The sequence below is a fragment of the Paenibacillus sp. LjRoot56 genome (assembly GCF_964253335.1).
GTDB classification, from domain to species: domain Bacteria; phylum Bacillota; class Bacilli; order Paenibacillales; family NBRC-103111; genus Paenibacillus_E; species Paenibacillus_E allorhizoplanae.
In genome coordinates this window covers 1-115,343 of record NZ_CAXURV020000003.1, presented here as the reverse complement: position 1 = coordinate 115,343, position 115,343 = coordinate 1, and the positions used below count along the sequence as shown (strand labels likewise).

Annotated in this window: 89 protein-coding genes and 5 pseudogenes (1 of these 94 running past the window's edge); 76 read left to right on the top strand and 18 right to left on the bottom strand. The window is 43.8% G+C overall.

All coding sequences use genetic code 11. The features are described from left to right. The 9 genes from ACSQ8O_RS19715 to ACSQ8O_RS19675 form a co-directional block, all read left to right on the top strand. Positions 1-572 carry the final stretch of a cache domain-containing sensor histidine kinase gene (locus tag ACSQ8O_RS19715; protein ID WP_436243033.1) on the top strand. 1,240 nt of this gene lie to the left of the window's left edge, so only the last 572 of its 1,812 coding nucleotides appear in the window; its start codon lies off the left edge, out of view; the stop codon is at positions 570-572. A 112-nt stretch (positions 573-684) separates the two neighbouring features. Continuing rightward, complete coding sequence (locus ACSQ8O_RS19710; RefSeq protein ID WP_436243032.1) at positions 685-2,046, top strand: ABC transporter substrate-binding protein; 1,362 nt, start codon at positions 685-687, stop codon at positions 2,044-2,046. Between the two features lie 78 nt (positions 2,047-2,124). Continuing rightward, positions 2,125-2,994, top strand: a complete 870-nt coding sequence (locus ACSQ8O_RS19705) for a carbohydrate ABC transporter permease (RefSeq protein WP_436243031.1) — start codon at positions 2,125-2,127, stop codon at positions 2,992-2,994. Further along, positions 2,994-3,812, top strand: coding sequence for a carbohydrate ABC transporter permease (locus tag ACSQ8O_RS19700; RefSeq protein WP_436243030.1), 819 nt, complete (start codon positions 2,994-2,996; stop codon positions 3,810-3,812). The genes ACSQ8O_RS19705 and ACSQ8O_RS19700 overlap by 1 nt, the downstream gene beginning before the upstream one ends. A 36-nt stretch (positions 3,813-3,848) precedes the next feature. Next, positions 3,849-5,423, top strand: a complete 1,575-nt coding sequence (locus tag ACSQ8O_RS19695) for a response regulator transcription factor (RefSeq protein ID WP_436243029.1) — start codon at positions 3,849-3,851, stop codon at positions 5,421-5,423. 14 nt (positions 5,424-5,437) lie between these two features. Then, positions 5,438-7,162 (top strand): hypothetical protein, encoded by a 1,725-nt coding sequence (locus ACSQ8O_RS19690; RefSeq protein ID WP_436243028.1) that lies wholly within the window; start codon positions 5,438-5,440, stop codon positions 7,160-7,162. A 49-nt stretch (positions 7,163-7,211) separates the two neighbouring features. Then, positions 7,212-7,898 carry an aspartate/glutamate racemase family protein gene (locus tag ACSQ8O_RS19685; protein ID WP_436243027.1) on the top strand — a complete coding sequence of 229 codons (687 nt, stop codon included), beginning with the start codon at positions 7,212-7,214 and terminating at the stop codon, positions 7,896-7,898. 35 nt (positions 7,899-7,933) lie between these two features. Further along, complete coding sequence (locus ACSQ8O_RS19680; RefSeq protein WP_436243026.1) at positions 7,934-9,193, top strand: ribulose-bisphosphate carboxylase large subunit family protein; 1,260 nt, start codon at positions 7,934-7,936, stop codon at positions 9,191-9,193. 6 nt (positions 9,194-9,199) lie between these two features. Further along, positions 9,200-10,660, top strand: a complete 1,461-nt coding sequence (locus ACSQ8O_RS19675; protein WP_436243025.1) for a four-carbon acid sugar kinase family protein — start codon at positions 9,200-9,202, stop codon at positions 10,658-10,660. A 129-nt stretch (positions 10,661-10,789) separates the two neighbouring features. Here the strand turns inward: ACSQ8O_RS19675 and ACSQ8O_RS19670 are convergent. Then, positions 10,790-10,948: pseudogene (locus ACSQ8O_RS19670) on the bottom strand (substrate-binding domain-containing protein); the annotation flags it as partial. An 85-nt stretch (positions 10,949-11,033) separates the two neighbouring features. On the opposite strand from ACSQ8O_RS19670, the gene ACSQ8O_RS19665 reads away from it, so the two are divergent. The 4 genes from ACSQ8O_RS19665 (at position 11,034) to ACSQ8O_RS19650 (ending at position 13,758) form a co-directional block, all read left to right on the top strand. Beyond that, positions 11,034-11,945 carry a nucleoside hydrolase gene (locus tag ACSQ8O_RS19665; protein ID WP_436243024.1) on the top strand — a complete coding sequence of 304 codons (912 nt, stop codon included), beginning with the start codon at positions 11,034-11,036 and terminating at the stop codon, positions 11,943-11,945. 98 nt (positions 11,946-12,043) lie between these two features. Further along, the gene (gene sigK, locus ACSQ8O_RS19660; protein ID WP_436243023.1) at positions 12,044-12,610 is read left to right on the top strand and encodes an RNA polymerase sporulation sigma factor SigK; all 567 of its coding nucleotides are present in this window, start codon (positions 12,044-12,046) and stop codon (positions 12,608-12,610) included. 70 nt (positions 12,611-12,680) lie between these two features. Next, positions 12,681-13,343: an ABC transporter ATP-binding protein gene (locus ACSQ8O_RS19655; RefSeq protein WP_436243022.1), complete on the top strand. Its 663-nt coding sequence runs from the start codon at positions 12,681-12,683 to the stop codon at positions 13,341-13,343. Between the two features lie 253 nt (positions 13,344-13,596). Further along, positions 13,597-13,758, top strand: a complete 162-nt coding sequence (locus ACSQ8O_RS19650; protein WP_436235087.1) for a Beta-galactosidase C-terminal domain — start codon at positions 13,597-13,599, stop codon at positions 13,756-13,758. 67 nt (positions 13,759-13,825) lie between these two features. Here the strand turns inward: ACSQ8O_RS19650 and ACSQ8O_RS19645 are convergent, their stop codons facing one another. Continuing rightward, positions 13,826-14,776 carry a ribokinase gene (locus ACSQ8O_RS19645; protein ID WP_436243021.1) on the bottom strand — a complete coding sequence of 317 codons (951 nt, stop codon included), beginning with the start codon at positions 14,774-14,776 and terminating at the stop codon, positions 13,826-13,828. A 179-nt stretch (positions 14,777-14,955) separates the two neighbouring features. Here ACSQ8O_RS19645 and ACSQ8O_RS19640 point away from each other — a divergent pair, with 179 nt between their 5' ends. Further along, positions 14,956-16,335 (top strand): ADP-ribosylglycohydrolase family protein, encoded by a 1,380-nt coding sequence (locus tag ACSQ8O_RS19640; RefSeq protein WP_436243020.1) that lies wholly within the window; start codon positions 14,956-14,958, stop codon positions 16,333-16,335. Positions 16,336-16,429: 94 nt separating this feature from the next. Continuing rightward, positions 16,430-17,320, top strand: a complete 891-nt coding sequence (locus tag ACSQ8O_RS19635; RefSeq protein ID WP_436235090.1) for a helix-turn-helix domain-containing protein — start codon at positions 16,430-16,432, stop codon at positions 17,318-17,320. 60 nt (positions 17,321-17,380) lie between these two features. On the opposite strand, the gene ACSQ8O_RS19630 is transcribed toward ACSQ8O_RS19635, so the two are convergent. Next, on the bottom strand, positions 17,381-17,554 hold the full coding sequence (locus ACSQ8O_RS19630; RefSeq protein ID WP_436235091.1) for a hypothetical protein: 174 nt from the start codon (positions 17,552-17,554) through the stop codon (positions 17,381-17,383). 679 nt (positions 17,555-18,233) lie between these two features. Between ACSQ8O_RS19630 and ACSQ8O_RS19625 the strand changes: the two genes are divergently transcribed. From ACSQ8O_RS19625 to ACSQ8O_RS19610, 4 genes are all read left to right on the top strand, one after another. Continuing rightward, positions 18,234-18,980, top strand: a complete 747-nt coding sequence (locus ACSQ8O_RS19625; RefSeq protein ID WP_436235092.1) for a phytanoyl-CoA dioxygenase family protein — start codon at positions 18,234-18,236, stop codon at positions 18,978-18,980. A gap of 5 nt (positions 18,981-18,985) precedes the next feature. Next, a complete protein-coding gene (locus ACSQ8O_RS19620; RefSeq protein WP_436243019.1) occupies positions 18,986-19,963 on the top strand; it encodes an aldo/keto reductase in 978 nt (325 codons plus the stop codon). Between the two features lie 18 nt (positions 19,964-19,981). After that, positions 19,982-20,860, top strand: a complete 879-nt coding sequence (locus ACSQ8O_RS19615; protein WP_436235094.1) for a creatininase family protein — start codon at positions 19,982-19,984, stop codon at positions 20,858-20,860. A gap of 83 nt (positions 20,861-20,943) precedes the next feature. After that, positions 20,944-21,789: a helix-turn-helix domain-containing protein gene (locus ACSQ8O_RS19610; protein WP_436235095.1), complete on the top strand. Its 846-nt coding sequence runs from the start codon at positions 20,944-20,946 to the stop codon at positions 21,787-21,789. An 86-nt stretch (positions 21,790-21,875) separates the two neighbouring features. Here ACSQ8O_RS19610 and ACSQ8O_RS19605 read toward each other — a convergent pair whose 3' ends face one another. The 3 genes from ACSQ8O_RS19605 to ACSQ8O_RS19595 all read right to left on the bottom strand — a co-directional run bounded on the left by ACSQ8O_RS19605 (position 21,876) and on the right by ACSQ8O_RS19595 (position 25,379). Beyond that, complete coding sequence (locus ACSQ8O_RS19605) at positions 21,876-23,420, bottom strand: extracellular solute-binding protein (RefSeq protein WP_436235096.1); 1,545 nt, start codon at positions 23,418-23,420, stop codon at positions 21,876-21,878. Between the two features lie 87 nt (positions 23,421-23,507). Beyond that, a complete protein-coding gene (locus tag ACSQ8O_RS19600; RefSeq protein WP_436243018.1) occupies positions 23,508-24,389 on the bottom strand; it encodes a carbohydrate ABC transporter permease in 882 nt (293 codons plus the stop codon). A 12-nt stretch (positions 24,390-24,401) separates the two neighbouring features. Then, positions 24,402-25,379: an ABC transporter permease gene (locus ACSQ8O_RS19595; RefSeq protein ID WP_436235098.1), complete on the bottom strand. Its 978-nt coding sequence runs from the start codon at positions 25,377-25,379 to the stop codon at positions 24,402-24,404. A gap of 259 nt (positions 25,380-25,638) precedes the next feature. On the opposite strand from ACSQ8O_RS19595, the gene ACSQ8O_RS19590 reads away from it, so the two are divergent. The 6 genes from ACSQ8O_RS19590 (at position 25,639) to ACSQ8O_RS19565 (ending at position 33,193) form a co-directional block, all read left to right on the top strand. Then, positions 25,639-27,927, top strand: a complete 2,289-nt coding sequence (locus ACSQ8O_RS19590) for an AraC family transcriptional regulator (protein WP_436235099.1) — start codon at positions 25,639-25,641, stop codon at positions 27,925-27,927. Further along, positions 27,924-28,754 (top strand): AraC family transcriptional regulator, encoded by an 831-nt coding sequence (locus tag ACSQ8O_RS19585; RefSeq protein WP_436235100.1) that lies wholly within the window; start codon positions 27,924-27,926, stop codon positions 28,752-28,754. The genes ACSQ8O_RS19590 and ACSQ8O_RS19585 overlap by 4 nt, the downstream gene beginning before the upstream one ends. A 117-nt stretch (positions 28,755-28,871) precedes the next feature. Continuing rightward, on the top strand, positions 28,872-29,960 hold the full coding sequence (locus ACSQ8O_RS19580) for an amidohydrolase family protein (RefSeq protein WP_436235101.1): 1,089 nt from the start codon (positions 28,872-28,874) through the stop codon (positions 29,958-29,960). A gap of 2 nt (positions 29,961-29,962) precedes the next feature. Beyond that, positions 29,963-30,325: a Rieske (2Fe-2S) protein gene (locus tag ACSQ8O_RS19575; RefSeq protein ID WP_436235102.1), complete on the top strand. Its 363-nt coding sequence runs from the start codon at positions 29,963-29,965 to the stop codon at positions 30,323-30,325. Then, positions 30,316-31,800 carry a glycoside hydrolase family 88 protein gene (locus ACSQ8O_RS19570; protein ID WP_436235103.1) on the top strand — a complete coding sequence of 495 codons (1,485 nt, stop codon included), beginning with the start codon at positions 30,316-30,318 and terminating at the stop codon, positions 31,798-31,800. The genes ACSQ8O_RS19575 and ACSQ8O_RS19570 overlap by 10 nt, the downstream gene beginning before the upstream one ends. Positions 31,801-31,996: 196 nt before the next feature. Next, positions 31,997-33,193: a polysaccharide pyruvyl transferase family protein gene (locus tag ACSQ8O_RS19565; RefSeq protein ID WP_436235104.1), complete on the top strand. Its 1,197-nt coding sequence runs from the start codon at positions 31,997-31,999 to the stop codon at positions 33,191-33,193. A gap of 90 nt (positions 33,194-33,283) precedes the next feature. Here ACSQ8O_RS19565 and ACSQ8O_RS19560 read toward each other — a convergent pair whose 3' ends face one another. Continuing rightward, positions 33,284-35,653, bottom strand: a complete 2,370-nt coding sequence (locus tag ACSQ8O_RS19560; protein WP_436243017.1) for a helix-turn-helix domain-containing protein — start codon at positions 35,651-35,653, stop codon at positions 33,284-33,286. Between the two features lie 261 nt (positions 35,654-35,914). Between ACSQ8O_RS19560 and ACSQ8O_RS19555 the strand changes: the two genes are divergently transcribed. The 7 genes from ACSQ8O_RS19555 to ACSQ8O_RS19525 all read left to right on the top strand — a co-directional run bounded on the left by ACSQ8O_RS19555 (position 35,915) and on the right by ACSQ8O_RS19525 (position 47,580). Further along, complete coding sequence (locus ACSQ8O_RS19555; RefSeq protein ID WP_436235106.1) at positions 35,915-36,880, top strand: ABC transporter permease; 966 nt, start codon at positions 35,915-35,917, stop codon at positions 36,878-36,880. 35 nt (positions 36,881-36,915) lie between these two features. Further along, a complete protein-coding gene (locus ACSQ8O_RS19550) occupies positions 36,916-37,785 on the top strand; it encodes a carbohydrate ABC transporter permease (RefSeq protein ID WP_436243016.1) in 870 nt (289 codons plus the stop codon). Positions 37,786-37,833: 48 nt separating this feature from the next. Continuing rightward, the gene (locus ACSQ8O_RS19545) at positions 37,834-39,390 is read left to right on the top strand and encodes an extracellular solute-binding protein (RefSeq protein ID WP_436243015.1); all 1,557 of its coding nucleotides are present in this window, start codon (positions 37,834-37,836) and stop codon (positions 39,388-39,390) included. A gap of 356 nt (positions 39,391-39,746) precedes the next feature. Continuing rightward, complete coding sequence (locus ACSQ8O_RS19540; protein ID WP_436243014.1) at positions 39,747-44,390, top strand: sugar-binding protein; 4,644 nt, start codon at positions 39,747-39,749, stop codon at positions 44,388-44,390. A gap of 30 nt (positions 44,391-44,420) precedes the next feature. Then, positions 44,421-46,178 carry a right-handed parallel beta-helix repeat-containing protein gene (locus ACSQ8O_RS19535; protein ID WP_436243013.1) on the top strand — a complete coding sequence of 586 codons (1,758 nt, stop codon included), beginning with the start codon at positions 44,421-44,423 and terminating at the stop codon, positions 46,176-46,178. A 107-nt stretch (positions 46,179-46,285) separates the two neighbouring features. Continuing rightward, a complete protein-coding gene (gene sigK, locus ACSQ8O_RS19530) occupies positions 46,286-46,810 on the top strand; it encodes an RNA polymerase sporulation sigma factor SigK (protein WP_173115694.1) in 525 nt (174 codons plus the stop codon). Between the two features lie 95 nt (positions 46,811-46,905). Continuing rightward, positions 46,906-47,580 (top strand): ABC transporter ATP-binding protein, encoded by a 675-nt coding sequence (locus tag ACSQ8O_RS19525; RefSeq protein WP_436243012.1) that lies wholly within the window; start codon positions 46,906-46,908, stop codon positions 47,578-47,580. 511 nt (positions 47,581-48,091) lie between these two features. Here ACSQ8O_RS19525 and ACSQ8O_RS19520 read toward each other — a convergent pair. Beyond that, a pseudogene (locus ACSQ8O_RS19520) lies at positions 48,092-48,334 on the bottom strand (gfo/Idh/MocA family oxidoreductase); the annotation flags it as partial. A 952-nt stretch (positions 48,335-49,286) separates the two neighbouring features. Between ACSQ8O_RS19520 and ACSQ8O_RS19515 the strand changes: the two are divergent. The 5 genes from ACSQ8O_RS19515 (at position 49,287) to ACSQ8O_RS19495 (ending at position 52,411) form a co-directional block, all read left to right on the top strand. Continuing rightward, a complete protein-coding gene (locus ACSQ8O_RS19515) occupies positions 49,287-49,409 on the top strand; it encodes a hypothetical protein (RefSeq protein ID WP_436243011.1) in 123 nt (40 codons plus the stop codon). Then, positions 49,358-49,837, top strand: coding sequence for a GrpB family protein (locus ACSQ8O_RS19510; RefSeq protein WP_436243920.1), 480 nt, complete (start codon positions 49,358-49,360; stop codon positions 49,835-49,837). Before ACSQ8O_RS19515 ends, ACSQ8O_RS19510 begins: the two co-directional genes overlap by 52 nt. 509 nt (positions 49,838-50,346) lie before the next feature. Continuing rightward, positions 50,347-51,255, top strand: a complete 909-nt coding sequence (locus ACSQ8O_RS19505) for a phosphotransferase family protein (RefSeq protein WP_436243010.1) — start codon at positions 50,347-50,349, stop codon at positions 51,253-51,255. 476 nt (positions 51,256-51,731) lie between these two features. Then, positions 51,732-51,890 (top strand): hypothetical protein, encoded by a 159-nt coding sequence (locus tag ACSQ8O_RS19500; protein ID WP_436243009.1) that lies wholly within the window; start codon positions 51,732-51,734, stop codon positions 51,888-51,890. A 170-nt stretch (positions 51,891-52,060) separates the two neighbouring features. Beyond that, positions 52,061-52,411, top strand: a complete 351-nt coding sequence (locus tag ACSQ8O_RS19495) for a GrpB family protein (protein ID WP_436235123.1) — start codon at positions 52,061-52,063, stop codon at positions 52,409-52,411. A 315-nt stretch (positions 52,412-52,726) separates the two neighbouring features. Here the strand turns inward: ACSQ8O_RS19495 and ACSQ8O_RS19490 are convergent, their stop codons facing one another. Beyond that, the gene (locus tag ACSQ8O_RS19490; protein ID WP_436243008.1) at positions 52,727-53,560 is read right to left on the bottom strand and encodes an AraC family transcriptional regulator; all 834 of its coding nucleotides are present in this window, start codon (positions 53,558-53,560) and stop codon (positions 52,727-52,729) included. A gap of 142 nt (positions 53,561-53,702) precedes the next feature. Here ACSQ8O_RS19490 and ACSQ8O_RS19485 point away from each other — a divergent pair, with 142 nt between their 5' ends. From ACSQ8O_RS19485 to ACSQ8O_RS19450, 8 genes are all read left to right on the top strand, one after another. Further along, a complete protein-coding gene (locus tag ACSQ8O_RS19485; RefSeq protein WP_436243007.1) occupies positions 53,703-55,718 on the top strand; it encodes a beta-galactosidase in 2,016 nt (671 codons plus the stop codon). Positions 55,719-55,969: 251 nt separating this feature from the next. After that, on the top strand, positions 55,970-58,777 hold the full coding sequence (locus ACSQ8O_RS19480; RefSeq protein WP_436243006.1) for a glycoside hydrolase family 2 TIM barrel-domain containing protein: 2,808 nt from the start codon (positions 55,970-55,972) through the stop codon (positions 58,775-58,777). Between the two features lie 16 nt (positions 58,778-58,793). Next, a complete protein-coding gene (locus ACSQ8O_RS19475) occupies positions 58,794-61,334 on the top strand; it encodes a beta-mannosidase (protein ID WP_436243005.1) in 2,541 nt (846 codons plus the stop codon). 199 nt (positions 61,335-61,533) lie between these two features. Beyond that, entirely contained in the window at positions 61,534-62,427 is an 894-nt protein-coding gene (locus ACSQ8O_RS19470; protein WP_436243004.1) for an ABC transporter permease, read from the top strand. 3 nt (positions 62,428-62,430) lie between these two features. After that, positions 62,431-63,324 carry a carbohydrate ABC transporter permease gene (locus tag ACSQ8O_RS19465; RefSeq protein ID WP_436235129.1) on the top strand — a complete coding sequence of 298 codons (894 nt, stop codon included), beginning with the start codon at positions 62,431-62,433 and terminating at the stop codon, positions 63,322-63,324. Between the two features lie 62 nt (positions 63,325-63,386). Beyond that, entirely contained in the window at positions 63,387-65,057 is a 1,671-nt protein-coding gene (locus ACSQ8O_RS19460) for a hypothetical protein (protein ID WP_436235130.1), read from the top strand. Positions 65,058-65,215: 158 nt separating this feature from the next. Continuing rightward, entirely contained in the window at positions 65,216-67,000 is a 1,785-nt protein-coding gene (locus tag ACSQ8O_RS19455) for a sensor histidine kinase (RefSeq protein WP_436243003.1), read from the top strand. Positions 67,001-67,003: 3 nt separating this feature from the next. Beyond that, positions 67,004-68,599: a response regulator gene (locus ACSQ8O_RS19450; RefSeq protein ID WP_436235132.1), complete on the top strand. Its 1,596-nt coding sequence runs from the start codon at positions 67,004-67,006 to the stop codon at positions 68,597-68,599. Positions 68,600-68,794: 195 nt separating this feature from the next. On the opposite strand, the gene ACSQ8O_RS19445 is transcribed toward ACSQ8O_RS19450, so the two are convergent. Then, positions 68,795-68,989 carry a hypothetical protein gene (locus ACSQ8O_RS19445; protein WP_436243002.1) on the bottom strand — a complete coding sequence of 65 codons (195 nt, stop codon included), beginning with the start codon at positions 68,987-68,989 and terminating at the stop codon, positions 68,795-68,797. Positions 68,990-69,247: 258 nt separating this feature from the next. On the opposite strand from ACSQ8O_RS19445, the gene sigK (ACSQ8O_RS19440) reads away from it, so the two are divergent. From sigK (ACSQ8O_RS19440) to ACSQ8O_RS19380, 13 genes and pseudogenes are all read left to right on the top strand, one after another. Then, the gene (gene sigK, locus ACSQ8O_RS19440) at positions 69,248-69,778 is read left to right on the top strand and encodes an RNA polymerase sporulation sigma factor SigK (RefSeq protein WP_436243919.1); all 531 of its coding nucleotides are present in this window, start codon (positions 69,248-69,250) and stop codon (positions 69,776-69,778) included. Positions 69,779-69,953: 175 nt separating this feature from the next. Then, positions 69,954-70,583, top strand: coding sequence for an ABC transporter ATP-binding protein (locus tag ACSQ8O_RS19435; RefSeq protein WP_436243001.1), 630 nt, complete (start codon positions 69,954-69,956; stop codon positions 70,581-70,583). 707 nt (positions 70,584-71,290) lie between these two features. Then, entirely contained in the window at positions 71,291-72,886 is a 1,596-nt protein-coding gene (locus ACSQ8O_RS19430) for a response regulator (protein WP_436243918.1), read from the top strand. A gap of 23 nt (positions 72,887-72,909) precedes the next feature. Next, positions 72,910-74,715, top strand: a complete 1,806-nt coding sequence (locus ACSQ8O_RS19425) for a sensor histidine kinase (RefSeq protein ID WP_436243000.1) — start codon at positions 72,910-72,912, stop codon at positions 74,713-74,715. Between the two features lie 167 nt (positions 74,716-74,882). Further along, complete coding sequence (locus ACSQ8O_RS19420; RefSeq protein WP_436242999.1) at positions 74,883-75,125, top strand: hypothetical protein; 243 nt, start codon at positions 74,883-74,885, stop codon at positions 75,123-75,125. 36 nt (positions 75,126-75,161) lie between these two features. After that, entirely contained in the window at positions 75,162-76,028 is an 867-nt protein-coding gene (locus ACSQ8O_RS19415; protein ID WP_436242998.1) for a carbohydrate ABC transporter permease, read from the top strand. A gap of 17 nt (positions 76,029-76,045) precedes the next feature. Continuing rightward, on the top strand, positions 76,046-76,870 hold the full coding sequence (locus ACSQ8O_RS19410; protein ID WP_436242997.1) for a carbohydrate ABC transporter permease: 825 nt from the start codon (positions 76,046-76,048) through the stop codon (positions 76,868-76,870). A 45-nt stretch (positions 76,871-76,915) separates the two neighbouring features. Then, positions 76,916-78,271: an extracellular solute-binding protein gene (locus ACSQ8O_RS19405; RefSeq protein WP_436242996.1), complete on the top strand. Its 1,356-nt coding sequence runs from the start codon at positions 76,916-76,918 to the stop codon at positions 78,269-78,271. Continuing rightward, positions 78,270-78,518, top strand: a pseudogene (locus tag ACSQ8O_RS19400) (pyridoxal 5'-phosphate synthase lyase subunit PdxS); the annotation flags it as partial. The gene ACSQ8O_RS19405 and the pseudogene ACSQ8O_RS19400, both read left to right, overlap by 2 nt. Positions 78,519-78,543: 25 nt before the next feature. After that, complete coding sequence (locus tag ACSQ8O_RS19395; protein ID WP_436242995.1) at positions 78,544-79,350, top strand: TIM barrel protein; 807 nt, start codon at positions 78,544-78,546, stop codon at positions 79,348-79,350. Between the two features lie 4 nt (positions 79,351-79,354). After that, positions 79,355-80,065 (top strand): triose-phosphate isomerase, encoded by a 711-nt coding sequence (locus tag ACSQ8O_RS19390; protein ID WP_436242994.1) that lies wholly within the window; start codon positions 79,355-79,357, stop codon positions 80,063-80,065. A 13-nt stretch (positions 80,066-80,078) separates the two neighbouring features. Beyond that, a complete protein-coding gene (locus tag ACSQ8O_RS19385; protein ID WP_436242993.1) occupies positions 80,079-80,576 on the top strand; it encodes a secondary thiamine-phosphate synthase enzyme YjbQ in 498 nt (165 codons plus the stop codon). Positions 80,577-80,610: 34 nt separating this feature from the next. Then, positions 80,611-81,387 (top strand): SDR family oxidoreductase, encoded by a 777-nt coding sequence (locus ACSQ8O_RS19380; RefSeq protein WP_436242992.1) that lies wholly within the window; start codon positions 80,611-80,613, stop codon positions 81,385-81,387. A gap of 257 nt (positions 81,388-81,644) precedes the next feature. On the opposite strand, the gene ACSQ8O_RS19375 is transcribed toward ACSQ8O_RS19380, so the two are convergent. Next, a complete protein-coding gene (locus ACSQ8O_RS19375) occupies positions 81,645-81,899 on the bottom strand; it encodes a hypothetical protein (RefSeq protein ID WP_436242991.1) in 255 nt (84 codons plus the stop codon). Between the two features lie 237 nt (positions 81,900-82,136). On the opposite strand from ACSQ8O_RS19375, the gene ACSQ8O_RS19370 reads away from it, so the two are divergent. The 12 genes and pseudogenes from ACSQ8O_RS19370 (at position 82,137) to ACSQ8O_RS19315 (ending at position 104,671) form a co-directional block, all read left to right on the top strand. Continuing rightward, positions 82,137-83,624: an FGGY-family carbohydrate kinase gene (locus ACSQ8O_RS19370; RefSeq protein ID WP_436242990.1), complete on the top strand. Its 1,488-nt coding sequence runs from the start codon at positions 82,137-82,139 to the stop codon at positions 83,622-83,624. 10 nt (positions 83,625-83,634) lie between these two features. Beyond that, positions 83,635-84,243: a DUF1349 domain-containing protein gene (locus tag ACSQ8O_RS19365; protein ID WP_436242989.1), complete on the top strand. Its 609-nt coding sequence runs from the start codon at positions 83,635-83,637 to the stop codon at positions 84,241-84,243. Continuing rightward, positions 84,243-84,679, top strand: a pseudogene (locus tag ACSQ8O_RS19360) (transposase); the annotation flags it as partial. The gene ACSQ8O_RS19365 and the pseudogene ACSQ8O_RS19360, both read left to right, overlap by 1 nt. Positions 84,680-84,938: 259 nt before the next feature. Then, positions 84,939-87,167, top strand: coding sequence for an AraC family transcriptional regulator (locus ACSQ8O_RS19355; RefSeq protein ID WP_436242988.1), 2,229 nt, complete (start codon positions 84,939-84,941; stop codon positions 87,165-87,167). 200 nt (positions 87,168-87,367) lie between these two features. Beyond that, a complete protein-coding gene (locus tag ACSQ8O_RS19350; protein ID WP_436242987.1) occupies positions 87,368-88,885 on the top strand; it encodes an extracellular solute-binding protein in 1,518 nt (505 codons plus the stop codon). Between the two features lie 193 nt (positions 88,886-89,078). Further along, positions 89,079-89,993 carry an ABC transporter permease gene (locus tag ACSQ8O_RS19345; protein ID WP_436243917.1) on the top strand — a complete coding sequence of 305 codons (915 nt, stop codon included), beginning with the start codon at positions 89,079-89,081 and terminating at the stop codon, positions 89,991-89,993. A gap of 14 nt (positions 89,994-90,007) precedes the next feature. Next, complete coding sequence (locus ACSQ8O_RS19340) at positions 90,008-90,883, top strand: carbohydrate ABC transporter permease (RefSeq protein WP_436242986.1); 876 nt, start codon at positions 90,008-90,010, stop codon at positions 90,881-90,883. A 62-nt stretch (positions 90,884-90,945) separates the two neighbouring features. Further along, complete coding sequence (locus ACSQ8O_RS19335) at positions 90,946-92,181, top strand: hypothetical protein (RefSeq protein WP_436242985.1); 1,236 nt, start codon at positions 90,946-90,948, stop codon at positions 92,179-92,181. A gap of 221 nt (positions 92,182-92,402) precedes the next feature. Then, a complete protein-coding gene (locus ACSQ8O_RS19330; RefSeq protein ID WP_436242984.1) occupies positions 92,403-96,341 on the top strand; it encodes an OmpL47-type beta-barrel domain-containing protein in 3,939 nt (1,312 codons plus the stop codon). A gap of 351 nt (positions 96,342-96,692) precedes the next feature. After that, the gene (locus ACSQ8O_RS19325) at positions 96,693-102,953 is read left to right on the top strand and encodes an alpha-amylase family glycosyl hydrolase (protein ID WP_436242983.1); all 6,261 of its coding nucleotides are present in this window, start codon (positions 96,693-96,695) and stop codon (positions 102,951-102,953) included. Positions 102,954-103,370: 417 nt separating this feature from the next. Then, positions 103,371-103,913, top strand: a complete 543-nt coding sequence (sigK, locus tag ACSQ8O_RS19320) for an RNA polymerase sporulation sigma factor SigK (RefSeq protein WP_436242982.1) — start codon at positions 103,371-103,373, stop codon at positions 103,911-103,913. Between the two features lie 86 nt (positions 103,914-103,999). Continuing rightward, positions 104,000-104,671, top strand: a complete 672-nt coding sequence (locus ACSQ8O_RS19315) for an ABC transporter ATP-binding protein (RefSeq protein ID WP_436242981.1) — start codon at positions 104,000-104,002, stop codon at positions 104,669-104,671. Between the two features lie 268 nt (positions 104,672-104,939). Here the strand turns inward: ACSQ8O_RS19315 and ACSQ8O_RS19310 are convergent, their stop codons facing one another. The 3 genes from ACSQ8O_RS19310 to ACSQ8O_RS19300 are packed head-to-tail and all read right to left on the bottom strand — an operon-like array spanning position 104,940 to position 107,820. Continuing rightward, on the bottom strand, positions 104,940-105,725 hold the full coding sequence (locus ACSQ8O_RS19310; protein WP_436242980.1) for an ABC transporter permease: 786 nt from the start codon (positions 105,723-105,725) through the stop codon (positions 104,940-104,942). 29 nt (positions 105,726-105,754) lie between these two features. After that, entirely contained in the window at positions 105,755-106,747 is a 993-nt protein-coding gene (locus ACSQ8O_RS19305; protein ID WP_436242979.1) for an Ldh family oxidoreductase, read from the bottom strand. Positions 106,748-106,773: 26 nt separating this feature from the next. Continuing rightward, positions 106,774-107,820, bottom strand: a complete 1,047-nt coding sequence (locus ACSQ8O_RS19300) for an aliphatic sulfonate ABC transporter substrate-binding protein (protein ID WP_436242978.1) — start codon at positions 107,818-107,820, stop codon at positions 106,774-106,776. 120 nt (positions 107,821-107,940) lie between these two features. Here ACSQ8O_RS19300 and ACSQ8O_RS19295 point away from each other — a divergent pair, with 120 nt between their 5' ends. After that, positions 107,941-108,846 carry a LysR family transcriptional regulator gene (locus ACSQ8O_RS19295; RefSeq protein WP_436242977.1) on the top strand — a complete coding sequence of 302 codons (906 nt, stop codon included), beginning with the start codon at positions 107,941-107,943 and terminating at the stop codon, positions 108,844-108,846. A gap of 34 nt (positions 108,847-108,880) precedes the next feature. On the opposite strand, the gene ACSQ8O_RS19290 is transcribed toward ACSQ8O_RS19295, so the two are convergent. After that, positions 108,881-109,645, bottom strand: coding sequence for an ABC transporter ATP-binding protein (locus tag ACSQ8O_RS19290; RefSeq protein ID WP_436242976.1), 765 nt, complete (start codon positions 109,643-109,645; stop codon positions 108,881-108,883). Positions 109,646-110,015: 370 nt separating this feature from the next. On the opposite strand from ACSQ8O_RS19290, the gene ACSQ8O_RS19285 reads away from it, so the two are divergent. Further along, the gene (locus ACSQ8O_RS19285; protein WP_436243916.1) at positions 110,016-110,402 is read left to right on the top strand and encodes a DUF4362 domain-containing protein; all 387 of its coding nucleotides are present in this window, start codon (positions 110,016-110,018) and stop codon (positions 110,400-110,402) included. Positions 110,403-110,528: 126 nt separating this feature from the next. Here ACSQ8O_RS19285 and ACSQ8O_RS19280 read toward each other — a convergent pair. The 3 genes and pseudogenes from ACSQ8O_RS19280 to ACSQ8O_RS19270 all read right to left on the bottom strand — a co-directional run bounded on the left by ACSQ8O_RS19280 (position 110,529) and on the right by ACSQ8O_RS19270 (position 112,954). Continuing rightward, positions 110,529-111,747, bottom strand: a pseudogene (locus tag ACSQ8O_RS19280) (IS110 family transposase). Between the two features lie 120 nt (positions 111,748-111,867). Further along, complete coding sequence (locus tag ACSQ8O_RS19275) at positions 111,868-111,993, bottom strand: hypothetical protein (RefSeq protein WP_436242975.1); 126 nt, start codon at positions 111,991-111,993, stop codon at positions 111,868-111,870. A 97-nt stretch (positions 111,994-112,090) separates the two neighbouring features. Continuing rightward, positions 112,091-112,954 (bottom strand): LysR family transcriptional regulator, encoded by an 864-nt coding sequence (locus tag ACSQ8O_RS19270; protein WP_436242974.1) that lies wholly within the window; start codon positions 112,952-112,954, stop codon positions 112,091-112,093. A gap of 132 nt (positions 112,955-113,086) precedes the next feature. On the opposite strand from ACSQ8O_RS19270, the gene ACSQ8O_RS19265 reads away from it, so the two are divergent. From ACSQ8O_RS19265 to ACSQ8O_RS19250, 4 genes are all read left to right on the top strand, one after another. Then, the gene (locus tag ACSQ8O_RS19265; protein ID WP_436242973.1) at positions 113,087-113,509 is read left to right on the top strand and encodes a GNAT family N-acetyltransferase; all 423 of its coding nucleotides are present in this window, start codon (positions 113,087-113,089) and stop codon (positions 113,507-113,509) included. A gap of 90 nt (positions 113,510-113,599) precedes the next feature. Then, on the top strand, positions 113,600-114,142 hold the full coding sequence (locus ACSQ8O_RS19260) for an AAA family ATPase (protein WP_436243915.1): 543 nt from the start codon (positions 113,600-113,602) through the stop codon (positions 114,140-114,142). Between the two features lie 85 nt (positions 114,143-114,227). After that, complete coding sequence (locus ACSQ8O_RS19255) at positions 114,228-114,494, top strand: hypothetical protein (RefSeq protein ID WP_436242972.1); 267 nt, start codon at positions 114,228-114,230, stop codon at positions 114,492-114,494. Between the two features lie 214 nt (positions 114,495-114,708). Then, a partial coding sequence (locus tag ACSQ8O_RS19250; RefSeq protein WP_436242971.1) for an IS110 family transposase occupies positions 114,709-115,343 on the top strand: 635 nt, incomplete at its 3' end.

Below are 115,343 nucleotides of genomic sequence, written 5' to 3'. Positions count from 1 at the left end.
CGATGGCCGACTATTATGCTGTGGAGGAAATTGGCCAAATGGCGCAGTCCTTAGCTGATATGTTTCGCTATAATACCAAAAATACAGATGAAATCGTCACATTGCAGGAAGAACTCGTGCAAATTGATGCTTATCTCATCATCCAGAGCATTCGATTTGATGGCAAAATCGAGTATCGCTTAGAAATTGAAGAAGATTTGTACAATTATCCGATGTTAAAAATGACGCTTCAGCCGTTAGTTGAAAATGCGGTTTTCCACGGGATCGAACGCAAAAGAGGCAAAGGTACGATTCACCTCCGTGCATGGAAGGAAGAGGATTGGGTATATATCCAAGTTAACGATGATGGCGTCGGTATCTCGGAGAAGAGGCTGGATCAAATCCTTGCGTCGCTTAGACAACCGCTCTATCAGGAGGAGTATAAGTTGTCTGCTGCAAGCGGTGGCATTGGCGTCCAAAACGTTTACGCGAGGTATACGATTCGATACGGTGAGCAGTTTCAATTCAGTATTGAAAGCAGAAAAGGGGTAGGGACAGCAGTAACATTGAAGTTAGCCTCCCAGCTGAGTTAATTACATAATGTAGGAATATTGAACATAAAAAGTCGTTATCTTGTATGGGCCGTAAGTAAGCGTTTGCAATATAATTAATCCTGTAAGCGATATTAAAGGAGGGGGACAGAAAATGAGAAATATGAAAACGGTAACACTATCAACATCCATTGCGGCAATTATGACACTAACAGCTTGCGGAAGCGGGGGGACTAACTCCAGCAGCCCAACACCTGCTGCAGCGACGCCTGCTGCATCCACGGCTGCAGCTTCACCAGCTCCAACCAAAAAAGACCCAGTAACACTTACGTTTGCGATCGCCAATACGGTTGACGCCACGCCTTTTAATAAAATTTTCAAAGAGTTTGAGGCAAAGACAGGCAATAAGGTTGAATTGCAAGCGCTACCTGGCGGAGATTTTGATAACATGATGAAAACCCGCTTTTCCACAGGCGACTTCCCGGATTTATTCCTCATGCAGCCTGGACCAAAGCAATACGTCAAGCTGAGAGCCTCCGAGACGCTTCGCGAATGGTCGGGAGATAAGGCAGTATGGGATCGCGTTATTCCGACGATGAAAGACTTTCAGGCTGATGCGAATAAGAAAATTTATGGTGTCCCTTTCGGGGCCACAGGCATGATGGGCATATATTATAACAAGGATGTTTTTGCTAAAGCGGGCGTTCAGCCTCCGAAAAACTATGCGGATATGATCGAGAGTGCAAAGAAAATCAAGGCAGCAGGGGTTACACCTTTTTATGAAGGGGTTAAAGATGGTTGGCCACCGCAAGTATTCTACTTCACAGGTTGGGTCTCGTATGTAGACCCTGCAATCGGAGATGCAGGTGTTCAAAATTTAGAGAAGAATGCGCTTAAGCTGGCTGATATTCCGGCATTAAAAGACTTATTCACAAAACAAAAAGAGTTGAAGGATCTAGGGCTACTGCAATCTAATCCGCTCGCGGGTACATTCGATGAGCTGCAGAATCTAATGGGCGAAGGTAAAGTCGGCATGGCGTTTATGCTGGACGGCATTATTCCGCAGCTGGAAAAGAAATTCGGAAAAGATTTCGTGACCAATAAAATCGGTTTCTTCCCTTTCCCTTCCGCTGCTGATGCAGGAACAGCCATGATTACACCACCGAATCAGTTAATGATTCCAAACAAAGCGAAGAATGCGGATGTGGCAGCTGAATTGGTGAAATTCATGATTTCACCAGAGATGGTAGATCTATACTACCAAACGAGCCCTGGAATCCCTATTTTCCAAGGCGCTAAGAGCAGCTTGTACCCCGTACAGCAAACCGTGAAAGACTTGATCGATGCCAATAAAGCAAAAATCAATGTACAGAATCGCCTGACGCCAACTTTCGCTGATTTCCAAAAAACACTGCAAACGTTCTTCATTGACGGAGATGTCGACAAAGCGCTGAAAGAATTCTCTGCGAACTATGAAAAAGACGGAAAAGCCAAGTTGCTAGATGGATTTAAGTAAGTTATTCTAACCCAAGTCTATCCGGTCGGAACACAGCTTCCGGCCGGAACATTTCATAGCCGAAGGAGGGGAGACGAGATGGGAAAGGTGAAATATCCACTGTATTTTTCATTCCCGGCCCTCGCCGTTTTTCTATTATTCTTCATTACCCCAACTTTGATTGGGTTTTACTACAGCTTTACGGATTGGAATATTAATGCGGACCAGATTCGCTTTAATGGCTTGGAGAACTATATCGAGCTTTTCAAAGAACCTCGTTTGAAAACGGCTTTGGTCAATACGCTCATTTTTGCGGCAGTCGTGACCTTGATGCAAAATTTATTGGGATTAGGCTTAGCCTTAATCTTGAATGAAGCTCTTAAACTGCGAAATCTGCTGCGCATGATCTTCTTTATGCCCTACGTGATTGCGCCGATTGTAATAGGTTATATTTTTCGTGCGATCTATCATCCTGAGCATGGCATTATCAACACTATGTTAGACAAAGCAGGGCTTCATTTTATGGTGCATGATTGGTTGAATGATCCTAAGTATGCCTTGTTCTCTATTATTGTCACCGACCTATGGCGAGTTGCAGGCTTCTCGATGGTTGTATATTTGGCTGGTTTGCAATTCATTCCAAAGGATCTGATCGAGAGCTCGTCCATGGATGGTGCGCAATATTGGCAGCGTTTCCGTTCTATTATATTCCCGCTGTTAGCTCCAGCCTTAACCGTGAATGTACTCCTTTCGATGATTGGTTCCATGAAGGTGTTTGAAATGGTGATGGTGCTGACAGAGGGAGGACCGGGTTACACCACAGAAGTTTTTTACACATATATTCGCGGTATGTTTAGTACGGGGTTATTCGGCTACGCGACGGCGGTTAATGTGGTGTTATTTATCCTTGTCACCATTATTGGCGTTCCTGTGCTGATGGCGATGAAGAAGCGAGAGGTCGAGATGTAATGAGAAAAAAATGGACACTCTGGATGCTGGAAATCGTTGCGGTATGCTTGGCTTGCTTGATTCTGATTCCCTTTCTAATGATATTGATCAATTCCTTCAAAGGAATTCGAGAATCAGCACTATTCGGCTTATCCCTTCCTTCCGAATGGCAGTTTACGAATTATAAGGAAATTTTTCAACAGGCTAACATTCTCCGGGGATTCAAAAATAGTATTCTGATTTCAGGTTTAGTTGTCATCTGTGTGAATGTATTTGCTTCCATGGCTGCGTTTATCATTCAACGAAGAGATAACCGGTTTCTACAAGGGGCTTATTACACGTTCATTATGGGTCTTATTGTTCCGGTGTCTATAATTCCTACGATTAAGCTGCTTGGAGATCTTCATATTAGAGGTACGTATTTCAGTTTGATTATGTATTACACGGCGGTGCTGCTGCCATTTGCAGTATTTCTGCTCGTGGGCTTTATGAAATCGATCCCGAGAGAATTAGATGAAGCGGCTTTGCTGGAGGGTTGCGGGTATTTCCGGTTATACTGGCAAATCATTTTACCGTTGCTGCTAACTGTGCTCGTGACTGTCTCCATTGTCGTGATGGTTTCGGTTTGGAACGATTTCTTCGGTCCGTTCTATCTGATGACAGACAGCACGAAATGGACGATTGTCCTGCAAATCTTTAATTTCGTCACGATGTACAGCACGAATTGGGGCGTTGTGTTTGCCTTCATGGTGATTGTGGTCTCACCCATTCTAATCATTTACTTACTTCTGCAAAGATATATTATTGACGGTCTGACGGCGGGTTCCATGAAAGGATAATGAAATCCAAATCTAAGCTTTGAGGAGGTACAGGAAATGAGAAGAGTCATGATTGTTGACGATGAGAAGTGGATACGCAGAGGATTGATTCAGTCTATTTCCTGGAACGAATGGGGCTTAGAGCTTGTAGGCGAAGCAAGTGATGGGGCAGAAGGATATGAAATGGCCCTGGGCAAAAAGCCAGATCTACTCTTCCTCGATATGCGTATGCCGGGTCTCGACGGCAAACAGCTGCTTGCCATGTTGAGCCAAGAGGTGCCGGACCTGTTAACGATCGTCATTAGTGGGTATTCGGATTTCGAATATACGAAGGAAGCTATACGACATAAAGCCTTTGATTACCTGCTGAAGCCGGTTAAAAAGGAAGAGCTTGCAGCGGTGGTGGAAAGTGCCCTCCTAGAGCTGGATCGACGCGAAGCAGAGAAGCTTAAGGTGTCCCGTATCCAAGGGGAGGGTTGGTTGAGACAGCTTTTACTGCGTAAGGGAGATAGGGAGGAACCGTTCGTTCCGTCAACCTGGCAGACTGGTGAATATGCTTTGTTTGTTGGCCAGTCAGACACCTTCCAAGAATATGTTGATCTAGCATGTCTGCTACCGGCTATTCATGAGCAATTAAACCGAAAGAAGCCATTCCTTTTCGGGGGGCGCTGGGAATATGAGCTTATGACTATTCAGGATGGCAGCCGTGAGATGATAATTGCCATTACGGGAGCCGTGCTGGATCCCAAAGATTTAAGCAAACTGCATGCTACAGTGCAAAATGCCTTGAAACAAGTAGAGAGCGTTAGCGTTAGCTTCAGCTTTGGCTTGAGCATGGGGAAGCCGGAGGTTGCTATGCTGGAGGAGGCTTACAACGAAGCGAGAAAAGCTTTATCGAGTAAACCTTTGGAAGCCGTTGGTGCATTGCTTTTTGCAGAGAAGAATGGGATGCACTTATCTGGGAATTATCCTCAGGATAAAGAGGATTCGTTCTTATGGGTGCTCCAATCCGGAAATATACAGGATGTGGAACAAGAATTTGAGCGATTGTTTGCGTCATTCGTGAGTGATTCTACGACAGTGGGGCATTTGCAGTGGTGCGCGGATATACTCCTTCATGCGATAGAGAAGCAACTACAAGAGAAGGATGTACGAATTGAGGAGATCTGTGGTAAAAATACGCTGATGTATTCCGAATTGATTCACCAACGCAATGATTTGAGCGCTGTGAAGAAGCTATTCAAAGAAGAGCTTCTTCCCATCGTGCTTAGCTTTTACAGCCATTCCGGTGAAAAACAAGGGGAAAAGGTTGTAGGCGAGTTGAAAAAATGGATGGAAAGTAATTATGAACAATCATTCTCCTTGCATCAAATTGCCAGCAGCTATTATTTGAATCCTGACTATTTAAGTCGGACTTTCAAAAAGTTGACAGGGAAGAACTTTGTCGACTATTTAACCGATATCCGCATGCATAAAGCCAAAGAGCTGATGAATAAATCGAAATATAAAAACTATGAAGTCGCGCAAAAGGTTGGCTATGAGGATTACCGATATTTTAGCCAGATTTTCAAACGAAAAGTTGGCATGACCATCGGTGAATACCGCAAAGTCATCGGACAGGCGGACCACTAAGGAGAGAACATGTGATGTCAAAACGTTTAATTCCCGATACGCTAATGCTCGAAGAACGTGCGGCTCATGCCATCAATGCCATGATTGGCATGGCGGATCGTGACCATAACTATATCCCATTTTTCGCTGCAGATCTGATGCATAAACCTGCCTTCATGACACACGGCGATTGGGACTATGGCTCATCTCATGGACGAATGATTGACGGATTAATTCTTGCCCGCCATATGTCCGGAGAAGAGTTTGGTAAAGAGGTTGAGGAGCGCTACCGGGCAAACCTGCTCTCGTTCTTCAAAGAAGATGGGATGAGCTACAGACAGATCAATCCAACAAGTAACTGGGAGCCGAATGCGAACCTGATTGATCAGCGGGCGGTTATTTTATCTCTTACAACATGGTATATGGAATCCGGGGATCAGAAGGTAAAAGAAGCGGCAGACCGTCACGTTGCGGCACTTAAGCGAATCGCCATCAAAGAGCGCGATGTATGGTATTATCCGGCATCCGAATACAAAGAATCGGGCTGGCCGTCGAGCAATGCGATACAGTTGCGTTTAGCACCCGATCCCGCAGCTTTCTGCGGTCGATTGGTTATGCCTCTATTGAAATATCATGAGCTGACGGGCAATCCGGATGCCTTTGAACTTTGCCAATTCTTCACGGCACTTATTATGGAACGCAGCGGCGTATTCAATCAAGACGGCAGCTTTAATGATGCACTTGCTTATCGGAGTGGGCATTTTCATACGCGAATAGGCACACTTGATGCTATCGCAAGATTCGGTGTTTTCACAGGCGATGCGGCAATGCTTGCTTGGGTTAAAAAAAGCTACGACTGGGCACTGACCAAATGTACGAACTTTGGCTGGACGCCAGGTGATTTGCACGAACAAGCCTATGAGCATGAAACGTGCTCTTTGGTCGATTTAATTGCAACGGGGATTACTTTGGCGAGCAGCGGATATGTGGAATATTGGGGAACTGTGGAACGTTTTTTACGCAATCATCTGGCGGAATCGCAGCTGCTTGATCTGGATTGGGTGGAAGAATCCGACGACAAGTCGAATGATATTCCTGCGAACAAAAGCTTCTATAAAGTAGCGGAGCGCACCCGGGGCTCTTTTGCCGGATACTCGGCACCAAACGATTTCGTTTGTGATGTGAACGAGGGGCGCGGCCATACCAACGATTTGCAAATTTGCTGCTTGGGCTCGGGAACACGAGGTCTCTTCATGGGCTGGAGTCACACGATCACCGAGAAGAACGGCACGATCAGCGTTAATTTCCTTTTAAACCGCGGTTCTAAATGGCTGGATGTCAGCTCTTATCTGCCGCACGAAGGCAAGGTAGTGCTCGATATTCATACGGATATTTCTCGTCTGCAGATTCGAATTCCAGAGTGGGCTGGCTTTACGAAAATCAAGTATGTACGCGAACGTAGTGGTGAAGTGATCGAAGGCAAAGGAAGTGAAGCGAGCAGTTGGGTCAATAAGCATTTTCTCTTGCTTGGCTCCGCAGTAGCAGGTGAGAAAATTACGATTACCTTCCCATTGAGTTTCCGTAGAACGCTGGAGAATGCGGTGGGGCAAACCTTCGAGACGGAATGGCGCGGTGATGATGTTGTAAACATTACGCCAAAAGGCACGAAGAAGCCTTTGTACAGCGGGCGTCAAGTTTTTGATCAGTCTCCTATGCGTGAAGGGGAGTATCGTCGACTAAATAAGGAATTTGTATGGTAATTCTTAAGATACTTAGCTTCTCATCCGGGAGGCTCTAAGGAGGATTTCGATGTCAATGCAAACCGTCGTTGCGATTTATACAGGTCAGGGTCTGGCAGATCCTTTGAAAAAGGTGTTTCAAGAGCTGCTTCCTCAGGTACGGCTCGTGAATATTATCGATGATAGCCTCATCGGCGATGTCGTACGTGCAGGGCACATTCCGGAGGTTGTAAGTCGTCATTTAGTCCAATATTACCGGCATGCAGAAGAGCTAGGCGCGGATGTCATTCTCAATACCTGCTCTTCCGTTGGTGATGTGGCGGATGAAGCTCGTGCGCGAATCGGTGTGCCGATTGTACGTATCGATGAGTGGATGGCTGGCAAAGCAGTAGCTAGCTATACTCGGATTGGGGTATTGGCGACATTGCCATCCACATTGGAACCGACATTGCGATTAGTTAGCCGTAAGGCAGATGAAGCAGGAAGACAGGTGCAGCTTGTGAGCGGGCTCGCTGAAGGCGCTTTTGACGCTTTGATCAGCGGCAAGCCGGAAGAGCATGACCGTATATTGCTGGAAACGGCGAAGCGGGTCGCGGAAACTGCCGATGTGTTAGTTTTGGCGCAAGGCTCAATGGCACGTATGGAGGAAACGCTGGCGGAGGCAACAGGGAAGCCTGTGCTTTCTTCGCCGCGATCGGGCGTTGAACAGGTGAAGGCCATTCTTGAGGCAGCCAGTGACGTGAAGAAAGGTTCCTAACACGAGCAAAGAACGTAGAAGGAGGAGCGGACAGGATGAAGCAAGATCGTGTTACAGCTGTTTATTTGGTCGAGACGGCATATTCGTTGGAACAGGCTGCCGCTTCTATCGCAGGAGAGCAGTCAACAGGAACGTTCACGGCTGTTCCCGGAGAGACAGATGCGCTTAAAAAACGACATGGTGCTATCGTAGAGAGCATTGAACCTCTAGAAGAGACGGATGTGCCATCACTTCCAGGGGCAAAGAAACCGCCGAATCATGACGGCAAGTATCGACGCGGGCGAGTGACGGTGTCGTTTCCCTTGCATAATTTTGGACCTTCCATTCCAAATTTAATGTCTGCTGTTGCTGGCAATTTGTATGAGCTGCAGGAATTGTCTGGACTCCGATTGCTGGATTTGCAGCTGCCGGATGCATTTGCATTGCGCTATCCTGGTCCGAAGTTTGGCATAGAAGGAACACGAAAGCTGACGGGGGTATATGATAGGCCAATACTTGGGACGATTGTGAAGCCCAGTGTAGGTTTATCGATGGGGGAATTATCGGCCTTGGTGGAGAAGTTAGCGAGAGCAGGGATGGATTTCATCAAAGACGATGAACTAAATGCGAATCCCCCCTATGCGCCTATGGCGGATAAAGTGGAGGCCGTCATGGCGGCTGTAGAACGGGCTGCGGATGCGACCGGCAAGAAGCTGATGTATGCCTTTAACATCACAGGCGATTACGATGAACTGCGTCAAAATCATGACTTGGTTGTTAAAGCAGGCGGTACCTGTGTGATGGTCAGCATTCTCAGTATCGGGTTATCGGGTCTTTCTCATTTGAACCAATACAGTGAGGTTCCCATCCATGGCCATCGCAATCAATGGGGGATGTTGACGCGTTCGCCACTGCTTGGTATTGAATTTACAGCCTATCAGAAGCTTTGCCGGTTGGCTGGGGCGGATCAACTACATGTTAATGGGTTAAATAGTAAATTTTACGAAAGTAACGAATCTGTGGTTCGCTCCATTGCAGCCTGTTCGGAGCCGCTGCTCGGAGGTTACAGCACGATGCCTGTCGTTTCCTCGGCCCAGTGGGCAGGAACAGCGCCGGCTACTTATGCGACAACGGGGACGGTTGACGTGATGCATTTGGCCGGAGGTGGTATGTTGGCTCATCCCGATGGCCCAGCTGCAGGCTTTGAGAGCATGAAACTTGGCTGGGAGGCAGCGGTTCAGGGAATACCTTTGGACATTTATGCGGCTCAGCATCCTTCATTGCTTAAGGCAATTGAGAAATACGGGAAGGGTTGAAAACAGATGGACGATATCCCTGCACAAGGTGGCCGCGAACTTGACGAGCGTCAAGTCAAAAGGCGACCTCTCTGTTACTATGGTGATGACTTTACAGGCTCTACGGATGTGCTGGAATCATTATTTCAGGCGGGGCTCCAAACCGTCCTGTTTCTGGACTCTCCTGAGCCTGAATTGTTGCAGGCGCGGTTTCAAGACGTTGACTGTTTTGGCGTGGCTGGAGTGGGACGCTCTTTAACCCCTGAAGAGATGGAGAGGGAGCTGCGCCCGATTTTTACAATGTTAAAAGCGGCTGGAGCTGCAGTTGTGCATTACAAAATATGCTCAACCTTCGACTCCTCAGCTAGTATGGGTTCTATAGGCAAAGCGGCGGAAATCGGGCGAGAGGTGTTCGGAGGCAGATATATTCCACTGCTCGTGGGAGTACCCTATCTAGGCCGATATACAGTTTTCGGCAACCATTTTGCAGCTGGCGGAACGGGACGCACCGTGCATCGGCTGGATCGTCATCCGACGATGTCCAAACACCCGGTTACGCCGATGGCGGAAGCTGATCTTCGTCAGCATTTAGAGAGGCAGTCCACGCTGAAAATCTCATTGCTTGATATTTTGGCGCTCAGCGGCTCGGAAATTGAGGTACGTGAGCGGTTGGAGTCGGTTCTTCGTCAGGAAAATCCCGATCTGCTTCTTTTTGACGTCTTGGATAAAGAGCGGTTAGAAACGGCAGGGAGAATGATTTGGGAGGAAGCACAATCGCATGACGGGTTATTTGTCATTGGATCGTCTGGTATTGAGTATGCACTTAGTGAGGTTTGGCGCAAGGAAGTGGGTACAATTGCGGGCGGATTAGCCGAAGTAGAGATGATGGCAGTCTCAGGGGCATCGCCATCGCCACTATTAGTCATTTCAGGCAGCTGTTCGCCGGTCACTGAAGGGCAGATTCAACATGCACTGAGGGCAGGATTTGTAGGCATTCGGGCTCCTGTAGATGAACTGATACTAGCTGAAACTCAAGAGGTTGCTAGAGCTGCTCTGAAACAAGAAGCACAGCAATGGCTGGCAAGCGGGAAAAGTGTCATTATCTACTCGGCAACGGGGCCAAACGATGAAAGCATAGCATACACTCGTAAGGTGTTAGCAGCTCAAGAAATGAGATCAACAGACAGCAGCCGTCTGTTGGGCATGGCTCTTGGCTCTCTTACGAAAGACCTAGTCCGGCAGCTTGGGATTTCACGAATTTTAATTGCAGGTGGAGACACTTCGGGGTATGTGACGAGGGAGCTTGGGATCTATGCATTAGAATGTATGTCTGTACTGGATCCAGGGGGACCGCTCTGTCGTGCTTATTCTAATGACCCGCAGTTTGACGGTCTGGAGCTCGTACTCAAGGGTGGGCAGGTTGGCGGTGTGAATTTTTTTGAGAAGGTTGCTGGTTATAAAGGAGTAAAGGCCCAAAGGAGAAAATGATCTTTGGGCTTTTTTTTATGAGATATAGGGTGCTCAATGCCGAATTAATGTGGTTCCAATTTCCTGATAAGATCTCCCGGATGTTGAGGTGTTCCCGTAGAGAAGCGATCCACGAATAACGTATTACGGTTATTTGGGTTTGATCAGATCATTCGATTCGATTGACTTGATCAATATGTCCACAGCCAAATGAGCCATTTGCTCTTTGGCGACATGTACGGTCGTCAGTTCAGGCGTGCCGATTCTTGCTTCAGAGATGTTTTCGAACCCAACCAACGATACATCCTTGGGAACGTGATGGCGGTATTTGTAGCAGTTTAATTAGATCTATAAGTAGTAAGCCTATCGTAGATACGGGAAAGGAGATGGCACAGTGACTAACTTTTTACCTTATGAGGTGCCGGAAAGTAAGAAAATTCGTGTAATTATTAATACCGATGCCAAAAATGAAGCGGACGACCAATTCGCAATCGTGCATGCCTGTTTGACGCCTCGTTTTTTAATTAAAGGGATTATCGCAGCACATTTTGGTACGGAACGAACCCAAGCATCGATGGAGGAAAGTTACGAGGAGTGCGAGAAGATTCTTTCCTTGCTGAACATGAGTGAGGATATTCCTCTTTATCGAGGCGCACAGCAGGCAATGCCCGATGAAGGAACGCCAATATTATCTAAAGGGGCTGAGTTCATCATTCAGGAAGCGATGAAAGAGGAGCAATCGCCACTCTATGTTATATTTCTGGGGGCAATTACGGATTTGGCCAGTGCTTATTTGATTGAACCACGAATTGCCGATCGAATGACAGCGTTGTGGATTGGAGGCGGGCAATGGCCAGAAGGGGAAAGGGAGTTCAACTTAAGTAATGACATCGATGCGGCTAACGTGGTCATGGCTTCACTTATTCCGCTTTGGGTAGTGCCTCGTAATGTGTACTCAACGATTCGTGTTGGCTTGGCAGAACTAGCTCTGAAGGTTCGCCCTTACGGAGATATCGGTAATTATTTGTTCCAGCAAATGGTGGATTTCAACCATTCAGCAGCTGGAAATCCACGGTTCCCGAAAGGAGAAATGTGGTCACTGGGAGATTCCCCAGCGGTAAGTCTCCTTTTGGATCATCATGAGTATGCCTATGAAATGAAGCCTGCGCCGCGAATTACTCGGGACATGCACTATATTCATCATCAAAAGGAAAGATGGGTTCGGTGGTACAATGAGGTCGATGCACGCTTTACGCTGGAAGACATGTTCGCCAAAATAGCACTGTTTGCAGCTAATCGAAAATAATAATTTACTGCTTCGCTGATATCTTCACAACGGGTGCAAACCATGAGTTATCAAAAATGATGACAAATCTTGATTAAAAAAAGCGAAAATCCATACTTATGGTCACGGCCAAAGGTATTGAGATTTTCGCCTATTTTACGTTGCTTCGTGTTCACAACCTCAAAAAATTCGACAATACAGGGGAAGATTTGGAAGATTTGATCTCCATTGGAACGATCGGTCTGATCAAAGCCATCGAATCCTTCTCCCCGAACAAGGGCACGAAGTTGGCGACTTTTGCAGCTCGCTGTATAGAAAATGAGATCCTTATGCATCTGCGCTCCTTGAAGAAAACGCGGAAAGATGTATCCTTGCATGATCCCATCGGAACGGATAAAGAGGGGAATGAAATTACACTCATTGACATACTCGGCAGCGAGGCGGACGATGTAGTGGATGCGGTGCAGTTGAAGATTGAGAAAAGTAAGATTTATCGCAATCTGGAGATTTTGGATGATCGGGAGAAGGAAGTCGTAGTCGGCCGATTTGGTCTCGAGCTCGGTGGTGAAGAGCGGACTCAACGAGAGATCGCGAAGGAGCTGGGTATTTCGCGTTCGTATGTATCTCGGATTGAGAAGCGTGCGCTGATGAAGTTATATCATGAGTTTTATAAGGCGAAGCGGTAAAAGAATAGAATTCATTGGAATTGAATCGCATTCTTCATTTATTTGGTTTCAGATAATGGAGGCGAAGACAATGACAGCCTTGATCCAGATTGAGCATGTTAGTAAATTCTATCACATGGGCGGGGAGACAATCCGCGCCCTAGATGACATTTCGTTAAACATCGCGCAAGGTGAATTTGTCGCCATTATGGGACCTTCGGGGTCCGGAAAGTCCACGCTGATGAATATCATCGGCTGTTTGGACGTTTCAGACGAAGGCCAGTATGTCCTAGATGGGAAACAGATTCATTCGTTAAAAGACTCACAATTAGCCGAGATTCGGAATCGGAAGATCGGGTTTGTATTTCAGAGCTTTAACTTGTTGCCGAGATTAAGTGCTTATGAGAATGTGGAGTTACCATTGATTTATCGGGGGTTGTCGAGAAAACAGCGGGAGCCGCTGGTACTGGAAGCGGTTGATCTGCTGGATCGTCGGAAGCACTTTCCCTCCGAGCTTTCCGGTGGGCAGCAGCAACGTGTGGCGATTGCGCGGACGTTGGCTGGCGATCCACCGATTATCTTGGCAGATGAGCCAACGGGCGCGTTGGATTCGAAGACGGGTGCAGAGATTATGGATATTTTCAGGCGGTTAAACGAGCAAGGCAGGACGATTATTGTAATTACGCATGATTGGCAGATTGCGGAGCAGGCGAAGCGGGTTGTAAGGTTTCGGGATGGGCGGTTGGTACATTAACCTGAATAATATCAGCCTTACGATAAAAATCGTAGGGCTTTAAACATTCATTCAATAATGATGAGAAAACTATCTGTTAGTACATGGGTACCAGTTTAAGCGGCATATCGCCGCCCCCTTCTCTTCTCATTTTGGTACTTTCTTCACGAAGGAAAACACGGACCAGCTCTTAAATTGCATTCAAATTAAGGATCCAACAGAAACTTGGGCTCATATTCCGCTGAAGTAGAAGTTGTGACCAGAAACCATCCAGATGGAGATTACGATATTTCTTAATTATACGTCTACTACCCAAATTTTAAACTTTAAGGAATGTGTCCGAGATTATCTGAATTTTGGCTTGCTAGAAGGTAAAATAGAAATAGAACCTTATGGGGTTATGGTTAAACGGTGGCCTCTTGGAGCAAATATATGACATAGTAGGGCACGATAACAGTGAGTGCTCTCAAACTGCTAACGAATGGTTTGGGGGCAATGAGGTTTCAATTCAAGTAACTGAGAATTCGTTGATTAGGTCTTGGTTCCGAGCGAATAAATGCTTCAATGTCAGATTTGCTAGGAATGCTGTCTTGTGCTCCAGGTTTAGTAACGGCAATTGCGGCAGCAGTGGAGGCGAACTGCATACTTCCACAAAGTGTTTGACCAGACAACCAAGATGAGGCAAAGGTACCGATAAACGTATCTCCAGCAGCAGTCGTATCGACTGAATTTACCAAATACGCATTGAAATACGTAAGTTGCTTTGTCTCATCTGCTATTATTAAACCTTTACTTCCCAATGTTAAGACGACGCGTGCAATCCCTTTATTTATTAATTGCGTAATCGCCAGCAAAGCATCATTTTCATCTACAATTAATCGATCTGTCAGCAATCCAGCTTCGGTTTCGTTTAAGATTAAGGTATGAATGGATGCATAGATGTCATTGGGTAATAGGAACGCAGGCGCGGGGTTCATCCAGACTGGAATTCCGCGTTCTTTCGCTTTATGTATAATTTGAAGGTTTATATCCCATGAAATTTCGTTCTGCAGCAAAATTAATGCAGCATCGTCCCACATTTCATTGGGAAGATCAGTTCCAGATAGTTGCCCATTTGCTCCCTGCGAAAGCATAATACAATTTTCACCTTCCTCGTTCACCGTAATAAAAGCTAAACCAGATCCGCTTTCTTTCGACTTTACATGACCCACCTGTACGCCTTTGTCTCGTAAGGAGTTTAATAGAGGTGTCCCAAATGCATCATTTCCAATCTCCCCCCCGACCATCTGGACGTTGGAACCTGACATTGCTGCTGCTACTGCTTGATTAGCACCTTTTCCACCAGGGTAGTAGGCGGTATGTAGTCCTTCAACGGTTTCTCCTGGATGAGGGAAATGATGTACTTTGTTGACGATGTCCATATTAATACTGCCAACAACATAAATGTTTTTCATCGTGAGTCGTTCCTTCCTTCTCTGTTTGTTTATTTAAGTGTAATGCATGAACTTTACGATTGGAATCCAACCTTCTACATTCACAATAAATGAGAATGGGCTGCATATTATGGGAAGGAAATTGGCGTAGTTTCTTGTAGACTTAAACAAGAAGTAGCTAATGCATGGGAGGAAGCTAGATGGCTGGATGGGTAGGTTTACAAGATTTACTAAAAGATGAAGTTAGACAACGTAAATATGAAGCATGTAATGTAGATGGTTTTCTCGCGCGTATTGAAGCGACAGGTGAGAATCAGATTGAATTAATGAAGATTTATGAGGATTTATGTTCTTTGATTGCGCATAGTCCAAATGAGGATGAACCGAATGAATTGGAACAGATTCGCATGCTTCGTCCAATTGGTCCCCGTAAAATAGAAAGAGAGATGAGCTCTGAACAATGGCTGGATAAATTCAATGGAGCATGGCTCGGAAGAGCAATTGGTTGTGCGCTCGGTAAGCCGCTGGAGTGGTCAAACTTTATGGGCGGTTCGCATGGTAGAGCAGGCTGGGAAAATGTTCATCTCTGGTTCAAGGGAGCAGATGCTTGGCCGATTAATGGCTATACACCTGGTAAATCCTCCGCTCAGGAAGAGTATGGAATTGAATTGGCTCATTATGGAAAGGAGAGCACTAGAGAGCACATTTCCTACATGCAAACGGATGATGATATACGTTACACTGTGCTTGGATTAATCATGCTGGAGAGAAACGGACATAACTGGGATTCCTGGGACATTGGCAAGTTATGGCATGAACTATTGTCCTATAACCAAGTGTGTACGGCGGAAACACAATCCTATTTAAATTTCGCCCAAGTGACCCATCATTATGGAGAAGTAAAACGACCAGTGGATTGGAGTCAAAAGAAGCATTGGGTGCGTACTTATCTGAATCCATACCGCGAGTTTATTGGTGCACAAATACGAGCGGATGGCTTCGCTTACGGAGCAGCAGGTCAGCCGGAACTTGCAGCAGATTTCGCATGGCGAGATGCCTCGTTCTCTCATGTTCGAAACGGAATTTATGGTGAAATGTTTGTTGCTGCGATGATAGCTGCTGCGTTTGTCGAGTCTGATCCACATAAAATTGTGGAAATCGGTTTGAGTGAGATTCCACGAAATTGCCGTTTAGCGCAAGATATTCATAAAGCTGTAGAAATTGCCCAAGGTACAAATGATCAACTTACACTGGTCAAACGCGTTTGGGATGCTTTCAGCCATTATGATCCCGTGCATACCAATAATAACGCAGCTTTGGTCGCAGCCTCTCTCGTGTTTGCCCAAGGAGATTTCACTAAGGCGATTGCAACATCGGTTTTAGGCGGGTGGGATACGGATTGTAATGGTGCTACAGTAGGTTCTATCATGGGTGCTTCTCTAGGGGCCAAACAGATACCCGAGCATTGGATTAAACCACTTAACGATACACTTTATTCTGCAGTCATCGGATTTCATCCCATTGCAATTTCTGAGTGTGCTCGGAGAAGCTATGAAGTGTTCATAAAACTAAAGCAATAGAAAGTAATGGGATAGCCTGTCAATGTATTATCCACAACCAGGTAGGGGAGTCATTCCCTTCCTGGGCTTTTCTTTGTTACAATGAGTACAGAGAATGGATTATCAATTAGGGAAGGGTACCCGAATGATTCTGCACATTACATACGAAGATAAAGAACTGCCGATTGATATTTTTAAATGGACGCCAAGCGCTGAATTCGAAACGCAGCATCAGCACCATAGCTTTGAAATGGGGTTGTGTCTTTCAGGTAGCGGGCAGTTTTATTTTGGCGACGCCGTATATCCCGTAACCCCAGGCGATATTTTTATTGTAAATATATTGGAGAGACATATCGCCAAGTCAGAAATCAATGATCCTTGTGAGTTTATATTTCTTTATTTTGATTCCGAATTGTTAGCAAAAGAAGAACCGGAACTTATGGTTCCTTTCCGATATTACCCTTTTCATTTGCGCAATCGCCTGGATGGAAAAGCTGTGGTTATGGAGCAGCTGCGTATGAAGATTAAGCAGATGTATGAAGAGATGGAATATAGGATTCCGGGGTATAGAACGGCTGTTAAGAGCTTACTTTTGTCGATTTGTGTAGAACTTCTGCGAATGTCCAAGAATGAGATCAGCAGTTCGACCTGGTTGGATGGCATGCATAATTATGAATATATCCGCCCGGTCTTACAATACATGGAGCAGCATTATCAAAGAGACATAGACCTTTCACAATTGACACTATTATTTCATATTAGTCAGTCACATTTATCCAGATTGATTTTGGAATCAACAGGCAGAAAATTTAAAAGTCATATAATAACCCTTCGTATTCAACATGCGAAGCGATTATTAGCGGTGACAAGCATGAGCGTAACAGATATTTGCTATGACTCCGGGTTCCAGAGTATGGCTACCTTTTACAGAAATTTCAAGTTGTATGTACAGATGTCTCCCGAAGATTATCGTCGTTTGGTGCATACGCAAGAACTTCTAGAATAAATGGCTAGTAGAACAATATAAAAGGACTTGAGGCATGTCACGCTTCAAGTCCTTTGTAGCTTATTGGGAATAGAGGTTGATTTCGTTAATCGTCCACCAAGCTGTCTTGGCCGTATTCATTTTAAATGTAATGTAGCGTCCAGTCCGAGTTACAAAAGATAGATCAATGCTTGGATTCGTATTGTTTTTGAACGATTTCACTGGATAACCGATCTCGGTTATATTGCTAGACACGAAGATATCAACACCGTTGTTATCAACTACTCTCTAGATGCAAGCAGTGAGCCGGTTAGCCTTGCTAACGGGTAAAGGTGGATGCGTGCTGGTATGGACAAAATCCATTGATGGCTGGGAATGTTGCTTTGTGCAGGTTGCCGGCGAATGACGGTATGGTAATCTTGCTCATGAAAGAAACACTAAACAAAAGGGGCGCAATGGCGTCCCTTTTGTTTATGTTTTTATTTGATTTTGCAAATAAATCTCAAGAAACATAACGAATGAAGTGCCGCCTGACTTCAAAAATCCATTCAAAGTCATCGGAATATTTTAGGGCTATGAATAAGATGGTGATGGGTCCATGCTTCGTTAATTAAATAAGCGATGGTTGACGTAAGACTGGCGTAGGCACGAAGATTCTTAGACGAACATTACCAGAATAAAATTCATTTTGGAGAGATGGCTAAGTAGTAGGCTATAGTTACAATCGTTTCCGACATTTGTTCAAGGAGGAGACTGGACTTTCGCCAATGACCTATCTGCTTCAGTGCAGATTACAGGCTGAGAAGATAAGTCACAAAAACCAAAAAAGAGTAAAAAACACAACGTAATAGCGTAGCGTTCAAATTGTGAATGAGAGCCTTTTGTTAGATGATTGCTATGTAAGAATACTAGCAAATGAGGGAGCGAATCAGAGATGTTAACAAAAGATCAGCAGCAGCAATACCAAGAACAAGGATTTATCATTTTTAATAATCTATTCTCAAATGAAGAAATGGATCGTGTACGCAATATTATAGATGGTTTTGATCAGGAATCGGAGCGTCGTCTCAGCGGGGCAGGACAAGGTTTTAACAATATACCCAATCAGATTAATTTTACCTCTGGCTTAAACTTCATGAGTCCTGAACTGCAGCGGTTTACAGCCGATGATCGGTTTGTAGAGTTGACTACTTCGATCCTTGGGCCTGACATTCGTCTGTATTGGGATCAATCCGTTTACAAACGACCAGAAGCGAAGAGGGACTTTCCATGGCATCAGGATAATGGGTATGCACCGATTGAGCCTATGCACTATTTGACTTGTTGGCTAGCACTTGAGGACGCTACCCTGGAGAACGGTTGCATTTGGATTCAAGAAGGATCGCATCATAAAGGATTTGTGGAACATGTGAAAACGGACATCGGATGGTTGTGTTACTACGGGGATGTACAGGGGACACCAGTACCTTTGAAAAAAGGAAGTATGGTCGCGTTCCACTCGTTGTTGTTCCACCGAAGCACACCTAACCGAAGTCAAGGTACACGCAAAGCTTACGTAATGCAATATGCGGTAGAAGGCTCGAAAGACCCAAGAAGTGGCGCTATTTATAAGAATGGCCCGATTATCTCAAAGGATGGAAAAGCAGTCTATAAGGGCTTCCAATCCAAAGAGGAGGTGTAATCCCTATGAAAAATAGTATTTTCCCTTCTACTGGGGATTCAATCTCTAGACTTGGATTTGGCGCAATGGGACTTGGTGGTGCTTTCGGTTCTTATAATGAGAATGAATTAATTAGCTCGGTGCTTCACAGTTTAGATAAAGGTGTTAACCTCATTGATACAGCACGCGGATATGGGGCATCAGAAGATATTGTTGGAAAGGCACTGAAGCAATGGAAGGGAGACCGCCCTTTCATCGCTTCAAAGATACGCCCCCGTGGAGCTGGCTCAACTTGGGGGATGCCTGCACCAGTGGAGGCTTGTTTCCCAAAAGGGTGCGTCACATCTGATATTGATGAGTCTCTACAACTACTGGGTGTGGAGTCGATAGATTTAATGCAAATGCACCAATATTGGCCAGGCTGGGAGAAGACTGACTACTGGATGGAAGAGCTGCTTCGTGCTAAAGAAGCAGGTAAAATTCGTGCGATCGGTATATCGATAAACGATCACCGCCATGATACAGCACTCACGTTAGTTCAGAGCGGGGCGATTGATTCAGTTCAGACGATTCTTAATATTTTCGATCCGCTGGCACTTGATTGCTTATTACCGCTTTGTGAACAACACGGCGTTGCGTTTATCGCAAGATGTGTGCTAGATGAAGGCGGATTGACGGGTTTCTTAACAGAATCAACAACATTTGCAGAGAACGACTTCCGAAAAACTTTCTTTGAAAATGTACCGCGCTCCCAATATATCGAGAAAGTGAATCGCCTTCTACCTTATTTGGACGAGGAAACGCGAACACTTGCGCAGCTTGCAATCAAGTTTGTGCTGCACTCGCCTGCGGTTACTTCTGCCTTGGTATCCATGCATATTCCAGCACATGCTGATGATAATTTACAGGTACTTCAGACTAGTCCTCTCTCTGACGAGGTATTTCATGCGCTGCGAACCAAGCATCGTTGGATACGTAATTTTTACGATACGAAGTATTGGTAGAACAGGAGAGATGTTGTAATGACAACAGATCAACGTGTCCGCTGGACGGAATGCTATCCAGTGGAGCTACAAGCCAGAATGAAAGAGTGCCCTGTGGTGTATCTTCCTATTGGGTTATGTGAACCTCATGGGCAAATAGCTGTGTATGGTCTTGATCTAATTAAAGCAGAATATTTATGCGACAAAGCGGCACTGCGTTATGGCGGTGTCGTTGCTCCTTCTCTAGGGTATACCCTTCATGAAACTGGCTTCCACGCTGGATGGCTGGATGAGGTTATAGGTGAGGAGAATCCACGAATGACCTCCATGCCTCCTCATGTTCTTCTATATTTTTTTATATACCAATTGAGATCGTTTGCCAATGCAGGGTTCACAAGTGCATTCGTACTAACAGGCCATGCCGGCGGGAATGAGCATGATTTGCGCTTGACCGCATCGTTATTTCAAGAAGCGTTTGGATTTGAGGTACAGGTATTTACAGATGGTGACCTAGTGGCTGACCGATATAAAGGGGATCATGCAGGCAAATATGAGATATCCCAATTAATGTACATTCGTCCTGAACTTGTTGATTTAACGTTAAGTTCGCTTGCCAACAAGCCAGGTTCGGATGGGACATTAGCCATCGGTTCAGATGCTATGGAAGCTTCGGGAGATTACGGAAGTCAAATAGTAGACGCAGCGCTCGAACGTATGGGGACGATTGTTGGGGAAATGAACCAAAGTCCATCATCGTTGAAACGTATTGGTATTGCAGAAACGGAGCAAATATGGTTAAAGGTTCTAACTCTCCAGGAGGAATGGATCACTTCGAGCCCTCTAAAGTCGCAGAATCTTTTACCTGGGCATTCCCAATGGCAGCCATATGAACGACCTTATAACAAGAAGAGGGGCTAGTAATCGTGGGTAAGCAAGTGCTATGCTGTATGAGAAAACCGGATGAAATCATAAAGCTTGAATGATGGTTAGGAGTGATCTTGGTGAAGGATTCAAAGGGAATAATGGACGAATACTGGCAAATTCGCTTGTTTCAGGTTGAGAAATCCTCGTATAAGAGCATCGATATACAAAACCTGATTTATCCGTCTTGGGTTGTCAGTTTTATATTGGAAGGTCAGGTGGACGTGGAGGATGGCAGTAAGGCGCAAACTGCGAAATCCGGACAAGTCATGCTGCACGCTCCTGGATTACCATTCGCTGAGAAAGCAACAACGCCAGGTCTACACCTTTGGTTGCTAATTGATGTGAGAAACAGCTACCAAGTTGATTTGTTCCGTTTATATCCCCTGCCTGAAGTGATGTCATTGATGGATCCAGTGGCTTACTCCGCCATTTTTTACAAGCTTTTAGCTGCTTGGCAAAAAAAAGACTCTCCCTTTCGTGAACTTGAGTTATCAGGTTTTGGCATGCAATTAGTCCATTTATTACTAGAGAGCTGGGATCATAATGGCCGGGTCAGTCGCATCTTCCAGGCAGGTAGAAACGACGAAAGGTTAGAAAAGGTCATTTCATTTATTAATGGGTCCTATCATGAGAAAATTACGAGAAAAACATTCGCAAACCTCGTACATTTAAATACCAACTATTTAGATAAGATTTTCATAGAGCAATATCAAATGAACCCCATGCAGATGCTTCGTGAGCTTCGATTAAAGAAAGCGAAGGGCATGCTGGAGAATTCTAACGATAGCCTTGTTGAAATTGCTGCTGCATGCGGGCTTGGGGATGCTTCGTATCTAAGTCATCAATTCGTCAAGAGGTTTGGCGTCAATCCTGGAAAGTACAGGGAACAGGTGCAACAGACAAATCAGTCTTATTACAATTGATCTTAGGTGAGGTAACGATAGAGAAAAATAGAGATCGAGACAGGTAGATGAATACTTGTCTTCGATCTCTATTTGCTTTAGCCGTATTATTTATTTTTGTATGCTTCTGTCATTTCTTGCACAATTTTTTGATACGTTGGATCTGCTTTCGTTTTCGCTACGAACTCATCCCAAGCCGTTAAGGATTCTTTGCCCATAATTACTTTGATTTTCATATCCAAAATTTTCTTGTTCAATTCCGGGCCACTCGTTAAGTTGGTTTGTGAGATGAGACCATAAGCTGCATTAGGTTTACTAAAGGCACTACGGTCATCAATAATCTTTTTGCTGCGATCATAGAACTCTTTGGGTATGCCATTGTAGTAAGCGCGTGTGTATTTATCGTACTTCTGAGCGATTTGTAAAAGGTTATTGGAAACGTCTGGAATGTTGTCAATTTTGGCTTGTTCTGTAGCTGTTTTAAAACCATCTTTGATCGTATAGTGCTTGTCTAGAATGCCATAAGCAGCGATATCCGCGACTTCATCGGATAATAATTTGTCCATAAACCCTAAGATCTGTTTCATTTTGGCTTCTGACACCGTTTTAGGAATAACGTACATACCGAAGTTCCCAACATCTTGAGCGGCAAATTTATTGCCTTCTGGTGTCATTAAATAAGTGAGTGGTAGAGAGTCAGCTTTCGGATCAATTTTACGCATAGCATCCGTATAGAGCCATTGCGGATTAAGTGCTGAGCCGAGGACACCAGCTTTACCTCCCATATATTGCTCGCGTGCTTGGGAATTCTTGATAACGGCAAAATCTTGTGTAAGTACTTTTTCGTCATAAGCCTTTTTAAGCCATTCCAATGCTTTACGTTCTGATGGTTCTAAAGCAGCGATGGTGATTTGATTATTTACAAGCTTCCAAAAACCATTATTGTTGTTAAAGACATCTTCAACCCATCCATATAAACCCATACCATCCGCATCCACTTGGCCTGTGAGCCCAATCGTATCAGCCTTGCCGTTGCCGTCCGGATCTTTTTCTGTGAAAGCTTTGAGCACAGCATACATCTCATCCATCGTTTCAGGTACTTTCATACCCAACTTATCTAACCAATCCTTACGGACGTGTACGCCCCAAACACCTTCTAACGAGCGCGGACGAGGAACGCCGTAATTTTTCCCTTTAATTTTGGCATTGTCCCAAACGACAGCAGGCATAGCGCTTAGCGTTTTATAATCTTTGATATAAGGGGTAATATCCCAGAAAGCACCGGATGTCGCCATTTGCACAACCTGTGAATCAAAGACATTCATAACCAAGTTAAGATCGGATAAATCACCGGATGCAAGCATGACCTTTGTCTTCTCGGAGTACGTGTTCACGGGAACCCAGGTAATGTTAAGTTTCGAATTCGTTTTCTTTTCTATTTCTTGGAGAATTGGATTGGCAGGGTCAACAGCCTGAGCGCCTTGTTGGTTAGTAAAAATTGAAATTTTCACAGGCTCGTTACTGGTGGGTTCTGCTTTTTTCTCCGTTGTTGCTGTTTTGTCGGCGCTGCAGGCTGTAAGGGTTAAGGCAGCGATTAGACCGATAACTGTACTTTTCGCAAATACGTTTTTCTTTGTGTACAAGTGAATCAAGTGAATCAACCTCCCATGGATATCATACAATTTTTTGACCTAACATACATTACGAAAACTAATTTTCTAATGAAACACATGGGCAGATTACCCCTTAATAGATCCGACCATCACCCCTTTTGCAAAATGTTTTTGGAGCAGCGGATACACGAGCAGTATAGGTACTGTAGAAATGACCACAGCTGCCATTTTCAACGTGTCTGTCGGGATTGCAATGTCCCCAGCCATTGAATTCGCAATCTCTCCGGAAGAAGAAGAGGAGGAATCAATAAGGAGCATTTGAAGGACAATCTGCATGGGACGAAGATCTGGCTTCGTTATATAAAGGACAGCAGAGAAGAATGTGTTCCAGTAGGCTACTGCATAGAAAAGGCCAAATGCGGCAAGCGATGGTAGGGATAAGGGTAAAATAATACGTAACCAAACGCCCATATCTGTTGCACCATCAATTTTGGCAGCTTCTTCAAGCTCATCTGGAATGCTGTCGAAGAATCCTTTCATTAAGATGACATACCACCCACTTGTCAAAACGGGTAAGATAAGTGCCCATATGGTGTTTATTAAATGTAAATCTCTTACAACTAAATAAGGTGGAATGATGCCTGGGTTGAATAGTGTTGTCATTAAAATTAAGATCAATAGAATTCTGCGGCCTTGAAGTCGTTTTCTAGATAAAGCATACGCGCCAGCGGAAGTAATGATTAAGCTTAATGATGTACCAACGGTAGCTAGAAAAGTACTCACACCTGCTGCTTGGATAAATACGTTATTTGAAAGCAGATAGCGATAAGAGTCAAGTGTCCATTTTTCTGGGAAGATGACGACGGTTTTTTTTAAGTATTCAATGGGTGATGTAAAAGAAACAGCAGTTATATAGTAAAAGGGAAATAGCATAACCAGAGCAACCACGATTAATGCTGCTAAAATACTTCCTTCAAACCACTTGTCGGCTGTAGTGCGTTGAGTCATTGATCAGCCCTCCTAGTAAATACCGTCATCGCCAAACTTCTTGGCAAGCCGGTTTGTCATAACAACCAAAATCACACCTACAATAGATTTAAACAAACCTACAGCGGTACTAAAGCTGAATTGCGCTTGCTGAATACCGCTGCGATAGACATACGTATCGAATACGTCCGCAACATCGGAAACAGCGCCGTTCATCATCAGATACACCTGTTCAAAGCCAACATCCATCATATGCCCGATACGCAGAATGAGCAGAATAATAATAACATTGCGGATAGCAGGCAAGGTGACGTGCCAGATTTGGCGAAGTCTGCCTGCGCCGTCCATTCGTGCCGCTTCGAAGAGTTGCGTATCCACAGATGCAATTGCGGCCAAGAAGATAACGGTACCCCAGCCTACTTCTTTCCAAATGGATTGCAGCGTGAGCAAAGCCCAGAATAAGCCTTGACTCGTTAAGAAATTGATTTTGTCATAGCCGAGCGACTCCAGAAACTTATTCACGAAACCACTAGAGGTGGATAACATCAAATATGTAATCCCGACAATAACCACCCAGGATAGAAAATGGGGTAAATAAATAACGGATTGAATTATTCGCTTAATCCATTCTTTCCGTACTTCATTCAGCATGAGTGCAAGCACAATGGGAAGCGGGAAGAAAAAGACTAAATTCAGTAGATTGATGGCTAGCGTGTTGCGTAAAAGCTGGAAAAAACTATCGTTGGCAAAGAATCTTTCGAAATGTTGAAATCCAACCCAAGGACTATCCCAGAAGCCTAGATAGGGGGAATAATCTTTGAAGGCAATGAGTACACCCCACATCGGCAGATACTTAAAGATAAGGAAGTATACCAGCATGGGAGAGGCAATTAGGTAAAGCATTCGGTCTCGTTTCAAGCCCCTCCAAACTCGGATCCAGTTGGATAGAGCTGGTGTAGATACAGGTTGGCCTGCATGAGGAGGGGCAATAAGCATGGTTTTGTTCTTCATAGTTTTCACCTTTCCCAGAAGTAGTGTCGGTCTCTTGGCTTTACTTTAGGCATAAAGTGTATTTCCATCAATTAGATAGTTTTTCTGGGTTATTTCCAAGACTATCACTTTTGGGTAAGGCAAATTTCCTGCTCTTGCACATTTATTCTTGGCCTGTTTTTAATTATTTTCCCTTTGCAGACGGCTTTTTTTTCTTATATGATGGATGGACAACAGGTAATGGATAAATCATCTTAAGTTGATTAGGAGGATTAAACCTATGCGGAGACAACATTATCAACGGAAAGGATTTCTGATCGCAATCCTAAGTGCTTGTCTGCCAGCAGCCATCATTGGCATGATTTTGTATGTTCTTGGTACACAGCAGATCGAGGCAGAGGCGCAGAAGACACATCGCAATCAAGTTGCCTACGCGACGGAGCGCATCAATGAAAATTTAAATCATTTAGAATCGATCATGGCCCAATGGTCATTTAATTTAAATTTAAGCAGCAGTTATAAGGACTTGGATTTGTTTAAAGACTACCGAAGCACGCGTTCAATTTATCAAGCTTTAACGTGGATTAAATCCTCTGACCCCCTCATTCAGGAAGTTACCTTATATCTTGATAAGCAGCAGGTGCTGATTAAAGAAAGCACGGGCATTGTTAACATTGAATCGACGGAAGAGAAGATGATGTACCGGGCATTGGCTTCTTACCAACGGGATGTTTACTGGACCAATCGCCTGACACCACGAAATGAGAATGTACCCTATACCCTGATTGTGCGCATTCCTGGCGGACTTGTAGAGACTGAGGCAGCGTTAATTATTGATGTAAGCGCTAAACAGTTAAATGCACTAATTGCCGAGTTAGACTCAGAAGGGACGGGGTCGACCATTCTAATGCAGCAGGATGGAGGCATCGTTTCATTAGGGGCAACTGATATTCATCAACCCACTTCGCTAGATCTCACTTTGATGAATTCGGTTAAAGAACAGAAGATAGATCATGCTTCCGCTGTTGAGTCTTGGGACGGCGAAGCCTATTCGGTTTCATACGGCCAGATGAAGCGCATTGAGAATATGTGGATTATTGCCGCTGCTACACCATTGGAACAAATGACCAAACCCGTTCAGACCGTGTCACGCTTCATGATTTTGACCGGCTGCTTCGGGATCCTGCTTGCCTTATTCCTATCATGGTATTCCTATCGTCAGATGTACCAACCCGTTCAACGGCTGATGCAACAGCTATTACCAGGTCGAGCCGCAGCTACGACAGATGAATTTGCAACGATCGCTGATGAATGGAAGCATCTTTCACGGGAAAGTCAAATATTGCAAGAGAGAGTTGATCAACAATTGCCGTCTTTACGGGAGAACTTTCTCTTACAGCTCTTACAAGGGCATCTTTCATTTTTAAGCGAAAATGAATTGGCAGACCGCATGGTACAGTATGGGTGGGAAGTGACGGATCGTGTGTTTGCCGTAATGGCTGTACAATTGCATGGTATTTATCGATCGGAAGGCAAATTCTCGCAAGGTGACGAACAACTCGTTACCTTCGCAGCCGTGAACATTACCCAAGAGTTAACGAAGGGTAAAGGCTTGGATGTGAATACGGTTAATTTTCATGATATGACGCTCGGGATTTTAATTCGTCAACCTTCAGAAATGACTGTGGAAAGCATGCAGTCGAATCTATTTCACTTGGCAGAAGAGCTTGCCCATACGTTAAATAGCTTATTGAAATTGGAAGTAACTGTAAGTGTTGGTGCACGTACCTCGGAGTTACGCAGACTTCCATTTTTATTTGATGACACTCGTAGTGCGTTGAATCACCGGAAAATAGGGGAAGAGCAGCAGATTCTGGATGTGAATGAACTCATTCCGGGCGGTCATGATGCCATTCTTTATCCTTTCGAAGAAGAAAGTCTCCTCCTTAAGGCATTGCGCTCAGGTAATGAACCAGAGCTTTCTCACATGTTGGATGAGTTTCTTCGGATTCTCAAGAAGCAGTCGGCTATTGAGTTAGGTGTTCGACAAGGACTGCTACAATTATGTAGTAATATGCTGAATACCATTATGATTTCGGGGTATAACCCACTCGCTTTGAATGAAGGGCTGGATATGTGGGAACAACTGGCCGAAGTCCGTGAGCCTGAAGCCATACTTGCTTGGATGAAGCAACATATTATTGAGCCTTATGTGTATCGTTTACACAGCACACAAGATATGCAGCTCAAGCAGTTAGTTGAAAATGTGCTTCAAACCATTCACACAACTTATGCCAAGGATATCTCACTTGAAGCATGTGCTGACCTTCATGGCACCTATTCGAAGAAATTAAGTGTCGGCTTCAAGCAAGTAACTGGACAGACGTTCATTGACTATTTGACACAATATAGGCTTAATCAAGCCAAAAAGCTACTCGTAGAGACAGACGAGAAAATTAATGATATCGCAATCCAAGTTGGCTATCAGCCTCCCTATTTCAACCGACTATTTAAAAAGTATGAGGGAATAACGCCAGGCCAATATCGCGAAAAGGCAGACCAGATATGAATGATGAATTCCTGACGAGCTTCACCCCAAGAATTATCGATGTTGTAGAGCGAGATAAAGCGTATTGGGACCACTTTAATCACGAATTGCTGCGCGACAAGACAAGATTGCATACACTTTCGTACGTGTATCAAGGTGCAGGCACTCTTGAGATCGATGGCAAGCCGTACCCACTTCATCCAGGGCAATTGTTTCAAGTATGGCCAAACGCCCACATGCGAATCACAACGACGCCAGCGCATCCCGTCTGTTTTTTTTCGTTTCATTTTCAATATCGACTTGTGCGATGGGAAAATGGGGAAATGCTATCCATGGATAGCATTGGGAAGTTACCGATCTGCGGTGAAGTTTTTCCAATCGGGCAAGCAACTATCGAAGATTCGTTTCGCAAAGCTTTCCATATGTGGCAGTCCAAAAGCAGAAGCTATGAATGGCTCGTAAAACTAGAGTTTCTAAATAACGTACAGCGAGTCAATGAGCTCGTGGGTATGGAACTACTAGAACAGAGTTCAACAGCTAGTCTGATTGAAAAAGCTTCCGAATTTATTCGAGCGAACTATAAAGAAAATATGACTCGGGAAATAATTGCCGAATATGTTTCAATATCTCCGGGTTATTTATCGATTACATTTAAGAAATATACGGGTTTAAGCTTAATTGAGTATGTAACCAAAGTCAGACTAGATCGCGCGAAATTTTTGTTGAAAAGCACGAAGTTGCCGATTAGACAAATTGCAGAAGATTGTGGATTTGCAGATTCTTTCTACTTCTCGCGTATCTTCTCAAAAGATACGGGGATGAATCCTCGTGAGTATCGAAATTCATGAGATATTGACATAACAAAAATCCATATTTTCAGAATTATCCTTCATGTACGTAGTGATTTCGACCCTTTATAGTGAGATATATAAAGGATTTCATACGTTACCTGGAGGCGATTTCGAATGTTCAATAAACCGAATATTATTGATGCAGATGTCCATAATGCCATTGCGCATAACAAGGACCTGCTGCCGTATTTGCCCAAAGTCTGGCATGATTATTGGCTGTCTGCTGGCCCAGGCTATGGCGGAGGTTGGCATTCACCCGTGGGTGTTATGCGTAAAGATGCCATTCCTAATGGTGGGGGCATACCTGGGAGTGATCCGCATCATATGCTTAAACACCATTTTGAAAAGTACAACATTGATTACGGGATATTGACAGGCTCAGGCATATTGGGAATTTCGCTAAATCCGAATCCAGATTATGGGAATGTGGTGGCTAGTGCCTACAACGATTGGCTGGTCGAAACTTGGCTGAAGGCAAGTCCTGTGTATAAAGGTTCTATTCTTGTGAACCACGCTGATCCGTTGGCGGCTGCCAAAGAGATTGATCGCATGGCCAAGCATCCCGATATGATTCAAGTGATTATGTGCAGCGGTTCACGGCAATTGTTTGGTCAACGCTGCTTTCATCCGATTTATGAAGCAGCCGAGCGTAACGGATTACCCGTTGCTGTTCATCCTGGGACAGAAGGCAGAGGCATTGCTGGAGCGCCAACTCCTTCAGGATATCCAACGACATATTTGGAATGGCATAATATACTCCCAACAAATTATATGGCTCACGTGAATAGCTTAGTTTGCGAAGGTGTATTCGAAAAGTTCCCTAAATTGAAGTTTGTCGCCATAGAAGGTGGTATTGCCTGGTTACCACATCTGATGTGGCGGATGGACAAGAACTATAAAGCGCTAAGGGATCTTGTCCCGTGGCTTAAACGATTGCCCTCAGATTATATTAGAGAGCATATTCGTTTAACGACACAACCGATCGAAGAGCCTGCAAAGCCTGAACATCTTAATCAGATCTTTGATATGATTGGCGCTGACAATATGGTGATGTTCTCTTCGGATTACCCACACTGGGATTTCGACAATCCCAAAATGGTGCTCCAGCCAATACGCAAAGACTTGAGACAGCGAATTCTTGCCGATAATGCTGTGGAATTATATGGTCAACACACATTCCCTGTCGTTAAACAGGGGGTGTAGACATGAGTAAAGTAAAAACGAAATACCCAGCAGCTAAAGTTAATGACTTGATAGAGAATGGACGCAAAATTGTTAGCATCAACGGCATAGAAATCGGCATCTTTCTTGTTAATGGCAGCTACTATGTGTGGCGGAATATGTGCCCTCACGCGGCGGCTCCCGTTTGCGAAGGGGTCATTTGCGGAACACGCCTTCCTTCTTTGGTATATGAATACGAATATGGGCGAGATCAAGAGATTTTACGCTGCCCTTGGCACGGTTGGGAGTTCGGGCTGACCGACGGCAAGCATTTGGTTGAAGGCGGTGTTCAGCTCCGCGGGTATGAGGTTGATGTTGAGGGGAACGACATTTATGTATGGATATAAAGACAAATACACGACAGAATGACAAGATTTATGTTTTGGCAAGTACAGTTAGTAACCAAAGTTGTGCTGTTCCAGAGGGGAAGCGTATCCCATTTGGATGGTCAGCCACTGCAGTGGGGGCTTCTTCCAAGGAGTGGGTAAGGCTATTCTGGTCTGTTCCAGTTAGCAATCAACCAGGGTATTTGAGAATTTCGGTTGCTTTGGATTTACGTGAGGAAGTTTGTGTCGAGGTAGCTACTGCAGTAACAAGTGTACAGATCGGCATTTTGGATATTCGTTATGCCTCTGTCTTTCAACCCTACCAGTTACAATTAACTGCTACGCAAATGGCACTCATTTCAAGCGAGGGAGTCGAGCTGCGATTGGTAAAAGGAAGTGCGTCCCTATGGATTTTCACAGAGGGCCCAGTAGAAGCTCCCTTGTTGCTGCCTCATCTTCTTAGGACACCCTGTGAATCCTTCAACCCTTGGTCAAGGCTTTCAAATACGCTTGCCTCCATGTCATCTTTGCAACCTTTCGGTTGGCTCGAAGGCTGTGTGCTGGATGGTCTGCTTGATTTAGAGCAGGCAGTAGGAGGAGGACATTTTCGCGAAACAGCGAGGAAGCACATTCTAATGTTCATTGATAAGCAAGGGATACTACGCTATGAGAATCCCCGTAGTGAGCCTGTTGACGGACAGGTATACGGCATTGAGGGGACGTTGCCTTTCGCTGCACTTGCTCAGTTGGAGCCGCAGCATCCTGCGCTTGAGAAAGCGATTGCGTTCTGGCTTTCCGAGCGAGCTGAAGATGGTTCAATCTGGGATGGCGCTATGCTATCTGCTGAAGGCTGCTACACAATTGCCTATCCCATGGCTGTGTTAGCTAAGATCTACGAAAGAGTGGATTTAGTGGACTCAGCGCTTCAACAGTTAGAGATACGAAAGGATAAGCTAGCTTGGGAAAATGCGCTATATTTGCGCTATCAGTCGGATGGCAGCAGAAGCTTCTGCCAATGGTCGAGAGCTTATGCTTGGTACATGCTGGGAATGGCGCGTACGTTGCGGGTGCTTCAAGAGATTTATGGTTTACCCGAGGCAGCGTTGAGACGCATAGACCTACTTAAGCTAGAGCTTGCGCGTGTCGCGGAAGAGGTGATGAAGTACCAGTCGCAAGATGGGCTTTGGTTTGTATACGTGAATGAGCCGCACACGGGAGTAGAAACGTCAGGCTCATCTGCGATTGCTACGGCATTGGCTATCGGTGTAAAGCTAGGTATACTCGATAGCAATACTCTTTCTTCCTGCAATAGAGCGAGGGATTCACTTGCCAAGTATGTGACACCCGATGGTATCCTGCATGGCGTGACACAGAACAACAAAGCAGGGGAAGAGCTTCAGCGTAACGGTTATCGAATTCTTTCACAAATGGGTACGGGTTTAGCGGCTCAGTTGGAAGCGGCAATGAAGCTGGTCAAACCTTACGAGGTATCGTAAGGTTTTTTGATATTTTTTAAGCAGATACATGCTATTGCTTATCCAAACCCTTGCTAAGTGGAGCGGCTTTCTGGTAGTAAGACTATTTTGGTCAAAAAAAATGATACCGAACAATTAACTCTTAATGCAGGAAAATAGATTCACGATTACGATTAGTAGAACAACCAAGTACGATGATAAGGAGTGATAAATAATTATGACCAAAAATACAATCATCTTGCGATCTTCTTGGCAGGTAGTCAACATTGGCGATATCGCTCATACCCCAGGCGTACTACAACTACTGCAAGCTTATTTACCCGAGGTGGAGGTCATTCTCTGGGCTTCGGAAGACTTCTCTGATGAAGTTAGGGATATGATTCATAGAAGGTTCCCTCATCTTTCGATTGTGATGGGAAGTATCGGCACCGATGGAAGGGCGACCAATCGTGAGTTGCAGGAAGCCATAGATCGAAGTGTATTTGTATTACATGGCTCAGGACCATTACTCGTTGGACATGAGGATATGATTGCCTATACAAAGCATATGGGCAAGTCTTTTGGTGTATTTGGTATCACATATGGAGGCTATAATGAATCTAATTGGCCTGAGATGAAGACCATTTTGTCACAAGCCAAGTTTATCTATTTTAGAGATTCCGTTTCTTTGGAGAAAGCACTAGGCGACGAAATTACGAGTCCTCTGATGAAATTTGGCCCTGATGGTGCTTTCGCCGTCGATCTGAGAGATGAACAGCGGGCTCAAGCTTTCCTCGCTGCAAATGATCTCTATGAAGGTCAATTCCTTTGCTGTGTTGTCAGAAACAGATATACACCGTTCTGGAAAGTAAAAAACGTACCATTCAATGAGGAAAAGCATGCCTACAATGAGTTGATGAAAGAACAAGATCATGCTGATATCCGGCAAGCCATCATTGAAGTCGTCCGACAGACATCGCTGAAAGTCCTGGTGTGTCCCGAGGATATGACGCAAATGGAGCTAAGCAAGGAAATGCTTATTAATAAGTTGCCAGATGATATCAAAACACGGGTCGTTTGGCGTGAGGAATTTTGGTTGCCGGATGAGGCAATAAGCGTATATATACGATCAGCTGGACTTTTTGGAAGTGAGATGCATTCGCCGATTATGTGTATTGGTCATGGTATCCCTGCTATTGTTTGTCGGTGGGAAGAACAGTCGACGAAAGGATGGATGTGGCAGGACATCGGTCTAGGTGAATGGCTGTTCGATTTGGATCAGGAAGAGGATCGACAGCGGATTGTTCCTGCTGTATGCCAACTAGCCCTGCACCCTGAAGAAGCAAGAGACAAAGCGAGAGCCGCAAAAGCACGAGTAGACATACATTATCAAGAAATGGTGAGAACCCTTAGGCAAGAGCTTGATAAGCTGTAGCATAGAAATGGAATGTCTACCAGTTGAAAGACACAGCAAGGCCTTGCATCTCATTAGAGTTGAGATGCAGGGCCTTTTAACACAAATTGACTACCGTTGCTGTTCTCTAAATTGGGTAGGTGTAACCCCTTCCGATTTTTTGAACACTCGGTTAAACCAGGAATGCTGGTAGCCAACCTTTTCAGCTATTTCACTGATTTTCAGATCAGTTTCCAGTAATAGCTTCTTGGAAGTATCAATGCGTACCTTCGTTACATAATCAACGTAGTTAATGCCTTTGATTTGCTTAAAGGTTTTACTGAGTGAAGTTACATGAACACCTAGCAGGTCTGCACATTCCTCTAGCGACAAGTCAGTCATGTATCTCTCTTCAACCAGTCGAATGACTTTCTCGATGTTCTGTGTTAAATGGGCATGATACGATTCATGCATTTCCATCACATAGGGGGAGATGACATTGCTTTTAAACCACTTCAACATTTCATCGGATTGTCGCAGCTGAAGGAGCTCCTCCATGATATTGTGACCCCTGTGATAGGAATAAACATTAAATCCGGCCTGCAGCAGAGTGTTATTCACATTTCCTATTAGTTGCATCATGGCTTGTTGGAGGAACAGTTCAACACCTGCGTTCCGATCTAATTCAGCAATGAACTCCTCGGCCCGATGAAACGCCTCCTCTTCTTGCCCCAAACGAATGGCATGGATAAGTTCCTTCTCAATCTCAAAGGGATACCGGAACGTATAATCTCCTGAAATGATTAAGGAATCCATATCAATAATTTGATTGGCTTCAAGCAACTTCCTGAATCGAAGTGTATGGCGGGCTTCTTCCATTAAGGTAGGAATGCGGGTAAGCTCATTACTGAGTTGGCCAATGCAAACAGTAACTTGAAGCTTGAGGATATGATTCAGCGTTGTAATAATCTCTTGGGATAACTGAGTCAATTCTTTCTTCATTGTCATACCCGGGGTATCTGTTGGGAGTGCAAGGATAATCCCAACGAATAAATCCTGAAAATTAATCACATAAGCCTGTTCAATATGCAAATGAGTAATTTCATCTACAATATTGGCAGCGGCAAAGGTGACAAGCTGCTCATCATCCTCTTTGAATTTCCCGCCTTCTGATGTCAATCCAATCAATTGCACGGCAATCACTGTGTACTGTTGACCAACGGTGTCCCAACCGTAATAGGACATCCTTGCAGTTAACTCATTCTCGTCTAAATAATACAAGCGTCCTTGAACCAACTGGAGCATAAAACCTTCACGAAGGGTAGGCAGTTGTTCTTCAACCTTCGTTTGCAAGATGTGACTTTCGCGAGATAAATGTTGCCATTCCTTCTCAATGAAGGTCAGCTCATCCCCTCTCACATTCCCTCGGTCCTTTTTATCCTTTATCACGGTTCCCATTAATCGGGCAATGGGTTGATAGATCCGCTGAGACGCAAACCAGGATAAACAAATGGCGGTAATGAAACCGAATACACTAATACTTATAATCAGGCGAGACATGAGAATGACAGGTTTGGATATGTTGGAAATGTCGGAGAAAGTCGTAAATATCCACTCCGTCCCTAATCTTGAGAAGGTGTGGTAAGAAATTGAATATTTGGTGTTGCGAAAGCCATACAGGAAAGTGTCTTCTTTCTGCTTTGGCCAGCGATCCATGATTTCATTGTGAATCGTATTTTCTAGAAGACTAGCTTCTGATGTAGGGGGACGACCTCCAACTAACCAATCCCCATTCGTATCCATAAGAAAAGGAGCACTTGAATCACTTAGTTCAGAGAAATAAGTGATTAACTTGGCAGTATTTATTCTAACGATGAATACCCCATACTTCTCAGAGGAATCGCCAGGTAATTTATGTACCAAGCTATATTTAAAGTCGGTAGGAACGGAAGGGCTATTGGTAATGCTCTGTAAAGGTAAGGACTTGGTCCAGAAAATATTCTTCTTCTCTTGCAGTAGATGCAGGTAAGCATCATGTGGATTTTGTTGCGTTTGATTCAGCTTGTTAACGCCACGGGAGCTGCTAATCAAAGTTTGGTTGCTATCAATATACAAAGAGACTTCATCGATAAGCGGATTCGATTCCTGCATAAGCAGGAGTGACTTCAGCATATCCCTGGTGAAGTCTACTTCTTGACCAAAATTTAGCGTTTTCAATTTCTCACTAAATATGGGATTGAATACCCATTGAGCGAGGCGTATCTCGAGTTGGGAGAGTTGGTCATCCAATTGTTTCGAAATCTGATTAACACTTAATTGGTGGGTTTTATTTACTTCGGTTTCAATGCGGTGAACCCCAATAAAATACAGTGTGAACCCAATAAAAGTAGTTGGCAGACAGGTAATGAATAAGACAATAATCAAGCTTTTTCGGAAAAAGGAAGATTGCAGCCTAGAAATTTTATGCTGATCTTTATATTTTTTAGCCATATGTTGAAGCATAGTTACGCCCTCCAGAACAACGCAATAAATGTAAGTTCTCTTAATATAAACCTCACGGTACCTCTCTGCAACCGATTATGAGGCTAAGGCGGCTTTCCTGCCTTAAGACTTTTTTGATAGAGGATCCAAGAAACAGGAAAGCTCGGTAAATTCACATGTAGCTAGACGCCAATTAACTCTTATTGCAGGAAAAGAGGCTAGCCCATACAGTGATGACATAGACAAACGTGCTAGCAACCGTTGAATGCGAGGGAGAAGCTAATGAATGTATTGAAAGAAAATAGGCTATTAACGAAACGCATCGTTAAGCCGCGGAATCCAGCAAAGAAGATGTGGCAATCCATCAAACGTGATAAATACCTCTACTTATTAGGATTACCTGGTATCTTGTGTTTGCTCATTTTCAAATATGTTCCGATGTGGGGGGTTGTTATTGCCTTTCAGGATTACTCTCCATTCCGTGGGATACTTAAAAGTGATTGGGTAGGTTTAGAGAATTTCCAACTATTCTTTAGTAATCCGGATTTCTTTAAGCTGCTAAGAAATACGCTTGCCATTAATATTATGAGTTTGGTGTTTTTCTTCCCAGTTCCCATCATTCTCTCTTTAATGTTAAATGAGGTTCGAAACGAAGTCTTTAAACGAATCATACAATCGATCGTCTACCTTCCGCATTTCTTATCATGGGTAATCATTGCAGGACTTACTTTCACATTGTTTGCTACGGGAGAAGGACTCGTAAATAAGTTTTTGGTCCTGATTGGCCTCGAACGTGTAGATTGGTTAACGACACCGAGTTTCTTCTGGGGGTTCCTCACAGGACAGAGTGTTTGGAAAGAAGCAGGTTGGGGAACGGTGATTTTCTTGGCTGCAATGGCCAACGTAGATCCAGGTTTATATGAGGCCGCACGCATGGATGGCGCCAGTCGCATACGTCAGATGTGGAATATTACAATACCTTCTATTCAAAATGTAATTATCATTCTGCTGATTCTGAAGCTTGGACATATTATGGATGTTGGTTTCGAACAAGTTTTCCTCTTACAGAATGCTGCTGTTTCTGATGTTGCTGATGTCTTCGATACGTATATTTATCGTGTGGGGATTAAACAATCGGAGTTTAGCTATACAACGGCAGTTGGTTTATTCAAGGCTGCTATCGGGTTACTATTGGTAATCATCTCCAATAAGCTAGTGAAAAAGGCAGGCGGGGAAGGATTTTATTAAGTGTGGCTAATGTCAGATATTAAGGAGAGTTGACAGTGAAAGAATCATTGGGTGACAAAATATTTTCAAATATCAACGTAGTACTACTAGCCTTACTTGGCATCGCTTCCGTGTTTCCATTCTATTATGTTGTTGTCGTATCCTTAACCTCGCCTAGCGATTATATCGGGGGCAGTTTAATGCTCTTCCCCAAATCGTTTTCACTTGCAGCTTACGAATATATTTTCTCTACCCAAACTTTTGTGAAATCACTTGGTGTTAGTACTTATCTTGCTATTGTAGGGACTGCGCTAAGTCTGATCGTTTCTGCAGCATTCGGATATATGATTTCCAGAAAACGCTTATTTGGACGCCGAGTGTTAACTGTTGCGCTTATCATTACGATTTTGTTCTCGCCAGGTATTATTCCGAACTACCTTCTCATCAAAGATCTTGGACTCATGAATAGTTTGTGGTCCATTATCTTGCCAGGTTTGCTAAGCGGTTGGAATGCCTTGCTACTTAAAACATTCTTCGATGGCATACCTGAAAGCCTCGAAGAATCGGCAGTTATTGATGGTGCTAATGATCTACACATCTTCTTCCGTATAATCTTGCCTTTATCGCTTCCAGCATTAGCGGCGTTTGGACTATTTTTTGCTGTCGCTTATTGGAACACTTTCTTTAATGCCATTCTCTATCTCACTGATCCAGATAAACGGCCACTGCAGGTTCTACTGCAAGGGATGCTGGTTCAATCCGAAACGGGAATTGCCGAAGCGGGTGTTGCTGCGGAACAGCAGGTTCCTCCCGAAACGATTAAAATGGCTGCCGTCGTCATTGCCACTGTGCCAATCCTGTTGGTGTATCCATTCCTTCAAAAGCATTTTGCCAAGGGTGTTATGCTTGGCTCTGTTAAGGGATGATAGTCACATATATGCTATTATTAAGGGGAATTTAAGGGAGGATAAGAAATGAAAAAGAATTTAGTAACTGTATTATCGGCAACATTGCTATTAACAAGTGTACTTGCAGCATGCGGAACGAAGGAGGAAACACCTGCAGCTTCCGTATCACCTGCTGCTACGAAGCAAGCCGCACCAACTGAATTTAATATCACAACAATTAACTACAATCCAGAAGCGCCAGCAAATGATAACGCAATCGAATTAGAGATGGAAAAAAGAACGAATACCAAAGTTAATATTACTTACGTGCCTTCCAATAACTATGGGGACAAATTTAAGGTTATGCTCGCTTCGGGCGAAATTCCTGATGTGCTCTTAACTACCTATATATTCGATTCTACTGTCTTGAATGCGATTAAAGACGGTGCCTTCTGGGATTTGACCCCATTCCTAAAGGATTATCCGAATTTACAGAAGAATTATCCGAAAGAAAGCTTTGATAATACAAAAGTGAACGGTAAAGTCTATGGGCTCCCACGTCCTCGCCCATTAGCAGGCGGTGCTTCGTTCCCTGCATTACGTCAGGACTGGTTAGACAAACTTGGCTTAAAAGTGCCGCAGACGATGGATGAACTGTACACGGTACTGAAGGCTTTCACTGAACAGGATCCTGACGGTAACGGCAAGAAAGATACGTACGGCTTTACGGGTGCCGTAGCAGAAGGCTGGATGGATCAGTTAGGTTTCGTTGAAAATACATTTAATGGATTCGAAAACATGATTCTAAGTACAGAAGGGAAACCGACTTCGTATAGAGATTTTTCACCTGCAACTCGTGATGCTATTCTTTGGCTGCAACGTGCCTACAAGGAAGGCGTTTTAGCACCTGATTTTGCGATCATGAAGGGCTCGCAAGTGATTGATATGATGAAACAAGGCAAAGTCGGTATGATTCCTACAGCCATGGATGCCAGTAAAATTGGTGATATGGTAGGAACGCTAAGAAAAACAGTGCCTAACGCGGGAATCGTACATGTAACTACGTTGACTACACCTTCAACTGGACAAAAGTATGCAACCAAAGAAGGAGGTTTCTTCGGAAACTATCTGATCTCCAAGAAAGTGCCTGAATCGAAGCTGAAGCAGATTTTGGCATTCTTTGACTACGGTGCTACGCCGGAAGGAATGGAGCTTTCAAACTTTGGTATTAAAGATGTGCATTTCACGTTAAATGAGGGTAAGAAAGTGACGACGGATGAGTACAAGAAAATAGCAGCTGCATCCTTAACGAATATTTGGACCTTGGTTGATCCATACAGTCGCGTACAACAAGCTTCTGTTGACTATCCAAAAGAGTATTTGGAGCGTGACAAGAAAGTCGTGGATGAGCGTATCAAAAATGGTATCTTTATTAACAATAACGGCGTAACTTCGGAAACGGATACGAAATTTGGCTCTGAAATCGCAAAGAAACTACAAGATATGAAGATCAAAATCATTATGGGTAAAGAAACAATTGAAGCTTGGGATAAATTCATTGAGGGTATGAAAAATGATCCGAATGTCAAGAAGATTGAAAGCGAAAGAGAAGCAAGCTACAAGCAGCTATTTGGGGCGAAGTAAGGCGTTATACGTTTAATGAGCAGGGAGTAAGACAACAGAGGATGTCACATCATTGAGGTGCGACATCCTCTGTTGTGCTTCAATTCAAGCGATTTCCTGCAATTGCACTATTTTTCCATGCTCGAAGTGAAGTAGAAGTAGATCTTTCAAAAAACTCTAATTGCAGGAAATAAGCATTAAAGCCTATAGTAAGCCACATGTGGAGGGAAGGTGATTAGACGGTAATCAAAAGTGCTACAGATTAGAAAGCATGTACCGGCAAGTAATCTAAGGAGGAATGTGAGGCTAAGTTTAACGTATTAATTGTTTTGTAAGCGCTTCACCATTTGGAAAAAAGTATAAGGAGGACACTCATTTTGAAAAAGGTAATGATATGGTTTGTAGTATTTACACTCGTACTGACGGCTACGGTTATACCCATCATACCAGTAAATAAGGCTTTTGCTGCAGGGGGTACCATGTATGAAGCTGAAAATGCCGCACGCGTGGATGGGCAAATACCAAGTCCAGCGGTAGGGGCGGTTTACTCCGGCTCAGGATATGTAGATTTGGGAGCTCAATCTAATATGGCAAGTCTGACATGGACGACTGTTCAAGCGGCTACTTATGGGAATTATATTGTCAAAATCAGCTATGGCAATGCGGATTCCGCTCCCAAGCCAGTTAGTCTAAGTGTAAATGGTCAGAAAGTGACGACATTTGCTGGCAACAAAACGGGAGAAGGGCAGATTCCTGTTTGGGGAGAGCTTACTGCAATCGTGCTGTTGAATCAAGGAGCCAATACCATAAAGCTTTCATCTGAAAGCGCCGATGGCCCACTGGTCGATGTCATGGAAGTGACACCATTCGCGACGATCATCGAAGCTGAGAATGGCGGGGGAGCAGCTCATTCTAATGTCACAATTGCTGCGAATGTAGGCACTGCGCCAGGCTTCTCTGGAACGGGTTATGCCAGTATTGCTGCAGGCGTGACAGGTTATATGCTGTATAACAATATTGTCGTTCCTAAGACTGGCAAGTATACATTGAAAGTTAGGTACAGTAACGGCAGCACGGCTAGGCCCTTTGCCGTAACAATTAATGGTACCCTGGTTCAAGACGCCAAGGGTGTTGCAACAGGCGCGTGGGCGAACTGGAGGTATGAGGAACTAACGGGCATTGACCTAAACGCAGGCGTAAACACTATGAAAATTGAGCGTATTGGTGCAAATGCTACCCCAGTGATCGACCGGTTTGAGTTTGTAACCGAAGCTTTCATTGAAGTAGGAGATCAAACCTTCCGAACGACTAGCTTCGAGACTTCGGATATAGATGCTATTATTGCAGCTGCACCGACTGGATCCACCTTGAATTCACCGTTGATTAGTGGAAATGCATTGAAAAGCACTTCCGCGAGTACAGTGAAAATCGTAGAAGAAGCAGGTTCCCGCTGGGCAGAAGTGACGTCCCCGGCTGGTAAGCAGGGCATTGTTGGATTTCCTTTCCATGGCAGTTGGCTTGCTCCTGTGCCCATGAAGAGTTATACGCTTGAGTCCAGCTTTATGCTGAAGGACGAGAAAGCGAACTATATTTTCAAGTTGGTAAGCGCTGCTGGTCTGGAGAGTCCTATCTTTGCCTTCGGGATGGATAATCAGCTTTATGCACGTTCTGACAATTCGGCAGGCGGGGCATTGGCAGATCGTACAAATTGGAGCATGAATACGCTCTATAAGATCAAACTGGTGTTTCACTTAGATACGAAGAGTTATGATATGTATCTGAATAATACGAAGATCGTGAACAGCGAACCTCTTCAAAATGACGCTTACTTAGGCGGACTAAAAGGATTCTTCCTAGAAGTAAAAGATGGTGCTCGACAGGAAACCAAAATTCTTGTTGATGATATTAGGCTGTCTGGTTCCAACTCAGTGGGTACGCCACCAACCATCAACCAGAACCCCGGCACCTTATTTGAAGAACAACCATACATTGGCCAGCCTGTTGTCTATTATGTAAGCCCAGCAGGTTTGGATACGAATAACGGATTGACGACAACATCCGCATTCAAAACGATTAATAAAGCCGTAAGTGTAACGAATCCCGGTGACACCGTTAATATTATGCCGGGAACCTATGCCGCAGCGAATGAAGCAAACGACTTCGTTCTAATCAATCGCTCCGGTGCCAAAGATGTAAAAACGGGTATTGCTCATTACATTACTTACAAAGCATATGATCCTAACAATAAACCCAAACTGCTGCTTCCTCCGAATATCAAAGGGGTATGGGATATGGTACAAGTAAGTGCCAACTATATCGTCGTTGATGGTCTGGAAATCGAAGGTAATAATATAAATTTGACACTCGCAGAAGCGGAAGCTAATTATGAAAGCAAAATAGCAGGCGGCTCTGATTGGTCTACTTATGCAAAAACTAACACCAATGGCATTTCTATTGCTGGCCATCATGTCATGATTAAGAATAATCACGTTCATCACTTGTCAGGCGGCGGAGTTGGCGGTGGCGGTGATTATATCACGATTGAAGGTAATGATATTCATGCCAACAGCTGGTATACCTTCTATGCGACAAGTGGGATTAGTTTTATGAACGATGTTGATATTGACGCCAACACGTCCGATTACAAAATTATTGTTCGCAATAACCGTGTCTATGACAATGAAACCAGAGTCAAATGGGAGAGAACGAAAGGCTATTCCGATGGGAACGGGATTATTTTTGATGTCGATGAAACCTACAAAGGTAAAAAATTAGTGAGCAACAATATTGTCTATGACAATGGCGGCGGGGGCATTCACATTTATCGAAGTCATAACGTGCATGTCATTAACAACACGATTTATCATAATAGCCGTAGTCCGTATTTAAAATATCCGAATATGGATGTGCAGTCCGGAGATAATGCCGTCTTTCTGAACAATATTTCCATTGCCAGGAGTGAAGCTGGTGAGTATGCAAACGGAAATAGTGGATTTAACAATCTTTTTGCCAACAATATGTATGGCGGTTTAACTCGTTTTGTAGGGAAAAATGAGCTTGTAGATGATCCGAAGTTTGTTACTGTGACCGGGGCGACGTATGATTTTCATCTACAAGCAGATTCGCCGGCGATTGATGTTGGCACCCGTTCATTTGCTCCAAGTGTTGATTATGATGGGAACGTGCGTCCTTATGCAGGAGAAGGCTCGAATGCTCGTGTCGATATCGGCGCCTATGAATCACCAAGTAATAACCCCGCTTATTTAGTGGATGATGCTGTACAACTAACTGAACCAACGCCAGAAATATCTAAAGCAGCTACAGCAGCCAAGGGGACGCCGATGATTGATGGGCTAACGGATGCACTATGGTCCTCAACAGAGAGTTTTCAGGCTTTATATGTCAGCGATAGCACGAAAAAATGGCCACTTGCGACAGTCCGATTGTTATGGGATGAACAACACCTGTATGTACACGCAGAAGTACAGGACGCTGATCTAAATGCAACAGGCGGAAACTTGTGGGAGCATGATTCCATGGAATTTTTCGTGGATGAAAATGATGCTAAAACGACTTCTTTCCAAGTAGACGATAGACATTATCGTGTTAATTATTTGAATTTGAAAAGTGGTGGGACCAATGTTACTCCTGGCATCTTTACTTCTGCAGCGAGAGTAGTGGATGGCGGTTATATCATCGAAGCGGCACTTCCTTTGACAAGCATAACTGGCTCTGTAGGAACGGTAATTGGTTTCGACGCAGGTGCGAGCGATGACAGTAATTATGATGGAATTCGGGATAATGCAACCATGTGGAGTAACCGAAGAATTAATTCCAATGCTTCTACACAATGGTATGGTAATGTTACGTTCGTCGCAGCACCAACGATTACAATCATTACCCCCATTACGGTAACTACAACAGCCGGCATGGCTCCAACGCTGCCTTCTGTTGTAACAGCGGTATATAGTAATGCCTCAACATCTCCTGTGAATGTGACTTGGGATGCCATGGATCCTAGTAGTTTTGCAAGTGCGGGAACCTATACGGTCAATGGTGTAGTGCAAGACACCTCAATAAAGGCTATTGCTACAATAACGGTAATAGAAATACCTAATTCCCCGCCCACGGTCAGCTTAACGGGACCTGCTAATGGCTCCCTGTACACGGCTCCGGTTAATGTGCAGTTAACGGCAGTGGCATCGGACAATGACGGCATTATCAGCAAGGTAGAGTTCTACAATAGCAGCAGCTTATTAGGTATCGGGTTACCGAGTTCGGAAGGCAGCTATATCTATAACCTGATTCAACTTCCGGTAGGTACTTATAGCATTACTGCCAAAGCATATGATGATAAGGGCTCAGTGACCATATCTGAAGGAATTACCCTTACAGTGAAGCTAGAAGATACAGGACCTGTCATAGAAGGATCCACCATTAAAGTAACGCCAATTCTTGTCAATACGGCTGCTAAAGCAGAGGTATCGCAACAACTCCTTCAGCAATTGTTTGCCCAAACTACAAGTGAGGGGACAGGAACTAAGCTGGCAACAATGGCAATAAAGCCGATAACAGGCGCGAAATCCTATGCAGTGGGCCTGCCTACGCAGCTGTTCAAGGAGGGCACCGGATTGGACAAACTGGCTATTCAGACCGACCTGGCTACCGTCACCGTTCCGGATGATATGCTGAAGAACAAAGATCTAGCAGAAGCCTCTAACGTTGAGATCCGTATGGCTACGGCAGATACCTCCAACTTAAAGAAGGAGAAGAAGCTGAAGGCCGGAGAGAATCCGGTATTGGCATTATCCATTCTAGTGGACGGTAAACGATTGGATTGGAAAAACAATCAAGCTCCGGTTTCGGTATCCGTTATGTATCAGCCCACACCTGAGGAATTAAAGAAACCTGAGCACATTACAGTCTATTATATCGATGGGGATGGCAAGGTGGTTAAAGAGACCAAAGGGGTCTATGATGCCGCTACGGGCAGGTTGACCTTCGTTATTACTTCGATGTAGAAAACGAATATATGCAAGGAGGAGATATCAATGGGATTAGGATTTGGGTTTAAAAAGTCAATATGGCTAGTTGGCTTACTCTCTCTGCTGCTGGCATGTACGACATTTTCATTTGTGAAATCAGCCCATGCCGCAACGCAAACCTATTATGTCGATATTGATACGGGTGTGGATGCCAGCGGTTATGGAACCAGTCCCAGTACACCTTTCAAGAATATTCAATATGCCGCTGATTTAACGAATCCGGGTGATACCGTATATGTCATGAATGGAACCTACTACAAGACCAATGATCAGTTTGTATTTCAAGTTACACGTTCCGGTAATGCCAGTTCCACCGGGGGGTACATCAATTTCCTGGCCTATCCTGGACATCATCCGAAGCTCAAAGCCATTGATGCGTGGAACCACATTGTTGTGAACGCTTCCTATATCAAAATCGATGGCTTCGAAATCGAAGGAGATAACGCCAATCTAACCCTCAGCGATGGCGAAGCGAGATACAATCACTTTATACAGAACGAACCAACAGCTACCATTGATTGGAACTATGTACGTAAAACACAAACGAATGGCATCTATATTAAGCCTGCAACCGGGACGACGAGTTATCCCCACCACGTTGTAGTTTCCAATACGATTGTTCATGATGTGCCTGGGGGAGGCATAAGTGTTGAAAAGTCTGATTATGTGACCATTGAGCATAATACGGTTTACAATAACTCATGGTACACACTCTATGCGACCAGCGGTATCTCCATCCTTACTCCGAAAGATGCGGATACCAATACAACGACCTATCGTAACGTAATCCGAAACAACCGGGTGTATAACAATAAAACATTGGTGAAATGGGAACAAACACAAGATTATTCGGATGGCAATGGCATTATTATTGACAGTACCTTGAAAGAGCCGGCTTATACCGGAAAGACGTTGGTAACGAACAATCTTTCCTACTTAAATGGGGGTTCAGGTATACACGCATATCATAGTGCTGATGTGGATATCTTCAACAATACAGCCTATAACAATTCTGCCCAACTGGATTATGGGGAAATATTCGCCCAATCCTCCGATCATGTTAATCTTTTTAATAATATTCTTGTTGCAAGAACGGGGCGAAATATAAATACAAACTTTAGCAATACCAATGTGGTTACAAACTATAATATTTATGCCAATGGAAACCCAGTTGTAAGTGGACCTAACGACATTTGGGCAGATCCCCTCTTTGAAAACGCGATAGGAGGAGATTTTCAGGTACATATCGGTTCGAAGGCGATTGATACGGGTTCGAGTACGTTAGCACCGGCCAATGACTTCAACTCCAACACGCGGCCAAGAGGAGCGGGGCCTGATAGAGGTGCCTATGAGAGTCAAAATTTGATTGGCAATCCGAGCTTTGAGTGGGGTAACGCGAATGGAGGCTGGGTGAAAGAGCAGAATAGCTCAGGCATTTCAATTCAAAACACAGGTTCTTACACGGGAACCTATAAAGCTGCCTTCAACACAACAGCACTCACTAAGTTGTCCCAGACCATAACTGCGCCAACGACAGCAACTTACACAGTTACAGCGTACGTAATTACGAATATTGCAAGTAATGTGAAGGTTGGAGTGGATGTAGCAGGCATTAATCAAGCACAGTCAACCGTTACAACGGGAGGATACAAAAAAAATACATTCACAGTTACAGCTTTAGCTGGTCAAACGATCAAGGTTTGGATCAGTGCCCCTCAAACAGCAAGTGGATGGGTTGGGATCGATGATGTTTCGGTTATGTAAAATCTCAGTTGAATGAATAAATTAAGCATATGGGGAAGCCTTGCGAGAAATCGCAGGGCTTTTTGGTTTTTGGGAATTAATCTGGTGACTTAATTTATTAGGTTACCTTGCTTCGTGTACACAACCTCAAAAAATTCGATAACACAGGGGAAGATTTGGAAGATTTAATCTCCATCGGGACGATTGGACTGATCAAAGCTATCGAATCCTTCTCCCCGAACAAGGGCACAAAGCTGGCGACTTTTGCGGCACGTTGCATCGAGAACGAGATCCTGATGCATCTGCGCTCCTTGAAGAAAACGCGGAAAGATGTATCTCTACATGATCCCATTGGAACGGACAAAGAGGGGAACGAGATTACGTTGATTGACATCCTCGGCAGCGAGGCGGACGATGTGGTGGATGCGGTGCAGTTGAAGATCGAGAAGTCGAAGATTTATAGAAATTTAGAAATTTTGGACGATCGGGAGAAGGAAGTTGTCGTTGGTCGGTTTGGTTTGGAGCTTGGCGGTGAAGAGCGGACACAGCGGGAGATTGCGAAGGAGCTGGGTATTTCTCGTTCGTACGTGTCGCGGATTGAGAAGCGGGCGCTGATGAAGCTGTATCATGAATTTTATAAGGCGAAGAGGTAAGACTGCTAGGTTAAGGTTCCCATTTTTAACACGTTTCGTATAATCGCATTCTTCATTGTTAGGGATCTTGGGATCGCAAAATGGAGGCGAAGGATATGAGCCTAATTCAAATTGATCATGTCTGTAAGCAATATGTGATGGGTGGGGAAACGATCCGCGCGTTGGATGATGTGTCATTAGTAATTGAACAAGGAGAATTTGTCGCGATTATGGGGCCTTCAGGTTCGGGGAAGTCGACACTGATGAACATCATCGGGTGTTTGGATGTGTCTGACACGGGATCATACGTTCTTGACGGCAAAGCGATTAACCAGATGAAGGATTGGCAGCTGGCCGAGATACGGAATCGAAAAATCGGATTCGTGTTTCAAAACTTTAATTTACTACCCCGATTAAGTGCATATGAGAACGTAGAGTTACCTTTAATTTATCGGGGGATGACGCGGAAAGAACGAGAGCCACTTGTATTGAAAGCTTTGGAAGCGGTCGATTTGGTGGATCGCAGGAAGCATCTGCCTTCGGAGTTGTCTGGCGGGCAGCAGCAACGGGTTGCGATCGCACGAACGCTCGCAGGAGATCCTGCGATTATTTTGGCGGATGAACCGACTGGTGCTTTGGACTCGAAGACGGGGATTGAGATTATGGATATATTCGCTAGGTTAAATGATCAAGGTAGAACGATAATTTTGATCACGCATGACCATGCGATAGCGCAGCAGGGGAAGCGGGTTGTGAGGTTTCGGGATGGGCGGTTGTTGGAGAATGTTTAGAATAAGATGGTGAAGACCGGGACTCCATGGGATATACGTGGGGTTCTGTTTTTTATGTCTGGAAAACTGGTGTTATTCTTTTACTTTTCAGTGGGGAATGCCCTCTTATATTGGTGAGAAGGAAATGATGACTTCGTACAAGAAATCTTCATTTGTGACAGATGGCCTAGAATTACGTAGATAGAATAGAGAGTGGGTTAATAACGTACTTAGTGTAAGTTCAATTCACCCCGCCAGCAGGTGAGGCAGATTCTGGTGTTGTATCGGGAGTAAGCAACAGAAAACTTGCACTGAAGGACCATATGACAAGGGCAGAGGTTACAACGATTGTGAAACAACTTCTAAATAAATTAGAACTGATTTATTTCTTGTATAGTCATAGGTAACATAAGCAGGGCAATTTTCCAACAGCAGCAGATTTCTGTTGAAGAGTTGCCCTGCTTCTTTGCCTTTGTAACTATCAATTTTATGTATAGTCAGATCGAAAGCTTAATACAGTCGAGGGAAGTGCCTACGGTTCAAAATAAATGGCTTTCCCAGTCCTCGAAGACTCATAGATGGCTTCTAAAATTTGCGTGACAACAAGCGCTTGCTCCGGTTTTACCAAGGGTTTGGTATCATGAAGAATGCATTCGAGCCACAAACGAGCTTCCAAATCGCTTGAACTCTCTTCTTTGCCTTCAAAAAAAGCGACGCCTCCTGCATTTAAATCAAAGGTGTTCGTATTCATTCTACCCCGCTTTTCGCTATTAATGCAGCCAGCATGATGTACCCAACACACATCGAGCTCACTCTTCATATCCTCTGAGGATGTATGTCCCAAAAATGCATCAAACCAAATACGATCCCCATAAGCTTCGGTGAATTCAACGGAGTGATTATGAAAGCCAAATTCGATGTTATTTCTTCTAAACTGCTCGCTGCACTTGTTGAAAAAAGCAACAGTTTCGGGAAGTGCCTGTCGCTGCTCTTGATTGATTCCTGGGCAGTCGACATAACGGCTCCCTATCGCGACATTCATAGCAATCTCTTCTTCCAAATGGTATCGCAGTCGATCCATGTTTACATGGCTACTAATGGCTTGAAGTGACAGATTGTTAAGCAGCTTTTTTAGCTGCTCAGGGCTAAAATCGTAATAACCTGCAAACTCCACACCCTTATAACCCATCTCGGCAACTCGTTGCAAAGACGTTGTGGCGTCTCGGTTCATTTCATCTCGAAGTGTGTATAATTGCATGGAATTCGACAGGGTACCGTATACTGTTTATTTTTAAAATTTTTATTGGAGTACCCGACTTGATGAGGACATAGATCTGGTTACATGGCTACGGCATCCAGAGCATCTCGAACAAGCACTTATAGAAGCAGGTTTCAAACGGATTCCTGTAAGTGCTCGGCAGACAGATTTTTGTAAAGATGAACGTAGATATACAATTTCTTTATTTGACTCAACCTATTGATGGGAGCATAATACCGAATGGACTTTGTGAAAGGGTATGGAGGTCGGATGCACTGCTTTCGAGGTCTTTCTCCCTAGATGGCGTATCCGCTTACGTATTAAGTCCTATCAATTTACTCCAAGAAAAAGAAGTGTATGAGCAAGCAGAATTGCTGTATTGAGGAAAGAAATAATTTATCAAGTTGGAAATCTAGTTATGGTAAAATAAGGGTAAATATAAAGTCTGAATTTAAGGAGTTTAGATTAGATGGAAGATCAATGGAGGATATCCAAACATGATAGTGGGTGGACGGATCTGTTCAATGATATTGCTTTAAAATTGAGAGATTCATTAGGAGATTTAGCAATTCGGATCGAATCGATCATGTAGGTTCTACATCGATAGTTGGTCTGGATGCAAAACCAATTATAGATATCCAAATATCTGTTCTAAATTACGATGACATAACTAAATATAAGACCAAGATAGAGAGCGTTGGTTTTGTATTTCGTGATGATAATCTAGACAAGACTAAGAGGTATTTTCGAGAACAGCCGGGCACTCGAAGAACACATATTCATGTTAGACAAGTTGGTAGTTTTTCTGAGCAAATGACTTTGCTCTTTAGAGACTATTTACGTGAGCACCCTCAGGATTGTTTAAGGTATGCTGATGAAAAACATCGATTAATGGAACTGTTTAAAAGTGAACGACTAAAATACGTTGAAGGAAAAGGGCCGATCGTTTGGGATAACATACAAAGAGCTCATAGATGGTCGCAAGAAGTGGGATGGAAGCCAGGAACGTCTGATAAATAAATTGACTAGGTTCATTAAAGTAACTGGACACGATAGCCTAATCATTTCTAGAATATAGCGCGGAGTTTGGAGGCTAGTTAATGTCTGTTAGTGTGTTTAGAATGAATCAAGAAGATAATTCATTTGAACTAGGTTTTGAAATGCCAATTTCTAACGAAGAATTCTACACTTCTGGAACTAAAAAATTTAAGAATATGGGCACATGCTAATCTAGAGAATAATGATCTGGAATATATGGTGACAAGGATTGATTTGCTTAATAAAAAGTTACCTTTAGCTTTTAAAACGGAAAACACCATTTTGTGGATTGGATAACTTTATTCTCACAAAGATTCGTTGCTCTAACGAGTAACTTTACATAAATAGGGATCGCCGGCTGCAGTGCAGTTTGACGATCCCTATTTCGCTGAAGTAACGGGAGAAGAGTTGATTATTAAAGGTTTTGTACCTATGAGGAGTACAGCCATGGTGCTAAGACAATTTTATACCTTAGTTAAGGAGCTGTTGTAGTGTCAGAGAAAGGCAAACTTGTCTCACAAGTGTTACTAATTGCGGAGAAAACTGGTTTAACTGAAATTACGCCTATTGAGCTTAGTAATGGTGGGAATCTGATTATTTACTTGGCTCCCCATCCGATTGTTGCCCGAATAGCGACTGTCAGTTCAAAAGAAGATTCAGAGAATGCATACAAGATACTTGATCGAGAATTACGGGTAGCACGTCACCTACAATCCAAGGGCATCCCCGCGTTATTGCCTTCTGAACTTATTGATGCAGGACCGTACGATGTTGGTGGTGCATGGATGACACTTTGGAGATATGTTCCTCCTACACAATTACAACTTCCTTCACCGAGTGAAGCCGTTGAATTGGTATACAGACTTTCAATAGCAATGAAAGACTTCTCTGGCGACCTTCCTGTGCTTGGAGTTTGGGAACGAACATGTCAATCGGCTAATAAATTAAGGAGTAATCCCGATCAGCGCATACAAGCATTACTAAGTGTATTTCAAAGGGTAAATAAACAGATGCGCATCGATCCAAGTTTATTAATACCGTGTCATGGCGATGCGCATGCAAGAAACTTATTACCAAGTCCAGAGGGATGGATCTGGTCGGACTTTGAGGATGTATCATTGATGCCAGCATACTGGGACTTGGCTTCATTTGTTAGTAATCAAGCATTATTCGGCGGAATACAGGAGCCAACTTTTAGATACATATTGGACCATTTCGATAACGGCACCGATCTAAAATCTTTTGGACTTGCTATTACTGCACGTACACTAATGTCCACGCTAGGAAACTTGGATTTCTCCTTTTCGGGCCAAGGAGATTTGGAATTTGCCACTAGACAGTTAGAACTTGCGGAAGATTTTGTTCGTCAAGTAGAACTAATAATTGCAGGAAGCGATTAAAAGTACGTAGGATGTATTTAAGTGGGGTGAGAAATTTTTGAGAATCCGTGAGGTAACATCAGAGGGCTTTACCTTCATTAATTCAGATGGAGAAACTTTCGTCGACTTTATAGTGTGTAATGAAAATTGGGTTATGTATAACAAGAGGAAAAATAGTTGGACGGATGATGAAGTTCAAGCTTTTCGTACCAAAAGTAAATGTGTCGGAGAACGGGATATCTGTGCAAAGCCATGGTGTTTTACATTCTTTACAAAGCCCTTTACTAAAATTGAATTCACGAATTTTAACGCACAGAAAGAATTCGGGTTTTCAAACCAAAATACTTGAAGTTGGTTGGACCACATTTGACATGAGTTGATTAAGTTAATGGGTAACTAAGTTGAACAAAACCTAAATAGGCTACCGCATGTAGCCTTTTGTGATAACGGACGTAATTTTTCGTTTTATAGTAAAGTAAATCGTGGAGGTGTGGTTTGTGGAGCGTTCAATTAAAATTATGTTGTTGGGAATTTCTTTTATGTTAATCGGTCTATATATTCAGGGTGAACCTGGAATAATGCTATATGGTACCGAAGTCATTATCGTTTTATTTGGTTTTTTATTAACCGTTGTGGGTGTTTTCACCAAGAGGTAGCAGGTTTGTTCGTAAGTTGAATTGCTAATCTAACGTAAGAACGTTTGTTCAATAATAAACATGAGAAGGCTGCCGAGATCATTGTTCGGTAGCCTTCTCAACTATCAAGTAGGAATACGAAAATCATCTACGAATTTACATGTAATCATGTTGGTACTGTCAGGAGGAGTTTGAATGGGTTCCAGTCTTATGTACGTGAATATGACCCTAGTTGGATTCATTTGTTTGAACAGTTACGAGGCTTTGTACATCCTGTTATAAGCGATTTTGCAGTTACAATAGAACACGTTGGTAGTACATCCGTTCCGGGGTTAGCAGCGAAACCGATTATTGATATAGACGTGGTGGTGTCTACGCAGTCGGATGTCCTAACTGCCATTCAAAGGCTAGCAACCATTGGCTATGTTCATGAGGGTGATTTAGGAACTACGGGACGAGAGGCATTTATTCCTCCCGTCGATGTAATAAGGAATGACGTCCCTGCGAAACAGTTGCATGTTGAAAGCTTAGCTTCCTGGTAATGATTGAAAAAGGAAAATTATTTTGTTCTCTCTATAAAAATTTATTTTTTACAGGGCGTTTCTACTATGATTTGCAACTTATTCTCCGCGATGGAGGCGTGTATTTATGCTAGAAACCGGTTAAGGTTACATCGTTTTTTCTTCTTTGTTATTTTAGGTATTGCAATGCAAATTAACCAAATGACGTACTTGGGGAATCAAAATGAAATCGTGACGCTTAACGCTGGAGTGGTGCAATAGCCTCAAAGCCAGTTATGAAATTGTTATAGCCTAAGTTGCGGCGATGCCGCTGCTTAGCGCTTTATTTTTACGTAATCAACCTCTTCTTAACCTGCGAAACTGTTCCGGCGTCATATTCTCAAATTTTTTGAACCGTTGGATGTAATAGGCGCTGCTAGAAAAGCCGACCTTCTCGGATACATCCTTAACGGATAGATCGGTGGATACCAACAATTTTTTTGATTGCAGAATGCGGCAATCGGTCAGGAACTCGATCGGTGTTTGACCGATGAGTAGATGGAATTGTCTACTGAAATGGGAAACGCTGTAGCCTGCCCTCTCCGCCATTAGTTCCAGTGTGAGGAACTCCTCGCTGTGCAATCGGATCCATTCCGAGGCAGCAATGATTGTGTGTCGCTTTCCGTTGCCCGGCGTAACTTGTGAGTTCCCTGCATGGTTTGCAAGCTCAGCTATCATTTCGTAGAGCAGTGCCGACAGGCGAACCTCGCCTCTTTCCAAAGAAGGAACCCCATACGTGAGTAATTCACTCCAAAGTTCGTCTAGTCCCTCAGCGTCTTTCCAAGAAAACGTCCAAACCTCTTGCGCCCCTTTGCCTTGCAGTAATTCATCAATCCCTTCTCCTTGAAAATGTACCCATCGAATGTCCCAAGGATCCTCATGATCCGCATAATAGATTTGTTCGACACCAGGACCAAACAGAAAACCGGATCCGGCATGGAGCGTTATGGTATTGTCACCAATCTTTACATAACCTGTCCCGCTACGGATAATGTGCCAATTATATGACTTGAATTGCCCAATTCCCCTGTTCTCGCTATGAGAGGGGTCATTGTAGTAATGTCCGAATGACTCAGGATAACATACGAATCGCTTAAACCGGGGTTGTGCAATAAAATGGTTAATTCTCATGTTCCCCTCCGTTTATAGCATAATATTGATATGATAATCAAAATATTAGGATTTACCATCCTATTGACTGTACCTATAATAAGCCTATCAAGATATAAATCAGCATAATAACAACATACTCATTTGAAGAGGGGAATTCAAGATGTATTTTGGCGTAGACTATTACCCAGAGCATTGGCCAGAGGAGCGTTGGTCGATCGATGCGAAGATGATGAGGGAAGCTCATATTAATATCGTAAGGTTGGCGGAGTTTGCTTGGGCGAAGATGGAACCAGAGGAGGGAACTTACGATTTTTCGTGGTTGGATCGTTCCATCGAGGTATTTAGTAGCGAGAAAATCAAGGTCGTTCTAGGGACACCAACTGCTGCCGCTCCCAAATGGTTGATGGATAAGCACCCGGACATGTATCCCAAGGACGTGTATGGATTAAGCAAAGGATTCGGTACGAGAAGGCATTATTGTCTAAATCACCCTGTTTATCGGGACTACTCCAAGAAGATTACACGCGCTTTGGCTGCTCACTACAAAGATAACGAAAATATCGTCGCCTGGCAGATTGACAACGAGTTTGGCGGAGCCTGTTATTGCCAAAGCGATCTACATGCTTTCCAAATTTGGCTTCGCAAGAAGTATGGAGCGCTTGATAAGCTGAACCAAGAATGGGGTACGATCTTCTGGAGCCAGACTTATCGAACGTGGGAAGAAATTATCCTACCTGTCTACTCGTCCAGCGATGGCTTCAGCCAAAGTGGAGATGGAAGTAACAGGATGTTAACGCCGTTTAATCATAATCCAGGTTTGCAGCTCGACTATCAACGCTTTTTCTCAGATTCCACAGCTGACTATCAACGCCTACAAATAGAGGAGATTCGCGCCTTCAGCTCTTTGCCGATCACGCACAACCTGATGGGTCACTTCAACGAACTGGATTATTACGACTTGGGCAAGGATCTCGACTTCATCAGTTGGGATAACTATCCGAACAATATGTGGGCGAAATCCAAGCCAACGAATACCGCTATGGCGCACGATCTCATGCGAGGTATCAAGAACAGCAACTTCTGGATGATGGAGCAGCAAAGTGGACCTTGCGGATGGCATTCAATGGGGGATACGCCTGAACCAGGACAAGTACGCTTATGGACATATCAAGCGATTGCACATGGAGCCGAAGCCATGGTTTACTTCCGCTGGCGGGCTTGTACCGTAGGTATTGAACAGTACTGGCATGGTATTCTCGATCACGATGGCCTCGGTCGCAGGCGGTATCGGGAAGTTAAGCAAATCGGACAAGAACTCATGAAGCTATCGAGTCTCTTTGTAGATGCGAAGAACGCTAGCCCCGTCGCACTTATTAAAAGCTATGACAATGTATGGAGCCATCGCGCCCAGCCCCACAACCACAAATTCACTTATGGCGGACTGCTCGATTCCTATTACAAGGCTGTCACTAACCAGCATATCGGTATGGACGTAACTAGCGTGGAGATCGACTTTGCTCCCTATAAACTTGTTATAATGCCGGCCTTTAACCTAATGACGGAAGAAATCTCAGATAAGTGCGAGACTTATGTGAAGAATGGAGGCTCGTTGCTTATCACGTTCCGTTCAGGTACCAGAACCTGGAATAATCAGATAACCACCATGACGTTTCCAGGATTATTTCGCGAATTAGCTGGTGTAGAGCTCGAGGAATTCGATTCCATTAACTTTGGTCGCACCGTCACAATTGACGGCTCGTTCGGTGAAGGCACGTCATCAACTTGGTGCGACGTTCTGAAGCTTACCGGTGCAGAGGTGCTGGCCGATTATGATAGCCATTACTATAAAGGCACACCAGCCGTAACCGTGAATACCTTTGGAAAGGGCAGAGTCTATTATGTCGCTTGCGACTTGAACGATGAGGCTATGAGTAATCTGATGAGTCTCATCGTACAACGTGAGAAGATATCGACTATCTTACCTAAGTCGTACGAAGGAGTAGAAGCGATAGAAAGATCTAAGGACGGGCAATCGTATCTTATGTTGCTAAATCATAATAATGCAGAAATAAAAATGGAACTTAACGGCTCGTATCGCGATGCGTTAAGTGAGACGGATGTTCAAAGCCAAATCGTTCTCGCGCCTTATGCGGCGCATGTACTTTTGAAGACATAATTCCAATTCAAACACCACTCCTAAGTCGACGCTTTGGTAACTAGGGGGGTGTTTTGTTATTTATTTATTTATTTATTTATTTTGAATTATTGTAATGATTTAGGTGATAAATTCCGTTTTTAATCGTTAACATCTTCTCAAATCGATAGAAATCTGATCGTTGTTACATATCCCGTTTTCTGAACCCTATGTACAATAGTGGTATAAAGAAGAGTTTTGTACCATTAATTGCAAGGAGATGTGGATTTCACATGTTGGGTAAGATAGGTTTGGAAGGAAACTGGAAGCTGCAGTTGGATAAGCATAAGCAAGGGCTACAATTACCATACGAAGATTCGATTGTGTTGCCTAATACTACTTCAAATGCCCGAAAAGGAGAGAAACTCGACAGCATTATTATCGGGGCTCTGACAGATGAATATGCGTTTGAAGGAAGTGCTTGGTTCGCCAGAGAAGTTGAAATCCCGGAAGAGTTTAGCGGAAAAAACTGCATTCTATTTCTTGAACGAACAAGGATAACAACAGTCTGGATTGATGGGCGGGAGATTGGAACGCAGAACAGCTTGAGCACTCCGCATCGCTATGAGCTTCATGATGGACTTAGCTCGGGCAGACATGAAATTATAATACGAGTGGATAATACCGGGTATCCGAGCAAAGGAGGGCATCTCACTTCCGGCGACACGCAAACCAATTGGAACGGGATTACCGGCCGGATCGAGCTGCAGTTTTACGGTGAGGCTTTCCTGAATAATGTGCGAATTTATCCCGATCTTCCGAAGCGCTCATTCACGATTACCGGGAACATAGTCGGAGATTGGGCCAAGATGGCATTGACCGTCACAGCGGAAAGTTTCAATGGGGAAATAAAATATGAGGCACCGGTGCAGGTTTTTGAACTATCCTCTAAAGTTGTCTCAGTGAACTATGAGCTAGGGGAGGACGCCTTACTGTGGAGTGATGCGCAGCCGAACCTTTATACCTTGAACATTCGTTTGAAAAGAGAAAGTGGAGAAGTACTGGATGTGCAAGAGTTGATCGCGGGATTACGGGAATTTAAGACGAACAGGGACAAATTCACGATTAACGGGGCGAATACACTCCTGCGCGGAAAACACGATGGCTTAATCTTCCCGCTTACCGGATATGCACCTACTGAAGTAGATGAATGGCTAAGGATCATGGGCATTTCAAAATCGTACGGGATCAATCACTACCGGTTCCATACCTGCTGTCCGCCCGAAGCCGCATTTATTGCTGCAGATCTACTCGGCATCTACATGGCACCCGAGCTGCCATTCTGGGGAACCGTCACCGATGAAACCTATGAGAATCATGATCAGGTTGAGCAGGATTATTTGATCAGCGAAGGGTATGCCATGCTGGAAGCTTACGGGAATCATCCTTCCTTCGTCATAATGTCACTTGGGAATGAACTTTGGGGCAGTAAAGTAAGGCTCGATGATATTTTAAAAGCTTATAAATCATTCGATGATCGCCATTTGTATACGCAAGGGTCCAATAACTTTCAGTTTGCTCCGGACATTTTGAGGAACGATGATTTTTTTTGCGGCGTGAGGTTCTCGAAAGACCGACTGATCAGGGGGTCTTATGCGATGTGTGACAGTCCTCAGGGACATATTCAGACGGACCGGCCTAACACGATCATGGATTATGACGACATGATCGTGCCTCAACAGCTTTCTTTCAATGAAACGGAGAACGGCAGCGGAGCCACGATTCAAATCCAGTACGGCACCGGCGTCAAGACGGTAGAGACGAATCATACGGGTAGTGAACTCATTCCTCAGGTTCCAGTCATTTCTCATGAGATTGGGCAGTTTGCCATGTATCCTAATTTCGAGGAGATCGGTAAATACAAAGGCTCCCTGAAGGCTAAGAATTTTGAGGAGTTTCGGAATAGACTTGAAGCGAAAGGGCTTGGCCATCTGGCGGAAAAGTACTTCTATTGCTCTGGAAAATTGGCAGTTGCGTGCTATAAGGAAGAATTGGAAGCCGCATTCCGCTCGAAGCGTCTTGCGGGCTTTCAGCTTCTGGATATTCAGGACTTCAGTGGACAAGGGACAGCGTTGGTTGGTATTCTGGATGCCTTTATGGATTCCAAAGGACTTATCACCCCTGAAGAGTGGCGCAGCTTCTGTGGGGATGCCGTTCTGCTAGCCCGGTTTGAGAAGTACAACTATCAATCAGGAGAAGTACTCCAAGCTCAAGTCGAGCTTAGCTATTTTCGTGAACATTCACCTAATGGGATGATTATGCAATGGGAATTGAGAGATGGTATCACCATAATTGCCGAAGGTGAAGCCATTATTTCAGTGAAAACAAGCGATAATCATATTGATATTTGCGAGATCCGCATGCAGCTTCCAAGCGTAACTAGTATGACGAAAGTAACCCTTCTTCTGAAGGTCGAGCAAGCAGGCTTGAGCAAAACCTATGATTTCTGGATGTATCCTGGAAATGTCGCACTCGATGTTTCAGACATTCATTTGTTCCATTCGCTTGATGAGAAAGCGGTCAATTTGCTTGAGCAGGGCGAGAGTGTGCTGCTTCTTGCTAAACCGGACGGATTGACCGGAGCGGTTTCTGGCACATATTGTACCGACTTCTGGTGTTATCCGATGTTTCGTTCCATTTCCGAAAGTATGAATAAACCTGTACCAATCGGGACAATGGGGCTAGTGATTGACAAAGACCATGCCGTGTTTAACTATTTTCTCACAGAAGAATACTCCACCTATCCATGGTGGGAGATTGTTACCCACTCCAGCTCAGTTATTCTGGACGATTTACCGCAATCTTTGCAGCCTATCGTCCAAACGATCGATAATTTTGAGCGTAATCATAAACTGGGCTTGTTATTCGAAGCTCGCGTTTTAAACGGAAGAGTTTTAATGTGCGCAATAGATTACGACAATGTCGTAGCTACGCTTGAAGGCAGACAGTTACTGTTTAGCATGATTAGCTATATAAAATCAGAGGCTTTCGATCCTACAGTAGAAATTGAACTTGAGCAATTGCAACGTATTCTTTTGTAATCACATTGGAGGAACTATGAACAACAAACATTTTGTAATAAGCAACTGGAAATTCAAGGCGTGTGATGAGATGGATTGGATGCCAGCTCAGGTTCCCGGTACCGTGCATACCGATTTATTTAGAAACGGTTGTATCGCTGATCCGTTCTACGGGATAAATGAGCACGAACAGCAGTGGATTGACAAAAAAGATTGGGAGTACGAAAGCACCTTTGAATTAGAGAATGCCTGGTTGGATCTACCGGCAATCGAAATCGTGTTCGAGGGATTGGATACGTACGCTGACGTCACATTGAACGGGAGGCACGTGCTTTCGGCCGATAATATGTTCCGTGTATGGAGGGCTGATGTCAAGCCGCTGCTGCGTCCAGGTTTGAATGAATTGACTGTACGTTTTTGTTCGCCGATAGCTGAAGATTTACCAAAGCTGGAGAAGCTAGGTTACAGTCTGCCTGCTGCGAATGATCAGTCCGAGCTTGGTGGTTTAGGTGATCATCGTATTAGCGTATTTGCACGCAAAGCACCCTATCATTACGGCTGGGACTGGGGGCCGCGCTTTGTGACTAGCGGTATCTGGCGTGAGGTTCGCTTGGAGGGCTGTGCGGGTCCTGTTATACGCGATCTTTACATTCGTCAGGACCGTGTCAATCTTGAAGTAGCAGAGCTGACGGCCATATTAGAGATCGAAGCAGTTGAATCTTGGTCAGGCCATCTGCGTGTATCTACGGGTGAGCAAGTGTTGGAAAAGGGAATTACGCTTGAGCCAGGTGTACAAGAAGTGGCGATAGAGGTGAAGATCTCTGAGCCCGCATTGTGGTGGTGCCGGGGGCTGGGCGAACCGAATATGTATGAATTTAACGCGGAGCTAGTTGGTGAGGATGGCAGTACCCATGTGGTAACGGTGACAACTGGACTAAGGGATATTAAGCTGATTCGGGAAAAGGATGAAGCTGGAGCTTCTTTTCGTTTCGAACTGAATGGGATTCCACTTTTCGCCAAAGGGGCTAACCATATTCCTAACGATAGCTTTCTGACTGAGGTGACGGCGGAGCGTTATCGCCACGAAATTGCTTCAGCAGCCGAAAGCGGCATGAATATGTTGCGGGTATGGGGCGGGGGGATATACGAACAAGACATTTTCTATGATCTATGCGATGAATATGGCATTCTGGTTTGGCAGGATTTTATGTTCGCTTGCAGCATGTATCCTGGGGATGAAGCTTTCCTCATGAATGTTGCATTTGAAGCTGATCATAATATTAAGCGATTGCGCCGTCATCCCTGCATTGCGCTATGGTGCGGCAATAATGAGATTGATTCAGCGTGGTCGAATTATGTGGAGAATAAAGGCTGGGGCTGGAAGCGAAACTACACAGCGGAGCAGCGTGAACAAATATGGGCAGACTACGAGTCGGTGTTCCATGATATCTTGCCAAAAGCCGTGGCACGACTGGCGGCCGATGTGGCGTATTGGTCATCCTCGCCTATGCGTGGTCTTACGGGAGATGAGAACCAGCATGCCTTTAGCCTATCCGGCGAAGGTGATATCCACTACTGGGGCGTGTGGCATGCTTCGGAACCGTTCGCTAACTACAATACGCATATCGGTCGGTTTATGAGTGAATACGGATTCCAGTCGTTCCCGGAGCTGGATTCCGTGTTGAAGTATGCACCAGAAAGTGAGCTGGCGCTGGAATCTGATATCATGATGGCCCATCAGAAAAATGGGCGTGGCAACCAGTTGATCAAGGAATACATGGACATGTACTTACCTGTGCCTAAGGACTTCAAATCGTTCCTGTATATGAGCCAGGTACTCCAAGCGGAAGCAATCCGTATTGCAATTGAAGCGCATCGCCGGAACAAGCCTTATTGTATGGGCACGCTGTACTGGCAGATGAACGATTGCTGGCCGGTCGCTTCCTGGGCTGGCATCGACTACTATGGACGCTGGAAAGCGCTGCAATATACGGTTCGCAGAAGCTTCCGGGACGTCATATTGACGATATACGAAATGGCAGATCGTTCGATTGCCGTTAATCTCATTTCGGATAAGAGAGAACGGGTAATGGGCTCGCTATGTTTATCTCTGTATGACATTCAGGGAGGTCTGATTAAAGAGGAGACACTTCAGGTTGAAGTGGCAGCGGATTCGGTCACTGAAGCGACGGTACTGAACCGAGAGCAGTGGCTCCAAGGCTGCGATCCACGGCAGGTTGTTTTGCAAGCCATGTTTCATGTTGATGGAAATTCGGTAGATAGCAAACCGTACTATTTTGTCTCTGCGAAGGAGTTTGTGCTTCCAATGACGCAGATCTCAGTGCAGGAGGTTTCAGGCAGCGGTGGCACTCGCTATAATCTACAGAGCAGCGTGTTGGCTCGGCAAGTTTGGATCTCTGCAGAGGTGGAAGGGATTTTCTCTGACAACTATTTTGATCTAATCCCAGGAATACCGGTCACGGTGGAGTTTCGCCAGCGCAACAACGGAGAGGGAGAGGCTTTTATCCCAGGAAACCCCGGTAAGCTGACGGTACAATCGATGGCTGATTTTGTGTAGGTTGGCAGGTTAATACGCGAATCCTCGTACATTGTTCTTACAATAAAAGAAGATATCTTCCATATTGGTTGATGTCTTCTTTTGAGGATGATAGCGCTTACTTAAAACATCATATGAAATCGATAGAAATCTAATCGTTGTTACATGTTAAGTTCTCTCCTTCCCAAGTAGAATAATGATATAGAAAAGGAGGGAGCATATGATTTCAACGTTATATAAATATCGCTGGCAATATATGATGATTTTACCAGCAGTCGTGTTGCTGTTTCTGTTTAATTATATCCCTATGGCCGGTATCCAAATTGCCTTTAGAGACTTTAAGATAGGCTCTTCTATTTGGGGAAGTAGTTGGGTTGGCTTGGACAATTTTTCATTTTTTACTGAGCCTCAATTTTGGAAAGTGGTTCAAAACACGCTTTACATTTCGGTTTTGAAATTTGTTTTCGGATTTCCTATGCCAATTCTGCTCGCTCTCATGATCAATGAGGCTAAAAATTCGACTTTTAAGAGGTTTGTGCAGTCGGTTAGCTATCTGCCTCACTTTTTCTCTTGGATCGTCGTAGCCTATATCCTGCAATCATTCCTTACATTAGATGGCGGGCTTGCGAACGATTTGATCGGGCGGTTAGGAGGAGATCCCATTTTCTTCCTAGGCTCTACAGAATGGTTCCGCCCTATGATCGTTTCAAGTGGATTGTGGAAAGAAGTTGGTTGGAATACAATTCTCTATTTAGCGGCAATCACGACGATAGATCCTCAACTCTACGAAGCGGCGAAAGTTGAAGGAGCGGGCAAACTCGCTCAAATACGACACATTACGCTGCCGGGTATGTTGCCGACGATATCAATCGTGTTGATATTAAGCATTCCGAGTTTAATCAATGTTGGCATGGATCAGATTTATCCAATGATGAATTCCGCGAATCAAGATGTGGCGGATGTTCTTGATACTTACGTGCTTCGTAATGGACTTAAACAAGGCTATTTCGGCATGGCAACCGCTGTTGGTTTAATCTCTTCAGTCATTAGCCTGCTGCTTGTCGTAGCTACGAACTCGGCATCCAAGAAACTCAACGGCGAGGGGCTGTGGTAACACATGAAATCAAATGGGTTTGAACGTGTGGGACAAGCCTTCATTGTTGTCTTGCTACTGGTATTATGCGTGTCAATCATTTATCCATTCCTATACATGCTGGCAATTTCTCTTAATACCGGGGCAGATGCAGCAAAGGGAGGGGTGTATCTCTGGCCCCGTTCGTTCACTTGGATCAACTACGAGATCGTTCTAGGTAATTCAGTTATTCGACATGCTTATCTGATTACCATTGCAAGAACAGTTTTAGGCACAGTAGGCGGATTGGCTGTTACCATGTTGGCCGCGTACGGTTTATCATATAAACAACTTCCATTTCGGAATGGCATTCTAATGTATGTACTACTCACAATGCTGTTCAGTGGGGGATTGATACCCTACTATATTCAATTGTATAGTCTCGGACTAACGAATACCTTTTGGGTCTATGTTATCCCTGGTCTATTCTCCGCATGGAATATGTTCGTCATGCAGAAATTTATACAGGGCATTCCCGAAGCATTGATAGAATCAGCCGAACTAGACGGTGCGGGTCCGTTCCGTATTCTCTTTCAAATTATCGTTCCGCTTTCAAAGCCAATGTTAGCCGCGTTAGGACTTTTTACGGCTGTAGGGCATTGGAATGATTGGTTTTCAGGTGCTTTTTATGTTAGCAAACAGAATTTGATCCCGGTTCAGACATTCCTGCAGCAACTACTAACTGCCCAAGATTTGTCAGCCGTTATGAGTTCAAATCAAAACCAAGAAGCGCTTGCACGAAGCTCCTTGAGCAATATTACACTCATGTCAATCAAAATGGCCACGGTTATGATCAGCGCACTTCCGATTCTAGCTGTTTACCCTTTCCTGCAGAAATACTTTGTCAAAGGTGTAATGGTCGGTTCAGTCAAGGGATAACTCCAGGGTATTAGGCATTTTATATATACCAGCTAAGTTAGTAAAAAAAGGGAGGCATAAAAATGAAAATGAAATCAGGTGGGTTAAAAAGTTCTTTGGTGCTGGGGTTGGTTGCCACGTTGGGTATTACGGCGGGGTGTTCAGATAGCAGCAGTACTGGACAAAGTAGTACATCACCGGCTAAGGAAACTTCTAAAACAGCTACTGCAGCTAACTTTAAGCTTTGGCTCGGTTGGACAGCAACGGTTAATAATGATAGCTGGGTACAAAAATATTGGAAAACGGAAGAACCTAAAGTTGATGTTCAGATTGAAGCAACACAAGGGGATGCCGTTACCGCACTTAATCTAAAGCTGAGTACTGGCGGTTTTGATGATGCTGCTATTTTTGAGAGAAAACAAGTAGTTAATGATGCTATGAAGCGCTCCAATGTTATTCAACCACTCGAGAAATACTTTAGTATGCCAGATAAGTATCCCAATTTGGCAGCAATTCCAAAAGTATATCTGGATCAGATGAAGGATGGGGATGGACATATTTGGTCACTTCCTTCCTTCTTTGATGTGAATCCGACAGATCCATGGCCAGGTTGGTCCTCCAATGCGTGGTTCATTCGAAAGGATGTTCTCGACAAAGTAGGAATGAAAGTAGCAGATCTCTCAACACTTCAAGGCATCGAGACTTATTTGGAGAAGGCTTCACAATTAAAGGATGAGTCAGGTAAGCCGCTTCTACCAATGGGGATTCTTACAGATAAGAATGAAGAGAATGCTGTGCTTGCCGCATTCGGCGTGACCGTCGCTTCAGCAGGTGGTGTTACTCAAGTTAAAAAAGACGGTAGCGATTTTATTTTTAAGTATGACAACCCAGGGTTTAAGGCTGCTTATAAATGGATGAATAGTTTGTACAAGAAAAATCTCATAGATCCAGAAGCACTTACTGATAAAGGTGAAAGATATGTCGAGAAGAACAAAAGCGGCCGTTTTGCAATGAACGTTGGAAGTTTTTGGAACTTAAACAGTTCGCTTTGGGAACAACTTGATGGCCCAACAGCACCTGGCTGGTTCTATGAACCAATTCCTTTCCCTAAAGTTGATGGCGTCAGCCAGCTTGGTTATACTCAGATTATTAACCCTTATCCGCAATACGATACGTATATTAGTAAAAGTACGAAGAACCTAGATGCTATTCTATCATTCTACAACTATACGTTAACACCGAAACCAGAGATGAACATGGTCATTAACGAAGGACCTGCAGGTAAATATTGGAACTGGGTCGATCAACCACTTGGTAAATGGAAATTTACAGACCCGCAATACAAAGAACTGCGCAACTCTGGCGATAATGCCAAAAAAGCACAAGTGACACCAGAGCTATATTCAACATCAACGTTTAGCAATAAATGGTACGCATGGTGGACATCAGAGAATATTCATGCCGGTGGAGCTAAGACCGGAGAGTTTTCCCAACAGATCTCTAAAATGGGTACTACCCGAGTTGCAGAAAATTATGACATGGTGAAGGCGAAGACAGGAGGGGCTTGGGAAAAGTATGCTCCAGAATTAGATTCGGTATATAAAGAATACCGGGCTAAGCTGTTGATGGCAAAAGACGATGCGCAATTCGAAAAAGCTTGGAGTGATTTCACTGCAGCACTCGAGAAACGTGGACACTGGAGTGAGCTTAAGCAGGAATGGAATGAACAGTACAACGGGATGAACAAGAAGTAAGCCTACATGCGAATAGGTTGCTACAGACCTATACGCTAAGTAGCAGAATCATGTAAACTGAAATCAACGCATAAAGCGGAGCAGCCCATTCTACGTGGGCGCTCCCTTTTGTAGTTTCTAACGTGTAATATTTTGGCTGAATAATAGGAGAATGCCTAGTGCGACACTGGATTGAAAGATATATTATTCATTTGACCCGTACAATGAATCTTCGCCGTAAATTTGTCGTTTTTTACGGATTGGTTGTATTTATTCCTACAGTGATATTGGGATTAGGTGCAGGTTACCTGGCTCTTCAGAACGTCAGGGCGAACTATATGCTTACTATTAATGAAGCCATTCGACAGACGACGCAGAGTGTTGGATTCCGAAAGCAAAGCTATGATCTCCTTGTAAACCGGACAGGAACAGACGGAGAACTGATCTCAAGGTTAGCACGTACCTACGAGAATTGGTCGGAAAGGATTGAATCGGTGAACTATGTCGACCGATCATTTCAAGTTATGAGCCGTTATTTGCCAGGGATCGACGATTTTACAATTTATCATGTTAATCCAACGCTTGTTGAAGATGGCAGACTTCTGCGAAAGCCCGCTCATCGTCCATTTACTGGGGGTGATGAAGGGGTATGGTATGATAGTGTAATGGAATCACCTATCTCCTTGCAATGGTCAGAAGTACCAGGTGAGAACACAAAGCTGGTCGTTTCGAGAAAAATAACGAATACCAGTGGGTATGTCTTTGGTGCGATCTATATGCTTTTGGATTATGGAAGCGTATTCGGTGAATTAATGGATCGTCCCTTTAACGGTGCGGGGAGCCTATACCTCTTGGACGAGCATAATCGCATTGTTGCAGCCTCCAACCGAGGGATGATTGGCCAAGACGTTGCAAATACGACTATATCTAAATTTTGGGAAAATATTGGAGATAACGATAACATTACTTATGAGGGCAATTATTTTGCAGTCCGACATTTGAACGGTGAATGGAAAGTTGCTGCGCTAGTCCAGATGCGCCAATTGGAGAAACAATCCTCCATTATTGTGTACAGCATCGTGGCAATTACCATCTTCTTTCTGTTACTTTCTTTGTTCCTTGTCATGATTGTGTTTAAGAATATTGTGATACGAATTCGTAAATTAGGTACCCGGATGAGTAATATCGCCGATGGCGATTTCAATGTCTGGCTTGAGAATCGGAATAGAGACGAACTCGGTGACCTCGAGATCATGTTTAATCAGATGGCAGGTAGACTTGGAAACTTAATTGAACTACTAAGCAGTGCAAAGTTAAAAGAGAAAGAGTCATCGTTTCAGGCTCTTCAAGCGCAGATCAATCCTCATTTTATTTATAATTCACTCAGTTTGCTTCAGTGGCGAGCGCTTGATCAGGGAGATCAAGTTCAAGTGGAAGCAGTTGAAGCATTGACGACTTTTTACAGATTCGCACTGGATAATAAGTCCAATATTACGTTTATCAAGAATGAGCTTGAGCATGTACGTGCTTATTTGGACATTCAACAGCTCAGGTATCCGGAACGTGTCCGTATTGAATGGGAGATAGAGGAGGAAGTGTTAGAGCTCTATTCCATAAAGCTTATTTTGCAGCCCATCGTTGAAAATTCTTATATCCATGGGCGCATATTTACACGTTCGGATGCATGTATTTCTATTTCAATTAAGCGATATCATCATATGATTCATTTCCAAGTGAGAGACAATGGCAGCGGTATAGAACCGGCTACATTGGCACGTATCCACAATGGTGAACAAGCAGGCAAAGGAAATGGGTACGGTTTGTTAAATATAAGTGAACGGCTTTCTTTATATTTTGGCAATAAAGGCAAGTTTGAGATCGAGAGCACGCTTGGAGTAGGAACGGTAGTCACAATCCAATTGCCTGTCTACGCGGAAAAACCAAATATTCGATGGGAGGGATGACAATTGCTGCAGGCATTAATCGTAGATGACGAGCCGACACAGATTCAAGGACTAATTCGACATATCAATTGGGCGAGTTTGGGTTATACGATTCCATTTACCGCTGAAACAGGCGAAATGGCAATTCCTATTCTTGAAAGCAATAAAGTAGATGTACTAATCACGGATATATCCATGCCAGGCATGAATGGAATCGAACTCGCTGGCCTAGCGAAATCCATACATTCAGAAATTCAGATTCTCATCATCAGCGGGTATAATGAATTCGAATTCGCACAGGATGCCATTGAAGTAGGCGCTAATGGATATGTATTAAAGCCCCTTAAATTAGGCGAAATCGAGCGAAAACTTAACATATTTCGTCAAACACTTGAGAACGTGAAGCAAATCAATGAACAGACGCTGCATCTTAAATCCGTCGTATTGGAGAGTCAGGTGTTATTAAAGGAATCTTTTGTTCTTGAGTTGCTTGCTGATGAGCCGATTGAGGAGGATACGCTAACATCGTGGTTTCATCTTCTTGAACTACCGAGTGTGACCGATCGAATTCTGTTAATCATAGCCTCACTCGATCATCAGAATAGTCAGAGTCGTGATGTCAAAAGTAAGCTGTTGCTCAGTTCAGTGCTTCAGCAATCGATTTCTGTTTCGTTAAATGAAATGGGTTTCGTTTTGGTTGCGCCGCTGAAATCAGAAGGAGTCGCGGGTATTTTGTTAAATCCATCTACCGATACAAGGATGAACCTGGATAAACAAATGGGTTTTGTTCAAGACTATATGCGAAATACGTATCAAGTCTCGGTCACGATTGGTGTCAGTCGGGAAGGGCGTCATTGGACTGAAGTGGGACAGCTTTACCGAGAGATTAAGTATACTGTCGCTGATGCACGGCGGAGTGAGAACGGCTTACTTGTGCATGTCGGTAATGAAGAACGAAAGGTATATGAAAACTTTACGCAGCGTGAAACCATACTTCCCAATTTGCTTGCACTCGCAGAAACTGACAATAAGGAGCAGTTAATGATCGAGGTAGGGAGGGTGTTCAATGAAATGGAGGGAAATGCCCACTCGTTCGGCTATATGCAATCATTTAGTGTCAGTTTGCTTGGGGAGCTTTCACGCAAAATGTGGGACGATGTGGAGGGGATTTCCCATCTCAGTAATCGTGCATTGCACCGGCTATTGGAATGCAGAACAGCCCATCTACTTAAAGACATCGTCCTTGAATATATGGATTCGGCGTTCATCATTGCTCGGAAGGAACGTACGATACAGCAGCATCATCTCATCAATAATATCGCTACTTATATCGAAGAACAACTACCAACTAGTGTAACGGTTAAACAACTTTCGGATAAATTTCATATTAGCGCTGGTCATTTAAGCGTCTTATTTAAAAAGGAAACAGGCCAGACAATTTCTGACTTCGTCAAGAGTTTGCGAATGAAAAAGGCAAAGGAATTGCTTCAGGACCCAAGCATAAAGATTTACGAAGTAACGGAGCGAGTGGGTTTTCAAACTCCCGCTTACTTTACTTATCAATTCAAGAAGAACGTGGGCTGCACACCCCAGGAATATCGGGATCGCTATTATCATTGACAATATAATAATAGGCGCCACATGCAGTGATGATGATTGTCAACGTAACCAAATCGTTGTTTTGCCAAGAAGAGGCTTTCCCAAGAGATTGATTACTCGGGAAAGCCTCTTCTAGTTTGACTGAAATGGAGGGAACCGGGATTTGCCGCGGCCGGCAGGAGGGGCCTTGTCACTAAGCTGAAGTGCAGGGGGGTATTATTTGGAAGAAATTATGATATCTGGAATTTCAATATCCCCCAGTTGTACTTGTACCGTAAGGGTGATCACCTTGTTTGCTATGTTTCCCCCAATCAGGATCGCACCTTCCTGGTTATCTTTGGCAAGAATGCCATGAAGAATGGCATTCTCCACGAGCGGCTGCAGCGTTATTTTGGGTGTTATATGTACCAATATGTTCGTCTAGCGCGATGTGCAGGTTTAATTTGTTGGTATATAAGAGAGGGTCAGTTCGATATCTTCTTGAATGGTGATGATATCTTTTCCTTTGCTTAAACTTAATTTATAAAATTTCGCTAGAGCCAGAACCCAGAAAATGGGGATTTATTTGTGCCTGAAGCGCTATATGTTCGGCAGTTTTTAATGCCTGTCCGCTATTTACATTTTCGTAGTAAAATGCGTTAGGCAGGAGAACACTGACCTTGAAATTAAATTACGTTGCTTCGTGTTCACAACCTCAAAAAATTCGATAATACAGGGGAAGATTTGGAAGATCTGATCTCCATAGGTACTATTGGTCTGATTAAAGCCATTGAGTCTTTCTCTCCAAACAAAGGCACGAAGCTGGCGACTTTTGCTGCACGTTGTATCGAGAATGAGATCCTCATGCATCTACGTTCATTGAAGAAAACAAGGAAAGATGTGTCCCTACATGACCCCATCGGTACGGACAAAGAGGGGAATGAAATCACTTTGATTGACATTCTCGGCAGCGAGGCGGACGATGTGGTGGATGCGGTGCAAGTGAAGATCGAGAAGTCGAAGATTTATCGTAATTTGGAGATTTTGGACGACCGCGAGAAGGAAGTCGTGGTTGGTCGGTTTGGGTTAGAGCTAGGCGGCGAAGAGCGGACGCAGCGGGAGATCGCGAAGGAGTTGGGGATCAGTCGCTCCTATGTGTCTCGGATTGAGAAGCGGGCGCTGATGAAGCTGTATCATGAGTTTTATAAGGCGAAGCGGTAAGGAATAGAATTGAATCGCAGACTTCATTTATTTGGCATCAGATAATGGAGGCGAAGACAATGACAGCCTTAATTCAGATTGAACATGTTAGTAAGTTTTACTATATGGGTGGAGAAACATTCGAGCGTTAGATGACATTTCGCTAGACATCGCTCAAGGTGAGTATTTGGCCATTATGGGACCATCAGGTTCAGGAAAATCTACGCTGATGAATATCATAGGCTGCTTGGATGTTTCGGATGAAGGTCTGTATGCCCTAGATGGGAAGCAGATTCACGTTCTAAAGGACTCACAACTGGCCGAGATTCGGAATCGGAAGATCGGGTTTGTTTTTCAGAATTTCAACCTGCTGCCCCGACTAAATGCTTATGAAAATGTGGAGCTACCGTTGATCTATCGAGGATTATCGAGAAAACAGCGGGAGCCTCTGGTTCTAAAAGCGCTGGAATCTGTCGATCTTTTGGATCGCAGAAGGTACTTTCCATCGGAGTTATCTGGCGGGCAACAGCAACGCGTTGCAATAGCCCGCACGCTGGCGGGTGATCCACCGATCATCTTGGCGGATGAGCCAACAGGGGCCTTGGACTCGAAAACTGGCGTGGAGATCATGGATATTTTCAGGCGGCTGAATGAGCAGGGACGGACAATTATTGTGATCACGCATGATTGGCAGGTCGCGGAGCAGGCGAAGCGGGTTGTGCGGTTTCGGGATGGGCGGTTAATAATAACCTCCAGGTTGAATGACGAAGGCTACAAGAAGAAACTAGATGGATATGATATTGTGTTGAAAAAAAAGCAAAAATGAATGTCTCCCTAAAAAGTCGATCGCAAAAGTCGATCAACTTTCAACGATATCCGGATTGGGCGATTATATCGGACGACTCAGAAGTAAAGAAAAACGAGAGAGTAAATGTAATAAGATTTAAATCTTATTTTTATGTTCTATTAATGAATGTCTATAATAAACATCGCCCCCCTTTACATATAAAACTCAGACCCTCAGCCCGTTGCTGTAGGTCTCTTTGTGCTATTCAATTACAATGAAATTCCACTTCGGTTCCTTGGTAAAAAGGCAATACTGAAGAGACGCTCCTCATTCCCCTTTTTTGAAATGTGCAGCGTCTAGGATATAAATGATCCGTAGTAGATTAGGAGACTTCTGAAATTGTAACGGTATAGCCTAAGGTTTCAAGTCTTTGAACCGAATTCCATGCAATACTCCTTGCCTGTCTCCCCTAAAAAATAGTGGATTTCACAATTCATGAAGTTAATAAAGAGAATCAATAGGTACAAAAACATTTAATATGTTATATTATTTGACAAAGAATCTATACTATTAGCTAAATAAAGTTGTAATTCACTTTATTGGTGAATAATTATAACATTAAATGTTATTTATAAACCATCTAAGTTATTTGGGTATTTCTAATCTATTTGTGCAAAATGCATTTATTGTTGCAAAAAAGTTTTATTAATACTGCATGCGAAGCGAGGAGGGTTCATTTGTTAAAAATGATAATTATTGATGACGAGAAAAAAACGGTTGAGGGCATTAAAGAATGTCTCGATTGGACTGATTACGGGATCGTAATCTCAGGACAAGCAAGGAATGGAAGGGACGGACTGGAGTTAGCCCTTCAAATACAGCCAGATATTGTCCTGACAGATATCCGGATGCCTATTATGGACGGTATCGAATTATCCAAGGAGCTGAGACAGCTCCTCCCGGAAACTAAAATCATTTTTATTACAGGCTATTCAGACATGGAATACATGAAGTCCGCCTTTAAGGAAGGCGTTTTTGACTATATGCTAAAGCCTGTTGATATAGACGAACTGGAAAGTGTGATCAAGAAGACGGTAGAACTGTGCGAAATGGAGAAAAAAAAAGAACGGAACCGCTTAGAATTGGAAGCCAAGGTCCGCGAAAGCATCCCTTTGTTACATGAAAAATTTCTATCAATGTTAGTTTTGGGTGAGATCGGTGGAAGGGATTTGATCGTCGAAAGGATGAAATATCTATCTATTAATCTGCCTGTGGATAAATCCAATTATCTTGTTTTGGTTGTCAATATTGATGATTATACAGCGATTTGCTCGGAAAAGCAGCCGTTTGAATTGAAGCTTCTCTCTAAAGAAATGATAGACGTTGTCCGGAAAGCGATGGATGATAAGGGAATTATTTTTCAACTAACGGAGGGTGAGTTAGCCGGCATTATACCCTCTCCTACTACGCAAGGGGCGGGTGTAGCGGAGGGGACAGGCGTATTGGCACAAACGATCCAGAACAGCCTGAACAGTGAGCTTGGCCTCAGCGTTACCATCGGTATCGGGGAATGGGTGATCGACGTTGAGAAAATAAGCTTTTCTTATTATAGAGCCATGCATGCCGTAAACCAGAAGCTGTATAGGGGCAAAAATCAAATTATATATGCCGACAAGATTTCGGTTCTCAATGAGATGGTGACAACCTTCGGATATAAAATTTATGAGCAGACTTATGAAGCATTAAAAGCGGGCGATATTGATAAAGCTCAGGTCCAGATCGACGAAGTATTTGATCATTTAACTCGTTCGTACTCCTTAAATTATATCCAGAGCGTCTGTCTGCAGTTTACTGCGGTTATTCAACGTATATGTGCCGACTATGCCGACAATAGGCCGGAATATCAATTATTGGATGATTATGATCTTTCAAATCAATTGTTCAAGCTAGAAACCATAGAAGATATGAAGCTGTTTGTTTTGACTAACTGTAAAAAAGTATGCAGTTATGTCACAACGGGGCAAGACCACCATTCCCATAAAATTATTGAATTTATTAAGAGCATGATCGTGCAAAGGTATGCCGACAATTTAACCATTGAGCTGATCGCTAAGGAAGTGTATCTTTCAACCTCTTATGTCTGTCTTCTATTTAAACAAGAGACGGGGGAAACGATTAACGGCTTTTTAACGCGCATCCGAATTGAAAAAGCTAAAGAGCTGCTGCGACAGGGCACAAGCAAATTATATGAAATCTGTCTAGATGTCGGTTATTCAGACCCTAAGTATTTCAGCAAGCTGTTCAAGAAGGTTACTGGCGTCAACCCGTCGGAGTATAAATGACAATAATGGAGAAATTTAAAAAAATGAAAATTGGGCTATCATTTTGTAAATACAGGTACGGCAACTATAGTCTGAGAACGAAGATTATTATTTACTTTCTTATTATCAACATTATAGTTACGTCAAGCTTAGGTCTAACTTACTATTGGAAATCGACTCAGATCATGCAGGAGGAAGCAGTAAAAAACACTCAAAGCACACTGTCTAGGGTAGCGATAGACCTGTTGAACCTTACAGACAGGATTAGACAGGTCTCCGATTCGATCAGTGCGAACCCGAATATTAGAGAGTATTTAAAGCGGCCTGTTACGGAGGATGATTTTCAACAGCGTATGGAGGACTTTATGACGATTACCAATATTATTCAGTCTTTTCCTTACAATCAGGAAGTTTTTAAAATACGCATTTTTTTTAATAACCCGATCGTATATTCGAAAAATAAAGTTAATCTTCTTAGTATGGAGAATGTGGCTGATGCTCCCTGGTATCGGGATGTTAACGAACAGAATGGCAAAATTGTTTGGACTAACACTTATCCGTACAAGTTTTATCCTGAATGGCAGGAAAATATCATCTCCTGTGTTCGAGTCCTCAAGGATTTCGATCAGTTGGACCGTCGGCTTGGATATGTCAGCATTGACCTAAAAGAAAGTGATATTTATAAGGTGCTTGAAGCTACAGAGGAAGTGCTGAACGGAAAACTGTTTATTGTTAATGCAGGTGGTACTATTCTCTCTAACCAGGATAGCGCGTTAATCGGTAAGTCTATATACGAAGTAAAAGGCTTTGAGCATTTGATTTTGGATGAAAAAAAGTCTATTCGCTCTGATGTTAAGGGCAAAAGCTCCTTGGTTATCGTGAAAAATATTGAATCGTCTGATATGAAGATTGTTTCGGCCATTTCTATGGAAAGTGTTGTTGGGAAAAACAGAATCATTATGTCGTTTCTGTTGCAGTCGTTTGTTTTCATTTTTCTTGTGTCCATACTGTTGGCCGTGCTGTTATCCAAAAATGTTACAGGCCGAGTATTTCAATTAATTGAGTATGTGAGAAGGGTCGATATAGAGGGCGATAATAGTCTGATCAAGGTGAAGCATAATGACGAAATTAGCAGTCTGATGATTTCCTTTAATAACATGGTGGCTCGGAACCGAACGTTGATCAAGGAAGTTTACCAGGAGAAGATAAGTAAGAAGGAAGCGGAAATGAGGGCGCTTCAGGCGCAGATTAATCCTCATTTTCTTTATAATACGATGGACACTATCAATTGGATGGCTCTCAAATATAAGGCGCGGGATATTATGCATATGACTCAGTTGCTCAGTAGGTTTTACCGGTTATCCCTCAATGGGGGAAGGGATGTTGTCAATATCGAGGATGAAATCGAACATATCAAAACGTACATCGATATTCAGAAAAACAGATTCGAGGATGACATAGAAGCGTATTTCGATATTTCTCCGGAGCTTTACAATTACAGCACGATAAAACTTTTACTCCAGCCTATCGTCGAAAATGCAATATTTCATGGTATTCAAAAGAAGCCCGACCAGAAGGGTGTAATCCGCATTATTGGGATTAAGGAAGATCAAATCATTAAGCTCCGCATTATAGACGATGGCGCCGGTATGGACAGGGAGACGGTCGCTAAATTGGAAGCGGGGCTTATTGAGGCTGACAATCATAGTGGCGGCTACGGATTAAAAAACATAACGCAGCGAATCAAGCTTTATTTCGGTGAAGAGTATGGCATGAAAATTGACAGTGAACCTGAGAAAGGCACCTGTGTAGAGCTCTATTTTCCATCCGTGATCTACAAGGATTCCTAAGCTTCTCTTGTAGTAGTAATAAAGTAAGATAAGACACCTTAACCATCCAATTACCTACCTCACGCTTAACCAAAACTTCATAAAATAGAAATATCCCGCAGCACAAGCCTTTTAAGACCTGTGGGAGAAACAAAGGATGGAGCCAATTTTGTAGGGGAGGCATGCAGATGAAAAAGCAAGAAAAACATTATGATTATTTGATGGGAGGGTCGCTTTCCAAAAGTGAAATTGACCAAATTATGAGTCACTATATACATGGTGACGTCCTGATAGGGCCTTTTTTAATGGAAGGCAAGGACAGTGTAGTAACGGATATTGACAGAAACGAAATGATTAATTGCCAAGCACAGGCATTGGTGCAGGGGAGCGGACCCAGTTGCGGAAGCTCATGGCCTCAATTACAGTCCTAAGGAATCAATGGCATAATTGATAGCGAGGAGAATGCAATGATAAAAAAAACTGTCAATTTTTATTTTCGAATCCCGATTTGGGTCTTTATGATACTTGTAGCAGGTTTTCCAATTCTGTATACCATTAATTTGAGCTTTCGCAAGTTCAGCTTCGCTTTACCGGGATATAATGGCCAGTTTATCGGATTGAATAATTATACAAGGGCATTGCTTGATTCCCACTTTTGGAGCTCGCTTGGCGTTACATGTGTGATCATCCTGTTCGTCATTCCCATACAGTTGGTTGCCGGCTTTTTGATAGCTGGGCTGCTTGCTAAAAATTTGCGAGGTACCAAAATATTTTCAACGTTTATTTTTCTTCCCATGACCATTGCACCCATTGTAGTCGGACTAATTGGAAGATTGCTGCTGGTTGATAGATTCGGCTTGGTCTCATGGTATTTGGAGTATATAGGTATCGATCTGGGAAGTTCTATTCTGGGACAGCGCATACCTGCTCTTGCCTCCATCATTATATTGGATATTTGGCATTGGACGCCATATATGGTTTTGCTGCTGTTAGCTGGTTTGCAGGCGCTTCCTGTGGAGCCTTATGAAGCGATTGAAATGGAAGGTGCTTCCAAACTGCAAACTGTATGGTACGTTACCTTGCCTTTATTAAGGCCGATTTTAATTACAGCCGTGCTGTTCCGTTCAATTGATTTATTCCGTATATTCGATGAAATATTGGTGCTTACGGGGGGAGGGCCTGGTTCTAGTACGGAGTCAGTCGAAATGTTTACCTATAAAGTAAATTTCCATAATTGGGATATGGGGTACGGCGCCAGCATCGGCGTAATTACTTTGATAATGGTGTTGCTAATGAGCTTAGTAGCTCTGAAAGTAACAAGTAAAGAGACCTAACGGAGGGATTGTACGAAATGCGGCGAATCCGAACGAGAGAAGTGTTTATGACCTATGTCGTACTATGCGTTTTATCAATTTTGGCGTTATTCCCCTATTTGTGGATGCTACTCGGCTCGTTGAAGGGCAGGCTGGATCTATTCTCCATTCCCCCAAAAATCATATTTAGCCCTACGACAGTCAACTATACAGAAGCGTTTGTTCACAAGTCCTTCCTAAAGAACTTGATGAACAGTATGAAACTGGCTGCCACTTCCACGGGGATAGCGATCGTAATAGGTGTGCCAGGAGCTTATGCTTTATCGCGTTCCAAAGCAAGGGGGGACGGGCTGTTACTTATGATGGCATTGCTTACCCGAATGTTTCCCCCTGTCGTAATCGCGATTCCTTTTTATGTGTTGATGGTAAAGATGAAGTTAATGAATACAATGACGGGTGCTGTGCTTGCCCACTCTATTTTAACTATTCCACTGATGGTATGGATGATGAAAAGTTTCTTTGACACGGTTCCCAAAGAAATTGAAGAAGCGGCCGTAGTAGACGGTTGTTCAAACTTAGCGGTTTTTTTTAGAATCGTCATGCCGCTTGTGCTCGGAGGACTGAGCGCAGCCTCCATCCTGTGTATTATTACCTCTTGGAATGAATATTTGCTAGCCAGCGTTTTAACAGGAAAAAGTACGGCCACATTGCCAGTCGCCATTCCCGGCCTGATAAGCTCGAATGGTACGTTATGGGGGGAAATATGTGCTGTCGGAACAGTTGTTTCACTACCGATCGCGATATTTATGCTCGCCGTTCAACGCCATTTGGTAAAAGGAATGACTGTGGGTTCTGTGAAATAGCTAATCAACTTTCATTACAACTAATCCAATCTAGGAGGAAACTAAATGAAGCTTAGAAGCAAATTACTTACAGTTGTACTGTTTTCCATGGTTACGGTCACGACTGTCGGTTGTAGTCAGCAACAACAAACGGAGAATCAGAAAGACGCGGCCAATGTGACGATCCGGTTTATTGCTGAGGCCTCAGGATTAACGGACGCATTAGAGAGTCTGGTGCCCGAGTTTACTCAAAAAACTGGCATTAAGGTAGAGTTCGAAAAGGCTCCATACGATATGGTTGTGCAGAAAACGATGCTAGACTTTACTTCCGGCACGAAATCCTACGATGCAGTATCATTACCCTACGAATATTTGGGGCGGCTGGTCGATAAGGGTTATGTCAAATCAATCGATGAATATTTAAACGACAAGACTATAACACCAGATGCTTTTGATGTGAATGACATTATTCCTGCAATGTGGAATGGAAGTGCTAACTGGAAAGGCAAGATGTACGGGTTTCCATCTAATCCTACGATTACGTTCATGTGGTTCCGTAAAGACTTGTTGGAGAACTCGTCCGAGAAAGAAGCGTTTCTCAAACGCTTCGGATATGAATTAAGTGTGCCTAAGACGCCACAACAAATGAAGGATATGGCTCAATTTTTTACCCGCAAAAAAGGTGAAACTTTGGCGGGCAAGGTACTTGACCACAATTTTTACGGGATGTCGATTATGGCTAAAAGGAACTCGGCACTCTCGGCGGATTGGCTCAGCTGGGCATGGGCATACGGTGGCGGTATATTCGATAAAGGCTATGACAATGGAAAAATTGTGATGAATTCCGCTAAAAACCTTGAAGCGCTTAAATTTTATGTGTCTCTATTCGATTATGCCGTACCAGGAAGTGTGGATTACACCTGGGATGAAGTGTCGACAGCGATGCAGCAGGATTTGACTTTCGCTGCCATTAACTATAACGATCAAATTCCAAACCTGCTCGATGGATCCAAGTCCAAAGTAGCTGGAAAAATGGGATATGCTCTACAACCGGAGAATGATCGTCCAACAGCCAATTACGGTGCATGGACCTACATGATTCCGGCCCAATCCAAACATCCCAAGGAGGCCTACCAGTTCTTCGAATGGGCGTTATCCAAGGAGACACAGAAAAAATGGGCGATGCTCGGAGGGATTCCAGCTAGAGAATCTGTCTTTAAAGATCCAGAAGTCAGCAAGATCGAATACATGCCAATGACGCTTGAAGCTCTGAAAATAAGCGATTTACGCCCTAGAATCTCGGAATGGGGAGAAATGGATTCGGCCATGTCGGAGGAGCTACATAAGGCTGTAACGAAGCAAACTAGCCCTAAGGATACACTGGACAATTTACAAGCGGAGTTTGAGCATATATTAAAATAGCAGTCCGGTAATTGCCGCATACAATTGGCGGTTCAAGCAGTATATCGAAGCGAAGGTACTTGAAGCCCTGGGTGTGGATTATTTGTTTGTGGGGTCCGGGATTGTGGGGAAGTGCTGCGCCGGATTGGAAGGTGCGGCTATGTTGCTGACAAAAGGCGAGCTGGGAACAGGCAATATTGTCGAAGCCGTTCGCCTTTTGCGGTTAATTACGTCGCAAATCCACAGCATTCAAGTGATGATAAAAAATATAACGTTGTAAATGGAGGTACAAAATGAAGATATCATGTACGAATTTAATGCTGCGGGGAAATAATCTGACTGAGCAGGCCCGACAACTGTATAAATATGGGTACGATGGCATCGCGATATTTGTGAACTATAGCGAATGGAACGAAGAGCTGCACCAGGAAATACTTACATTACACGAAAGAACAGGAATTATCCCGTGTGAGTTTGCCTTTGGAGATAAGATTTACGGTCATTTAATGGATGACAATTTGGAACTCAGAAAAAAGAGCAGGGAAATGTATAAGCTGGCGGCAGAAATCAGTGGTGAAATCGGAGCAGTCACAGAGCTTGAATTTGCATACGGTGCGCAGGACCCGCTGCCATTGTTTCATCCTTATCAAAAAATGACAGAAACGGAAGAACTGGGGTTTCTGGAAATGTACAAAGAAGTTGCCAAACCCCTTATGGGGACCAAGGGCAGGATGCTGCTGGAAGGGATTAATAGATATGAAAGTCCATATTTAAACAGCTTAAAAGACTGCAAGGATGTAATTGACAAATTAAATATAGATAACTCCGGAGTTTTAGCAGATTTTTTCCATATGTCAATAGAAGAGGCGGATATGGTTGAAAGCATTAAATACGCAGAAGACTCTATTAAACATGTTCATTTAGGTGACAATAACCGTCTGCTTCCGGGCTACGGAGCAATTGATTGGGTAGCGTGTTTTGATGCATTGAAAGAGGTTGGTTACAATGGCTTTCTCAATTTAGAATGCAGCACCTGCGGAGATCCATCTAAGACATTGCCTGAGACCGCAGAGTTTTTAAAGAAGATTATGAATAGGTGATGTTATGAAGAATGATTTTAAAATAAGCAAGCCATTTTTTGAGATTGGCCCTAAGACATATCTATATGGAAAAGAAGCGGTAGAACTGGCAGTAGAAGCTGACAGACTCTGTGAAAAATATGAAGTTGATATCATTTTTTCTGCTCAGTATACAGATATAGAGCCGATCTCAAGGGCTACCAAATACATTAAAGTATTTGCACAGCACATGGACCCCATTTATCCGGGAAGGGGAGTGGGAGCGGTTTTACCTGAGGCGTTAAAAGCAGCAGGGGCGGTTGGCGTTCTTCTGAATCACTCAGAGAAACCATTAACAATGGAGGCGCTGACGCAAAGTATAAAAAGAGCAGATGAAGTTGGTCTGGCAACATTAGTATGTGCTGGCAGCAGTGAAGAAGGTGCCGCAATAGCATATCTGAACCCGGATATTATTTTAGCTGAATCACCTGCACTAATAGGAAAGGGCGCACGCGGCCCTCAGGATATGGAAGAGATTGCAAAAATTAATCATGCAATACACCAGGTGAATCCTAATATGCTGATTTTGCATGGAGCGGGAATAGCTGATGAAAAAGATGTTTACGAAATAATTAGAGCAGGAGCAGATGCCACGGGTTCAACGAGCGGAATCATAAAGGCAGAGAAGCCATTAGAAATGATGGAAAAAATGATTGCATCTGTTGCAGAAGCATGGAAGATAAGAAAAAAAGAATAGGAGAGGTAATATTATGGCAGTATTTCATGAAGTATTACATATTGAAACAGACAGAAGAGTGAGTTTTGATGACATTACAGAACAGGTACAGGGATGTGTAAAAAAATCAGCAATTAAAAATGGGCTTGTAAATGTTTTTTCACAGCACACAAGCTGCAGTGTATTTCTGCAGGAGGATTCAGAGGATGTTACTTATTGGAACACTCCGCTGATCCTTCAGGATATGATAAATGTATTGGAGAAAATTATACCGACATGTCAGTATGAGGGGCAATACTTGCATCCGGGTCCGATACACACAAAAAATGCAATGGAATTAAGGGATGAAAAAGCAGAATGGATGCTGAACACAGATGGACATTTACGTTCTGTTTTGGTTGGGCGGTCAGAAACAATTCCTCTCTTGGAAGGTGAAATGACTTTAGGTGAGTTCGGGAGAATTTATTTTTCGGATATGGATCAGACGAGAGGGCGTACACGCATGGTACGTGTGCAGATTGTTGGCGAATAAGTTGAGAATTTTATAATAAGAGGAGGAAAAGAAAATGGGAATTTTAGAAAAGATGAGATTGGACGGGAAGAAAACATTTGTAACAGGCGGAGCAAGGGGAATTGGAAAACGCATTGCATTTGCACTTTCCGAAGCAGGGGCAGATGTTGCAATCGTTGATGTTGATTTAGAAGAGGCACAGAAAACCGCAAAGGAAATTGCACAGGCAAACAATAATAAAACGATTGCAATTAAAACAAATATTACCAATCCTGACGAAGTAAATGAGATGATTGAGACGATTCTAAATGAATTCGGCAGATTGGATGTAGCATTTTGTAATGCAGGGATAGGACACGGGGTACCGGTAGAAGATGATACACTGGAAGATTGGACCAGGGTAATCAACGTAAACTTAAATGGAACTTTCTTAACAGCGCAGGCAGCCGGAAGAGTTATGATAAAACAAGGAGGAGGTACGATTATCAATACAGCCTCTATGTCAGCCCATATTACAAATGTTCCTCAGAAAGAATGTTCGTATGCGGCATCAAAAGCAGGTGTGATTGCAATGTCAAGAAATATGGCTGTTGAGTGGGCGGATAAAAATGTGCGTGTAAATACGATCAGCCCGGGATATATGGCGACGGAGATGACACTGAATGATCCGGGATTAGCGCCATTGATCAGTCAGTGGGAAGAATTGATTCCGGTACATAGAATGGGAAAACCGGAAGAGTTAGAAGCTATTGCAGTTTATCTTGCAGGAGATATGAGTTCTTATACAACAGGGGCGGACTTCCGCATTGATGGAGCTTACACTTGTTTTTAGTGTAAAAGAGTTTAGAGTTCTCTGGAAAGTCAAGAGGTAGCAGGGGCTGCAGAAGAACAGACGGCAAGCTTCAGGAAATTGCTGCTTCCTCCACGTTATTGTTTAAAGCTGCGGGCAGCTTTAAAAAAGGTGGATCAATTCGAACTATAGTTTGAATTGATCCTTTCTCTATCAAATTAGGCTCCATTTTCAATGGTGGGGATGAGTGAGCGATCATTTCATCATGAAAAGGAAGCTCATATTCTTCATAAGCCTGTTTAACGCCTTCGATATATTTGGTTGCTTACAGGGAAATCTACGGGTCCGGCAAGCACAAGGTTTTGGCTATGATTCTTGTTCAACGTCGCGATAGCGGAGAGGTAGCCTGCCCTCATATGGTTGACCTTCACATAGTTGGTATCAATAGAATCGAAAACAAGATCAAGGACAATCGTCTTATAAAACAGGTTCGCAAGCAGCATTAAATTGTCCGTATTTGAGCTGACTGGAGAAATAATGATACTATCCGGCATTCTGGATAATACCGCTAAAATGTTCCTTCTCTCCATGGACAGTTCAAGGTGGGCTTCATAACGATCCTCATTTATTTACATTATTAAAATGACTATGCCAATTGTAATAACGTTGTAAATTGTAATGGTTATTCTGTATTATTTGGGATTAGATAGCCATGTTTAGACTATATAATTTTACAACGTTATAAATAAAGAATGGGACATGTTGAATATCATATAAAGTAGGTGTGTGGAATGGGGATCATTTCCATTGATCTTGGGACAACTAACATTAAGGTGGCTGCTTATAATAAAAGTCTTCAGCTGCTATTTATTGAAACGGAGAATGTTAAATATCTGAGTGACGGGGATCGGGTAGAGTTCGATGCGGAGCAGTATTTTGAAATGGTATCATCGGCCATTAGAAGATGCTGCGAAAGAAGCTACAGTGGTTCAGATAACATGCATCAGATTGTCCTAACAGGTCAAGCAGAGTCTTTGATTATGGTAGATACAGAAGGAAAGCCGCTTCGTAAAGGAATTTCATGGCTTGATACGCGTTCTAAAGAAGAATGTGATGAGCTGACGGCCGCTTTTGATGAAGAAACATGCTTTCAGATCACGGGGCAGCCTACAATTATTCCTACTTGGCCCATTACCAAGATGCTTTGGATTCGTAAACATGAACCACATATTTTTTCGCAGGTTGCCAAGTATTTAATGCTTAAGGACTATATCCAGTTCCGTCTTACTGGAAAGCTATATGGTGAATATTCCATATACAACTTTACCCATTATTTTGATATCCGTAAGAAGCAGTATTGGGAGGAAATGATTGCTTACTGTGGTGTTTCTGTAGAACAACTGCCACAGCTTGTTGAGCCTTGTACGAACATTGGCGCCATAACCCGCGCAGTGGCCGATGATCTTGGACTGCACCCGGAAACGAATGTCAATGTCGGAACGCTTGACCATTTTGCTGGTATGATTGGAACAGGCAACATTCGGGAGGGAATCATTAGCGAGTCCACAGGGACTGTTCTTTCCATAGCAACAATGGTTCATTCACCGGTATTTGGAAATTTGCGGATTCCATGTCACTATGGGCCTTTTAAAGATACTTATGTCTTGCTTCCAGTATGTGAAAGCGGCGGAATAAGCTTGGAATGGTTTAAGGGAAACTTTCTGGAAGATTACACCTTTAGCGAAATGAATGTGGAACTCCAGAAGAAAAAAATCCCGAACGAGCTTATTTTTCTTCCGTATATTACCGGGGTCAATGCTCCGGATTTTAATGCAAATGCAAGTGGAGTATTTTATGGCATTAGATTGAAGCATGATAAGTTAGATTTTACCCTGGCTATAATGGAGGGTGTCGTTCATCTTTTAAAGAAAAATATGATGTGTTTGGAACAAGTAGGAGTTAAGGCGGAAATGATCATATCTACTGGTGGAGGAGCCCGTTCGGAGTTGTGGTCGCAAATGAAATCGGATATTACCGAATATATAGTTGCCATTCCTGAAAATGAAGAAGCTGCCTGCCTCGGTGCTGCGATGATTGGCGCTGTTTCAGATGGGTTGTTCCCAAGCTATGAAAAAGCAGTTGAGCAATGTGTTGCCATTAAACACAAATTCATGCCTAAGAACAATGACAAATTCCAAACGAAGCATGAGTTATTTAATCGTTTGTTTGATCAGATCATCCCTGTTTATGACTATGATTCGGAGAATGTGATACTTTGAAAACCGGAGAATGATGATGCAAAATATTCAAAAAGGTAGAACGAACTTACATCCGTTTTATTGGGTGAATGAACCTCAATCGTACACGTACGATTCCAATAAAACCTTAACGATTCAAACGAAACCCAATACCGATTTTTGGCAAAGAACCGCCTATGAGTTTCAAAAGGATAACGGACACAGCTTTCTGACGAAAGTGGAAAATGATTTTTCATTGACAGCCTATTTTGAGTTTACTCCAAAAACCACTTATGATCAGTGTGGTCTTCTAGTAAGGTTGAATGAAGAGAATTGGATTAAGGTGTCCACCGAGTTCGAGAACTCGGATTTTAGCAGGTTGGGTTCGGTCGTTACCAACATGGGATATTCAGATTGGGCGTCGACCGATATTTCTTCCAGCAATACAGCGATGTATTATCGGATAAACAAAAAAGGAAAAGATTTTCTAATTGAGTACTCCTTTGATGGGCAGCATTGGTTACAAATGAGAATGGCGCATCTTCATATGGATGCTAAGGTGTTGAGTTTGGGTGTATATGCCTGCAGTCCGCTTACTAGTAGCTTTGAATGTCGTATCAGTCAGATCACTATAGGCGATAATAACCATTTTTTTCACTAGAACTTCGAGTCTTTTTCTCCAACCGGGACTCTGTCGTAACGAGACTCGTTAGTGCGAAGAATCAAATCCATCGTTGGGTTGACGTTGTGTTCCCTGAGTTGCGACAAATCTTTAAAAACCTTATGTGCAAAGGCTCATTGGCCACATTAAGACTTTTCTCAACACCTGAGAGACAGAGATTATTGCCGTTTTAAACCGTATTCCATTTGCTAAATCAATGCTAGCTGTTAAAGGGATTAACGCCATTTCACTTGCTGGTATTCTTAGTGAAGCAGGGGGTTTAAGTGGGTTTGTACACGGCAATGCATTACTTCGGAATACTGGCCTAAACCTTGCAGAAGCAAGCTCAGGTAAATGGACGGGACAGATGAAAATAAGTAAACGCGGACGATCTCGCCTGCGCCGTTTCATCTACATGATGACAATGAGTATGGTATATTTTTTCAGACATAGTTTAATAATTATTTCAAAACTTATATTTGACTCCCAACAGCAGAAAATGAGGGGGATTTGGTAGAATGATTAAACGAAGGTGACTTTGCTCATGTAATAAAATTCACACTTCTTTGTTAAGATTCATACTGGACAAAGCAGGAATCCTGTCATATTGTTTTCGTGTGATATATTGAGAAAGAAGGGTAGGGTATGCCATGTGGAGCCGGATAAAGCCGAAGAAGATGTATTTAAACATTTTTATGTATTCCTGCATTGCAGTGAGCTTGCTTACCCTAGTATTTACCGTTTTCCTCAGCCAACAGTTCTCTAAAAGCGCGATGGATGAAACGGACAAGTCCAATCAGGTGAAAATTAATCAAATCGTTAAAACCTCGGAATTTACCCTGCAAAAATTACGTCAGTTTGCGCTAAGAATCTATTCGGATCAAAGTATTGCGCTTTGGATAAACATGGGAAAGGACGAGTATTCTCCTTTGACATTGGATAAAGCAGCGACAAGTGTAAGGGGATTTATGAGCAGTGAGCCTTTCATTCGAGGCATTTATTTAATTAACTTTAATATTGATCAAATCTACACTTCTGAATCGAGCATCTATACGACAAAGGATTTTTATGACCAAACGATGTTGGACTACATTAAGAATCAAAAAACGCCGTATTTGCAGTATGTTAACCATGAGGTGGGAGGAGAATCGTTTCTTGCACTTGTCGTACCAGCAGCCGGACCTAATCAGAACTTTCAGGGATTTGTTGCAATTCTGTTCAGTAAACCATTGTTGAATGAGAACATGCTGCAGATTTCAGCAGATGATCTCAATAAAATTTATATTGAAGGCAAAAATAAAGAGTTCATCCTGGGGAATACGGACCCTGCGTTAACCAAAGCGCTAATGGAAATAGATAAATCGGCAGTAGACCAGGGCTGGAAATGGAAGTTTGGCAATGAAACCTGGTCCATTCAGTCAGAACGGTTTCCTGTAGAAGGATGGAATATATATCACATGGCGCCGATCTCCTTATGGCAAGCAAAGGTTGCTAAGATTCGTATCCAAATTATTGGTTCTTCGATCTTTCTGCTGTTAGCCTTGCTGTTATATTTGTTTTGGCAATCATACCGCAGCTTAAAGCCTCTTAGCGACTTGGTCTCTCAAATAAGAAGCAAGCTAGGCAAGGAACATGCTATCCTACAAGCATCAAATGCCGGCAATGAAATGGCATGGATTCATTCCGGTTTCCATTCGCTTGTTGAGAAGATCGAACAATTGGATTCATCGATCAAGAGCAGCAAAGCTCTGGTGAAGGATGATTTCTTGCGTCAATGGATTCTTAATTCGAAGTCATCCAAACCAATTGAAGAGTTTATTAGGAACCAAACGCAAATTCTCGAAACGGGATCATTCCGTATGGCGGTCATTCGTCTGGAATCGTACGGACGCTTCGAAGAACAGTTTGACTTTGCTTCGCGCAAATTATTGCGTTTTGCATTAGGGAATATTATGGTCGAAGTTCTTTCGAATCACGGGTTTGTTGCGGAAACAGTCGATTTCGGCTCTGATCACATTGTGGCACTCATTTCTTTGTCTACTTCAGAGGAAGAAATGGCATTAGCAATAGGAGCGATGGATGACGTTAAGGTTCAGATCAGTCGATGGCTTAAGCTGGAAGTGCATGCAGCTATCAGTTCCGTGCTTGATGTTGAGGAGAATCTGCAGATTATCTATAACCAGCTTTACGAACTGACGTTAATGGGATTCATTAATCATGAGGATAGGGTGTTCACTTCTGATGATTTGGAGCGATATGAACGAGGCAAAGACAGTGATCTCGATGAAGCATTGCTGAAACAGGTTATTCAATCTGTTCAGCTTAAGAATGATAAAGCACTTGAAGGTTATTTGGATCACCTCACCTTGCATATGCAGGAACTAAGCTATCAGGAATGCAAACTACAGTTGACTCACATCATTTATTCCATCATGAAAAGCTTCAAAAACTATAAAACATTTCAAGGGATGAAGAGTATCCATTCTTTTCTGGAACAATTCGCCACCTTAGGTGAAGTGAAAGCGTGGCTGTACCAGGTGATGCTGCAGACCATAGAACAGAACCGGAAGAAGAATGCCTCGAGCCGAAAGGATGAGGTCGCTGCGGAGATGATCGAATATGTACGCAATCATCTTCACAATCCGATGCTTTCCGTAGATGACATTGCCGCACATGTATCCATGTCTGTGAACTATGCCAGACAAATATTCAAGGATCAGTTTAATTGCTCATTATCCGATTATATTACAGACCAACGGATCGAGCATGTCATCAAGCTGCTTACAACGACCGATTGGACCGTTGCAGATATAACGGAACAGTCTGGATTTCAAACTAAGAGCACCTTCTTTGCGGCATTCAAGCGAGCGACCGGGATGACGCCGAACCAATACCGTATGGGAAAACATGATGTAGAGCATTGAAATTCGTACTCTGATTGTTGGGCAATTGATACTCCCCCCTTTATAACATTTCATACTGATTGATAGATACCGGACTGTACGGAAGTTGAGCAATCCGGGTATGATCTAGTACGAACCGAGCACACCGGACACACGAAACCAAAATGCGTACGATGGTTATGTCGTTGCTCGGTTGATCATAAAACAGGAGGGGTTAAACAGTGAAGTTAAGAAGTAAAAGTACCTTATTAATGGTGACATCGCTAATACTGGCAGGAACATTGGCCGCTTGCGGTTCGAAGGAGGCGGCAACTTCCCCAACCGGCAAACCAGCAGCTTCCACGGTGGCCAAATTAGATCCGGTTACATTGAAAATCATGTTCCCGGGAGATCCGCCAGCCAATTGGAGTGAAGTGAAGGGAGAGATGGAGAATCGTCTTGCCGGTTCGCTTAATGTGAAGCTGAACGTGGTGTTTATTCCATGGGCGGATGTCCTTCAGAAACGCCAAGTCGCATTGTCCTCCGCGGAAGATTACGATCTGATTTGGGACAATAATCCGTATCAAAATATTGCAGCTGGGCTCTATGAACCATTAGACTCATTCATTGATAAGTATGGACCTGAGATTAAGAGCAACCGCTCTGCGCAACTGCTAGAAGCCAACAAAGTGAACGGTAAATTGTACGCGGTACCGCTTGAAGTGAATTTCATTCGTCCGTGGACGTTTGTTATACGCAAGGACATCCGGGAGAAGCTGGGCATTGCTCCGATCAAGAGCTACGATGATCTGGTCAAATTTATGTATGCTGTGAAAGAGAAGGCTCCGGATATCACCCCGTATATTCCGAACGGCACCGAACATACTGGTTTGAAGATGGCAAGTATGCTGGATCCGAAAGCCAATCTTGCCGCTATCTCGAATTATCCTGGGCTGTATACCAAAGGCAATGATGGAAAGGCCTATAATATCTTTGATAATATGGACCCGATGATCATGAAAAATTTCGAACAAAATCACAAGTTCTACCAGGATATGATTCTTGCCAAAGATGCCCTCATTCTTAAAAATGCGGAATTTGCTAAAGGAAAAGCAGCTGTATCAACCTTCAATGATTTCGGTGTAGCTCTTAGCACCAGAACTTCTCTGGAAAAGTCAGTTCCAGGAGCTTCCGCAGAAGCATTCAGCTTGTATGATCCAAGTATGAAGATGGCCTCAACTTTCAAAGCAGGAAACTTCATTGCCGTCCCAGTAGTCAGCAAAAACAAAGAACGCGCCATTCAATTCGTCAATTGGTTAAACCAGAAGGATAATTACGACTTACTTGCCTACGGAATAAAGGGTAAGAACTGGGAAGATTCGGGCGAGGGCCTTTTCAAACCCATTAAAGAAAGCCCTTATGCAGGTATTCCTTTCGCGTGGGGCTGGAACTCCAAGTTGGATCGGATCGATGCCAGCTTGCCTGAAGATGTTATCAAGTTGAACAAGTGGCAGCGGGATCCTAACAATTTTACAACAGATATTCTTGCCGGATTTACTTTCGATCCAAGCCCGGTATCCAATGAAATTGCACAATTGAGCAATGTGGGTAAAGAGTTGTATGATCCGATTATATTGGGTCTAATTGAACCGAAAGAGGGTTTAGCGAAGTTTAAGGATAAGGCTTATGCTAATGTCAAGAAAGTCCAAGTTGAGTATCAAAAACAGCTGGATGCGTACCTAGCCAGTAAAAAGAAGTAAACTGCCCTAAAAGCCGGCGACCTTGACCCAAGGTCCGCCGGCTTTTCATTTTAGTAAACTCCGGACTTCGTGTGTGATAGAATTCAAACCCCCATGGGCTGTTACAGTTCAAACTCATTGATAAAAGCAAGACTATACGCCAGCTCCACGAATGAGTAAGATACAGTCACATACGAAAGGAAAGGTGAGCATTATGATACTGGAACTCAGGAAGAACAAGTGGCTGTATGCTATGGCGCTTCCCGTAATTGTGTACGTTTTTATTTTTTCTTATTTACCGATGTCAGCTCATGTATTGGCCTTCAAGCAGTTTATACCTGTTAAAGGTATCTGGGGGAGCAGATGGGTGGGACTCGACAATCTCATGTTTTTTTTCACGGGTCCGGATTGGTTGGCGGTTACTTTAAACACAGTATTCTTGAACCTTCTGTTCATTACGGCAGGTACAGTGAGCTCTTTATTAATTGCCCTGCTGATGAATGAAATCAGACATGTATTCTTCAAGAAGGTGACCCAGTCACTCGTGATCTTGCCTCATTTTATTTCCATTATCGTCGTTAACCTAATGGTCCTTAATTTCTTTAACGGGCAGGACGGCATGATCAATCAGCTGCTGAAGGACGTTGGCTTTCAGCCGGTTGATTGGTTTCAGACCCCTTCGGTCTGGCCTATGTTACTGATGATCATATTCGTGTGGAAAGGCGCAGGGTGGGGTTCGATCATTTATCTTGCGACCATAACCGGCTTCTCCGAGGAATACTATGAAAGCGCGCGAATTGACGGTGCCAAGCGCTGGCAGCAGATCTGGCACATTACCTTGCCGTTGTTGCGGCCGACCATTATCGTACTAACACTTCTCGCTTTGGGGCGGATTTTCTACGGTGATTTTGGCTTGATTTATGGCATTATAGGAGACAATTCTCTGCTCTACAAGGCTACGGATGTTATTGATACTTATACGTACCGATCCTTGAGGGATTTCTCGAATATGAACAGCTACAGCAATGCTGCGGCAATTGCATTATTCCAGTCGGCCATGGGTTTTATCACCATTCTTTTCTTCAATTGGATTGTCCGCCGAGTTGATAATGACTCAAAGTTATTCTAGAGAGGAGCTTAAGTATGATGGTGAAACAACGAGATGCATCTCAATGGACCGTGTCCGCCGTGGCATATGTATTCATAGGTTTTTTTGCCCTAATTTGCCTTATTCCCTTCTGGCTTGTGTATATCGGGTCGTTCACAGCGGAACATCAGATTGTTAAAGGCTTCCAAATGTTCCCTACGGAATTTACGCTTGATTCCTATCTTTTCTTATTTAAAGGCAGTCAAGTATACAGAAGCGGCTTTGTTTCCATATTCGTTACTGTGGTTGGTACCGTCGGGGCTGTGCTCATGACTTCCATGTTTTCCTATGTCGCCTCTCATCTGAAGGTGAAATACCGGAATTTCCTTTCTTTTTATATTTATTTAACGCTGCTGTTTGCACCCGGTTTGGTCGGCTATTATTTGCTCATCTCCAACTGGCTGAACTTGCGGGACTCGTTATTGGCGTTGATCTTGCCGCATATGTTCTCCGTTTTCAACGCATTCTTGATGACCTCCTATTTCCGGACGCTTCCGTTTGAACTAAATGAGGCGGCGACGATGGATGGGGCGCATGAGATGTATATCTTCTTCCGGATTATTTGGCCGGTCTCGATGCCTGTCATTGCAACCATCACCCTGTTCTATGCGCTTTCGTACTGGAATGACTGGTTTAATGCGCTGTTGTTTATTGATAATCCGGAGAATCATCCGCTGCAGATGATGTTAAGAAGAATCGTGTCCAATGCGCAGAATCTGGATTATTTAAATGCGAATGTTAACATTGCGGTTTCCGCGTCAGGAGTTCAGCTTTCGACGGTATGTATTACGATCGGGCCGATCATCTTCTTGTACCCATTCCTACAGCGCTATTTCATCAAAGGCTTAACGATTGGCGCGGTCAAGGGATAGTTTTGATCACTCACATTGTAGTCTGTGGATTTCATTATCTCAAAAATAGGAGGAACATCTTCATGAAGCTGCATTTCCGATATTCCTCGCAGTCGGTGCTCGAACCGGTTCCTGGTTGTGAGTGGGCAAGCAAAATGGTGCTAAACCCAGCTATTGTAAAAGATCCGGCTTCTGATAAGCTGCATATGCTGTTTCGGGCTACGGGTCCATGGTCTCAAAAGCGCAAGGAAGGTAAGCACGACCCATATCCGATCTTTCTGGGGTACGCAGCAAGCAGCGACCTAGGCAAGACGTGGGATGCCGACTTTTCCAGGCCAGCACTTGCTCCTGCTCTGAATGAGGGGTTCGAAGACATCTACATTACAGATATACACGGTAATCAGGTGCGCGATTATTCCAACGGCTGCATCGAGGATCCGCGCATATTTCCAGTGGAAGGGGAGCTGTATCTTTCCGTGGCATGCCGTATGTTTCCGCCGGGTCCGTATTGGCTCATTGATCAGGAGCCTTCGGTGGATACACGCAACGACTATGTGCCGGAGTGGGTGCAAGAAGGTGATGATGCATTCCGCGTTGCAGCGCGTACCAACAATACCGTAACCGTCCTGTATAAGCTGGATTTGGATAAGCTGAAAGCAAGCCGTTATGAAGAAGCTTTTATCTATGTATGCCCATTGACGGAAGGCCATGTAAGCGATAACCGCGATGTATTCCTGTTCCCCGATAAGATGCGAATTGATGGGAAAATGCAATATGTGATGCTCCACCGTCCGATGAAACCTGCATTATTCCCGCAAGGATCTCAAGTAAAGAAACCATCGATCTACCTTGCTGCAGCGGAGAATTTGGAAGACTTCGCAACGGACCGGGTAACCCACCGACTGCTGGCAACCAGCCAATTCCACTGGGAGGACAACCGGATCGGAGCAAGCTGGGCGCCGCTCAAGATTTCAGCTAACGAATGGCTCGTTTCTTATCATGGTAAGAAAGATATCCACTTTGGGTATACACAATCCTTCCTGATTGTACGCGAGCAGGATAACGACTTCCCGGTTGTGACGCATCGATGCTCTGAGCGTTTAATGTACGCTCAACAGGCTTGGGAAATGCCGAGCGATTATCCTACGCCCTGCTTGTTTACAACAGGTGGAATTATTGCAGGAGATGATCTGATTATGTCTTATGGCGCTGCAGATCAAAAGGTGGGTATTTCTTGGGTGAATTTCGCTGAGCTGGTTACGTATGTTAAGCAATTTGATGCTGAAGGCCGGAAGATGGAGGAGTATACAGACGAGTAAAGTATTGAATCGGCGCAAGAAATCGAGGATATCGATGATGTGCCGATTGAACACAAAATTATGTAAGCGCTTATATTTCTGGATAGAATGAGAGGAGGTGGTCGATATGCAGCAACAAAATCAATTTTTCATAAAGAAGACTAAACAGATGCTTTCGAAGTAAGTTTTTTCGTTTGTAAGCGAATTCTTAATAACTTGAAGGAAGAAAGAGGAGGTTAAAAATGATGGGGATATGGCGTAAATGGTATCCAACCCGTGTTTTGACAGTATTTCTGGCACTCATCATGGCAGCAACGTTTATCCCTGCCGGAGCTGTTCATGGGGCAGGAACTCTGCTTAAAACTGGTAATTATAGCTACAGTGTCGCACCGAATGGGGGCAGTTCTCCGGACAAGGGAGAAACCGGATTGATATCCTCGGCCAATGGCGTGCTACTTGACGGATCAACCACAACGTATGCCGGATTCATGGGTAGCGGCACAGGTACCCCAGGGAGCGTACAGGTCGTATTTGACCTGTTGAAGGATTACCCGTTGGACAGTATTAACGTTGTGCTGAACTCACCCAATTCGTTTTGGGGATTTAATGAGTTTACGGTAAAATACCGCCCGGAGGCTGCGGAGTATTACTATATTGCTGACAAACACACCAGAACACCAGGAATAACCTCAACGAGCCCAAGCTCAACCTGGAACTATGCGGTCAACATACCGATGTCGAACAAGACGGCCAGATTTATTATCATCGATATAAAGAGACCTCATGACTTTCAGCATATCCCTATCACCGAAGTTCAAATTTATAAAGGGACCGGACAGGAAGGCGTGAATCCCGCACCTGCGCTGACTGCGGAGCAAATAGCCCTCGAACTGAACAAAGACAGCTTATTGGCAGAAAATTTGCTGAAAACCGGAAATTATTACTTTAGCGTTGCCCCGAATGGAGGCAATAGTCCAGACAAAGGAGCTACCGGGCTCATATCCTCAACCAATGGAGTGCTGCTTGACGGATTAACGACAACGTATGCAGGATGGACTGGGAGCGCGACTGCCCCAGGAACTATACAAGTGGTATTTGACCTGCTGAAGGACTACCCGCTTGACCGTATAAACGTCATTCTGAATTCACCCAATTCGGCTTGGGGATTTAAAGAGTTTACGGTAAAATACCGTCCTGAGGCTGTAACGGATTATTATTATATTGCTGACAAACACATCAGAACACCTGGAATAGTCTCAACGAGCCCAAGCTCAACCTGGAATTATTCGGTCAACATACCGATGTCGAACAAGACGGCCAGATTTATTGTCATCGATATTAAGCGTCCTCATGCCTTTCAGCATATCCCCCTCACCGAAGTTCAAATTTATAAAGGGACCGGACAGGAAGGCGTGAATCCCGGACCTGCGCTTACTGCGGGGCAAATGGCTCTCGAACTGAAAAAAGACGGCTTAATGGCAGACAAGTATGGGCAGTGGGTTTATGAAACCTGGCCTGGAAAGGTAACATCCGACGAGCAACTGCAGCTGGAATATACGAATGAGGCGAATGCACTGTCAAATGTTTCACTTGATCTTGCAAAATTCGATCAGTACGGCGGGATTAAAAGTGGAGGAAGTTATACAAGCAGCGGTTATTTCAGACTTCAGCAAATCGATAACAAATGGTGGTTTATTTCTCCGGACGGGAATAAATTTATTCTAAAAGGTGTGGATGCCACAAGTATATGGGAGTGGGGATACGGGACGTCGCTTAAAAAGGCTGACGGTACCCCAAGAGGGGTGTTTGAGGAACTTCCCGATCCAGTCGCTTATGCTCCTGCCTATGTAAACGATTCTAATGGCGAAAGAGTAAGCTTCGTTGTCGCCAATATTATGAAAAAATACGGCAGCAACTATGAGTCGAAATGGGAAGATATCACAAAGAAACGTTTGATAGATTGGGGCTTTAATGCCTTTAGTAAGTGGACCAGACCCCAAAATATAACTTTTCCGTACATTAATGTCCTGCAAGACCCCGGCAGCTTAAAAAGGATTCAATGGACTTACGATGTTTTTGACCCGCAGAGTGAAGCCATTATAGAAACCGCATTGACCCCTCAGCTTGATAAAGCGAAGAATGACCCGTGGCTAATCGGTTATACTTACGATAATGAGGCCGGATGGACAACCGATATTGTAAAAGATGTACTGACATATAATTCGTCGTCTGCGGCTAAAAGCACTTTCGTGAATTTTCTTGCACCAAGGTACAACAATGATATTACTGTCGTCAACCAGCTTTTAGGTACGAGCGCGGTATCGTTTGACGAGTTAAAGAATATTTCGATCAATATAACCAAGGTGCCTGCTGCGGATGTATCGGAATATATCAAGCTAGCGTCCAGAACCTATTTCTCAACGGTCAAAAATATTATCAAAAGACATGATACAAACCATCTGTTCCTAGGTTCGTCTGTAGTTCCCACCTGGCGGACCAGTCTGGAATGGGATTCGGCGGCAATGGAGTTTGTAGATGCATTTTCAGTGGATAATTACACGAACGATCCAAGTTGGATTTCCAGATATGAAGCTTTCGGAAAACCATTATTGAATCTGGAATATACATTTAGTACTACCCAGCGTGGGTTGTCACCCGTAAATGGGGCTACAAGTGTGGCTAGTATTGCGGATAGAGGTATGGCCTACAAGTCTTTCGTGGAAAGCGAAACTTCACATCCGTTATTTATTGGCTCAGGCTGGTTTTCGTACTTCGATCAAGCGGTTACATGGCGTAAAGACGGTGAGAATTTCAATATAGGCTTAGTAAACCAACAGGATCAGCCCTATACAGATATGGTAAATATCATGAAGACCGTCAATGCCGGGTTGGAAAATGTTCATGCTTACGGGATTAACCTCGCCTTGGACAGACCGGTTACGGCTAGCTCATCCAAAACGGCTGCTTTAGTTGCCGGGAATGCAGTCGATGGGAGGACAACTACGAGATGGGGATCGAACTATACCGACAATGAGTGGATCTATACGGATCTCGGCTCAATGAAGACTGTAAGCAGGGTTAGACTTAACTGGGAGACAGCATACGGTAAAGAATATAAGATTCAGGTGTCGGACAATGCTGTAGACTGGACCGATGTATACAATACCAATATAGGCAATGGAGGCATAGACGATATCTCTTTTTCGGCAACTAGCGCAAGGTATGTAAGGATGCTGGGTATAAAAAGAGGTACCGGTTACGGTTATTCACTGTGGGAATTTGAGGTATATGAGCAGCCTGGAGCTGCGCAAGATGAGATTCCACCGGTTACTACAGATGATGCGCCTTCTGGCTGGAAGAATACGGATGTAATGGTATCGCTGGAGGCAACTGACGATCAATCCGGTGTCGAAAACACGCAATACCGGAATAATGACGGGCAGTGGCAACCGTATTCGAATCTAATTACTGTTTCCGCTGAGGGTAATACCGTTCTGGAGTATATGAGCGTCGATAAGGCCGGAAACCCCGAATCCCCGAAGAGCGTGTCTATCAACATAGATAAGACGGCTCCGGTCACTACAGTTGGATTACCTCCGGCCAATGCCAACGGATGGTATCATTCGGATGTGAATTTAACCTTAAATGCGTCGGATCCGTTATCCGGTATCCATAAAGTTCTATATCGGATCAATGGCGGCCAATGGCTAATCTATGATGGCGCCATCGATGTTTCCGCTGAAGGAACGAATACGATAGAGTATCAAAGCAAGGATAATGCAGGAAACACGGAAGAGCTAAAAAGTGTATTCGTGAAAGTAGATAAAACAGCACCGGAAATACAAATGAATCAGAATAAGAACGAGCTGTGGCCGGCTAATCATAAAATGGTGACCGTAACGGCAGGCACTTACGGCACAATAGACCCGATTTCCGGCATTCAGTCCATTGTTTTAAAATCCATCACCTCCAACGAACCGGATGATGGTCTTGGTGACGGAGACACCTCGCAGGATATTCAAAATGCAGACTTTGACACACCGGATTATATGTTTGATTTGAGGGCTGAGCGATCCGGAAGCGGAGGAGGACGGGTATACACCATTACTTACGTCGCTACGGATTATGCAGGAAACGAGAAAACAGTAATATTGACGGTAACCGTTCCGAAGAACCAATGACAAGAATGATCTGATAAACAATGGCTCTCACTCTAATTGTGGGGGCCATTTATCGTTGAACTTTTACAATAATGTAGCTGATGCCAGCATGGTTTCCCCATAGAATCAACGGCTCTATATAAATACTTCCACTGAATCAAATACTATCTCACAGTTAGTAAAATGATCGCCGATTCATATTGCTTCCATTAATTTAGAGCTTTGCACCACAACCCGTTTTCTTCATAAAACAAGTCACATAGATACGAGTAGGTCGTCAATATTTTACACCCACGCGGGTAGAGGCTGCATGCTATGATGTTTTGAAGAAAGCGCTTTAATTATTAAACATCATAAGGAGGATAAATAACGATGGGTTTATGGCATCGAAAACGAGGTACGCAGCTTTTGTCTGCGCTATCCGCACTTCTACTAATCGTTCAGCTTTTTACCGGACTGTTCGCAGGTTCAACTCGCGTACTTGCGGCAGCGGATCAAATTACGGAGCAGCCTGGGGGCAAAAGCAAATGGGTCGTTGTAGGAAGCTTTCAAGGCTGGGACAACGCTTCGACGGATACTCGGATGAAGCACTTGGTGGGTGAATTTTATGCTTTTACCAAAGAGCTTCCTGCCGGATCTTATGAATTTAAGATCGTTAAAAGCGGCTCCTGGGACGGTTACTCAAACAACAGCAATAACTTTTCCTTCAGCTTGGGAGAAACGACGAAGGTAAATTTTTATGTGAACGATGAGATAGGCCAAGCGCGGATTTCACTCCCCGGAGTGGCAGGGATCCAGCAGTACATGCCGGCGCTCGGTTCGAACGAGCTGCCACGACTTGTAGGCAGCATTCAACCTTTGTTCGGAGAAGCCGAATGGTCACCGGACGGAGCGAACCAGATGTTCGTCGATTATCGTTTTAATAACACGGTATATAAGCTGCAGCGCCATATTCCGGTCGGCAGCTATGAAGCTAAAATCGTTTTCGGTCAAAATTGGGATGCGCCGAATTACGGAACGGCAACCGGAGCAAATGTGAAGATTGCGACGGTAGACGAGGCTGATGTCACTTTTACCTTTGATAATTCAGCCCAAACGAAAGCGCTTACCCATGATTACGTTGCAAAAGACGGTGCTTTTGACGGTCAAATCAAGAAGGATAGCCTCTTTTTTGACAGCCGTTCGGTAACGTACAAAAAGCCGTTCGGCGCCATTCCGGCGGGCGGACAGGATGTCACGCTGCGTATGGCGGCGGCAAAGGGCGACCTGCAGACGGCAAAGGCGGAATTGACCGCTCCCGATGGCTCGTCCAATGCCTACCTGATGAAGAAAGTGACAGCCGTAGCCGACAAGGAATATTGGGAAGTTACGGTGCCGGCAGCTGATTTTGCAGGCAAGGTTGGGATTTGGGGCTATAAATTCATTGTTGTCGACGGTTCGTCGAAAGCAGAATACGGAGACGATAGCAGCCGGGGCGGTTCGGGATCGGTAGCGGATGAAGGCGCCGTTCCTTATGATTTGACGGTTTATGCGCCGGACTACAAGACACCCGATTGGATGAAAAATGCGGTTGTGTATCAGATATTTCCGGACAGGTTTTTTGACGGATCGAAGGATAACAATCGGGCCAAGACGGTAGATGGCGCGCGCGGTGTCATCGATCCGAAATATGGTACAAGCAAGAATGGCCAGCAGCTCCAGTATTTTGACGGTGGCGTGCCGAATGATCCGACACCGGCTCAGGTTTGGGGCGGGACTTCCATCGTGCCGGAGAATCCGGACCGGACCAAGCCGGAGAACAAACCGTATTACCCGAATGCGAAAACGGATGGGGCTTGGACGAATGAATTTTACGGCGGCGACGTTCAAGGGATTGAACAGAAGCTTGGCTATTTAAAATCGCTGGGCATTACGGCGGTTTACTTGAATCCTGTTTCATGGGCGGCGTCCAATCACAAATATGATGCAACGGATTACAAGCATCTGGATCCGATGTTCGGACAGCCAGTTTATAATACGTCGGGGGATCCTGCTTCCGGTTTGGATTACGTTAAAACTCGGGAAGCCTCAGATCAAGTATTCGAGAACTTCACGAAAGCAGCCCGTACTGCTGGAATCAAAGTGATTAACGATGGTGTGTTTAACCACGTTGGTGACGATTCGATTTATTTTGACCGGTATGACAAATATCCGGAGATAGGTGCTTACGAGTATTGGGCAGCCGTTTACGATAAGATGAACGCGGCTTCCATTACGCAAGAGCAGGCCGAAGCCGATGTTCGCGCCTTGTTCACGAGCCAGATCAACCCGATGACGGGCCAGAATTACAAGTGGCCAGACGATTTCAGGTATGTCTCCTGGTTTACAGTGACGAATGATAAGGTGAAAGACCGCGACGACGATAATCTGCATTACAAATATGATGCCTGGTGGGGATATGATTCGCTGCCGGTGATGGATGCTAAAGACCCGCAAACAGCACCTACGGTGTATTTGCCGACTGATACCTTGTTCCTTCCCGGGCAGCACGAGTGGAACAATATCCATTACCGGGACAATGTTATTGGGCATAGCCTGACCGGATTAACCGAGACGGATGCGCAAAAAGCCATGCAGTTTGCGAATTCCCAACGCTGGTTGTGGATGGGAACAAGCGGATGGCGGTTGGACGTGGCGCCGGATGTGTCTGCAGGCACATGGGGCAAGTTCCGCGAAGCAGTTAAATCGGCCGCAGGCCGCACGAATGTGAACGGCACGGTGATCGATGAGCCGGTTATTATCGGCGAAGAGTGGGGCGTTGCCACGAAGTTTCTGCTAGGAGACCAGTTTGACTCCGTCATGAACTACCGGTTCCGCGGGGCTCTGCAAAGCTTCCTTTCGGGCGGCAATGCCGATACGTTCAATCAGGCGCTGGAATCAATCCGCGAAGATTACCCGAAAGAAGCTTGGGAAGCACTGATGAATCTCGTGGATTCCCATGATACGACACGTTCCATTACGAAATACGACCATCCGGAGTGGGAGGAAGAGCATCTCGTCATCGCACCTGAGGCAAGCACGAATGCGAAAAAGCTCCAGGAACTGACGGCCATTTTCCAAATGGGCTACCCTGGTGCTCCTACGATTTACTATGGGGATGAAGTAGGCTTGACAGGTACGAAAGATCCAGATTCCCGGCGCTTTTTCCCGTGGGAACGGGTTGTAGCGAATGGGGACGGTACGTTCAGCGGTACAGGCGATTACCAGAATCTTTTGAGTGTCTACCAAAAAGCGGCTAAAGTCCGCGGAGACAATGCTGTGTTCCGGACCGGCGACCTCAAAGCCGTCTATTCACAAGGAAACGTTATCGCTTATGCGCGTAAAAACGATTCCCGCGGAGCCCTGCTCGTCGTGAACCGGGGAGCGAACCCTCAGTCGATCGAAGTGGATGTGGCCGGGTTCCTGCCGGATGGGCTCGCACTGACCGATCAACTCTACGGAAGTACCAAGGCTGTTGTCGCTTCGGGTAAAATCTCTCTGACTGTCCCGGCACTAACCGGTTTTATGATGGTTTCGGATGATGAACTGCAGGCGGTACCGCAGGTAACTGGCGTGCAGGCGCAAGGTGACAAGGGGAAAGTAATGCTTTCCTGGAACAGTGTGAGCGGAGCGGAATCCTATCAGATTTACCGTGCTGCCATTGAAGGCGGAGTCGTACAGCTTGTCGGATCCACCGCCGACCTCAACCATCTTGATGTCAATGTGGTAAACGGAACGAAATATTACTATGCCGTTACGGCACGCATCGGCTCAGGCGAAAGTTTCTTCAGCGACATGGTCGCTGCAACGCCGGCATTCCAGATTGCATCTCTGGGAACTCCAAGCACAGTAACGGATAACGTTTATGCAGGTGTAGGTAAAGCGACAGGACGAATCACGGTGAACGTGAATATTCCGGGACTAACGGACGATGCCGCTTTAGCCGGCAAGGAAGCGCCGAATCTGTTGGCGAGACTTGGCTTCTATAAAGAGGGTACCGACCCGGCTGCCGCTCAGGATACGAAATTTCGCTATGACAGTGACCAGTCAGGCAGCAAGATGTACTGGGGATCTTTTGAGCCGACGGAAGCTGGCGTTTACAACTATTTTGCCAAAGTTTCGACGGACAACGGGGAGCATTATACCCAATCCGATACTGTCACTCTTGAAGTATATGGGGACCCGAACGATACAACGGCACCTGCCGCACCGGCCCTTAATTCTATCGCGGTCGAATCGAACCGTTCGTATTTGAAATGGACGGCATCGGACAGCAGCATCGCGGGCTTCGACGTGTACCGTCAATCGGTTACTGATGTGACTTATCAGAAAATCGCTACGCTTGCCGCTACGGCCACCGATTACACGGATTATGCCGTGAGCAACGACGTGCTTTACACGTATCAGGTGGCGGCATTCGACCAATCCTATAACCGCGCATTTTCGGAAAAGCAGTCCGTAACGCCGAAGCTTGTGATGGTGGATGTGCTGATGCGCTTGCATTTGCCGGATTACACACCGACGAGCGACGATATTAACATTGCCGGTAGCTTTAACGGCTGGAATGCCAGCTCGACGAAACTTCATGTACCTAGCGGTGCAACCGATCGGGACGTGGTGGAATACAGCTTCAAAATGATGGCCGGCAAATCCATCGAATACAAATATACCCGCGGGACTTGGGAGACGGAAGCTTTCACGTCGCACACGCGGACTCCGGGCGATACGGCCGATAATGGCAACTGGGCTTACAGTTCGACCGTTACCAATATGAAGCTGACGATTAAAAATGATGGCGGCAATCAGATGGTCGTGAACGATTACGTGCTGCGCTGGGTCGACATGCCGATGATTCTGACCATGCCGCGCATCACTTACGGCAGCAACGTTGCGTATTCGACGGAAGAAAGCAGCTTCAAGCTGAAAGGAGTCGTGCCTTACGGCGTCAGCTTCTCCATTAACGGGCAGCCGATTCCTCCGAACAGCATGGATGCCATAGGTAATGTGGAACTGGATGCCATTCCGTTGGCACCGGGATCGAATCATTTCGAACTGCATATAGAACCGACACCGGAAACGCTGCACCTTCCTTGGTATGAAGATAAGGGACGCGCAGGTCAGGCTACGAAGACAATTACGCTGGACATTACGCGGACATCGGGTGGAAGCGCTCAGGAGCCTGTATTGACTCAACTGCAGTGGAGTGAAGTGAACACGGCTCTCACTGTTGGCGATACACGCCAACTTCAGGTGTTTGGCGAATATTCGGACGATTCAAAAAAGAGTCTGACAGGTGTTGAATTCTCTTCCAGCAATACGAATATCGCGGACGTAACGCCAGAGGGACTAGTTACAGCGAAATCGCAAGGGGAAGTGAAAATCACAGCTTCTTTCGGAGGAAAAACTGCTGAAGTCACGCTGAACATTTCTTCTGCTCCATCTAATGAAGGAAGCGGTGGCGATACTATGGCAACAACTCCGGCTGATAAGCCCTCAACGACGAAACAGATCGACGAAGTTGCTTTAACGAACGGCAAGGACGGAAAAGTAGGCATCGAGCTGAGCTCAGGCGAGCGCGAGGTGAAGCTTCCGGTCAATGCGGCTGAACTGTTGGGCTCCAAGACACTGGAGATTAAACAAGGCGGCATCTCGATCGAAGTACCGTCAAGCTTGCTCAAAGCGCTGGCTATACTGATTCCGGGCGGAAGCTCAGAGGGCGCCCAACTTTCACTGGCGGTTAACACCGTAGAAGCCGAAGCCGCTCAAAAGCTGATTAATCAGGGAGCTGCAAGCACAGGAGCAATCATCAAACCTGTTAGCACCGTGTACGATTTCACCCTATCAGCTCAAACGAAAGACGGAAAAACGCTAAAACTGCCGACATTTGACCAACCTGTCACGCTGACATTCCACGTCCAGGATGGAGCAAACATTCCACTGAGCGGCGTGTATTATGTGAGCGATGCAGGAGAGCTCACGTATATTGGCGGTACTTGGGAAAATGGTGGTTTGACAGCAAAAGTATTTCACTTCAGCAAATATGCCGTACTGGAATACAACAAATCATTCAATGATCTGCCTGCAGCACACTGGGCAGCCAACGCTGTGAGGGAACTTGCCGCAAAGCATGTCGTGGAGGGCATCAGCGATGAAGCGTTTGCACCCGAGCGTGAAGTGACACGAGCTGAATTCTCAGCTATGCTCGTACGTGCATTGAACCTGTCCGTCAAAGGAGAAGCGTCGCTTCCGTTTTCTGATGTGCCAGGCAGCGCTTGGTACTCGGCGGTGGTAGCAACCGCTTACAGCAATGGCATCGTCAGCGGTCGTGACAGTTCGACATTCGCACCTGACGCTCCGATTACCCGCCAGGAAATGGCGGCGATGGTCGTACGTGCCTATGGCGTCCATACGGGCACAAACGCCCCAGCAGCAGACATCCCTGTCGGATTCGACGACGCGTCCGGCATTGCGCCTTGGGCTAGAAGCTTCGTGCAATCAGCAGTCGGGCTGAAACTGATGCATGGACGAGGTGAGCGTGAGTTCGCTCCAGTCGGTATCACCACCCGCACCGAAAGCGCTCAGGTTTTGCTTAACCTGTTGCATTCAGGGAAGTAAAATGTAAAAATCTTCAGAGAAAAAAAGACCTTTCAGCGAAATGCGAACTGTAACCGTAGTTGTGGACAGTTTGAATAAAATGGACATCCCTGGCTTAAGCAGCCAATAGATGACTTCTGAATTCATCAGGAGTCATCTTTTTTAATGCCCACTGGTTTTACTTATTTGGGATTCCTGTTCTGGCTCCTTAACAGTATCTGGAGTGGCTAGGGCTTGTGCATATGTTTTGAATCGGTATCTTTTTCTGTTTGAATCATACTCATTGTTCAGGAAAGCGACCTTAATCGGTCGCTTTTTGATCGTCCTTAATCGATGGGGACTGGACCGGCCATGAACAGAGAGAGCATCATGAGTGAAATCAATAGTAAACTCGCGTGCAACTGAAACTGAATTGATCCAATGGCGTTCACTCTCTGGGTGAGCGCCTATTTTACGTTGCTTCGTGTTCACAACCTCAAAAAATTCGACAATACGGGGGAAGATTTGGAAGATTTGATCTCCATCGGGACGATTGGACTGATCAAAGCTATCGAATCCTTCTCCCCGAACAAGGGCACGAAGTTGGCGACTTTTGCGGCACGTTGTATCGAGAACGAAATCTTAATGCACCTTCGTTCATTGAAGAAGACACGTAAAGATGTATCTCTGCATGATCCGATTGGAACGGACAAAGAGGGGAATGAAATAACGCTCATTGACATCCTCGGCAGCGAGGCGGACGATGTGGTGGATGCGGTGAAATTGAAGATCGAGAAGTCGAAAATTTACAGAAATTTAGAAATTTTAGACGATCGTGAAAAGGAAGTTGTTGTCGGTCGGTTTGGTTTGGAGCTTGGCGGCGAAGAGCGGACGCAGCGTGAGATCGCGAAGGAGCTGGGGATTTCGCGTTCGTATGTATCACGTATTGAGAAGCGGGCGTTAATGAAGCTTTATCATGAATTTTATAAGGCGAAGAGGTAAAAGAATTGATTTCATTTGAATTAGTACACATTGAATTGAATCGTATTCTTCATTTATTTGGCTTCAAATAATGGGGGGCGAAGACAATGACAGCCTTAATTCAAATTGAGCATGTTAGCAAATTTTATCACATGGGCGGGGAGACAATCCGCGCCCTAGACGACATTTCATTAGATATCACGCAAGGTGAGTTTGTCGCTATCATGGGACCGTCAGGCTCTGGAAAGTCCACGCTGATGAACATCATCGGCTGTTTGGACGTTTCAGACGAAGGCCAGTATGTCCTAGATGGGAAACAGATTCATTCGTTAAAAGACTCACAATTAGCCGAGATTCGGAATCGGAAGATCGGGTTTGTTTTTCAGAGCTTTAACTTGCTGCCAAAACTAAGCGCGTATGAAAATGTGGAGTTGCCGTTGATATATCGGGGATTATCGAGAAAACAACGGGAGCCGCTTGTTTTGCAAGCACTGGAAGCCGTGGATTTGCTGGATCGAAGGAAGCATATGCCTTCTGAGTTATCCGGTGGCCAGCAGCAGCGCGTTGCGATTGCGCGCACATTGGCTGGCGATCCGCCGATTATCTTGGCGGATGAGCCAACGGGAGCGCTGGATTCAAAGACTGGCGTAGAGATCATGGATATTTTCAGGCGATTGAATGAGCAGGGGCGGACAATTATTGTGATTACGCATGATCGGCAGGTTGCGGAGCAGGCAAAGCGGGTTGTGCGCTTTCGGGATGGGCGGTTGGTTCATTAACATGAATAATATCAGCCTTACGATAATCATCGTAAGGCTTTAATCAGTTTATAAGATGAGTAGATTAGCTATTCCTGGATATTTTTATTACCGACTTTGCTGATTACTAAAGTAAAAATATAAGATATTTTGGTTTAGTGGCATAGACAAAGTATAGTTTGTCGAGTAACTGTGAACTTTTTTATTTTTGCACCAGAACCCCATAAAAATAAAAGGTCAACTAGTAAATACTAGCTGACCTCATAATAATCGGCTGAAGCTCTTTGTCTTATTTACTATCTACACCATTATAATTATCTCTCCAGCGAAGCAGCCGATCCTCGAGCTTGCGGACAAGGGAATCAGTAAGCTTACCCACTAGAGCAAATATGACAATTCCGACGAATACAACATCTGTTTGGGCAAATTGTCTCGCATCCGAGATCATGTAGCCTACGCCAGAATTGGCTCCCATTAATTCAGCGACAATAAGGCTCAACCAAGCCATGCCAATTGAAAGTCGAACACCAAGTAGAATGTTGGGCATCGCAGAAGGCAATATCAGCTTAGTGATCTGTTTGAATCGACTGAACTCGAGCACACGAGAAACCTCGAACAGCTTAGAATCAATCCCTCGTATACCTAGAAAGGTATTCAGATAGACAGGGAAAAAGGCACCTTTTGCAATTAATAATACTTTAGAGAACTCACCGAATCCGAACCAAAGAATGAATAAAGGCATAATAGCCAAGTGAGGAACAGTTCTAATCATTTGGAGGGTCGGGTCCAAGGAGTATTCCGTTTTTCGAAAAAAACCTACAAGCAAGCCTGATAGCAGGCCGAGACCGCCACCAATGACAAAACCGATAACGGCACGATATATACTAACAGAAAGGTTATCGAATAAAATACCATCTCTAGTTAGGCTGATGAAGGCCTTGAAAATGTTGATTGGTGTGGGAAGCAATTGGGGTGCGACCCAATGCAGCGATCCGACCAATTGCCATACCGCTAAAATAATGACAGGCAAAATGAGGCCATAAACATATTTCTTATAATTCTCGCGAGTTTTCATTGAAAGTCCTCTTTAGTGGTAGTCTGATGTTATTCGTCTCGCAGTTGTTTGTTCAGATACTCTATAACAGATTCATGGACTGTAATAACGCCAGATGCCAGGCTATCACGGTAGCGTTGTTCGGAGGCTTGGCCTGGATAGGTAATGGACTTGTTTGGATCGAGTGTCGAAATGTTATTAATTTCGCTCAAAAATCCCGTGATTTGTTCTTTGAATGACTCCACGGTATGACCGAAGGCGGTAGGATCGATTAGCTGGATCAATGCTCCTCTTCCTTTTCCGGGACCTTTGGAGCCAATAGGCACATTAACAAGTGCGCCGCTTAGCATTTCAAATGCCAAAGCAAGTCCAAAGCCTTTATACCCGCCAAAAGGAGACAAATATTTAACGTCAGCAGGGTTGGTTGTTGGATATCCTTGTTGATCAACACCCCAAGTATCAGGGATGGTTTCCTCATTATACTTGGCCAAAGTCACATGACCCCATGCACGCTCAGAAGTGGCCATATCCAGAACAAACAATGGTTCCGTATGAGGAAAAGCAATCCCAATTGGGGTGTTGTTCACGGCAGCTACAGTACCTCCCGGGGGAGTCATAACGCTTGTCCCGCCATAAGCGAATACGAGTGTAATCGCACCCTGCTCGGCACCATACCTGGCAATCGTACCAGAACAATTAAAACGGGTAATATCCGTTAGGCCGATCGTAATCATTTTACGGTCAGTGAGAAAGGGAATTGCCAAATCAATGGCTTCACGGGCAACAATATGCCCAATGTCTCGATTACCTATGATATGCATGTAAGCTCCGTCAAAAGGACCAACCTGATAAGTCCCCTTGTCCTCGAAGGATTCTACAGCATTTCTAAAGAAGGTAATGCCATGAGAGGAGCGGCCTCTGAGGTGGGCATCCAAATAATCTTCTGTTACGATTTCTGCTTCACGCTTCGTTGCTCCGTGTTTAAGGAGGACTTGTCTGCCAAGCTCTCTCAACTCCTGAATAGGAAGAGTTACAGTATTCATGATGTAGGATCAACCTGCCTTGTGAATTATTTATTATTTTTAATATCTTCTAATGCTTGTTTGATGTAAGTATTGTCAACGACTTTGGATGGATCGACCAATTTGTTAATCGCTTTTTCATTCAGGAGGAATTGAGCAAGATCTTGCTGGCCTTTTACGAAATCATCAGAAACCGGCAGCGTTGCGAAGCTGACATTTTTGATGACAGATTTCACTACGTCAGCATTGAGTTTGGTACCCTCAGAGTAAATTTTCACAGCTTCATCGAAGTTTTGATTTTGCCACTGCAAGGTTTTCTCTAGTACTTTTAAGTAGGCTGTAACTAGCTCAGGATGCTCTTCAGCGAATTTAGTACGGGCCACATGGAAGGCTGGGCTAATATAGTTAATATTAGAACCATCTGCTAATACAGTCGCGCCGTCATTGACAACAGAAGTAGACAGGTAAGGCTCTCCAATGGCCCAAGCATCAACGGAACCACCGATAAATGCTGCTTTCGCATCGTCGGCAGTAAGCTGAATGGTTTGAATATCTCCTGGTTTCAAGCCCGCTTTATCGATCAATCGGAACAACATATCGTAGCCGCTGGTTGCTTTGGCAACGGCGATTTTTTTACCTTTTAATTGTTCAACTCTTTTAATTGCACTTCCTTTTTGAACGAGCAAAGCATTGTTTTTGGAACCCGTGCTGCCAACGGCGATTTCTTTGAAAGGAATGTCTGCCATTTGCGCAGTAATAACAGGCGTATTGCCCGTTACAGCCAAATCAAGGCGATTCGTAAGGATGGCATCGAATTGTGGCGGTCCGCCTTGTACCTCGAGCCAGTTCACTTTTGCATTATGTTTAGCAAACTCTTCTTCAAACCATTTCTTTTGCTGGGCTAGGACCAGCGGGGCCACCGCGTGCTGAACACCAATATTCACGACAACTTCTTTTTGGGAAGCAGGTGAGCTTGAACTTGGGCTCGGTGCATTGCTACTGAATGCTGCAGGACTGGACTTACTACCGCATGCGGACATAACAAGTAAAAAACTTAGCGCCAAAGCGGGGACAGCAATTTTTGAAAATTTCATGAGTAATCTCCCTCTCTTATACCTTGAAGTGGTTTTAGTTTACTATATCCGAGTAAACAAGTATATTAACTATGTGTTATACTGACATAACTTCAGGTTATTGCTAAAAGGGGTTTGGATATGAATATTGAGCAATTAGAATATATTGTGAATATTGCAAGGACAGGATCGATATCCACAACAGCTGAAATCATGCATGTTTCCCAGGCAGGGATCAGTAAAGCCTTGGCGAGGTTGGAGAAAGAAATTGGTTTTGAACTATTTGAACGCACGCGTAATGGAACGCTTCCAACTGACCGTGGGAGAATCATTATTGAGAAAGCGAATGAGGCGCTCTTGAAGATTCAAGATGTCAGGGATGCCGTCCTTATGCAAAATGACCACATCGAAGGCGAAGTTCGATTATCTGTGAGCCCGAATTTTATGGCGGTGTTACCTAAGTCCATTGTTTCCTTCAAAAATTACTATCCTTACGTTCGATTAGAAATCATTGAGAAGGATTCTATAGATATTATCGAGGACATAAAGCAAAACAAAACGGACATGGGTTTGATTTATTTGAATCATGAGCCTAAAGTTACCGAGGAATTGTGGTTAACGAAGATGTTCGAATCGAGGGTAGTCGTTTGTGTAAGTAAGCATTCATGGCTCGCCACCAAGACCAGCGTTACCCGCAAAGATTTAATTGCACAACCGTTTGTTAGCATAAACGGGAGCTTTTCAAGCCGTTACATGGAGCAATTTAAAGAGAAATATGGCCCAGTCAACATTATTTTTACATCGAACAATCAAGAAGTGCTGAAGCGGACGATCGCTGAGGGGGCAGCCATAGGCATTTTCATTGAATTTAGTATTAAGAAGGATCCATTAATAACGAGTGGTGAAATTATAGCTATTCCTCTGGTGAGTAATGAAACCAACATCGTAACTTTTGGCTGTGCGCGCTCGAAAAAGCAGAATTTCCCAAGGACGCACCAAGTATTTTTGAAATATTTATTAAATGAAATTCATGCACTCGAAAAATAAAAAAGATCCGCCTCAATGGCGAATCTGTCGTATATTAAATGGAGTAAGCGGGTTCCATTTCTTCATGTCCGCCTAGTGCTTGCATTACACGTCTACGATATTCGAGGAAAGTCGTGGAGACATGAGAACGCGGATGATGTAACTCGATGGGAATAATTTCCTTAATTGTGCCAGGTTTAGCTTCCATGACTACAATGCGATCGGCCAAAAAAATGGCTTCATCAATATCGTGAGTGACGAGCAACATCGTCATCCGGTTTTCACGCCAAATGTCCAACAGTGCTTTCTGCATATGATTTCGGGTAAAGGCATCGAGAGCTCCAAAGGGTTCATCAAGTAGAAGAAGTGTGGGCTGATGCATAAGTGCACGTGCGATTGCCACCCGTTGGGACATTCCGCCTGAAAGTTGTTTGGGAAAAGCTTTCTCGAAGCCGGTTAACTTGACTAATTCAATGACTTTGTTCACTTGTTGCCGAACAGCTGGATCTTTGAGAGATTGATTGGCAGCTATATTCTTCTCAACTGTTAACCAAGGGAACAGCCGGTGCTCTTGAAAGATGACGCCCTTTTCAATACTTGGTTTGGTCACAGGTTGATCGTCTAAAAGTACTGAGCCTTCATAGTTGACGTCTAGCCCTGCGGCAATCTTTAACAATGTGCTTTTCCCACAGCCGCTTGGCCCTATGATAGCTACAAACTCATCCTGTTGTAATTCTAGAGTCACATTGCGCAGTGCGTGGACAGTGCTTTCCTTCGAAACAAATGTTTTGTTCACATTCCTAAATTTTACGTTCGCCATGCTGATTTCACCTCGTGTGTAGGAGCTTAGAAAATTGGAGTTATATGAGTTGAAATCTTAATTTAAGTGTTGGGGAAAGTCAAGGGAAATCTTCTTGAAAAATGAGGGGAACACGGAGTGGGGGAAGACTATTCGTTTGGGTCGTCGTTCAACTAACGTAAGAACGTTTGTTCAATACACAGCAATGGGAGGCTGCCGGTACGATCGGCAGCCTTTCGCTCACCTAACTGGCAGTTTAGCGCAACATATTCTCGCCGTTTTCGTAAAAGAATGTAAATAAAACTTTGAAGGAGGTAAAAATATTAAATCCCAAAAAATTTTAATTATTACTCAGACATTCATAATTATTGCTTTGATTGTCTTCATTTTTGTGTTTGTAAATCAATCCAATAAAGTGAACGATACTGCTACCAACTCAGTTATTTTTCATCTTGACAGAGCTGACCTTGAACGAGTTGATAAAATGGTAACAAGATTTAATGAGGGGCAAGGAGACAATCTAATGATTATAGAACCAGGAATGGATAGCGGACCAGCCATTCATGATGTAATTTCAAATGGTAAAGAAATAAATTGGATAGTTGATAACTCACGAGATGCATGGAGTACAGACAAAGGCAAGACGGAATATGTCTGTAAATTGATTCGAATACACGAAAGAGATAGTGATTATATTGATATTGAATTATCAAAATGTAAAAATTACAAGGATGATGACCAACTTAGAATTCTGTCTTTTAGAAAAGAAAAGTTGTAACTGGAAATGGATTAAACTACCATGAAAATTAAAAGTCTGGCAGTCGAAGAAAATGAACAGCACTAAAGAGGACGCTGCCCATTCGTTTTTAAAAAGTGTAGCGCCAAGGATATAAGGGGGCATAGATCAGGAGATTTCCGAAATCGTAACGTTGTAGCCTAAAGTTTCAAGCCTTCGAACTGAATTCTGTACAATTGCTCCAAGTTTTTGCTTATCAAAATAATCCTCACCTAGATCAACATACTTTTCTTTTCTTGTAAGTAGATAATAAGCGATTCTTAGCATGGCATGAGCCACTACAATAGCAGCTCTTTTCCTACCTTTTCGTGCTAAAGTGCGTCTATACATAGCACCAAGATAGTTTTTTGAGGAACCTACGGAATGTGCCGCTTCCGTTAGTGCAGATTTCAAATATTTGTTTCCTTTCTTACCTTTTGATGACTTCCTTTTGCCTGCGCTCTCATTATGTCGGGTACAACTGCTGCCCAAGAACACAAGTGAGCCGCACTTGGAAATTGCTCTTTAATGTTTGTTCCAATTTCAGCTAAGATTTGTTCAGCCATTCGAGTGGCAATTCCAGGTATAGAATCTAATCGTTCTATGTCTTCTTGATCTGAAATAACTCTCTGGGCAACTTCTTGATCTAACATCTCAATTTGTTCTGAAAGGAAATCAATGTGACCTAGAATGGTTTTAAGCATTAAGCGTTGATGAGGATTAAAATAACCTCGAAGAGCGAGTTCGAGTTCATCTTTTTTCTTTTTCATAGATCGTCGAGCGAGGCTTGCTAGTTTTTCAGGATATTCTTCGCCGTTTGCAATAGCGTTAAGCATGTCCTTAGATGAGACCCCCATAATATTTGAAACCACAGAACCAAGCTTGATGTTTGCTCCTTCTAAACACTTTTTGAATACGATTATGTTGTCTAGCTCGTTCTTCAATAATGCTGCGGCGATACCGAACTAGTTCCCGCAGTTCCCTTTGGTTACGGTAAGGAATGAAGCTCGCCGTTAGCAGCCCGTGACGAAGGAGTTGGGCAATCCATTCCGCATCTTTCACATCCGTTTTACGTCCTGGGAGAGATTTCATATGTTGAGCATTTACAACTAAAAATTTAATGTCTTCAGCCTCTAATAGGTTCACTATTGGCTTCCAGAGGACACCTGTACTCTCCATAGCTACGTGAGTACAACCTTGTTTTTTAATCCAGTCAATTAACTGAATTAAAAAACAAGGTTGTAGTAGAGAACGTTTGAATCTCCTTTCCTTCGGGTGTCATTGTACATGCAGTAATGGAATCTTTATGAACATCCATGCCACATGCGCGCTCAATGAGTATATCCATTGAAATTGTCCTTTCTCCGGCTTTGAATTGGGGGGCTGGTACAACAACCAAAATAGGATTAATCTACCATGAGTGCTTCCCGAAGAAGCGACATTCTGTGATGCACCGTGGTCGGTGGAGTCAGACTAACGGATGGGCTCTAACGTACCATAGTTGATCGACCTTCCTCACCCAGCCGTAGTAGAAGTATTGACGGATTTTATCCATTTTCATCTTCTGTGGTGCAGCGCTGATCTTGCGCTGCATGAACGGCTAACGGGACACGTTAGTGTGGTTTTTGGTTTTTATAGACATCTTCACTTTATAATAACATTAAGGCTTTAGTTTTATTAAAACAACAAGATTATGAAATCAGTTGTTCAGATAAAAAGTTTATAAACGACCTAGAAGCAGGAGTTAATGTTTCCATCGACCTTATAACACTTCCTATCGTACGAGTAAAAGTCGGAAATAATGGTTTGCTGCAAATTTTTGCATTATGCTTGGGAAGAGCCAGCTCAGGAAGTAGTGAAACTCCTAATCCTGCTTCTACGGCTGATATTATTGAGTAAGTATTATGAAAACTATATTTAACATTTAGTTTTATTTCTGTGTTACTTAGTATCTCATTTAGGAGTTTTTCATATCCTTTTACATTAATATAGGGTTCAGTAGCTATATCTTTTATAGTAACAACAGGTGAATCCCTTAAAGGATGTGATTCAGACATAACAACAAGCATTGAATCATGAATTAATGGTTCGAATATTAATTCACTTGAATTGATTGAAATACCTAAATCTACGCTGCCCTCTTTAACCCATTCAATAATGTCGTTATAATCCCCCTCAAATACATGGAATTCGATCTTTGGAAACATTTCATTATATTTTTTAATAAGTCCAGGAAGCAGTTTTGCTATGAAACTCGGAAAGCAACCAATTTTGATTAGACCAAATTCAAGGTCAACTAGTTCTCTTGCTTTCTGTTTAATAATTTCTTCCTGATTAAAAATTTCTCTTACATGAGGGAGTATAGATATACCAGCCTGAGTTATTTTTACAGTTCTATTCACTCGTTCAAATAATCTAATACCTAAATTCTTTTCTAATGCGGCAATGGAGTGGCTTACTGCAGACTGAGTCATATTTAATTTTTCAGCGGCTTTGGTGAAGCTCCCGATTTCATATACTTTTAAGAAAACTTCAAACTGTAAATGATTTATCATATTTCTTCCTCAGCTTAAACATGAATTTTTTTAATGCGAACTACTATAACTATTCATTTGATTAATTTATTTTCTATAATATACTTAAAATATATTTGATACAAGCAGTCTAACTAAAGGAGGACTTTAGGAATGTATAAGATAAGAGAAATGACAATTGAAGATTATGAACAAGTTTATTGTCTATGGAACGAAATCGAGGGGCTGGCATTAAGCGATGCAGATTCTAGACCAAACATTGAACTGTATTTAAATAGAAATAAGGGACTTAGCTATGTTTGCGAGGAAAACAATAGAATAATTGGAACCATATTAACCGGTCATGATGGAAGAAGAGGGTTTATATATCACTTAGCAGTGAATCCTAATTTCCGAAAACAAAAGATTGGAAATAAACTTGTTGAAATGAGTTTAAATAAATTAGAAGAGCAGGGAATAAGTAAGTGTCACATATTTGTTATTGAAAACAACATCGGAGGCAATTATTTTTGGTCCGCTATAGGTTGGGAAAAAAGAAGCGGCTTTTTTGTATATTCTAAAGATACTAAAGTGTAATCTGATCAAAAAATTACTACTTCCTATAAACGGGAAACGATAGCGGAATAAAGTCAAAGTGGCAGCCGACCAGAACGATCGGCTGCCTTTATTGTTGAAGTAACTGGCAGAAGCTTAATTCTAATAAAGGTTTTATGGAAAGTTAGAAAAATACATATTATAGGTTCCGTTGGGAGGGGTAAAACAACATTAGCCAGATATCTATCAAATAAACTGAGCATTCCACATTATGAATTGGATAATGTTGTTTGGAAGAGAGATAAACCGAGAGACATTAAAAGAACTGAGGAAGAAAGAGATCAACTGTTGAGTACAATTATTCAATCAAATACTTGGATTATAGAGGGAGCTCATTACAACGAATGGGTATTCCAAAGTTTTCATAATGCTGATTTAATTATATTTTTGGATACTAATAATTCAAAACGAAAGTATCGAATTATTAGTAGATTTATCTTACACCTACTCAGAATAGAAAAATCAAACTATAAACCCACTTTTGGGAGATTCAGGAACATGTTTATCTGGAATGATAATTTTGAATGTCGAATTAAACCGAAGGTTATAATAAATTGGGACAATATTCTTCTAAATCCAACACTAAAAGATACAATCGAAATTATAAACTCTTAAAACTAACAAAGAACGAGATTTCAATAAACTACAAAGAGAGGCTTCCGGATACCAGTCTGTTCAAGTCTTTAAGGAAGGTGAATTCGTGGATCATGATAAAATCATAGAGCTATTAAAATATAAATTCATAAATTGGGATATACATTATGAGAAATCAGGAGTTTCTTTTTGGATAAGTTTGAATGATGGTAAGTTAAATTACTTTGAAATACAAATAGTACCTGGCATAGGAGTAGGTTTAACCAACAGAAAAAATATTCTTCCTTTCGATATTTCTAGTAATGGTCACGATATAGCGTTTGACACAATTGAAGAAGCAGTGGATTATCTTGAAATGCTTATTTACAACTAATTGTTGTCCAATTAACTACGAACGTTTGTTCAAAAACACACCAATGGGAGGGGCTGCCGGCATGATCGGCAGCCTCCATTACGCTAACGGGCAGCATTCCTATTATGAAGAAATATGAGGTTTGAGAAATAAAAAGACTCCTTGGTATGATGTTTATGGGTCCCTGATGCTGGCCAGCGTCGGATCCACAAACAAAACCAAAGGAGACTACAACATGCATTCTACTCAAAATGAACGAATTAATCAAATCACTTTTTCTACCTTAATTATCGGAGTCGACATCGCAAAATTTAGACATGTGGCGAGAGCCCAAGACTTCCGCGGGGTCGAGTTCGGGAAGCCACTAACGTTTGAAAACAATCGAGAAGGCTTTGAATTATTTGTTAGCTGGTTCAGGAAGATTGCGACGGAGCAAGGGTTCAAGGACGTCATAGTTGGTATGGAACCAACGGGTCACTACTGGCTAAACCTAGCCCATTTTCTTAAAGATGAGCAAGTAAAATACGGCGTAGTGAACCCACTACATGTAAAGAAAAGTAAAGAATTAGATGACAATTCCCCAACAAAGAATGACATTAAAGATGCGAAAGTGATCGCACAGCTGGTCAAAGACGGGAGATACGCCGTACCGAGTCTTCCCAAGGGTATTTATGCCGAACTGCGGGAAGCGATGAAAATTCGCGAACACCTAACAACTGATCTTTGCGTTGTGCAAGCACGCGTCCATAATTGGTTAGATCGGTATTCCCCAGAGTTTCTAACGGTCTTCAAAGATTGGGAATGCAAATCTGCCATCCAAATGCTAAACCTTCATCTACTGCCGCATGAACTTGTTCCCGTGCCAGATAC

What these genes read in the sequence shown, in the direction of transcription:
- ACSQ8O_RS19545 (WP_436243015.1), top strand. Translation starts at nt 37,834, where the DNA reads ATGAAAAAGAATTTAGTAACTGTATTATCGGCAACATTGCTATTAACA.
- ACSQ8O_RS19330 (WP_436242984.1), top strand. Translation starts at nt 92,403, where the DNA reads ATGATGGGGATATGGCGTAAATGGTATCCAACCCGTGTTTTGACAGTA.
- ACSQ8O_RS19565 (WP_436235104.1), top strand. Translation starts at nt 31,997, where the DNA reads ATGACCAAAAATACAATCATCTTGCGATCTTCTTGGCAGGTAGTCAAC.
- ACSQ8O_RS19375 (WP_436242991.1), bottom strand. Translation starts at nt 81,899, where the DNA reads ATGCCGGATAGTATCATTATTTCTCCAGTCAGCTCAAATACGGACAAT.
- ACSQ8O_RS19620 (WP_436243019.1), top strand. Translation starts at nt 18,986, where the DNA reads ATGAAAAATAGTATTTTCCCTTCTACTGGGGATTCAATCTCTAGACTT.
- ACSQ8O_RS19385 (WP_436242993.1), top strand. Translation starts at nt 80,079, where the DNA reads ATGGCAGTATTTCATGAAGTATTACATATTGAAACAGACAGAAGAGTG.
- ACSQ8O_RS19370 (WP_436242990.1), top strand. Translation starts at nt 82,137, where the DNA reads ATGGGGATCATTTCCATTGATCTTGGGACAACTAACATTAAGGTGGCT.
- ACSQ8O_RS19580 (WP_436235101.1), top strand. Translation starts at nt 28,872, where the DNA reads ATGTTCAATAAACCGAATATTATTGATGCAGATGTCCATAATGCCATT.
- ACSQ8O_RS19325 (WP_436242983.1), top strand. Translation starts at nt 96,693, where the DNA reads ATGGGTTTATGGCATCGAAAACGAGGTACGCAGCTTTTGTCTGCGCTA.
- ACSQ8O_RS19390 (WP_436242994.1), top strand. Translation starts at nt 79,355, where the DNA reads ATGAAGAATGATTTTAAAATAAGCAAGCCATTTTTTGAGATTGGCCCT.
- ACSQ8O_RS19640 (WP_436243020.1), top strand. Translation starts at nt 14,956, where the DNA reads ATGGCTGGATGGGTAGGTTTACAAGATTTACTAAAAGATGAAGTTAGA.
- ACSQ8O_RS19460 (WP_436235130.1), top strand. Translation starts at nt 63,387, where the DNA reads ATGAAAATGAAATCAGGTGGGTTAAAAAGTTCTTTGGTGCTGGGGTTG.
- ACSQ8O_RS19355 (WP_436242988.1), top strand. Translation starts at nt 84,939, where the DNA reads ATGTATTCCTGCATTGCAGTGAGCTTGCTTACCCTAGTATTTACCGTT.
- ACSQ8O_RS19265 (WP_436242973.1), top strand. Translation starts at nt 113,087, where the DNA reads ATGTATAAGATAAGAGAAATGACAATTGAAGATTATGAACAAGTTTAT.
- ACSQ8O_RS19365 (WP_436242989.1), top strand. Translation starts at nt 83,635, where the DNA reads ATGATGATGCAAAATATTCAAAAAGGTAGAACGAACTTACATCCGTTT.
- ACSQ8O_RS19590 (WP_436235099.1), top strand. Translation starts at nt 25,639, where the DNA reads ATGCGGAGACAACATTATCAACGGAAAGGATTTCTGATCGCAATCCTA.
- ACSQ8O_RS19685 (WP_436243027.1), top strand. Translation starts at nt 7,212, where the DNA reads ATGTCAATGCAAACCGTCGTTGCGATTTATACAGGTCAGGGTCTGGCA.
- ACSQ8O_RS19475 (WP_436243005.1), top strand. Translation starts at nt 58,794, where the DNA reads ATGAACAACAAACATTTTGTAATAAGCAACTGGAAATTCAAGGCGTGT.
- ACSQ8O_RS19295 (WP_436242977.1), top strand. Translation starts at nt 107,941, where the DNA reads ATGAATATTGAGCAATTAGAATATATTGTGAATATTGCAAGGACAGGA.
- ACSQ8O_RS19555 (WP_436235106.1), top strand. Translation starts at nt 35,915, where the DNA reads ATGAATGTATTGAAAGAAAATAGGCTATTAACGAAACGCATCGTTAAG.
- ACSQ8O_RS19275 (WP_436242975.1), bottom strand. Translation starts at nt 111,993, where the DNA reads ATGCAGCGCAAGATCAGCGCTGCACCACAGAAGATGAAAATGGATAAA.
- ACSQ8O_RS19635 (WP_436235090.1), top strand. Translation starts at nt 16,430, where the DNA reads ATGGATTATCAATTAGGGAAGGGTACCCGAATGATTCTGCACATTACA.
- ACSQ8O_RS19675 (WP_436243025.1), top strand. Translation starts at nt 9,200, where the DNA reads ATGGACGATATCCCTGCACAAGGTGGCCGCGAACTTGACGAGCGTCAA.
- ACSQ8O_RS19310 (WP_436242980.1), bottom strand. Translation starts at nt 105,725, where the DNA reads ATGAAAACTCGCGAGAATTATAAGAAATATGTTTATGGCCTCATTTTG.
- ACSQ8O_RS19570 (WP_436235103.1), top strand. Translation starts at nt 30,316, where the DNA reads ATGGATATAAAGACAAATACACGACAGAATGACAAGATTTATGTTTTG.
- ACSQ8O_RS19680 (WP_436243026.1), top strand. Translation starts at nt 7,934, where the DNA reads ATGAAGCAAGATCGTGTTACAGCTGTTTATTTGGTCGAGACGGCATAT.
- ACSQ8O_RS19535 (WP_436243013.1), top strand. Translation starts at nt 44,421, where the DNA reads ATGGGATTAGGATTTGGGTTTAAAAAGTCAATATGGCTAGTTGGCTTA.
- ACSQ8O_RS19465 (WP_436235129.1), top strand. Translation starts at nt 62,431, where the DNA reads ATGAAATCAAATGGGTTTGAACGTGTGGGACAAGCCTTCATTGTTGTC.
- ACSQ8O_RS19470 (WP_436243004.1), top strand. Translation starts at nt 61,534, where the DNA reads ATGATTTCAACGTTATATAAATATCGCTGGCAATATATGATGATTTTA.
- ACSQ8O_RS19705 (WP_436243031.1), top strand. Translation starts at nt 2,125, where the DNA reads ATGGGAAAGGTGAAATATCCACTGTATTTTTCATTCCCGGCCCTCGCC.
- ACSQ8O_RS19380 (WP_436242992.1), top strand. Translation starts at nt 80,611, where the DNA reads ATGGGAATTTTAGAAAAGATGAGATTGGACGGGAAGAAAACATTTGTA.
- ACSQ8O_RS19710 (WP_436243032.1), top strand. Translation starts at nt 685, where the DNA reads ATGAGAAATATGAAAACGGTAACACTATCAACATCCATTGCGGCAATT.
- ACSQ8O_RS19515 (WP_436243011.1), top strand. Translation starts at nt 49,287, where the DNA reads ATGGAAGATCAATGGAGGATATCCAAACATGATAGTGGGTGGACGGAT.
- ACSQ8O_RS19585 (WP_436235100.1), top strand. Translation starts at nt 27,924, where the DNA reads ATGAATGATGAATTCCTGACGAGCTTCACCCCAAGAATTATCGATGTT.
- ACSQ8O_RS19560 (WP_436243017.1), bottom strand. Translation starts at nt 35,653, where the DNA reads ATGCTTCAACATATGGCTAAAAAATATAAAGATCAGCATAAAATTTCT.
- ACSQ8O_RS19490 (WP_436243008.1), bottom strand. Translation starts at nt 53,560, where the DNA reads ATGAGAATTAACCATTTTATTGCACAACCCCGGTTTAAGCGATTCGTA.
- ACSQ8O_RS19690 (WP_436243028.1), top strand. Translation starts at nt 5,438, where the DNA reads ATGTCAAAACGTTTAATTCCCGATACGCTAATGCTCGAAGAACGTGCG.
- ACSQ8O_RS19340 (WP_436242986.1), top strand. Translation starts at nt 90,008, where the DNA reads ATGATGGTGAAACAACGAGATGCATCTCAATGGACCGTGTCCGCCGTG.
- ACSQ8O_RS19425 (WP_436243000.1), top strand. Translation starts at nt 72,910, where the DNA reads ATGAAAATTGGGCTATCATTTTGTAAATACAGGTACGGCAACTATAGT.
- ACSQ8O_RS19290 (WP_436242976.1), bottom strand. Translation starts at nt 109,645, where the DNA reads ATGGCGAACGTAAAATTTAGGAATGTGAACAAAACATTTGTTTCGAAG.
- ACSQ8O_RS19395 (WP_436242995.1), top strand. Translation starts at nt 78,544, where the DNA reads ATGAAGATATCATGTACGAATTTAATGCTGCGGGGAAATAATCTGACT.
- ACSQ8O_RS19525 (WP_436243012.1), top strand. Translation starts at nt 46,906, where the DNA reads ATGAGCCTAATTCAAATTGATCATGTCTGTAAGCAATATGTGATGGGT.
- ACSQ8O_RS19480 (WP_436243006.1), top strand. Translation starts at nt 55,970, where the DNA reads ATGTTGGGTAAGATAGGTTTGGAAGGAAACTGGAAGCTGCAGTTGGAT.
- ACSQ8O_RS19410 (WP_436242997.1), top strand. Translation starts at nt 76,046, where the DNA reads ATGCGGCGAATCCGAACGAGAGAAGTGTTTATGACCTATGTCGTACTA.
- ACSQ8O_RS19415 (WP_436242998.1), top strand. Translation starts at nt 75,162, where the DNA reads ATGATAAAAAAAACTGTCAATTTTTATTTTCGAATCCCGATTTGGGTC.
- ACSQ8O_RS19335 (WP_436242985.1), top strand. Translation starts at nt 90,946, where the DNA reads ATGAAGCTGCATTTCCGATATTCCTCGCAGTCGGTGCTCGAACCGGTT.
- ACSQ8O_RS19600 (WP_436243018.1), bottom strand. Translation starts at nt 24,389, where the DNA reads ATGACTCAACGCACTACAGCCGACAAGTGGTTTGAAGGAAGTATTTTA.
- ACSQ8O_RS19695 (WP_436243029.1), top strand. Translation starts at nt 3,849, where the DNA reads ATGAGAAGAGTCATGATTGTTGACGATGAGAAGTGGATACGCAGAGGA.
- ACSQ8O_RS19595 (WP_436235098.1), bottom strand. Translation starts at nt 25,379, where the DNA reads ATGAAGAACAAAACCATGCTTATTGCCCCTCCTCATGCAGGCCAACCT.
- ACSQ8O_RS19700 (WP_436243030.1), top strand. Translation starts at nt 2,994, where the DNA reads ATGAGAAAAAAATGGACACTCTGGATGCTGGAAATCGTTGCGGTATGC.
- ACSQ8O_RS19315 (WP_436242981.1), top strand. Translation starts at nt 104,000, where the DNA reads ATGACAGCCTTAATTCAAATTGAGCATGTTAGCAAATTTTATCACATG.
- ACSQ8O_RS19420 (WP_436242999.1), top strand. Translation starts at nt 74,883, where the DNA reads ATGAAAAAGCAAGAAAAACATTATGATTATTTGATGGGAGGGTCGCTT.
- ACSQ8O_RS19625 (WP_436235092.1), top strand. Translation starts at nt 18,234, where the DNA reads ATGTTAACAAAAGATCAGCAGCAGCAATACCAAGAACAAGGATTTATC.
- ACSQ8O_RS19575 (WP_436235102.1), top strand. Translation starts at nt 29,963, where the DNA reads ATGAGTAAAGTAAAAACGAAATACCCAGCAGCTAAAGTTAATGACTTG.
- ACSQ8O_RS19430 (WP_436243918.1), top strand. Translation starts at nt 71,291, where the DNA reads ATGATAATTATTGATGACGAGAAAAAAACGGTTGAGGGCATTAAAGAA.
- ACSQ8O_RS19405 (WP_436242996.1), top strand. Translation starts at nt 76,916, where the DNA reads ATGAAGCTTAGAAGCAAATTACTTACAGTTGTACTGTTTTCCATGGTT.
- ACSQ8O_RS19650 (WP_436235087.1), top strand. Translation starts at nt 13,597, where the DNA reads ATGGAGATTACGATATTTCTTAATTATACGTCTACTACCCAAATTTTA.
- ACSQ8O_RS19485 (WP_436243007.1), top strand. Translation starts at nt 53,703, where the DNA reads ATGTATTTTGGCGTAGACTATTACCCAGAGCATTGGCCAGAGGAGCGT.
- ACSQ8O_RS19615 (WP_436235094.1), top strand. Translation starts at nt 19,982, where the DNA reads ATGACAACAGATCAACGTGTCCGCTGGACGGAATGCTATCCAGTGGAG.
- ACSQ8O_RS19300 (WP_436242978.1), bottom strand. Translation starts at nt 107,820, where the DNA reads ATGAAATTTTCAAAAATTGCTGTCCCCGCTTTGGCGCTAAGTTTTTTA.
- ACSQ8O_RS19305 (WP_436242979.1), bottom strand. Translation starts at nt 106,747, where the DNA reads ATGAATACTGTAACTCTTCCTATTCAGGAGTTGAGAGAGCTTGGCAGA.
- ACSQ8O_RS19655 (WP_436243022.1), top strand. Translation starts at nt 12,681, where the DNA reads ATGACAGCCTTGATCCAGATTGAGCATGTTAGTAAATTCTATCACATG.
- ACSQ8O_RS19270 (WP_436242974.1), bottom strand. Translation starts at nt 112,954, where the DNA reads ATGATAAATCATTTACAGTTTGAAGTTTTCTTAAAAGTATATGAAATC.
- ACSQ8O_RS19645 (WP_436243021.1), bottom strand. Translation starts at nt 14,776, where the DNA reads ATGAAAAACATTTATGTTGTTGGCAGTATTAATATGGACATCGTCAAC.
- sigK (WP_436243023.1), top strand. Translation starts at nt 12,044, where the DNA reads ATGGTCACGGCCAAAGGTATTGAGATTTTCGCCTATTTTACGTTGCTT.
- ACSQ8O_RS19435 (WP_436243001.1), top strand. Translation starts at nt 69,954, where the DNA reads ATGGGACCATCAGGTTCAGGAAAATCTACGCTGATGAATATCATAGGC.
- ACSQ8O_RS19345 (WP_436243917.1), top strand. Translation starts at nt 89,079, where the DNA reads ATGATACTGGAACTCAGGAAGAACAAGTGGCTGTATGCTATGGCGCTT.